The organism is Polaribacter marinus, assembly GCF_022662535.1.
Taxonomy (GTDB): domain Bacteria; phylum Bacteroidota; class Bacteroidia; order Flavobacteriales; family Flavobacteriaceae; genus Polaribacter; species Polaribacter marinus.
Genome location: NZ_JAKQYM010000007.1, coordinates 1 through 115,343 on the forward strand (window position 1 = coordinate 1; position 115,343 = coordinate 115,343).

Annotated in this window: 120 protein-coding genes, 3 tRNA genes and 1 pseudogene (1 of these 124 running past the window's edge); 76 read left to right on the forward strand and 48 right to left on the reverse strand. The window is 30.9% G+C overall.

Annotated features, from left to right (window positions below; translation table 11 throughout):
• Positions 1-68 precede the first annotated feature (68 nt).
• Entirely contained in the window at positions 69-953 is an 885-nt protein-coding gene (locus MC378_RS10140; RefSeq protein WP_242178653.1) for a helix-turn-helix domain-containing protein, read from the reverse strand.
• Positions 954-1,157: 204 nt separating this feature from the next.
• Between MC378_RS10140 and hemA the strand changes: the two genes are divergently transcribed.
• The 9 genes from hemA to MC378_RS10185 all read left to right on the forward strand — a co-directional run bounded on the left by hemA (position 1,158) and on the right by MC378_RS10185 (position 11,434).
• Positions 1,158-2,393: a glutamyl-tRNA reductase gene (hemA, locus tag MC378_RS10145; RefSeq protein ID WP_242178654.1), complete on the forward strand. Its 1,236-nt coding sequence runs from the start codon at positions 1,158-1,160 to the stop codon at positions 2,391-2,393.
• A gap of 10 nt (positions 2,394-2,403) precedes the next feature.
• A complete protein-coding gene (gene hemC, locus MC378_RS10150) occupies positions 2,404-3,993 on the forward strand; it encodes a hydroxymethylbilane synthase (RefSeq protein WP_242178655.1) in 1,590 nt (529 codons plus the stop codon).
• 83 nt (positions 3,994-4,076) lie between these two features.
• Positions 4,077-5,042 (forward strand): porphobilinogen synthase, encoded by a 966-nt coding sequence (gene hemB / locus MC378_RS10155; protein ID WP_242178656.1) that lies wholly within the window; start codon positions 4,077-4,079, stop codon positions 5,040-5,042.
• 65 nt (positions 5,043-5,107) lie between these two features.
• Positions 5,108-6,403: a glutamate-1-semialdehyde 2,1-aminomutase gene (gene hemL, locus MC378_RS10160; protein WP_242178657.1), complete on the forward strand. Its 1,296-nt coding sequence runs from the start codon at positions 5,108-5,110 to the stop codon at positions 6,401-6,403.
• Between the two features lie 214 nt (positions 6,404-6,617).
• Positions 6,618-6,995 (forward strand): GxxExxY protein, encoded by a 378-nt coding sequence (locus MC378_RS10165; RefSeq protein WP_242178658.1) that lies wholly within the window; start codon positions 6,618-6,620, stop codon positions 6,993-6,995.
• Between the two features lie 103 nt (positions 6,996-7,098).
• Positions 7,099-8,127, forward strand: a complete 1,029-nt coding sequence (hemE, locus tag MC378_RS10170) for a uroporphyrinogen decarboxylase (protein ID WP_242178659.1) — start codon at positions 7,099-7,101, stop codon at positions 8,125-8,127.
• A gap of 174 nt (positions 8,128-8,301) precedes the next feature.
• Complete coding sequence (locus tag MC378_RS10175) at positions 8,302-9,048, forward strand: EI24 domain-containing protein (RefSeq protein ID WP_242178660.1); 747 nt, start codon at positions 8,302-8,304, stop codon at positions 9,046-9,048.
• The gene (hemF, locus tag MC378_RS10180; RefSeq protein ID WP_242178661.1) at positions 9,038-9,955 is read left to right on the forward strand and encodes an oxygen-dependent coproporphyrinogen oxidase; all 918 of its coding nucleotides are present in this window, start codon (positions 9,038-9,040) and stop codon (positions 9,953-9,955) included. Before MC378_RS10175 ends, hemF begins: the two co-directional genes overlap by 11 nt.
• 165 nt (positions 9,956-10,120) lie before the next feature.
• Entirely contained in the window at positions 10,121-11,434 is a 1,314-nt protein-coding gene (locus MC378_RS10185) for a dihydrolipoamide acetyltransferase family protein (protein WP_242178662.1), read from the forward strand.
• 291 nt (positions 11,435-11,725) lie between these two features.
• On the opposite strand, the gene MC378_RS10190 is transcribed toward MC378_RS10185, so the two are convergent.
• The 12 genes from MC378_RS10190 to MC378_RS10245 form a co-directional block, all read right to left on the reverse strand.
• Positions 11,726-13,342 (reverse strand): dihydrolipoamide acetyltransferase family protein, encoded by a 1,617-nt coding sequence (locus MC378_RS10190; protein ID WP_242178663.1) that lies wholly within the window; start codon positions 13,340-13,342, stop codon positions 11,726-11,728.
• A gap of 3 nt (positions 13,343-13,345) precedes the next feature.
• Positions 13,346-14,335 carry a pyruvate dehydrogenase (acetyl-transferring) E1 component subunit alpha gene (gene pdhA / locus MC378_RS10195; RefSeq protein WP_242178664.1) on the reverse strand — a complete coding sequence of 330 codons (990 nt, stop codon included), beginning with the start codon at positions 14,333-14,335 and terminating at the stop codon, positions 13,346-13,348.
• A gap of 130 nt (positions 14,336-14,465) precedes the next feature.
• Positions 14,466-15,137 (reverse strand): hypothetical protein, encoded by a 672-nt coding sequence (locus MC378_RS10200; RefSeq protein ID WP_242178665.1) that lies wholly within the window; start codon positions 15,135-15,137, stop codon positions 14,466-14,468.
• Positions 15,138-15,216: 79 nt separating this feature from the next.
• Positions 15,217-15,885 carry a M15 family metallopeptidase gene (locus tag MC378_RS10205; protein WP_242178666.1) on the reverse strand — a complete coding sequence of 223 codons (669 nt, stop codon included), beginning with the start codon at positions 15,883-15,885 and terminating at the stop codon, positions 15,217-15,219.
• 35 nt (positions 15,886-15,920) lie between these two features.
• Positions 15,921-16,304 (reverse strand): DUF3037 domain-containing protein, encoded by a 384-nt coding sequence (locus MC378_RS10210; RefSeq protein WP_242178667.1) that lies wholly within the window; start codon positions 16,302-16,304, stop codon positions 15,921-15,923.
• Complete coding sequence (locus MC378_RS10215) at positions 16,294-17,073, reverse strand: HipA family kinase (protein WP_242178668.1); 780 nt, start codon at positions 17,071-17,073, stop codon at positions 16,294-16,296. Before MC378_RS10215 ends, MC378_RS10210 begins: the two co-directional genes overlap by 11 nt.
• A gap of 233 nt (positions 17,074-17,306) precedes the next feature.
• On the reverse strand, positions 17,307-17,831 hold the full coding sequence (locus tag MC378_RS10220; protein WP_242178669.1) for a nuclear transport factor 2 family protein: 525 nt from the start codon (positions 17,829-17,831) through the stop codon (positions 17,307-17,309).
• Positions 17,832-17,859: 28 nt separating this feature from the next.
• Positions 17,860-18,585 (reverse strand): head GIN domain-containing protein, encoded by a 726-nt coding sequence (locus MC378_RS10225; RefSeq protein ID WP_242178670.1) that lies wholly within the window; start codon positions 18,583-18,585, stop codon positions 17,860-17,862.
• A gap of 104 nt (positions 18,586-18,689) precedes the next feature.
• Complete coding sequence (locus MC378_RS10230; protein ID WP_242178671.1) at positions 18,690-20,360, reverse strand: PspC domain-containing protein; 1,671 nt, start codon at positions 20,358-20,360, stop codon at positions 18,690-18,692.
• Complete coding sequence (locus tag MC378_RS10235) at positions 20,353-20,697, reverse strand: PadR family transcriptional regulator (RefSeq protein WP_242178672.1); 345 nt, start codon at positions 20,695-20,697, stop codon at positions 20,353-20,355. The genes MC378_RS10230 and MC378_RS10235 overlap by 8 nt, the downstream gene beginning before the upstream one ends.
• Before the next feature lie 19 nt (positions 20,698-20,716).
• Positions 20,717-21,142, reverse strand: a complete 426-nt coding sequence (locus MC378_RS10240) for a DUF4870 domain-containing protein (protein WP_242178673.1) — start codon at positions 21,140-21,142, stop codon at positions 20,717-20,719.
• Positions 21,143-21,780: 638 nt separating this feature from the next.
• Entirely contained in the window at positions 21,781-22,587 is an 807-nt protein-coding gene (locus MC378_RS10245) for a LexA family transcriptional regulator (RefSeq protein WP_242178674.1), read from the reverse strand.
• A 150-nt stretch (positions 22,588-22,737) separates the two neighbouring features.
• On the opposite strand from MC378_RS10245, the gene MC378_RS10250 reads away from it, so the two are divergent.
• The 20 genes from MC378_RS10250 to MC378_RS10345 all read left to right on the forward strand — a co-directional run bounded on the left by MC378_RS10250 (position 22,738) and on the right by MC378_RS10345 (position 33,476).
• A complete protein-coding gene (locus MC378_RS10250; protein ID WP_242178675.1) occupies positions 22,738-22,920 on the forward strand; it encodes a hypothetical protein in 183 nt (60 codons plus the stop codon).
• Positions 22,921-22,925: 5 nt separating this feature from the next.
• On the forward strand, positions 22,926-25,016 hold the full coding sequence (locus MC378_RS10255) for a hypothetical protein (protein ID WP_242178676.1): 2,091 nt from the start codon (positions 22,926-22,928) through the stop codon (positions 25,014-25,016).
• A 1-nt stretch (position 25,017) separates the two neighbouring features.
• Positions 25,018-25,230, forward strand: coding sequence for a hypothetical protein (locus MC378_RS10260; protein WP_242178677.1), 213 nt, complete (start codon positions 25,018-25,020; stop codon positions 25,228-25,230).
• Between the two features lies 1 nt (position 25,231).
• Entirely contained in the window at positions 25,232-26,182 is a 951-nt protein-coding gene (locus tag MC378_RS10265) for an AAA family ATPase (protein WP_242178678.1), read from the forward strand.
• A gap of 2 nt (positions 26,183-26,184) precedes the next feature.
• The gene (locus tag MC378_RS10270) at positions 26,185-26,850 is read left to right on the forward strand and encodes an ATP-binding protein (RefSeq protein ID WP_242178679.1); all 666 of its coding nucleotides are present in this window, start codon (positions 26,185-26,187) and stop codon (positions 26,848-26,850) included.
• 1 nt (position 26,851) lies between these two features.
• On the forward strand, positions 26,852-27,190 hold the full coding sequence (locus MC378_RS10275) for a hypothetical protein (RefSeq protein WP_242178680.1): 339 nt from the start codon (positions 26,852-26,854) through the stop codon (positions 27,188-27,190).
• A 7-nt stretch (positions 27,191-27,197) separates the two neighbouring features.
• Positions 27,198-27,371: a hypothetical protein gene (locus tag MC378_RS10280; protein ID WP_242178681.1), complete on the forward strand. Its 174-nt coding sequence runs from the start codon at positions 27,198-27,200 to the stop codon at positions 27,369-27,371.
• A 3-nt stretch (positions 27,372-27,374) separates the two neighbouring features.
• A complete protein-coding gene (locus MC378_RS10285; RefSeq protein WP_242178682.1) occupies positions 27,375-27,605 on the forward strand; it encodes a hypothetical protein in 231 nt (76 codons plus the stop codon).
• Between the two features lie 2 nt (positions 27,606-27,607).
• Positions 27,608-28,234 (forward strand): DUF3164 family protein, encoded by a 627-nt coding sequence (locus tag MC378_RS10290; RefSeq protein WP_242178683.1) that lies wholly within the window; start codon positions 27,608-27,610, stop codon positions 28,232-28,234.
• A 250-nt stretch (positions 28,235-28,484) separates the two neighbouring features.
• A complete protein-coding gene (locus MC378_RS10295) occupies positions 28,485-28,667 on the forward strand; it encodes a hypothetical protein (RefSeq protein WP_242178684.1) in 183 nt (60 codons plus the stop codon).
• Positions 28,667-29,101: a hypothetical protein gene (locus MC378_RS10300; RefSeq protein WP_242178685.1), complete on the forward strand. Its 435-nt coding sequence runs from the start codon at positions 28,667-28,669 to the stop codon at positions 29,099-29,101. Before MC378_RS10295 ends, MC378_RS10300 begins: the two co-directional genes overlap by 1 nt.
• Before the next feature lie 5 nt (positions 29,102-29,106).
• Positions 29,107-29,262, forward strand: a complete 156-nt coding sequence (locus MC378_RS10305) for a hypothetical protein (protein ID WP_242178686.1) — start codon at positions 29,107-29,109, stop codon at positions 29,260-29,262.
• Complete coding sequence (locus MC378_RS10310) at positions 29,262-29,810, forward strand: 3'-5' exonuclease (RefSeq protein WP_242178687.1); 549 nt, start codon at positions 29,262-29,264, stop codon at positions 29,808-29,810. The genes MC378_RS10305 and MC378_RS10310 overlap by 1 nt, the downstream gene beginning before the upstream one ends.
• On the forward strand, positions 29,803-29,961 hold the full coding sequence (locus tag MC378_RS10315) for a hypothetical protein (protein WP_242178688.1): 159 nt from the start codon (positions 29,803-29,805) through the stop codon (positions 29,959-29,961). The genes MC378_RS10310 and MC378_RS10315 overlap by 8 nt, the downstream gene beginning before the upstream one ends.
• Positions 29,962-30,504, forward strand: a complete 543-nt coding sequence (locus MC378_RS10320) for a hypothetical protein (protein ID WP_242178689.1) — start codon at positions 29,962-29,964, stop codon at positions 30,502-30,504. It abuts the gene before it with no gap.
• The gene (locus MC378_RS10325) at positions 30,431-30,988 is read left to right on the forward strand and encodes a hypothetical protein (RefSeq protein WP_242178690.1); all 558 of its coding nucleotides are present in this window, start codon (positions 30,431-30,433) and stop codon (positions 30,986-30,988) included. Before MC378_RS10320 ends, MC378_RS10325 begins: the two co-directional genes overlap by 74 nt.
• Before the next feature lie 167 nt (positions 30,989-31,155).
• The gene (locus MC378_RS10330) at positions 31,156-31,299 is read left to right on the forward strand and encodes a hypothetical protein (protein ID WP_242178691.1); all 144 of its coding nucleotides are present in this window, start codon (positions 31,156-31,158) and stop codon (positions 31,297-31,299) included.
• A 165-nt stretch (positions 31,300-31,464) separates the two neighbouring features.
• Positions 31,465-32,628, forward strand: a complete 1,164-nt coding sequence (locus MC378_RS10335; protein WP_242178692.1) for a hypothetical protein — start codon at positions 31,465-31,467, stop codon at positions 32,626-32,628.
• Positions 32,625-32,993 (forward strand): hypothetical protein, encoded by a 369-nt coding sequence (locus tag MC378_RS10340; RefSeq protein WP_242178693.1) that lies wholly within the window; start codon positions 32,625-32,627, stop codon positions 32,991-32,993. The genes MC378_RS10335 and MC378_RS10340 overlap by 4 nt, the downstream gene beginning before the upstream one ends.
• Before the next feature lie 3 nt (positions 32,994-32,996).
• Complete coding sequence (locus MC378_RS10345) at positions 32,997-33,476, forward strand: hypothetical protein (protein WP_242178694.1); 480 nt, start codon at positions 32,997-32,999, stop codon at positions 33,474-33,476.
• Positions 33,477-33,806: 330 nt separating this feature from the next.
• Here the strand turns inward: MC378_RS10345 and MC378_RS10350 are convergent, their stop codons facing one another.
• From MC378_RS10350 to MC378_RS10385, 8 genes are all read right to left on the reverse strand, one after another.
• Positions 33,807-34,361, reverse strand: coding sequence for a hypothetical protein (locus tag MC378_RS10350; RefSeq protein ID WP_242178695.1), 555 nt, complete (start codon positions 34,359-34,361; stop codon positions 33,807-33,809).
• A 1-nt stretch (position 34,362) separates the two neighbouring features.
• Complete coding sequence (locus MC378_RS10355) at positions 34,363-34,881, reverse strand: phage virion morphogenesis protein (protein ID WP_242178696.1); 519 nt, start codon at positions 34,879-34,881, stop codon at positions 34,363-34,365.
• A gap of 65 nt (positions 34,882-34,946) precedes the next feature.
• Complete coding sequence (locus tag MC378_RS10360) at positions 34,947-35,945, reverse strand: phage minor head protein (RefSeq protein WP_242178697.1); 999 nt, start codon at positions 35,943-35,945, stop codon at positions 34,947-34,949.
• Positions 35,946-36,205: 260 nt separating this feature from the next.
• The gene (locus MC378_RS10365; RefSeq protein WP_242178698.1) at positions 36,206-37,492 is read right to left on the reverse strand and encodes a phage portal protein family protein; all 1,287 of its coding nucleotides are present in this window, start codon (positions 37,490-37,492) and stop codon (positions 36,206-36,208) included.
• 5 nt (positions 37,493-37,497) lie between these two features.
• Complete coding sequence (locus MC378_RS10370) at positions 37,498-37,926, reverse strand: hypothetical protein (protein ID WP_242178699.1); 429 nt, start codon at positions 37,924-37,926, stop codon at positions 37,498-37,500.
• 3 nt (positions 37,927-37,929) lie between these two features.
• Positions 37,930-39,447 carry a hypothetical protein gene (locus MC378_RS10375; protein WP_242178700.1) on the reverse strand — a complete coding sequence of 506 codons (1,518 nt, stop codon included), beginning with the start codon at positions 39,445-39,447 and terminating at the stop codon, positions 37,930-37,932.
• A gap of 1 nt (position 39,448) precedes the next feature.
• Positions 39,449-39,835: a hypothetical protein gene (locus tag MC378_RS10380; protein WP_242178701.1), complete on the reverse strand. Its 387-nt coding sequence runs from the start codon at positions 39,833-39,835 to the stop codon at positions 39,449-39,451.
• Positions 39,835-40,329: a terminase gpP N-terminus-related DNA-binding protein gene (locus MC378_RS10385; RefSeq protein ID WP_242178702.1), complete on the reverse strand. Its 495-nt coding sequence runs from the start codon at positions 40,327-40,329 to the stop codon at positions 39,835-39,837. Before MC378_RS10385 ends, MC378_RS10380 begins: the two co-directional genes overlap by 1 nt.
• 147 nt (positions 40,330-40,476) lie before the next feature.
• Here MC378_RS10385 and MC378_RS10390 point away from each other — a divergent pair, with 147 nt between their 5' ends.
• The 25 genes from MC378_RS10390 (at position 40,477) to MC378_RS10510 (ending at position 58,491) form a co-directional block, all read left to right on the forward strand.
• Positions 40,477-41,631, forward strand: coding sequence for a Clp protease ClpP (locus MC378_RS10390; RefSeq protein ID WP_242178703.1), 1,155 nt, complete (start codon positions 40,477-40,479; stop codon positions 41,629-41,631).
• A 20-nt stretch (positions 41,632-41,651) separates the two neighbouring features.
• Positions 41,652-42,677 (forward strand): hypothetical protein, encoded by a 1,026-nt coding sequence (locus tag MC378_RS10395; protein WP_242178704.1) that lies wholly within the window; start codon positions 41,652-41,654, stop codon positions 42,675-42,677.
• Between the two features lie 72 nt (positions 42,678-42,749).
• Positions 42,750-43,172: a TIGR02594 family protein gene (locus tag MC378_RS10400; RefSeq protein WP_242178705.1), complete on the forward strand. Its 423-nt coding sequence runs from the start codon at positions 42,750-42,752 to the stop codon at positions 43,170-43,172.
• Positions 43,169-43,648 (forward strand): hypothetical protein, encoded by a 480-nt coding sequence (locus tag MC378_RS10405; RefSeq protein WP_242178706.1) that lies wholly within the window; start codon positions 43,169-43,171, stop codon positions 43,646-43,648. Before MC378_RS10400 ends, MC378_RS10405 begins: the two co-directional genes overlap by 4 nt.
• Position 43,649: 1 nt before the next feature.
• Positions 43,650-44,009 carry a hypothetical protein gene (locus MC378_RS10410; protein WP_242178707.1) on the forward strand — a complete coding sequence of 120 codons (360 nt, stop codon included), beginning with the start codon at positions 43,650-43,652 and terminating at the stop codon, positions 44,007-44,009.
• Positions 44,009-45,226 (forward strand): DUF2586 family protein, encoded by a 1,218-nt coding sequence (locus tag MC378_RS10415; protein ID WP_242178708.1) that lies wholly within the window; start codon positions 44,009-44,011, stop codon positions 45,224-45,226. The genes MC378_RS10410 and MC378_RS10415 overlap by 1 nt, the downstream gene beginning before the upstream one ends.
• Before the next feature lie 3 nt (positions 45,227-45,229).
• The gene (locus MC378_RS10420) at positions 45,230-45,664 is read left to right on the forward strand and encodes a hypothetical protein (protein WP_242178709.1); all 435 of its coding nucleotides are present in this window, start codon (positions 45,230-45,232) and stop codon (positions 45,662-45,664) included.
• Positions 45,664-46,026 (forward strand): hypothetical protein, encoded by a 363-nt coding sequence (locus tag MC378_RS10425; protein WP_242178710.1) that lies wholly within the window; start codon positions 45,664-45,666, stop codon positions 46,024-46,026. The genes MC378_RS10420 and MC378_RS10425 overlap by 1 nt, the downstream gene beginning before the upstream one ends.
• 210 nt (positions 46,027-46,236) lie before the next feature.
• Positions 46,237-48,342 (forward strand): phage tail tape measure protein, encoded by a 2,106-nt coding sequence (locus tag MC378_RS10430; RefSeq protein WP_242178711.1) that lies wholly within the window; start codon positions 46,237-46,239, stop codon positions 48,340-48,342.
• Positions 48,342-48,974, forward strand: a complete 633-nt coding sequence (locus tag MC378_RS10435; protein WP_242178712.1) for a DUF6046 domain-containing protein — start codon at positions 48,342-48,344, stop codon at positions 48,972-48,974. The genes MC378_RS10430 and MC378_RS10435 overlap by 1 nt, the downstream gene beginning before the upstream one ends.
• Before the next feature lie 11 nt (positions 48,975-48,985).
• Entirely contained in the window at positions 48,986-49,966 is a 981-nt protein-coding gene (locus tag MC378_RS10440; RefSeq protein ID WP_242178713.1) for a hypothetical protein, read from the forward strand.
• Positions 49,966-50,439, forward strand: a complete 474-nt coding sequence (locus MC378_RS10445; protein WP_242178714.1) for a hypothetical protein — start codon at positions 49,966-49,968, stop codon at positions 50,437-50,439. The genes MC378_RS10440 and MC378_RS10445 overlap by 1 nt, the downstream gene beginning before the upstream one ends.
• A gap of 24 nt (positions 50,440-50,463) precedes the next feature.
• Complete coding sequence (locus MC378_RS10450; RefSeq protein ID WP_242178715.1) at positions 50,464-50,682, forward strand: hypothetical protein; 219 nt, start codon at positions 50,464-50,466, stop codon at positions 50,680-50,682.
• The gene (locus tag MC378_RS10455) at positions 50,682-50,957 is read left to right on the forward strand and encodes a hypothetical protein (RefSeq protein WP_242178716.1); all 276 of its coding nucleotides are present in this window, start codon (positions 50,682-50,684) and stop codon (positions 50,955-50,957) included. Before MC378_RS10450 ends, MC378_RS10455 begins: the two co-directional genes overlap by 1 nt.
• Positions 50,958-51,317: a hypothetical protein gene (locus tag MC378_RS10460; protein ID WP_242178717.1), complete on the forward strand. Its 360-nt coding sequence runs from the start codon at positions 50,958-50,960 to the stop codon at positions 51,315-51,317.
• A gap of 10 nt (positions 51,318-51,327) precedes the next feature.
• Positions 51,328-51,579 (forward strand): hypothetical protein, encoded by a 252-nt coding sequence (locus MC378_RS10465; RefSeq protein ID WP_242178718.1) that lies wholly within the window; start codon positions 51,328-51,330, stop codon positions 51,577-51,579.
• 6 nt (positions 51,580-51,585) lie between these two features.
• Positions 51,586-52,980 (forward strand): hypothetical protein, encoded by a 1,395-nt coding sequence (locus tag MC378_RS10470; protein WP_242178719.1) that lies wholly within the window; start codon positions 51,586-51,588, stop codon positions 52,978-52,980.
• A 4-nt stretch (positions 52,981-52,984) separates the two neighbouring features.
• On the forward strand, positions 52,985-53,434 hold the full coding sequence (locus tag MC378_RS10475; RefSeq protein ID WP_242178720.1) for a hypothetical protein: 450 nt from the start codon (positions 52,985-52,987) through the stop codon (positions 53,432-53,434).
• 2 nt (positions 53,435-53,436) lie between these two features.
• Positions 53,437-53,925, forward strand: coding sequence for a hypothetical protein (locus MC378_RS10480; protein WP_242178721.1), 489 nt, complete (start codon positions 53,437-53,439; stop codon positions 53,923-53,925).
• Positions 53,900-54,739 (forward strand): hypothetical protein, encoded by an 840-nt coding sequence (locus tag MC378_RS10485; RefSeq protein WP_242178722.1) that lies wholly within the window; start codon positions 53,900-53,902, stop codon positions 54,737-54,739. Before MC378_RS10480 ends, MC378_RS10485 begins: the two co-directional genes overlap by 26 nt.
• A 53-nt stretch (positions 54,740-54,792) precedes the next feature.
• Positions 54,793-55,218 (forward strand): hypothetical protein, encoded by a 426-nt coding sequence (locus MC378_RS10490; RefSeq protein WP_242178723.1) that lies wholly within the window; start codon positions 54,793-54,795, stop codon positions 55,216-55,218.
• Complete coding sequence (locus MC378_RS10495) at positions 55,215-55,976, forward strand: phage baseplate protein (protein WP_242178724.1); 762 nt, start codon at positions 55,215-55,217, stop codon at positions 55,974-55,976. Before MC378_RS10490 ends, MC378_RS10495 begins: the two co-directional genes overlap by 4 nt.
• A gap of 167 nt (positions 55,977-56,143) precedes the next feature.
• Complete coding sequence (locus MC378_RS10500; protein WP_242178725.1) at positions 56,144-56,962, forward strand: DNA adenine methylase; 819 nt, start codon at positions 56,144-56,146, stop codon at positions 56,960-56,962.
• A 220-nt stretch (positions 56,963-57,182) separates the two neighbouring features.
• Positions 57,183-57,638: a DUF4442 domain-containing protein gene (locus tag MC378_RS10505; RefSeq protein WP_242178726.1), complete on the forward strand. Its 456-nt coding sequence runs from the start codon at positions 57,183-57,185 to the stop codon at positions 57,636-57,638.
• A 52-nt stretch (positions 57,639-57,690) separates the two neighbouring features.
• Entirely contained in the window at positions 57,691-58,491 is an 801-nt protein-coding gene (locus MC378_RS10510) for a TIGR00266 family protein (RefSeq protein WP_242178727.1), read from the forward strand.
• A gap of 59 nt (positions 58,492-58,550) precedes the next feature.
• On the opposite strand, the gene MC378_RS10515 is transcribed toward MC378_RS10510, so the two are convergent.
• Positions 58,551-61,106 carry an ATP-dependent Clp protease ATP-binding subunit gene (locus MC378_RS10515; protein ID WP_242178728.1) on the reverse strand — a complete coding sequence of 852 codons (2,556 nt, stop codon included), beginning with the start codon at positions 61,104-61,106 and terminating at the stop codon, positions 58,551-58,553.
• A 263-nt stretch (positions 61,107-61,369) separates the two neighbouring features.
• Between MC378_RS10515 and gyrA the strand changes: the two genes are divergently transcribed.
• Positions 61,370-63,874, forward strand: a complete 2,505-nt coding sequence (gene gyrA, locus MC378_RS10520; protein ID WP_242178729.1) for a DNA gyrase subunit A — start codon at positions 61,370-61,372, stop codon at positions 63,872-63,874.
• Positions 63,875-63,897: 23 nt separating this feature from the next.
• Positions 63,898-65,148, forward strand: a complete 1,251-nt coding sequence (locus MC378_RS10525) for a tetratricopeptide repeat protein (RefSeq protein WP_242178730.1) — start codon at positions 63,898-63,900, stop codon at positions 65,146-65,148.
• Positions 65,149-65,202: 54 nt separating this feature from the next.
• Here MC378_RS10525 and MC378_RS10530 read toward each other — a convergent pair whose 3' ends face one another.
• Positions 65,203-65,973 (reverse strand): C40 family peptidase, encoded by a 771-nt coding sequence (locus tag MC378_RS10530; protein WP_242178731.1) that lies wholly within the window; start codon positions 65,971-65,973, stop codon positions 65,203-65,205.
• A 29-nt stretch (positions 65,974-66,002) separates the two neighbouring features.
• Complete coding sequence (locus tag MC378_RS10535) at positions 66,003-67,178, reverse strand: acetyl-CoA C-acyltransferase (protein ID WP_242178732.1); 1,176 nt, start codon at positions 67,176-67,178, stop codon at positions 66,003-66,005.
• A gap of 139 nt (positions 67,179-67,317) precedes the next feature.
• On the opposite strand from MC378_RS10535, the gene MC378_RS10540 reads away from it, so the two are divergent.
• From MC378_RS10540 to MC378_RS10555, 4 genes are all read left to right on the forward strand, one after another.
• The gene (locus MC378_RS10540; protein WP_242178733.1) at positions 67,318-69,381 is read left to right on the forward strand and encodes an HD family phosphohydrolase; all 2,064 of its coding nucleotides are present in this window, start codon (positions 67,318-67,320) and stop codon (positions 69,379-69,381) included.
• A gap of 101 nt (positions 69,382-69,482) precedes the next feature.
• Positions 69,483-69,566: transfer RNA gene (locus MC378_RS10545), tRNA-Ser, on the forward strand.
• A gap of 18 nt (positions 69,567-69,584) precedes the next feature.
• Positions 69,585-69,659: transfer RNA gene (locus tag MC378_RS10550), tRNA-Pro, on the forward strand.
• Between the two features lie 30 nt (positions 69,660-69,689).
• Positions 69,690-69,763: transfer RNA gene (locus MC378_RS10555), tRNA-Arg, on the forward strand.
• A 201-nt stretch (positions 69,764-69,964) separates the two neighbouring features.
• Here MC378_RS10555 and MC378_RS10560 read toward each other — a convergent pair.
• Positions 69,965-73,114 (reverse strand): endonuclease, encoded by a 3,150-nt coding sequence (locus MC378_RS10560; protein ID WP_242178734.1) that lies wholly within the window; start codon positions 73,112-73,114, stop codon positions 69,965-69,967.
• A 163-nt stretch (positions 73,115-73,277) separates the two neighbouring features.
• Between MC378_RS10560 and MC378_RS10565 the strand changes: the two genes are divergently transcribed.
• A complete protein-coding gene (locus MC378_RS10565) occupies positions 73,278-74,648 on the forward strand; it encodes a radical SAM protein (protein ID WP_242178735.1) in 1,371 nt (456 codons plus the stop codon).
• An 18-nt stretch (positions 74,649-74,666) separates the two neighbouring features.
• Here MC378_RS10565 and MC378_RS10570 read toward each other — a convergent pair whose 3' ends face one another.
• The 13 genes from MC378_RS10570 to dnaN all read right to left on the reverse strand — a co-directional run bounded on the left by MC378_RS10570 (position 74,667) and on the right by dnaN (position 89,057).
• Positions 74,667-76,208, reverse strand: coding sequence for a hypothetical protein (locus MC378_RS10570; RefSeq protein ID WP_242178736.1), 1,542 nt, complete (start codon positions 76,206-76,208; stop codon positions 74,667-74,669).
• A gap of 2 nt (positions 76,209-76,210) precedes the next feature.
• Positions 76,211-78,502: an FdhF/YdeP family oxidoreductase gene (locus MC378_RS10575; protein WP_242178737.1), complete on the reverse strand. Its 2,292-nt coding sequence runs from the start codon at positions 78,500-78,502 to the stop codon at positions 76,211-76,213.
• Positions 78,495-79,301 carry a formate dehydrogenase accessory sulfurtransferase FdhD gene (fdhD, locus tag MC378_RS10580; RefSeq protein ID WP_242178738.1) on the reverse strand — a complete coding sequence of 269 codons (807 nt, stop codon included), beginning with the start codon at positions 79,299-79,301 and terminating at the stop codon, positions 78,495-78,497. Before fdhD ends, MC378_RS10575 begins: the two co-directional genes overlap by 8 nt.
• An 84-nt stretch (positions 79,302-79,385) precedes the next feature.
• A complete protein-coding gene (locus MC378_RS10585) occupies positions 79,386-80,561 on the reverse strand; it encodes a class I SAM-dependent methyltransferase (RefSeq protein WP_242178739.1) in 1,176 nt (391 codons plus the stop codon).
• Positions 80,562-80,567: 6 nt separating this feature from the next.
• Positions 80,568-81,650 carry an AI-2E family transporter gene (locus MC378_RS10590; RefSeq protein ID WP_242178740.1) on the reverse strand — a complete coding sequence of 361 codons (1,083 nt, stop codon included), beginning with the start codon at positions 81,648-81,650 and terminating at the stop codon, positions 80,568-80,570.
• Positions 81,650-82,933: a hypothetical protein gene (locus MC378_RS10595; protein ID WP_242178741.1), complete on the reverse strand. Its 1,284-nt coding sequence runs from the start codon at positions 82,931-82,933 to the stop codon at positions 81,650-81,652. Before MC378_RS10595 ends, MC378_RS10590 begins: the two co-directional genes overlap by 1 nt.
• Before the next feature lie 48 nt (positions 82,934-82,981).
• Positions 82,982-83,641, reverse strand: a complete 660-nt coding sequence (locus MC378_RS10600; RefSeq protein WP_242178742.1) for a pyridoxamine 5'-phosphate oxidase family protein — start codon at positions 83,639-83,641, stop codon at positions 82,982-82,984.
• Complete coding sequence (locus MC378_RS10605; protein ID WP_242178743.1) at positions 83,638-84,156, reverse strand: DinB family protein; 519 nt, start codon at positions 84,154-84,156, stop codon at positions 83,638-83,640. Before MC378_RS10605 ends, MC378_RS10600 begins: the two co-directional genes overlap by 4 nt.
• A 37-nt stretch (positions 84,157-84,193) precedes the next feature.
• On the reverse strand, positions 84,194-85,057 hold the full coding sequence (locus MC378_RS10610; protein ID WP_242178744.1) for an RluA family pseudouridine synthase: 864 nt from the start codon (positions 85,055-85,057) through the stop codon (positions 84,194-84,196).
• Positions 85,057-85,476 (reverse strand): VOC family protein, encoded by a 420-nt coding sequence (locus MC378_RS10615; RefSeq protein ID WP_242178745.1) that lies wholly within the window; start codon positions 85,474-85,476, stop codon positions 85,057-85,059. The genes MC378_RS10610 and MC378_RS10615 overlap by 1 nt, the downstream gene beginning before the upstream one ends.
• A gap of 62 nt (positions 85,477-85,538) precedes the next feature.
• The gene (gene ggt, locus MC378_RS10620) at positions 85,539-87,230 is read right to left on the reverse strand and encodes a gamma-glutamyltransferase (RefSeq protein ID WP_242178746.1); all 1,692 of its coding nucleotides are present in this window, start codon (positions 87,228-87,230) and stop codon (positions 85,539-85,541) included.
• Between the two features lie 2 nt (positions 87,231-87,232).
• Positions 87,233-87,832 carry an acyl carrier protein phosphodiesterase gene (locus MC378_RS10625; protein WP_242178747.1) on the reverse strand — a complete coding sequence of 200 codons (600 nt, stop codon included), beginning with the start codon at positions 87,830-87,832 and terminating at the stop codon, positions 87,233-87,235.
• A 106-nt stretch (positions 87,833-87,938) separates the two neighbouring features.
• Entirely contained in the window at positions 87,939-89,057 is a 1,119-nt protein-coding gene (gene dnaN, locus MC378_RS10630; RefSeq protein ID WP_242178748.1) for a DNA polymerase III subunit beta, read from the reverse strand.
• A 269-nt stretch (positions 89,058-89,326) separates the two neighbouring features.
• Between dnaN and MC378_RS10635 the strand changes: the two are divergent.
• Together MC378_RS10635 and MC378_RS10640 are read left to right on the forward strand one after the other, a co-directional pair.
• A pseudogene (locus MC378_RS10635) lies at positions 89,327-91,826 on the forward strand (PIG-L family deacetylase).
• Positions 91,827-92,052: 226 nt separating this feature from the next.
• A complete protein-coding gene (locus MC378_RS10640) occupies positions 92,053-93,780 on the forward strand; it encodes a sodium:solute symporter family protein (RefSeq protein ID WP_242178749.1) in 1,728 nt (575 codons plus the stop codon).
• On the opposite strand, the gene MC378_RS10645 is transcribed toward MC378_RS10640, so the two are convergent.
• Together MC378_RS10645 and MC378_RS10650 are read right to left on the reverse strand one after the other, a co-directional pair.
• Positions 93,777-94,283, reverse strand: a complete 507-nt coding sequence (locus MC378_RS10645) for a hypothetical protein (RefSeq protein WP_242178750.1) — start codon at positions 94,281-94,283, stop codon at positions 93,777-93,779. The genes MC378_RS10640 and MC378_RS10645 overlap by 4 nt on opposite strands.
• 154 nt (positions 94,284-94,437) lie before the next feature.
• Positions 94,438-94,962 carry a DUF2911 domain-containing protein gene (locus tag MC378_RS10650; RefSeq protein WP_242178751.1) on the reverse strand — a complete coding sequence of 175 codons (525 nt, stop codon included), beginning with the start codon at positions 94,960-94,962 and terminating at the stop codon, positions 94,438-94,440.
• A 163-nt stretch (positions 94,963-95,125) separates the two neighbouring features.
• On the opposite strand from MC378_RS10650, the gene MC378_RS10655 reads away from it, so the two are divergent.
• Complete coding sequence (locus MC378_RS10655; protein ID WP_242178752.1) at positions 95,126-95,887, forward strand: Rossmann-fold NAD(P)-binding domain-containing protein; 762 nt, start codon at positions 95,126-95,128, stop codon at positions 95,885-95,887.
• Positions 95,888-95,969: 82 nt separating this feature from the next.
• Here the strand turns inward: MC378_RS10655 and gldG are convergent, their stop codons facing one another.
• Genes gldG through MC378_RS10680 form a run of 5 tightly spaced genes read right to left on the reverse strand, consistent with a single transcriptional unit; the run spans position 95,970 to position 100,083 of the window.
• A complete protein-coding gene (gene gldG, locus MC378_RS10660) occupies positions 95,970-97,613 on the reverse strand; it encodes a gliding motility-associated ABC transporter substrate-binding protein GldG (protein WP_242178753.1) in 1,644 nt (547 codons plus the stop codon).
• Positions 97,606-98,325, reverse strand: a complete 720-nt coding sequence (gene gldF, locus MC378_RS10665; protein ID WP_242178754.1) for a gliding motility-associated ABC transporter permease subunit GldF — start codon at positions 98,323-98,325, stop codon at positions 97,606-97,608. Before gldF ends, gldG begins: the two co-directional genes overlap by 8 nt.
• 21 nt (positions 98,326-98,346) lie before the next feature.
• Positions 98,347-98,898: a GNAT family N-acetyltransferase gene (locus MC378_RS10670; protein ID WP_242178755.1), complete on the reverse strand. Its 552-nt coding sequence runs from the start codon at positions 98,896-98,898 to the stop codon at positions 98,347-98,349.
• A 24-nt stretch (positions 98,899-98,922) separates the two neighbouring features.
• Entirely contained in the window at positions 98,923-99,219 is a 297-nt protein-coding gene (locus MC378_RS10675; protein ID WP_242178756.1) for a putative quinol monooxygenase, read from the reverse strand.
• Positions 99,220-99,222: 3 nt separating this feature from the next.
• Complete coding sequence (locus tag MC378_RS10680; protein ID WP_242178757.1) at positions 99,223-100,083, reverse strand: SAM hydrolase/SAM-dependent halogenase family protein; 861 nt, start codon at positions 100,081-100,083, stop codon at positions 99,223-99,225.
• A gap of 128 nt (positions 100,084-100,211) precedes the next feature.
• Here MC378_RS10680 and MC378_RS10685 point away from each other — a divergent pair, with 128 nt between their 5' ends.
• The 6 genes from MC378_RS10685 (at position 100,212) to MC378_RS10710 (ending at position 104,906) form a co-directional block, all read left to right on the forward strand.
• Positions 100,212-101,165: a PhoH family protein gene (locus MC378_RS10685; RefSeq protein ID WP_242178758.1), complete on the forward strand. Its 954-nt coding sequence runs from the start codon at positions 100,212-100,214 to the stop codon at positions 101,163-101,165.
• Positions 101,162-101,782 carry a hypothetical protein gene (locus tag MC378_RS10690; RefSeq protein ID WP_242178759.1) on the forward strand — a complete coding sequence of 207 codons (621 nt, stop codon included), beginning with the start codon at positions 101,162-101,164 and terminating at the stop codon, positions 101,780-101,782. The genes MC378_RS10685 and MC378_RS10690 overlap by 4 nt, the downstream gene beginning before the upstream one ends.
• Positions 101,783-101,828: 46 nt before the next feature.
• A complete protein-coding gene (locus MC378_RS10695; protein WP_242178760.1) occupies positions 101,829-102,788 on the forward strand; it encodes a phosphoribosylaminoimidazolesuccinocarboxamide synthase in 960 nt (319 codons plus the stop codon).
• Positions 102,788-103,975, forward strand: a complete 1,188-nt coding sequence (gene fabV / locus MC378_RS10700; RefSeq protein WP_242178761.1) for an enoyl-ACP reductase FabV — start codon at positions 102,788-102,790, stop codon at positions 103,973-103,975. The genes MC378_RS10695 and fabV overlap by 1 nt, the downstream gene beginning before the upstream one ends.
• Before the next feature lie 87 nt (positions 103,976-104,062).
• On the forward strand, positions 104,063-104,545 hold the full coding sequence (locus MC378_RS10705) for a hypothetical protein (RefSeq protein WP_242178762.1): 483 nt from the start codon (positions 104,063-104,065) through the stop codon (positions 104,543-104,545).
• The gene (locus tag MC378_RS10710) at positions 104,538-104,906 is read left to right on the forward strand and encodes a glyoxalase (RefSeq protein WP_242178763.1); all 369 of its coding nucleotides are present in this window, start codon (positions 104,538-104,540) and stop codon (positions 104,904-104,906) included. Before MC378_RS10705 ends, MC378_RS10710 begins: the two co-directional genes overlap by 8 nt.
• Positions 104,907-104,963: 57 nt before the next feature.
• Here MC378_RS10710 and MC378_RS10715 read toward each other — a convergent pair whose 3' ends face one another.
• Positions 104,964-105,758 carry a TerC family protein gene (locus MC378_RS10715; protein ID WP_242178764.1) on the reverse strand — a complete coding sequence of 265 codons (795 nt, stop codon included), beginning with the start codon at positions 105,756-105,758 and terminating at the stop codon, positions 104,964-104,966.
• A 101-nt stretch (positions 105,759-105,859) separates the two neighbouring features.
• Complete coding sequence (locus MC378_RS10720) at positions 105,860-106,630, reverse strand: sulfite exporter TauE/SafE family protein (protein ID WP_242178765.1); 771 nt, start codon at positions 106,628-106,630, stop codon at positions 105,860-105,862.
• 86 nt (positions 106,631-106,716) lie between these two features.
• Here MC378_RS10720 and MC378_RS10725 point away from each other — a divergent pair, with 86 nt between their 5' ends.
• Both MC378_RS10725 and MC378_RS10730 read left to right on the forward strand, forming a co-directional pair.
• A complete protein-coding gene (locus MC378_RS10725) occupies positions 106,717-106,971 on the forward strand; it encodes a DUF4212 domain-containing protein (protein WP_242178766.1) in 255 nt (84 codons plus the stop codon).
• Positions 106,972-107,006: 35 nt separating this feature from the next.
• On the forward strand, positions 107,007-108,692 hold the full coding sequence (locus MC378_RS10730; RefSeq protein WP_242178767.1) for a sodium:solute symporter family protein: 1,686 nt from the start codon (positions 107,007-107,009) through the stop codon (positions 108,690-108,692).
• 4 nt (positions 108,693-108,696) lie between these two features.
• Here MC378_RS10730 and MC378_RS10735 read toward each other — a convergent pair whose 3' ends face one another.
• On the reverse strand, positions 108,697-109,617 hold the full coding sequence (locus MC378_RS10735) for an AraC family transcriptional regulator (protein ID WP_242178768.1): 921 nt from the start codon (positions 109,615-109,617) through the stop codon (positions 108,697-108,699).
• 173 nt (positions 109,618-109,790) lie between these two features.
• Here MC378_RS10735 and MC378_RS10740 point away from each other — a divergent pair, with 173 nt between their 5' ends.
• The 4 genes from MC378_RS10740 to acs form a co-directional block, all read left to right on the forward strand.
• The gene (locus tag MC378_RS10740; RefSeq protein ID WP_242178769.1) at positions 109,791-111,290 is read left to right on the forward strand and encodes an aldehyde dehydrogenase family protein; all 1,500 of its coding nucleotides are present in this window, start codon (positions 109,791-109,793) and stop codon (positions 111,288-111,290) included.
• 67 nt (positions 111,291-111,357) lie between these two features.
• Complete coding sequence (locus tag MC378_RS10745; RefSeq protein ID WP_242178838.1) at positions 111,358-111,717, forward strand: DUF779 domain-containing protein; 360 nt, start codon at positions 111,358-111,360, stop codon at positions 111,715-111,717.
• A gap of 4 nt (positions 111,718-111,721) precedes the next feature.
• The gene (locus tag MC378_RS10750) at positions 111,722-113,620 is read left to right on the forward strand and encodes an acetate--CoA ligase (protein ID WP_242178770.1); all 1,899 of its coding nucleotides are present in this window, start codon (positions 111,722-111,724) and stop codon (positions 113,618-113,620) included.
• Between the two features lie 6 nt (positions 113,621-113,626).
• Positions 113,627-115,343: the 5' portion of an acetate--CoA ligase gene (acs, locus tag MC378_RS10755; RefSeq protein ID WP_242178771.1), read on the forward strand. It continues 191 nt past the right edge of the window; 1,717 of the gene's 1,908 nt are visible here — the first part of the coding sequence; its start codon is at positions 113,627-113,629; its stop codon lies beyond the right edge, outside the window.

The following is a 115,343-nucleotide window of genomic DNA, read 5'->3' on the forward strand; positions in this document are numbered from 1 at the left end:
ACTGATTACTGATTACTGATTACTGATTACTGATTACTGATTACTGATTACTGATTACTGATTACTGATTACTGATTTAAACTCATTACATATTTTTTGGGTGTTGTACCAAATTTCTTTTTAAAGGCAGCGATAAAATGGCTAGCCGTACTGTAACCAACTTTTAAACCCACTTCATTTACATTGTATTGATTACTCTCTAATAATCGTCTAGAGTGTTCCATCTTATAATCAAATAAAAAACTATACACAGTATCTCCGTAAATTTGTTTAAAACCTTCTTTTAATTTTTTAATGTTTAAACCAATTTCGTTTGCTAATTCTTGTAAACTTGGTGGTTCAGACATTCTAGAAATAATAATTTCTTTTGCTTTTCTTATTTTAATTACATTTTGTTCATCAACTAAAAAGGGACAATATTCTCCATTTGGATTTTCTTCTTGTTGAAAATGTAAACTTAACAATTCATATACTTTTCCTTTTACATACAATTCTTTAATAGAACTATTAATATTAGAACTAATAATTTGTTGTAAAACAATAGATACCGTTGGTTTTATTTCTGTATCGTCATAGTATTTTTTGTTACTATTTTCATTGCTTAAAAAAGGAATATATCCAGATTCTTTAGAAAATAAAGAGTGAAATTTTTCTATTGAAATCAATAAAGAAATTAATGTGGTTTTGGGTTGAATTTCTAAATGGATGGGTAATTTTCTTTGTGGATTGTATAACAATATCGATCTATTGCCTAGAACATTAAATGTATACGATGTATTGTTAAATAAAAATTTAGAATTTCCTCGTAAACAAAAGTGCATTTGTATAAAAGTACTATCTATTTCTCTTTCAAATATTTGTACTTCTTTGCTTTCGTTCTGAAAATGAAGTACATAAAAACCTTTTTCTAAGTTTATTTCTTCAAAAGAACTTTCTTCGACATTTTTAAACATATAAATTCTTTTAAATTGATTTCTTTTATTTAGAACCATTCTATATAAAAAACATCAAATTCCTTTGTTTTAGTGCAAAAATAAGGATTTCTATAAGTTTATTAATTAAAAAGTTTCTAAAAAACATATAACGTTATAAAAAGTACTTTCAGCGATGTTTTTTTTTGTTTTAAGTTTTTACTTTTGACCAACTTTAAGAAACACATGCAAGAAGTTAAGCAAGAGCATTTTTACAATATTGGAGTTAGTTATAAAAAAGCAGACGCAAAAATGCGTGGTAAGTTTTCTTTATCTAAAGAAAATCAGGTAGCTTTATTAGAACTAGCAAAAGAAAAAGGTTTTACTGGGATTTTTATTCTATCTACTTGTAATAGAACAGAAATCAATGGTTTTGCAGAACATCCGTACCAATTAATACAATTATTGTGTTCTTTTTCTGAAGGAACTGTAGAAGAATTTGCGACTATTTCTAATGTGTACAAAAACCAAGAAGCAATCAATCATTTGTATCGAATAGGTACAGGTTTAGAGAGTCAAATTTTAGGAGATTATGAAATTGTAGGTCAATTAAGACAGTCTTTTAAATTGGCAAAATCTTTAAATACAACAAATGCTTATTTAGAAAGGTTAATTAACTCTGTGCTTCAAGCTAGTAAAAGAGTGAAAAATGAAACAAAATTAAGTTCGGGAACAACTTCTGTTTCTTATGCAGCTGTTCAGTATATCATCAAAAACTTACCAGATTACAATTCTAAGAATATTTTGGTTTTTGGTTTGGGTAAAATGGGAAAACATACGTGTAAAAATTTAGCAGAATATACACAAAACAAATCCGTTTGCTTAATAAACCGTACAGAAGAAAAAGCGGTAGAATTTGTTAAAGAACACCAATCTATCAGAAACTCCGTAATAGAAAACTTATCAGAAGAAGTAAAAAAAGCAGATGTATTAATTGTATCTACAGGTGCAGATAAACCTACAATTACTCAGAAGCATATTGCAGGCAATAAAGAAATTTTAATTTTAGATTTATCGATGCCAGAAAATGTTGCAAAAAATGTAACTGAATTTAAAGGTGTTTCTTTGGTAAATGTAGATGAACTCTCTAAAATTACTGATGAAACTTTAGCAATTCGCCAACAAGAAGTGCCCTTAGCAGAAATTATTATAGAAACTCATAAAACTGAATTTAACGATTGGTTAAACCACAGAAGTTTTACGCCTGCAATTGCAGCATTAAAACTATCTTTAGAAAATATTAAAAAAGACGAGATCAATTTTCAAAAAAAGAAAATAGTTAATTTTGATGAAAATCAAGCAGAAATATTAACTTCACGTTTTATTCAAAAAATAACCACACAATTTGTGAAACATTTAAAGGATGAAAATACATCTGTTTCACAAAGCCTTCAAGTAATTAATAAGGTTTTTCAATCTTAAAAAAAACTCCATGCAGAAAATCATAAGAATAGGAACTCGCGATAGCCAATTAGCGCTTTGGCAAGCTAATAAAGTACGCAAAGAATTAAAGGAAATAGGCTATGAGTCTGAGTTGGTTCCTATAAAGTCTTTAGGAGATATTGTTTTAGATAAACCTTTGTATGAATTAGGTATAACGGGAGTATTTACCAAAAATTTAGATATTGCTATGCTAAATGGTGATATAGATATTGCAGTACATTCATTAAAAGATGTTCCAACGGCTTTACCAGAAGGAATTGTACAAGCTGCTGTTTTAAAACGTGCAAATTATACAGATTTGTTAGTTTTAAAAGATACAGAAGAGTTTTTTGGACAGCCAAATGGCATCATTGCAACGGGGAGTTTACGTAGAAAAGCGCAATGGTTAAATCGTTATCCAACTCATAAGGTTGAAGATTTAAGAGGAAATGTAAATACACGTTTAGAAAAATTAGAAAATAGCGAAACCTGGAATGGGGCAATTTTTGCAGCGGCTGGTTTAGAGAGACTAGGAATAAGAGATAAAGGAGCAATTCCATTAACATGGATGATTCCTGCACCAGCACAAGGTGCAATTATGATTACAGCTTTAGAAAAAGATAATTATGTATTAGATGCATGTGAGCAATTAAACCATCACGAAACTAAAGTTTGTGTTGGTGTAGAGCGCGAATTTTTAAGGTTGTTAGAAGGAGGTTGTTCTGCCCCAATTGGAGCTTTGGCTTATGTTGACGAGAAGACTGAAGAAATTAATTTTAAAGGCGTTTTATTAAAAAAAGATGGATCTAAAAAAATTACAGTAACTAAAACTGCAAAACTTGGAAGTCATCATTTTTTAGCAAAAGATTGTGCCGATTATGTTATAAATAGAGGTGGTAAAGAATTAATGTTAGAAGATGAGGAGATTTCTACAAAAATAGCTACTATTTATTCTACAAAGAAACTTTCAGAATTACAGAAAGAAATATTACCTCAAGCTATTGGGATAAAAGATAGCGATTTCATTAAAATCCGTTTTAATAGAATTCCTCCAAAGGTGATAAAAAACGAAATAGAAAACGTTGTCATCACAAGTCAAAATGGTGTAGAAGCTCTTTTGAATTCTTTTACTAGAGATGAAATGAATTTTAAAAATATTTTTTGTGTAGGTAGAAGGACCAAAAAATTGATTGAAAATAGAATAGGTAAAGTTGCTTATGTTACAAAAAGCGCAAAAAAATTAGCAGAGTATTTATTCAAAGAATTAAAAATTTCAGAAGTAACTTATTTCTGTAGTAACTTAAGATTAGATGTTTTACCTGCTTTTTTAAAAGCTTATGATATTAAAGTGAATGAAGTTGAGGTCTATAAAACCATGTTAAGTCCTGTAAAAATCGAAGATGAAGTTTCTGGAGTTTTGTTTTACAGTCCTTCAGGAATTGAAAGCTATTTAGAAGAAAATTCAACAGACAAAGTGGCTTTTTGTATTGGAGAAACCACAGCAAAAGAAGCAAGAAAGCATTTTGAGAAAGTAGAAGTAGCTAATTTGCCAAGCGTAGATAGTGTATTAGAATTGGTGAATTTGTATTACTCAAAATAATAAAGAATGTCTCCTCGAGCGCAGTCGAGAGGTTTTTATAAATTAGGTCTCGACTACGCTCGACCTGACATAAGCTAAAATTTATGTTTAGAACTCGCAGATTAAGAAAACACGAAGGAATTAGAAGATTAGTTAGAGAAACTAAGGTATCTGTAGACGATTTTGTGTATCCTCTTTTTATTGAAGAAGGAGAAAATATAGAAACTGAGATTGTTTCTATGCCAGGAATTAAGCGTTTTTCTTTGGATAGAATTTCTAAAGAATTAGACGAGGTAGTTTCTTTAAATATTCCGGCGGTTTTGTTATTCGGAATCCCATCTCATAAAGATGATGAAGGAACCGAAACTTGGAATGATAACGGAATCATGCAACAAGCAATTCGTTTTATCAAGAAAAATTACCCAAGCTTATATGTAATTACAGATGTTTGTTTTTGTGAATATACTTCTCATGGTCATTGTGGAATTATTCATGACAATGATGTAGATAATGATGCTACGCTAGTCAATATTGCAAAACAAGTTATTTCACATGCAAAAGCTGGTGTAGATATGGTTGCACCATCCGGAATGATGGATGGAACGATTGATATGATTCGTCAGTCTTTAGACAATACAGGTTTTGTAAACTTACCAATTATGGCTTATGCTGTAAAATATGCATCGGCATTTTATGGTCCTTTTAGAGATGCAGCAGATTCTGCACCTTCTTTTGGAGACCGAAGAACCTATCAAATGGATCCTGCAAACAGAGACGAAGGAATGCGTGAAGCAACTTTTGACGATCAAGAAGGAGCCGATATTTTAATGGTAAAACCAGCTTTGTCTTATTTAGATATCATAAGGGATTTAAAAAATAGTTTTGACAGACCAATTGCATGTTATAATGTAAGTGGAGAATACGCAATGGTAAAAGCCGCTGCAGAAAAAGGTTGGATTGATGGCGAAAGAGTAATGATGGAAAGCTTACTGTCTATGAAAAGAGCAGGAGCAGATATTATTATTACTTATTTTGCTAAAGAAGCCGCAAAAGTGTTGTTAAAAAAATAGCCTTTCGCTTTTAGTTGTTTGCATTTTGCGAATAGCCAAAAGCCAAAAGCCAAAAGCTAAAAAAAATGGAATTCAAAAAATCACAAAAATTATACGAAAAAGGATTGGTAAACCTTGTTGGAGCAGTAAATTCTCCAGTAAGAGCCTTTTCATCTGTTGGTGGAAATCCGTTGTTTATCAAGAAAGCAAAAGGAACTAAAATTACCGATGTAGATGGTAATAAATATATAGATTTAGTGCTTTCTTATGGACCAATGATTTTAGGTCATAGACATAAAAAAGTACAAAAAGCTGTTGAAAAAGCATTAAAAAAAGGATATTCTTTTGGTGCATCAACAGAAAACGAAATAAAATTAGCAAAAATTGTTTGTGATGCTTTTCCGGGAATGGATAAAGTACGTTTTGTAAATTCTGGTACAGAAGCTGTTTTAAGCGGAATTCGTTTGGCAAGAGCATTTACTGGAAAAGATAAAATTATAAAATTTGCTGGTTGTTATCACGGGCATCAAGATGCTTTATTGGTTGCTGCAGGTTCTGGATTAATGACTTTAAGTTTACCAGGTTCTAAAGGGGTTCCAGAAGGTGCCGTAAAAAACACACTAATTTCTAATTATAATGATTTAGATAGTGTAAAAAAGCACTTTGAAGAAGATGATAATATTGCCGCTGTAATTATTGAACCAATTGCAGGGAATATGGGGGTTGTAGTTCCTGAAGATAATTTCTTAGTAGAATTAAAAAAATACTTAGAATCTAAAGGAGCCTTATTAATTGTTGATGAGGTAATGACAGGTTTCCGTTCTAAATTTGGTGGAGCGCAAGAATTATTAGGCGTAGAAGCAGATATTACCTGTTTGGGTAAAGTTATTGGTGGAGGTTTCCCTGTAGGAGCTTACGGAGCAAGAGAAGAAATAATGCAAGAAGTTGCACCTTTAGGAGGAATGTATCAGGCAGGAACGTTGAGTGGAAACCCAATTGCTATGGCAGGAGGAATTGCAACCTTAACGGAACTGAAAAAGCAAAATCCGTATAAACAATTCGAAGAAACAGGAAGTATTTTAGAAGTAATCTTATTAGAAACTGCTAAAAAATACAATGTAGCTTTAACAGTAAATCGATTTGGTTCTATGTTAAACCCTTTCTTTGTAAATAGTGAGGTGACCAACTTTGTAGAAGCGCAATTATCTGATACTAAAAAGTTCGCTGTTTTCTTCTGGGAAATGATCAAAAACGGAGTTTTCTTACCTCCAAGTCAGTTTGAAGCATGGTTTTTATCATCAGCTTTATCAGACAAGGACATTAAAAAAATAAGTAAAGCAATTGATGCAGGTATGAAGAAAGTTGCAGAAATGAAAAAATAACCGCAAAGAGGCAAAGGAAAGCGCAAAGGTCGCTAAGAAATATTATAAAATCTCTGCGAACTCTGCGAAAAAACATAGCGTCTCTGCGTTTAAATAAAGTTGCGTTTAAATTAAAAGTAACCGCAAAGAGGCAAAGTAAACCACAAAGGTCGCAAAGAAATATTTATAAAACCTTTGCGAAAAACTCAGCGCCTCTGCGTTTAAAAATAAGAAAATGACTGAAAACGAAATTTCTAAAATTATTGTAGACTGCGCTTTAAAAGTTCATAGAGCTTTAGGTCCAGGTCTTTTAGAAAGTTCTTATGAAGAATGTTTGTTTTATGAGTTAGGGAAGAGGAATCTAAAAGTAGAAAAACAAAAAGCATTGCCTTTAGTTTATGAAGAAGTAAAACTCAATGTAGGTTATAGAATAGATTTAATAGTTGAAGATAAAGTAATTGTTGAGTTTAAATCAGTAGAAAGTATAAATGAGGTTCATTTAGCTCAAGTTTTAACTTATCTAAAGCTATCAGAATGTAGATTAGGGTTGTTAATTAATTTTAACGTTGCTTTAATAAAATACGGTATTAAAAGAGTAGTAAATAATTTATAAATAATAACCGCAGAGACACTAAGATAACCGCAAAGTTTGCTAAGAAATTAGAAAAACCTTTGCGACCTTAGCGAAAAACCTTTGCGACCTTTGCGTTTAAACCATGATAAAAAACGATTTATTTTTAAGAGCCTTAAAAGGAGAAACTGTAGACCGTCCACCAGTTTGGATGATGCGTCAAGCAGGAAGATACTTGCCAGAATTTCAGGAAATCAAAAAGAAATACGATTTCTTTACACGTTGCCAAACCCCAGAATTAGCATCAGAAATTACAGTACAACCAATTCGTAGGTTTGGTATGGATGCTGCCATTTTGTTTTCAGATATCTTGGTAATTCCACAAGCAATGAATATCCATGTGGAAATGAAACCCAATTTTGGACCTTATTTACCAAATCCAATTCGTACTCAAAAAGATTTAGATTCAGTAATTGTTCCAGATATTCAAGATACTTTAGGCTATGTAATGGAGGCAATTAAAGCAACCAAAGAAAAGTTAAATGATGAAGTGCCGTTAATTGGTTTTGCGGGTTCACCATGGACGATTCTTTGTTATTGTGTACAAGGGCAAGGCTCTAAAAACTTCGATAAAGCCAAAGAATTGTGTTTCACAAATCCTGTGGTAGCGCATTCTTTATTACAAAAAATAACAGACACAACCATTGCATATTTAAAAGCAAAAGTGGCAGCAGGAGTAGATGCTGTTCAGGTTTTCGATTCTTGGGGAGGTATGCTATCTCCAGTAGATTATCAAGAATTTTCTTGGCAATATATGCAACAAATTATCGATGCTTTAAAAGAGAGCACTCCAGTAATTGCTTTTGGTAAAGGTTGTTGGTTTGCTTTAGATGAGATGTCTAAATCGGGGGCTGCTGCGCTAGGTGTAGATTGGACCTGCTCGCCAAGAAATGCTCGTTATTTATCTGGAGGAAATATTACTTTACAGGGGAATTTTGATCCTACAAGATTATTTTCACCGCCAGCGGAAATAAAGAAAATGGTGCATCAAATGATTAACGAATTTGGTAAAGACAGATATATTGTAAATCTTGGTCATGGTATTTTGCCAAACATTCCGTTAGAGAATGCAAAAGCGTTTATTGATGCCGTAAAAGAATACAAAGTCTCATAAAATTAGATTTTTGCGCGTTCCCTAAAAGGTCGCGCTTTCCATTATATCTTTTTATGCTGATTATTTAGGTTACTAATTTACGGTACCTATTATTTTAAATTATCTATAAAAGATATTGAAATAAGTTTAGCATAAAAAGGATGCCATTTCAATCGCTAACGCAAACCAACGCTAATGATTAAAAATATACTTTCAGGAATAGGAGCTTACGCAGGTGCTTTTAGTTTAATTTCAAAATTAAAACTTTGGAGTTACTTTGTAATTCCTATTATAATTAGCATTGTAACTGCCGCTGTTATAGGTTTTACAGCTTACGGATTATCAGATAATATTGGTCAGTTTTTAGCCCAGATTTGGGTTTGGGATTGGGGAAAAGAAACCTTTACTACAATCTCATCTGTTATTGGAGGAATTTTTGTTTTGGTAATCGGACTAATTTTATATAAGCATATAATTTTGGCTTTATCCGCTCCGTTTATGAGTACAGTATCCGAAAAGATAGAAATTCATATCAATGGAGATTTAAAGCACAATCACATACAAACCACTTTTCAACAACAATTAATTAGAGGAATTAGAATCAATTTTAGAAATTTAGGAAAAGAATTATTAATTACAATGCCTATTTTATTGTTGAAATTTATTCCTTTAGTAAATATATTTTCAACAATTTTATTGTTTTTAATTCAGGCATATTATGCTGGTTTTGGGAATATGGATTATACCTTAGAAAGACATTTAAATTATAAAGACAGTCTTCATTTTGTCAGTAAAAATAAAGGTATTTCTATTGGAAACGGAATTGTTTTTATGTTGTGTTTACTAATTCCTGTCATCGGAATTATTATTGTTTTACCGCTTTCGGTAACCGCTGCCTCAGTAAAAACGGTTGATTTATTAAATAGGGAAAATGAAAGATAAATTTTACAAATACATAGAAAACTTACAAGACCAAATTACCTCTAAATTAGAAGTGGTAGACGGTAAGGCTACATTTCAAGAAGATATTTGGGAAAGAGAAGAAGGAGGAGGAGGTAGAACCCGTGTGATTGAAAACGGAAAGGTTTTTGAAAAAGGAGGTGTAAACATATCTGCGGTTCATGGAGAATTACCAGAAGTTTTAAGAAATCAGTTTAAAGTAAAAGAAGGAAATTTCTTTGCTTGCGGATTGAGTTTGGTTTTACATCCTATAAATCCTTTTGTACCCACAGTGCATGCAAATTGGCGCTATTTTGAAATGTATGACGAAGCAGGAAACATTGTAACCCAATGGTTTGGTGGCGGACAAGATTTAACGCCGTATTATTTATTTGATGAGGATGCAATTCATTTTCATCAAACGTGTAAAATAGCATGTGATAAACACAATTCAGAATTTTATCCGAAGTTTAAAAAAGTATGTGATGAGTATTTTTGGAATGCTCACAGAAACGAAGCCCGTGGAATTGGAGGTTTGTTTTTCGATTATCTAAAAGAAACAGAAGAATTTTCAATAGAAGATCGTTTTAATTTTGTGACCGAGGTGGGGAATAGTTTTTTAGAAAGTTATGTTCCTATAGTTGAAAAAAGAAAAGAAATTGAATTTACTAAAGAGCATAAAGATTGGCAAGAAGTCCGTAGAGGTCGTTATGTAGAATTCAATTTGGTACACGATAGAGGAACTCTTTTTGGATTAAGAACCAACGGAAGGATAGAAAGTATTTTAATGAGCTTGCCTCCTGTTGTACAATGGAAATACAATCATCAACCTATAGAAAACTCGGAAGAAGAAAAGTTGATAAAGGTTTTAGAAAAACCGAAAGATTGGCTTTTGTTAGAGAATTCGTAAAAAATAATATAAAAAAATAGAATATATTGTGTATAATTTCATTTTATCGTTTTTTGTTTAAGAATAATTTAATTTAGATAAAAAGATATTGTTATTTTTCATATTATTTTTTAGTATAAAATCACCTATTTTTACTACTTTTGCACTCTCTAAAATCAGATAAAAATGGCAAGATTCGAATTAAAGTTACCTAAAATGGGTGAAAGTGTTGCAGAAGCAACTATAACTTCTTGGTTAAAAGAAGTTGGAGATACTATAGAATTAGATGAAGCTATTGTTGAAATAGCCACTGATAAGGTAGATTCTGAAGTCCCTTCTGAAGTAGAAGGAACTTTAGTTGAGGTTTTATATCAAAAAGATGATGTGGTTGCTGTTGGAGAAACTATTGCTGTAATTGAGACAGAAGGAGGGGATGTTGTTGCAAACTCGACAGAGACTTCTAAAGTTGTAGAAAAATCTAATGTTTCTGAAGTAGAGAAAACAATTGAAAAAGCAGAGCAAGTAATTGCTGTACCAATTTCTAAAACATCAGATTCAGGTAAGTTTTATTCACCCTTAGTTAGAAATATAGCACAAACAGAAGGGGTTTCTATGCAAGAATTAGAAACAATTATTGGTTCAGGTAAAGATGGTAGAGTTACCAAAGAAGATATTCTTTCATATATAGAAAGTAAAAGCAAATCACCTCAAACGGTAGTTTCTCAAGTTAAAAAAGAAGTTTCTAAAAAAGAAGAAAAATCTATTAAAGCCACACCAGTTTCTGTTAATGGTGGAGACGAAATTATAGAAATGAGTAGAATGGGGAAACTCATTGCAAAACACATGGTAGATTCTGTTCAAACTTCTGCACACGTACAATCATTTATAGAAATAGATGTTACTAATATTGTAAAATGGAGAGGTAAAGTAAAAGATAAATTCTTTAAAAGAGATGGAGAGAAACTTACTTTTACTCCTATTTTAATGCATGCAGTTGCATCTACTATCAAAAAATATCCGATGATAAATATTGCTATTGATGGCGATACTATCATTAAAAAGAAAAATATTAATTTAGGAATGGCAGCAGCTTTACCTGATGGAAATTTAATTGTTCCTGTAATTAAAAATGCAGATCAATTAAACTTGGTGGGAATGACAAAAGCTGTAAATGATTTAGCAGTAAGAGCAAGAAATAATCAATTAAAACCAGATGAAATTCAAGGAGGAACATATACTGTAACTAATGTTGGTAGTTTTGGTTCTGTAATGGGAACACCTATTATAAATCAACCACAAGTTGCAATTTTAGCTTTAGGAGCTATTAGAAAGGTACCTGCAGTTATAGAAACTCCTGAAGGAGATTTTATTGGTATTCGTCAAAAAATGTTTGTTTCACATTCTTATGATCATAGAGTTGTAAATGGTGCTTTGGGTGGAATGTTTATAAAAACGTTAAAAGAAACTTTAGAGGCTTGGGATATGAATCAAGACTTCTAATTGTAGTATATATATTGATGATAAAACGCTTAGATTTTTCTAAGCGTTTTTTTTATTTTAAATAATAATAAAGAAAGGTAACTTAAAAAAAAAGTTACCTTTCTTTTATTAAAAACTAAGGATACTTTTATTTAAAAGTATCCTTAGTTTTCTTTAAAAGTATCTATACTTTTAGAAAAAAAAATAAATTATTTTTTTAAACTTTTATTTTAAATTTTTCGTCAAATAATTAGATAAGCATAAAAAAGCTCGCAATTTGCGAGCTTTTGTTAAATTATGGTTATAAAAAACCTATGCTAACATTGTAACAGGATTTTCAATAAAAGTCTTTAATGTTTGTAAAAACTGAGCTCCAACAGCACCATCAACAGTTCTATGATCGCAAGTTAAAGTCAAATTCATTGTGTTTCCAACAACTATTTGCCCGTCTTTAACAACTGGTTTTTGCACAATTGCGCCAACAGATAAAATAGCAGAATTAGGTTGATTGATTATAGAAGTAAAGTTGTCAATACCAAACATACCTAAGTTAGAAACTGTAAAAGTACTACCTTGCATATCTGCAGGAGCTAATTTCTTATTTCTTGCTTTACCAGCTAAATCTCTAACGCCTGCACCAATTTGAGTTAAACTTAATTGGTCTGTGTATTTGATTACAGGTACTAATAAGCCATCATCTACAGCAACAGCAACACCAACATGAATGTGGCTATGATAAACTGTGTTTGCTTCTGTCCAAGAAGTATTTACCTGAGGATGTTTTTTCAAAGCCATTGCACAAGCTTTAACAACCATGTCGTTAAATGAAACTTTGACATCTGGAATTGCATTAATGGTTTTTCGAGAAGCCATTGCATTGTCCATATCAACTTCAATATTTAAACTGAAATCTGGAGCAGTAAATTTAGAATTACCTAAAGATTTTGCAATTGCTTTACGCATCTGAGAGTTTTTAACTTCTTCAGATTTTTCTTCACCAGCAGCAACAAAATTCATTGTAGGTGCTGCGGTAATAGTTTCTGTTTTAGTAACTTCCGTAGGTTTTACAGAAGGAGTGTAGTTTTCTACATCTTTTTTGATGATTCTTCCGTTTTCACCAGAACCATTTACATCTGCTAAATTAATTCCTTTATCAGAAGCAATTTTTTTAGCTAAAGGAGAGGCAAAGATTCTTCCACCAGAATTGTTTATACTTGTATTAGAAGTTAATGATTTTGTTTCTTCAACTTTTACTTCTTCTTTCTTTTCTGATGTTGTCGCTTTTTCTGATGTTGTATTTGTAGATGATGATCCACCATTTGCAACAATTTCAGACACATCTGTTCCTGCAGGACCTATAATAGCTAATAAACTATCTACAGGTGCCGTTTCTCCTTCTTGTACACCAACATATAATAATGTGCCTTCATAGAAACATTCAAACTCCATGGTTGCTTTGTCAGTTTCAATTTCAGCTAAAATATCACCCTCTTCAACTTTATCGCCAACCTTTTTTAACCAAGTGGCAACAGTTCCGTCTGTCATGGTATCACTTAAACGAGGCATTGAAATAACTTGCACTCCTTCTGGAACTGCATCAGTGTTTGTAGAAGTAGTTTCTTCTTCTACTTCTTTGGTTTCTATTTTGGTTGGTTCTGAGTTTCCACTTATAATAGCAGAAATATCTTCACCTTCTTCACCAATAATGGCTAACAAAACATCTACAGGAGATGTTTCTCCTTCTTGAACACCAATGTATAACAAGGTTCCTTCATGGAAGGATTCAAATTCCATAGTTGCTTTATCAGTTTCAATTTCAGCTAAAATATCGCCTTCTTCAACTTTATCACCAACATTTTTTAACCATTTTGCCACAACACCTTCTTCCATGGTGTCGCTTAAACGAGGCATATTTATAATTGTAGCCATATTTTAACTTATAAAAGGATAATCTTCTTGTTCATAAACCATATCGTACATTTGTTGTGTTTCTGGATATGGAGATTCTTCTGCGAATTTTTCGCACTCATTCACTCTGTCTTTCACATCTTTATCAATTGCAGCAATTTCTTCTTCTGTAGCGTAATTTTGCTCTTTAATGATATCTAAAACTTGTGTAATAGGGTCTATTTTTTTGTATTCTTGAATTTCGTCTTTTGTTCTATAATGTTGTGCATCAGACATTGAATGACCTCTATATCTGTATGTTTTCATTTCTAAGAAAGTTGGTCCATCTCCACGTCTTGCTCTTTGTATTGCTTCATCTACAGCTTCTGCAACTTTAATTGGGTTCATGGCATCTACAGGGCCACATGGCATTTCATAACCTAAACCAAGTTTCCAAATGTCTGTATGATTAGAAGTTCTTTCTACAGATGTTCCCATCGCATAACCATTGTTTTCAACAATAAAAATTACAGGTAATTTCCATAACATTGCCATATTAAAAGCTTCGTGTAAAGAACCTTGTCTAGCAGCACCATCACCAAAACAAGTTAGAGTTACTCCATCACTTCCTTTGTATTTGTCTGCAAAAGCAATTCCTGCTCCTAAAGGAATTTGTCCACCAACAATTCCATGACCACCATAAAATCCAAATTCTTTTGAAAAGATATGCATAGAACCACCCATTCCTTTTGATGTTCCAGTAACTTTACCATATAATTCTGCCATTACACGTTTAGGGTCTTCTCCCATACCAATAGGTTGTACGTGGTTTCTATATGCAGTAATCATTTTATCTTTTGATAAATCCATTGCATGTAAAGCACCTGCTAAAATTGCTTCTTGACCATTATATAGGTGTAAAAAACCTCTTACTTTTTGTTGAATGTAAACAGATGCTAATTTATCTTCGAACTTTCGCCAAAAAAGCATGTCTCTGTACCAATCTAAGTAGGTTTGTTTGGTGATTTTTTTCATTCTTTATGATTGTTGTTTGTTGTATAAGTTATATAAAAATTTTATATAATAGAAATACAAAAATAACTGTTTTAAATAGAATAAAAAAACCTGATTTTAGAGATTTAACTCAATCGTTTTCGTTGAGGTATTATTTGTCTTTTGCAATGACTAAAGTGGCTTTAGCTCCAGTAGCTAAATTCCATTCGTTGGATGAAAGTAACATGCCAGCATCATTATATACCTTAAAGGCAGCAGTATTTGGACCAGAACTCCCTTGGTTTAAGGCTTTAAAAGCAATTCTATTAATGCCAACTTCTAAAGGAATATTAAAACTTTGATAACTTTGTCTCAGTGTTATATTAACAATAACAGGAATATTATTTACTAAAATGCTAACTCTATCTCCATCGGGATATTGAAAATCTCTACAAATAATATTTACACTTTTAGAATTTGTTCTAAAACTACCTAAATCTTGATCAATTTTTGGGTATTGGTATTGGCCATTTATTTTTTGAAAAGATTTTAAAAAACGCTCTTCACTTAGTTTCGCTTTTGTTAAAATTCCTTTATTTTTTAAATTGTCTTCTTTTTGTTGTTTTTGTAGTTTCTCTTTTTCTTTATCGTAAGCACTTTTAAATCCATTATTACCTTTAAGCTCTATAGCTTTAGGCTTGCTTACTTCTTTAGAGTTGTTTAAAACAATTGCTTTTATTTTTCCTTTTTCTTTAGTGCTATTCGAATTATCTAACTGAGCAGAAATTACTGTAGTTAAAAACAGAAAACATAAAAAAGTGATTAATTTAAAAGCTTTATTCATTTTTGATAATTATTTATTGAAATGAGTACAAATATAATGCCGATTTTTAGTGAAGGAGTTTATAAATTGTTAAAAATTACTATTCTACAGGAAAATTAAAATATGTTTTTGAAAACGGTTCATTTTTTAAAGTAAAATGCCACCATTCATTATTATATGGTTTAAAGCCATTTTCTAGCATTATTTTACGCAAATACAAACGATTTCTTTTTTGAAGTTTACTGATTTTATTGTAAAACGAATGAGACTCTTCACCAAAAAAATCATAAGGGCTTCCCATATCTATTTCTTTATTTGTTTTTAGATTTACAATTGTTAAATCTACTGTGCTACCTCTTGTATGTCCAGACTTAGAAGCAATATATCCTCGTTTAAATAATACAGATTTTGGTGTTTTAGGGTAATAGGTTTTTTTCATTAATGTGTCTTCTAAAACTCTTACCCATTTTACAAAATGATTTACAGCTTGTTGAGGCCTATAAGCATCAAAGACTTTTAAACTTAGGTTTTTTTTAAGTAAAATTTGTTGTATTTTTTTTAAAGCATTTGCCGTTTGTAAAGTTGTAATGACACAATGATTTTTATATCCAGTGATGGGTTTTCCTATGAAATTATTCTTAGTATGATATCTTAATTCCGATTTTATAGAAGCTTCAATATCTGATAAATACACAAAACCTTTAGGTAATTTTTGTGCACTGTTAGAAAAACTTATTAGTAATGTTAATAAAAAGAGAATATTTTTCATTTCTTAAAAATAAATAAAAGTTTTTTTTAATAAACTTAAAGAACAAATTTATTAAAAATGTCTTCTAGTTCTTTATTCGGGTCAATACATAATCCTGGATGTGTTTTAGAACTTTGGATAATAGTACTTCTGCAAGCAGCTAGCCATCTAAACCTATCTGATAATTCTAATTCTCCTATTTTTCCACCACTAGGTTTTCCTTCGCAAATTAATTTCCATGCGTTTAAATACTTATTCAATAAATCTAATTCTATTTCAGATGAAAAGGCTTTTAATTTAGTTGAATTGACTTTATATTTTATTCCAAGAAATTTTTTTCGTTTAGAAAAAAGAATAACTCCTACATTAAAAAATTCTTCACGTTCTACTTTGGGTACAACCCTAATTATTGCGTATTCAAATGTAAATTTATCTTGCATCTTCAGCTTCTTTAACTAATAAATCGATCTTTGAAAGTCTTGTGTTTAAATATTGTATATAAGCATCTCTCATTTCTGTAGGGCTTAAAGAGTCAGATTCACTTAACAACCAATCTTCTGGAATACTAGAAACAATTTCAGTAATCTTTTCTTCATTAATTAAATGTTTAATTTCCTTTGCAGCTTCTGTTAAATGAGTTGCTTTTTGTAAAAGTACATGGTCTTTAATTAACGGAAATGTTCTTGTTAGGTGATTTTTCCAAGTTTCCCAATTATGATGAAAATAAAAACTTGCTCCATTATCTATAATCCATAATTCATGATTCCAGTGTAATAGGTTTGTGTTTTTTGCTGTTCTATCAATATTGCTAGTAATACTATCTAGTAGAACTATTTTAGAAGCTGTATTGGCATCAACTTTAGAGACTAAAGGATCAAATGTAATAGCACTAGATAGAAAGTGTAAACCAAGATTTAAACCAACACTAAATTTTAGTAAATCTTGAATTTCTTCATCGGGTTCTGTTTTGCTAAACGAATTGTCTAAGTTCATAAATACCAATTCAGGAACGTTTAAACCTATTGCTCTAGCCAATTCTCCTCCAATAAATTCTGCGATAAGAGCTTTTTTACCTTGACCCGCACCTCTAAATTTTAATACATATTGAAATCCATCATCAGCTTTAACGATAGCAGGAAGAGATCCTCCTTCTCTTAAAGGATAAATATACTGAACAACATTTACTGTTCTAATATCAATTTTATTCATGGTTTATTAAGATGTAATTAACTGTTTATCAGTGTATTTTTTAAACAATCATTATATGTGTTACTAGATAATAAATTGGGTTTAATATTAGCGAAAGGTACTTAAAAATGGAGTTAGAAAAAAAAGTATTATAAAAAGTAAGCGCCGTTTTAAAAAAAAACGACGACTTACCAAGTAAACTAATAAAACCAAGTATTAGTACTAATATGAGAAGTTAGCTTTCTCATAATTTTTTATTCTGTATAAGGTTGATGATTATAACTCAACACCCTTTTTAATTTCCAAATGTTATTTTCTAAAATCCAGAGATGTGTAAAATCTGCAATTCCCAATGTTTTCATTTTACCGTCAATTTTTTGCTGAAAAGTGTGTTTTCCTTTCTGAATTGCTCCATAAATTTTGTTGTTGTTTTTCATTTCAAAAACCTCTAAAGAACCTTTAACTAGATTTCTTTTGTTGTTTCCAGGTTTAGAACAAATATTGTTTTTTACAGCATTTATAAATTCTTTTCTATTCTGAATACCTGCTATATCATGATAAAACTCAAAGTCCTCTGCAATAATTGGTTCTAGTTTTTCTATCTCACATTTATTAAATGTTCTTTCAAAAATAATACTGTCTTTAGATTTTAGTGTTTTGTGTAAGTCAGAGTTTTTATCTACTTGTGCATTCATCACAAATGTGTAAAAGAACATTACAATTGCTAAAATAATTTTTATAATAATTGATTTTTTAAATGGTTCTAAAAAAGAATTCATAGTTGATTTGTTTTAATTGTCTAAGCGTTTACTTTGCAGAAATACTTCCACCAGAAGTAGATTTTTTATTTATTTGTTTTGGATTTCCTTTGTAATCGATGTCTCCTCCACTAGTTGCTTTAGCATCTAATTTTTCTGAAGCAAAAATGTTGATATCTGCACCACTTGTTGCTTTGGTAATGGTGTTTTTACTTTTTAATTTGTAAGCATCTATTGAAGCTCCACTTGTTGCGTTAGAAGTATGATGGGTTGTTGTACCAGAGATTTCAATATCTGATCCACTTGTAGAATTTGTTTCTACGCTTGTAGCATTTACAGAAATATTAATATCTGCGCCACTTGTTGCAGTTATGGAAATTTGGTTTGTATTAATAATGGTTTTACTATAAACATCACTACCGCTTGTTGCTTTTAAAAGATCTAAGTTTTTAATTGTAACATGTACTTTTTTTGCTTTGGCTCTCCAAATATTTTTTTCTGAATATACTTTTAAAACTCCATCCTCAACTTCTGTAATAATAATATCGTGTAAATTTTCATCTGCTTCTACAGTTATTTGATTTTTAGGACCTTGAGTGATGTATAAATCAATTCCAGTACTTACTTTTATTCCGGTAAAATTTTCGGAAGTTTTTCTGTTTTGTGAAATTACATTTTTGTTGCCATTTATTCGGTTAAACATATCTACTCCGCAAGAAGAAAACATGGAAGTTATTAATAAAAATGTTATAATTTTTGTGATTGAATTTTTCATGAGTTTAGGTTTTTTTAGAATTAATACGTTTCAAAAGTCTTTTAATAGACGTATAAAATCAAAGCTTGGTTACTCAATTGTGGTTTTTTATGGTTGAATTGATTTTAAATAGTTTTGTTAGTGTCTTCTTCGATCTCTATTTTACAGTCTGTGCATTTTAAAACTTCTTCTGTCATAATATAATGATGATTCACCATTTCTTTGTCATAAGTATCTGTTGTGTTTGCAACATTATTTAAGAAGTTTTTTGTGGAATAATCAAAGTAAATAGTTGTGTTTTTGGTGAGATATAAAGTGATATTTATTTCTTCATCCTTCCAAATATTTTTAAAATTAGAGAGAAAGTATGCATCTAAAAGCATCGTGTTGTCTATAACTTCATAATTATATATAATGTTCTCAGCATTTTTATTTGCTTTATGGCTGTTTTTTCCACGAGATTCTTTTTGAATAATTATGTATGATTCATCAGAATTACTCTTTTTTACATCAACTTTAATATTAGAAGTGTAAATCATAGGACGGTCATCGATTTCTATTTCATATTTATGTGTACTTCTTCTTAAGTTATGCTGATAGTATAAGTTATCATCATTTATCATTTTTAAAGTAATAGTATCATTTGCGGTTATATTTATAGTGTTTTTATTTACTTTTTGGCCATAATTTGCATGTGATGTTCCAAACTCTAATCCAGTAAAAATTAAACCTAGTAAAGCAATAATCCAAATACCTAATAAGGTTAAAGAAGTAGTTTTACTTAATTGTTTTACACTGTTAGAAAGAATTCTTAATCCTAAAATAAATAAGATTAAAAACGGAATTCCGATCAATAGAAACGCAAACGTAGTTAATAGCCATCTTGGTAAAATAGAATCATAAAAAAATGGTGGATATTGTAGGTAATCTCCATCAACATTTAACCATTCTAAACTTCCTACAGAAAACCCTCCAATAATTAGAGATAAAATAACAGCAGCAGCAACAAAGACTAAAATAGCACCAATAAACTTTCCTATGACTTTAAAGAAGACAAGAATAATTTTACCTAGCGTATTTAGAAAATCTTGTAAGCCATTATTTTTTTTGGTCTTTGCTGAAAAATTTTTGCTGATTTTTTCAGAAAACTCATTGGCACCATCTTTAATTTTTTCTGAGGCTTTATTTGCAAATTCAGAAACATTTTCAGAAACATTATTAAACTCTTCTCTAATTTTTTTTTCGATGTTATCTATATTTACAGGTTCTCCTTCCATTTGTAATTTTTCTGCAGTAGTTTTAGCTTCTGGCAGTAAAATCCAAAGAATAATGTAAACTAAAAATCCAAATCCTGCACCAAAGAAAAGTGCTAATAAACCAAGGCGAATCCAAATGGTATCTACATCAAAATAATGAGCAATTCCAGCTGCAACACCTCCTAAAAATTTATCATCACCATCTCTAAATAGTTTTTTTCCAGAAGAGTTATTTCTTTTGTAAGAATAACTAGCATCATTGTAAGATTCTTCTGCTTCTGCATAGTCTTCTGGTTGTCCCATTATTACTATAATGTCATCAATATCACTTTCATTTACAACCTGTCTAGAGTCTGTGATTTTTTCTGATAAGAGTTCACTAATACGTGCTTCAATATCAGCAATAATTTCATTTTTTCCTTGAGGATCATCGCTTAAAGATCTAGAAATAGATTCTAGATATCTTTTTAATTTTTGATAGGCAACTTCATCTATATGGAAGAAAAATCCGCCTAAATTTATGTTGATTGTCTTATTCATTTGTAGTTGGTTTTGTGCTAATTACTTGGTTTACTGCATTTAATAAATTACTCCATGTTTTGTCTAATTCTTTTAAAAACATGCCTCCGTTTTCTGTTAAAACGTAATATTTTCTTGGTGGCCCAGAGGTTGATTCTTCCCATCTGTATGTTAGTAAACCTGCGTTTTTTAAGCGAGTTAATAACGGGTAAATGGTTCCTTCAACCACAATCATTTCTGCGCTCTTTAGCGTTGATAGGATTTCAGAAGTATATGCATCACCTTTTTTTAAGATGGATAAAATGCAATACTCTAAAACACCTTTTCGCATTTGTGCTTTTGTGTTTTCTATCTTCATTTATTGTGGTTTATAATGATTATTTTATGAATTTTATAGTGAATGGATATTTGTAATTTTCTCCTTCTTTAGCTTTTAATGAAGCAATAATAACTAAAGCCATTCCTATTAAATAAATTACTCCTGCTATAGATCCAAATCCTATAAAACCAAAAAGATCATTAGAACTAAAATTAATATCTAAGTGATTATAACTAGTAAAATCTCTAAATAAGTTTCCAAGATAAAATGTGCCAATAAAAAAAGTTAGTATCAATACATAAAGAGTGTAGCTAATATTAAAGTTAACGGCTTCTTTTCCTTGTTCGTCTAAAAAATTACTTCTTTCTTTTAGTGTTTGCCATGCAATTAGCGGTGTAATTATATTGCCAAATGGAAATATAAAACCAGCAAAAGCAGAGATGTGTATTAAAAATGCGTTGGTATTTTCGTTATTTTGTTTCATGTTTTTATAAACTATATAATACTTTCTTATGCAAATATATATCTTTAAAAAGGTATTATGTAATGCATAGTACTAAATTTAACATTTATTTAACATTTATGTTATATAGAAAAAACAATAAGAATGTTTGTTAACTATTGATTTATAACCCCCAAAAAGAAAAATACAAAACGAATATTTTAGAAAATCTTCATAAAACCCTATGAAATAAAGGGTTTTATGTGGTATGGTGTTTTTTTAATGAAAAATTAAAATGAACATTATCTGTAATTTAGTGCACTTTTACTATCATTATTCAGCTTGTTAGTGCTACTTCTCTATAACTAACTATCATTAGCGTGTGATTTTGCCTTTATTTCTACTGTTTAAAAGGAATTTAAACAAAGTTTAACCCTTGTTTATATGTTTTTATTGGGCTTTTTTTTAACGATTTAAAAGTATTCTTTTTGGGCTTTAAATATTAATGGGTGTAGTTATGGGTGTAATTATGGGTGTAATATGAATTGTATAAATACTTTTGAAAAATACCCTATAATGTCTTTTAATAATTTAAAATATTATAAAAAACAAGTTTATATGTACCTATAATACAGGTTTTTTGTATTGTCTATGTGGTTATTATGCTGGAAAACAGGAGTTTAGTTTTTTATTTTGTGCTTTTCTATAGGTTCTGATACTTTTGACAGCTTTTTTGCAAGATTAAGATGTTGCTTTATGAGTAGTATCTCGCTCTCCAGATCATTCATTTTATCGTGAAGATCTGCTGGGTCTGCTAAATCATGAAGTAATGCCATTTTAACTTCCCAAATTTCTGATATAAACTGAGTTTCTAGAGCAAAAGAAGGAAACTCTTTTCTGTTATCTGACTTGCAATAGAGTGTTCCGTATTTTTCTATTCGATTTAAACAACGCTTAACTACAACACCATGTTCTTTTGTGACCAGGACGTAAATACGGTTATCTTTTATGTCATCTATCCAGTTTTCTACAAATTGACCAACTACTGTTGAATGATGGTGTAAAGTTGGTAGCATAGAGAATCCTGCCACCTGAAACATTCTGAAAATTCCATTTCTTAAATTGGGTAAGCTATATGTTGGTAGTTTTTCTATGAACTTGGGATCTGCATATCCATTAAGGTAGCCAGCTTGCGCTTTTACAGGTACTAGGACAATGTTGTCTTCATTGTTTTTATCTATAGTTATTACTTGTGGGGTTTTGCTTTCGATCTTAGGTGGTTCTGGAGTGTTTGATTTCATGTCTCCTTGGCCGTTGATTAGCCACTCTAAAGAAAAGCCAAATTCTTTAGAGAATTGTGCGATTACATCTATAGAAACATTCATTCTTTCTTTCAGTATTTCTGAAAATGTGCTTTTCCCGATATGTAGTTTCTGTGCAATTTCTGACTTTTGAACCTTTGGGTTTTCAGAAATAATGAAATTCACCGCAGTTATAAACCTTTGATTTACAAGTTTTTTCATAATATTTTATTTTAAAATTCATTATTTCTGAATTATTATTTGTTTAATTCAGAAAATCTGTATTATATTTGTAACTCAAAATATACACACACATTTTACACACACAACAAATGTATGGAAAAAAATAGAATAGAAATTTCTGTGGTACATAAAAAAGAATTACAGAACACGCACAGAACTAGTATGACTACTGTTCAACAAAGCTTAGATTTTTACAATAACTCGCCTTTAGCACATGCTATTAGGAAGGATGCTAAAAAACTTCTTTTGGCAGAGGCAGAGAAAATTCAAGATTAATAATTATGCAAAAAACAAATCCTTACGAGTATTACGAAGATAAGCTAGGAGTCAAAATTAAATTTTTGATTTCTGACAAATCCAGAAGTTCTGAAAGTTTGGATTTGATTAAGTATCGTTCTTTGTCTCATAGAATGAATTCTAAAACATGTTCTGAAAAACAATTAAGAAGATCTTCTCTTGGTTTGGATGCGTTGATAGAGTTTAATTCTTTGTCTCAAGAATGGCGAGACCGAATTACTGTAAAGTTTGGAGCTCCCGTTGAACAAATTAAACAAAGCTGGTTTGCTAAACATTATATAGCTGATAAAGCTGCTTTTGATTTTTATGTTGCTCATAGATATGGAGATAACAATGATAAGAAGTTAAAACTAGATTTAGTAGAAAAGTACACTTATAATGCATCTGTTTTAAATACTGTTTTAAAGGTAAAAAAGAATAGAAAGGCATACGCAAAAGCGTTAGGTGGTGTTTCTTTTAATATTTGGGAGAGCTTATCTAAAGATGTAAATGCATTTAGAGATGTTGCACATGATCTGCCAACAACTCCAGATAGTTTACGTTACAAAACTACTCGATTTCAAAAAGAGGGTTATTCGGCCTTAATATCTGGAAAATTGAAATTAAAGAATGCTAGGAAGGTTAAAGAAAAAGAGCAGTTTGCTTTGTTGGAAGAGCTTATTAATAAGCATCAAAATTTTGACAATGTATTTATTGCTGACATGTACAACTTGGTTGCAAGCAAAATGGAATGGGAGACAATTAGTCCTGGAACCGTTGCTAATATAAAATCTGATAAGAAACTTGAAACTTTTGCAGGTAGACAAGGTAAAAAAGGTCTAAAAACAAAAATGCTAATGCAGCATAAACGTTTTGCACCAACTGCGCCAATGAAATATTGGACACTTGATGGTTGGGACGTGGAGCTTTTGTATCAAAAACGAGTTATTAATAAAGATGGCCATAAAGTGACTACATATCATAATAGGCTTACAATGGTTGTGGTTTTAGATCCTTTTAATAAATATCCTGTTGGTTATGCTATTGGAGAGCGTGAAACACCTCATTTAATTAAACATGCTATACAAAATGCAATAAGCCATACTAAAGACTTATTTGGAAGTTATTTAAAGCCTCACGAATTGCAGTCTGATAATTATCAGATTAAAAATTTGAGACCTTATTACGAAAAAGCAACTGCAAATTTTAATCCTGCAGGAGTTGGAAACTCTCAAGCCAAAATTATTGAGCCTTGGTTTAAGTACTTGAATACTAAGAAGTGTAGAATTTATGATAATTGGTCTGGATTTAATACCAATACAGGATCTAAAAATCAGCCAAATGTTGAAGTAATGAATAAATTGAAAAAGAACTTCCCTACTAGAGAAGGACTTGAAAAGCAAATTCATTACATCATGAACCAGGAGCGCAAACAGTTGGAGCGTGAATATATTGCAGGTTTTAGAAATACAGAAGATGAATTCCGCCACGTAATATCTAAAGAAACTTTCTTATTGACTTTAGGTTTTGAAACTGAGTTTAACACTTTGCGAGGTGAAGGTTTACGAACATCTATTAATGGAAGCTACCGTTGGTTTGACAGCTTTGATATGAACTTTAGAAAGCATTCTGCGGAGAAATGGAAAGTACATTATTTAGAGGGCAACTTAGATGATGCATTGGCTGTGAGTACTGATGACTCTTACAGGTTTCCTGTAATTGAGAAGTATGTAGAGGGAATGGCATTAGCAGATAGATCTCATCTTGATGAGATTGAGAGAGATAAGATTGATAGTTTTAATAGGTCTGCTGTAAAATACATTAAGCAGAACAATATTGATAGGGCGTCTACTGTAGAAACTTTATTTGCTTCGAATCCAGAATTGAACCAAACGACTGCAAAATTACTTCTTACAGATAGTGCTGGACAGCATAAAATACACAAACGTAGAGCATCAGAAGGGGTAAAGGCAGGTAAAAAGAAAGTGATTTCAATTGATGTAAAAGAGGCGCAAACAGTAGCTACAACCTTTGAAGATAAACAACTAGAATATTTAAAAAGTAAGGTAAACGCATCAGATTATTTAGAAGATTAGTATGGAAGGAATTTTAAAACAACTGAAAAAACAACGAGAGAAATTAGTAAAAGCTGCTGAGCATAGAGATAAATATTATTCTAACAGATCGGAAGCTTGGAAAGATAGTGCAACAGGAGTTATTTATAATGAAAAAACAGGAGAAATAGCTGACGTAGTTGCCTCTTTAGATATTACAATAACAGAATTAGATAACCTTTTAAATGATTGTTAAAATGGATTTAAACACAAAACAACAGATTGCCAAAGCTACCCAAAAGTATATTGACACCCACTCACTTACTTACTCTGATGTAAATAGGTTGGCAGGTGTGCCTAAAGAATATTTAGTAAGTATTTTGAAAGGTGTTTTTACATATAACGCTGGAAAGGATAAGGTGGGAGAAATACCAGAAAAGTATTTTTCTTTATTGGCAACGATGGCTGATTATTCTAATAAAAAGAAATATTGGCACATTAGGCAAACTACCCAAATGTTGCAAACTTTAGAGATTTTACAAGATGCTAGAGATAACTCTGTAACTAGAGTTATTATTGGAGAAACTGGCTGCGGAAAAAGTCACACTTTGAACTTATTTAAAAAGAAGCATCCTGCAGAAGTGTTTACCATTGTTGTTGGTTCTGAAGATACTTTGAATGATTTGCTTTATAAGGTTTGTACGGCTTTAAAAGTACCTGTAAAAGGGAGCAGATCTTCTAAGATTAGAGAAATATCTAGAAGTCTAGAAGCGTTAAGACTTAATGGCAGAAAGCCAATTTTAGTGTTTGATGAGTGCGAGTACATGAAACCTGCAGCACTATGCTCTATAAAAGAGTTCTATGACTATTTGGATAAAAAATGTAGCATCACTTTAATTGGAACTGAGCAGCTTAAACAAAATATTGAAAGGCTACGTAATAGAGATGCTAAAGGAATACCACAATTATACAGACGTATAAAATTTGGGTTTAGACATTTAAGACCTATCAACAGAAAGTTTACAGATTTCTTACAAGAAATAAAAGATAAGAAACTAAAGGTTTGGTTACAGCAAAACTGTGCCAATTATGGAGAGTTGCATGATGTTTTAGTGCCTTGTATAAAAGAATCTGAACGTTTAGAGCATCCTTTAGACTTGCCTTTTGTATTAATGGTTTTAGGGTTACATAATGAAGATGCTGCCTAATAATGCAAGAACCAAAAGTAAAAAAAACAAAGTTAAAGCGAGTTTTAACGGTTGCAGATATCACCAATCAAAAAGTACAGAGAATACCTTTTGAAGATGAGTTTTTAGAGGTTTTTGGGCAGCCACAAAACAGAGGGGTTTGGTTTGTATATGGAACTTCTGGAAGTGGGAAAAGTACTTTTATAATGCAACTTGCAAAAGAGTTTTCTAAGTATTATAAAACGCTTTATGATCCATTAGAAGAGGAGACCGATGATAGTGATTTTATTGAACGTGTGGCTCTCGTGAATATGCAAGATGTAGGCTCTAATTTTCATGCGCAACAATATGATTTAGACGAGCTGAATATTTATTTAGAAAAGCGAGGATCTCCAAAAGTAGTGATAATTGATAGTGCTACGTATTTTTTTAAAAATTGGAATGAATACTTAGCTTTTAAAAACAAATGGCAAACCAAGAAAATAATCATAGTTATTGGCCACGCTGAGGGGAAAAACCCTAGAACTGAGCTTGAAAAGAGTATTAAATATAACGCCAAGATGAAAGTATTTGTTTCGGGATATTTAGCGATAAACCAGGGTAGAACATTTGGAACTAAGAACACATTTATTACTTGGCCAGAAGGTTATGACAAATTAAGAGGACAAGATGCACACAAAGAAAATTAGAATGAAAACAATTTTAAAAATTACAAATCAAACCCAGGAAGAGCGTAATAATTTGATTTTAGAATCATTTTTATTCTGGGGAGGAAAACATACAGATCATAAGCAGCAGTATCAAATTGTAATTACCAATAGAACTCTACAAAAATGGTTTGTTGCAAACTATGAAAAGCTAGAGCAGGAGTTTTTAGATTTTGTAAAAAGACACCCTAATGCTACTACTAAAGATAATGAACGATTGTATGCTAGAATAGTTGGCAAAATTTATGACAATTATCCAAGCGCATTGCTAGATGATATTAAACGAAAATTTAAAACAATACCAATTAGAAACTTAAACTAACTGCACTATGGCAAAATTTACTGTAACCCAATTAGAAAAGAGAGTAGCCGATTTGAATACTGAAATGATGAAGCATGGTGAAAGGCATGAAAATTATAAGCAATGGCAAAGTAGTAGAAACTACTACGTGAATAAGCTTACTGAAATGGACGAATATGATTTACAAACAATAGAAATTTAAAACATGAAACTACAATTTAAGAATAAGAATAATACACCAGAATGTAGCTTTAACGGAAGCCCAATAGAAGCTATAGAAACAATATTAATGTGCATGCATCAAGAAGAGTTAGTTAGACAAATAATAATAACTGCTGCTATTTCATTTCAACAATTAGGGGACGTCTTAGAAGATGCCATAGAAGGAAGTACAATTACTCATAAAAAGAAACTAGTTAAAAACCAAAAATCATAAAAATGAACTACAACTATCAAAAATCATCAGATAAGGTTTGGACTGATGAAAGCGGAACAGAAATTCCATACAACAGAACCACAAAAGTAGAACGCTTACACGAACGCTCTTCTAACAAAATTATAAAAGCAGCTTTGGATGTAAATAAGAGGTTACATTCTTTAAATCATTTGCTAACAAATTTATCTCAAGAAGCTTATGATGCTTATATGAATAGTAAAGGGGTTAGTAAGAAAGCTAAAGGAAATTATACCTGGTATAATTTTGATAGATCTGTAAAGATTGAAGTTAATGTAAGCGAGCCTATTGTGTTTGACAGTCTTACAATTACGGCTGCAAAAGAAAAGTTAGATGAGTTTTTGGATGCTAATATAGAAAGCAAAAATACATTTATAAAACAAATGATTATTGATGCTTTTGAAACCCAAAGAAGTGGCAGTTTAGATACTAAACAAGTTTTGAAGTTAACTAGTTATGAAGACAAGGTAAAGTCTCCAAAATTTTCTGAAGCTATTAAACTAATTCGTGAAGCTATTAGACGTCCAAAATCTAAAACATACAGACGTGTTTGGATTAAAGATGAAGCTGGTAAATACCAAAATGTAGAGCTTAATTTATCTAGTCTATAAGTTATGATTACTGCTATTGGAACATTTTTATTAGGTGTGGTGGTTGGTATTTACCTAAAAAAGATAAATACTTCCACCTCACCTTTTAGAATAATAAATCTCCCTTGTAAAGTTGATACAGATAGTTCGGGGGACTATTGCGTGTTCGACTTCTGTCAAGGAAAAAACATAAAGATACATTAATTTTTTTAAAACCAATTGTAGCCATAGAAAACAAGGCGTTTCTGGGGTAAACCAAAAAGAAGAAAGTATGAAAAAAGACAGCAAACAAAAGTTAGAAAAAGACAACAGATCTTATTTGGAGACAAACCCATCTGTACAAAGATCAAAAGCTTTAGAAGCTCTAGTAAAAGCTAAAAAGTTAGAGGCTAAAAAAATGGCAGCTGGTAAAAAGTGGACTAGAATAGATGGCAAAACAGAAGTATTAAGATAATGGAAATATCAAAAAAACAAATACAGCAAATACAAATCATTCTCAGTAAAAGAGAATTAGATAGAGAAGAGCGTTTGCAGTTTTTATCTGATCATTTTAATAGAGAAATAACAACTACTAAAGACTTAACTTTTGTAGAAGCGGAAGATCTGATTTACTTTTTAAATACAGGTAAAAAAAGCAATTCTAATTGGGCATTTTTTGATAAATCCAAATTTGTAAGCGAGCGCAAATTGCTCTTTAGTTATTTGTATCAAGCACAATGGGTAACCAAAAAAGAAGGCTATACAGAAGTACCAGACTTAGAACGTTTGAGCAACTTTTTAAAATCTCCAAAGAGCCCTGTAAAAAAGCCGCTTAAAAAGTTTGAAAAACAAGACTGGAGCAAATTGCTGCAGGCGTTTAGAAATATTGTAAAAGGAACTTATAAATAGAAATTATGGCATATAAATTTAAAGAAATAGCACCAGGTACTTATCAAGTAGAAAATCATACCATTATAAAAGATGGTAACGGACAATGGATTGCAAATCCGCCTATAGAAAAACCAAGCTTACAAAAAGCATTTTTAGATTATGTAAAAGGTTTAAAGTAATGACAGATTTAATGATAGATATTGAAACATTAGGGACGAAACCAGGTTCTGTGATTTTAAGCATAGCAGCTGTAGAATTTGACTTAAAAACAGGAAAAACTGGGTCTATATTTTATCAAGATATTGATTTAGATAGTTGTGTTAAACAAGGTTTAAGTATTGATGTATCAACAGTATTATGGTGGCTAGAACAACCTAAAGAAATTCAGAATACAATAATTATAGGCCATAGGAATCAATTGAAGAATGTATTAAGAAGATTTGGGATGTGGATTAGTGACAATACTCCTAAAGATGTAAAAATATGGGGGAACTCAGCAAGATTTGATTTAGGGTTATTAGAGGCAGCTTATGATTCTTGTAATATGAGGTTGCCTTGGAATCATTATAATGAGTGCGATGTTAGAACTATAGTCATGTTTGCTCCAGATATTAAAAAGGAAATGAAATTTGAAGGTATAAAACATAATCCTATTTATGATTGTAAACATCAAATTAGATACTGCAGTAAAATTTATCAAACTTTAAATTTCCCAAAAGATGCCTAAGATTGAAAAAGTATTCACATTAGATGTAACACCAACTAAATTTTTAGAGGCCTGTTCTGGAGAAGAACTTATAGAACTGGAACTGCTTTTAAGTTCAAAAAGGTTTCAAACAAGAATAGATGTACACAGAAAATTAAAAGAGAATTACTAAATGACCACACATCACAACATACATCTGGTTAAAACAAAAACCGATTTAAAGCTTACCTATAGAGATGGTAAGTTTAAGAAAATAGAGCATTTGAGAGGAGCTGTTGATGCGTCAATACTTAAACATATAGGAATTGTAATTCCGCCAAAAGAAAGTGATTTGAATGCATTTATGAAAGCTATGGAAGGTAGAGCTCTTTATACATCAGAGCAGAAAATAGTATCTCTTTTTAGTAAATTTAATACGGTTTGGTTTGCTTTTTTTAGAAAAGAAAATAACAACATAGATCCGAAATTTACAGGAGCAGATGGCAAAGCATTAAACCAAATTATAACTTATTTAAAAAATATTAATACAGGCGATGAAGCTGCTGCTTTAGCTAATTGGCAATTGCTGTTAGATAATTGGAGCTCTTTGTCTGAGTTCCACCAAAAACAAACCGATTTAAAATATATAAACTCGAAATTAAATGTCATTATCAGAGAAATCATCCACAACAACGGAGGTAACACTTCTGGAACTAACGGATCAGTCAGCATATAACAACAGACTTGTTGTAAAACACTTTGGTGATTTAACCATGTTAAAAGCTTTAGAGAGTAGAGGAAAAAGCATTGGTTTAATTGCCAAAGATGATGAAGATACAGCTATTAGGTGTATTAGAAATTTGTTTCAATCTGTGGCTTTGTATTTCGACACCAACTTTACAGCATCTAAAGCAGAAACCATTGCCACCGAAATTTTATACAAGTACGAATACAGAAATTTAAAGCTTGAGGATTTGGTTGTAATCTGCATTAGATTAAAAGAAAGTGAAATTTATAAACTGTCTCCTGCACGCATTTTAAGAGAAATTAAAAGTTACAGCCAAGAGCGTGAAAAATTGGCAATTAAAAAAAGCTTGAGCAAAGAAATAAACATGAATGAAGATTTAGAAAAACGTTTGCAAAAAAACTATTATTTAACGCCAGATACTAACAAGTTAGAGCGTAAACGTTTGGATATTGAACACCAATTTAAAAAGTAATTAACTGGCGTTTAAGTTGTGATTAAATAAACAAAGATGATATTAATAAAGGCTATCTTTTAGATAGCCTTTATAACCGATTAAGGTTTATGTAATATCCCTAAATATTACAATATAAATTTATGTTTAAATTTTTTATAAAACAAACTAATGCTAATATTATTTTTATGAGTAAAAAAACCAAGGTAGAACTGCTACCTAGCAAAAAAGACCACTATAACTTTTATTTAAACGGAAAGTTGATAGATGAGTTTACTAAAAGTGAGTTGTGCCACATGGTACAACAGATTGATAATAAAATAATGTGGTAAAACCATATAAGCAGATAATTAGAAATATCTGCTTATAGACAGATAAAACTTTTATTGTATTGAAAACAAACAAAGTTCTTCTTGATTCAAATGCTTTATTTCTGTTGAATTAGGAAAGGGTTTTAAGAATTGGAGAAAGTTTGATATATTTATCCAAAATTAATTATGAATATAGAAACTTTACTCCAAAAATCACAACTATTTATAGAATTAGTAATAGACAGTGGGCTTCAGAGAGATCTCCAAGATTATCAAAACACATTAAATCAAAATCAAAATAAAAATTTGATTTTTTTGAATGATGTAAATAGTAAAATTCAATCCAAGTTATTACCCATATATAATTCCTCATTGCCTGATGACTTAAAGGTGTTAATCAAGAAAGCAACTTCTTTCACAGAAAGGGAATACTTGAAAGAATTTGAGAGACTTGAAAATGATCCTAAGATAGAAGCACAAGGTTATTTTACCCAGTTTAATTCGTTGCTTATTAGTCTTTTAAGGGGTATTAATAGTAATTATACAGAAATTAAAAAACTAAAAGATGTAATTGATATTTATGCTATAAATCATGAAGATATAGAATCTATTGAAGATTATTATCCCATATGTTTAAAGTTTAATGATGAAAAAATTACTAATGGACTTAAAGATTTACATAGAACATTACGTATTTGGAATATTACATTATTAAATTACCAAACTTTAGTGTCTTCTGAATCTCCAGAACAAATAAGGGTGCAATCTGTTAATGATGGTTGCATAGAATTTGTATTAGATTATGCCTGGAACGTTGCAGAGAAATTTGCAGGAGTTATTGACACATTCTCAACTTATTATGTTAGCTACTTAGCCGCTAAAAATACGTTTAATAAAATTTTTGGAAATAAATCGATTCTCAGTAAAAAATTGCAACAGCAAAATGAAAAGACGATTAAGATGATGTTCGATGAAATGGAAGAAAATTTAAAAGAGTATATAGGTCAACAAGTGAAAGAAGCAAAATCTAAAGATGAAGATATAATTAATGATGGTACAGAGACTAAAAAAATTGAAGTAATTGCAAAATCTGTAATAAATCATTTTCTTAGAGGTAATGAAGTTAAATTTCTAATACCTTTTCATGATTATGAACAATTAGAAACAGAGGAGGAAATTGAAAAGTTACCAGAAGATATTACAAGAAAAATTAGAGAAAATACATCAAAGGCAAAAATTGAGTATAAGAGTTTGAATGAAGCAGATAAGAAATTATTATTAGGCAAATATTCAATTACTGATTTAGATGATTTAGAGGATAATACTAAAACTAAATCAGCAAAGAAATGAAACATTTCGAAAAAGAAATTTTAAGCTTTGTCAGAAATAATAATAGTGATGTATGCCAGTTCATTTTAAATGATTGGAAACAAAATCATTCAGGGACTAGTTTTAACAATTATTTTCAAGAAGTTTTTTTATATAAAACTGGTGCTATCTCTATTAATACAATTCCTATAGTAAATACAAATAATGGCTGGGCTCCTTATATAACTTTTACGAATGATAACTTGTATCATGAAGAGTCTGGAACTAAACTTTTAACTCAAGCTCCATTAACTCAAAAAAAAGCTGAGTTAAGAATTGCTAAATATTTTATAGAAGTTCTTAATTTTATGCTTCTTGATAAAATTAAATATTGTTTAAAAAATTAAATCATGAAACAAGAACTGACTAAAAATCAAAAAACAATAGGTACAATAATTTTAATTATTGCTATTGTATTTTTATATAAATTTTATCAATCAGAAAATGCACCTGCAGAAAAAGTAGTAGCCAAAGAAATAAAGATTGCACCATTTTTTACAATGCAACAGAATGAAGATGAATTGTATACTCCAGAGAACTACTTGCTAGATTACTATGCCAATGTAAACACTAAGGACTGGAACTATCTTTTGAAACATTCTCTGAGACAATATAATTTAGATTACTTACAAGGTCATTTTGAAACTAAAGAGTTTGTTGGTGTAAAGATCTTGTCAACAGAAAAAATGGGTAAAGAGTTGGCTTATGTTAAGACAAATGTTACCTATATCAATGCCGTTAACGATACCATTGCGGTACAAGTAAATGCTCATTTGCAACTTGCCACAGATTATAAAACTTGGATTGTTGCTCCATTAACTGTTTTTTAGTATATTGAAAAGAGGCAAGGCCTCATTCTTTTTCATAGCAATTTAAATACCTCATATCATTTGATATGAGGTATTTTTATTTAATAAGTATTTCAGAAATTCTGAAATAAGCTGTTGTTTGGTATGTTAATAAATACTATTTTTGAATAGATGGCATCAGAGATACAGCGTAAATACCAAGACATTAGATCTGAATATGAAAATAAGTGGCTTAAAAAACGTTACCGAGGTAAGCTTATTTACTCTAAAGAGTACATCTATATTAAATTAGGTGAGCAGTTTTACTTATCACCCAAAACAATAGAAGATATACTCTTTTACCGTTATAAATTAGTTTCCACCAATTAAAGGGATTTTAAAGTGTGGTTCTTGCTCATCTTCTGGAGCTGCGCCTTTATTGTATTCTATGCTTCCGGGAACCACCACATCAAACTCAGTTAAAGCAGATGCATCTACTGTAGAGCAAGTAAATGTTTGTCTGTATAAATTGCCAGAACTACCTGTGTCTACAGCTGCTAATCCTGTTCTTCGCATTTCTGAATAGTTGTTTCCAGAACTGGCATGAAACAACTTATAAATAGCGGTTAAATCTTCTAAATAATCTAAAGCATCATCTTCATTATATGCACCTTGGTAGGTGTCTAAAAAAGTTTCGTAGAAGTAATACATGTCTATTTGCAATTGTACTCTTTGTACTTTTTCTGATAGATCTTCTACGCTTAAAATACGAAACGCCATAAAAACCGCAGGTGTAGGAAAAGGATGCTCCTCGACTAAGAACCCAACTTGATTGTGCCAAAGGTCTACCCATTTAATGCTTTCTATATTCTCACTTACTTTACTTGCGAGCTCTTGGTATAATTTACCCCAACTTTGTAATTCCATCTTATAAATTTTTAAATCGTTTTAGTATTTCTGTAATAATCCAAGTATCTAATTCTTTTAAGAAAGTTTTAGATTCGCCAATAAACTGTCGTTTTGGAATGGTTATGGTTATGCTTGTTTTTTTTGTGAGCGCCATTGCTTTCCACGTAGTAGCGCCAGTAACTTTAAACATCAACCAAAAGTAGCGTCTGGCTTTTTTGGTAATAGTAATTTTTATAGTACCTCCATTGTTGTGAATTTCGGCATGTTCTGCATCCGAACCAAAAGTGATGCGTTTCTCATTTTTATCAAACACCTGAATAGAGTTTAATAAGAAGCTAGATTTAACCAGGACGTTTCGTCCAGGATCTACATCGTTTTTTCGCTTGTCCCAAGCTTCATAGAACTCATCTGTAAAGCCTTGGTTTTGGAAACTATCTTGAAAAAAATTAACTCCAGCAACTGCAGCATACCGTACTACATCCTTTTTTAAAGTTGTTGCCATTTTTAAAAAGTCTGGTGTTTTGTTAATCTTACCCATTTTTTATTATATTTGCATAACGCTTCTCGACTTTGTTCTTGAACCACGTTAAAAAAGCAAGGGATTTATTTCTTGCTTTTTTTAATTTCAGAACGTTTGTATCGTTTTAATTCCTTTCTATTCTTGCTTACAATAATTACTTCTTTAATGTTTTCGTAATTGGTTTCAATTCTAAATTTACCTGCTAATTCATTCAAAATAGCTTTTTCAGTTCTAGAGCTGTTTTGTAAATCAACAACCAGTATTTCTACTTCTTGTTTGTTAGCTTTGGTTAATATGTTTCTTAAACTTTTTCCTTCTGGAGATTTTCTGTCAGCAATTTTATTGTTGATTAAATACTCTGGATTTCTCTTTTTATCAATCAGAACATGAGGCGTTAATTTGACATCAACATCAAACTCTTCAGCAATTTTAATAGCTACTTTATAATTACCAATTAATTCTCTTGGATTTGCATCTGCAAACGGATTTACAAATACTTTGGCTTTGTTTGCTAAATAACGAGCTTTGCCATAAGAGGCTAATAGTTTAAAGTTTTCAAATGCTTTTTGTACATTTTTCTCATCTCCTGCAGGAAAGGTAAAGTAAGGATGTTTCTGGTTGAATACTTCATTTGATTTTGCTACATTTAAAGCAAAACCTTTGTCTGGTTGCGTTGTGATTTTTTTATTTGTAACAGCTTCAGTTGTTGGTTTAGTATAGCATCTACAACGCCAACCATTTGGAGGATAATGCGTATCCCAAAAAGGATCACTAACTGGTTTAATAATTCCGTGAAGCTTCTCATGATCTTGGCGTACTTTGTCATCATCAACAGTCATGTATTTTAGATTTGGAAATATATCTTGATTTTCTTCAAATCCTTTCCATTGTCTAGAAGCTTGAGCAGAACGTTTGGCAGTATGATATTCGGCCTGTAGATAGTTTCTATTGTATTTTTTATGAACTATATCCACCTTTCTTTTAAATTGGCTGTAAGAACGTATTTTGCCACTCTCATCCACTAAAAAGCTGTTCATTTCTGCTAATTGCTGATAAGTTTTAGCTCCAGAGAATCTGTACAAGTTTTGCTTGAGCTCTTGAACTGTTTTAGAATTTGTAGAGTCAAACTTAATCCAACTTTTGCCATAACCAGCTGCAGCACCTTTTTCGAGCTCGTTGTAGGTTTTTGTAATTAAGTCTTCAGATAAGTCTGTAGGCTTAAGTTTGCCATTGTGTAACTTTTTAGCAATTTTATCAATTAAAGCAGTCCAGGAAGATAAATCTACAGCCTCTGCAATAGGCTCATGATTGCCACAAACATGGACGTTATTGTAGAAAGCTGTTATTGCTTTTGCGTTGGTGTTAGCTTTTTTTTTTTAAGATCTTCCTCTTCTGATGGTTCTGAAGGTGCTACAACTTTTAAGCCTGTAATTGGCATTCCTGTTTTATCGGCTAAAACTTTATAATCTAACATAAAACCTGCATTGGTTAATGCAACTGCTTTATCTATCATAACACCTTTTTCCATTTCTTCGGTAACATCCCAATCAAACGAAAGGTTTGTTAAAGGAGCATAGAAAGAACTTAGTTTTAAAAGTCTTGGTATTAAATGTTCATTGATAATGTATTGAATGAAGAGCTTGTCTGATTCGTGCCTATCGTTTGCAACAGTTTCATGCACTTGTGCTTGAGATTTAGAAGCGCCATCATCTGTGGTCATTGTTTGTCCTAACACACGCTTAGAGATTTCAGAATTTAATCGACTAATCATTTCATCAAAGACTTTGTGTGCGTCTGTTGTAGGTAGAAAGCCGAATTCGATTTTTTCGTTACCCTGTAAAACCGCCACATGATTAGAAATCATATCTAAACCCATTTGCAGTAATTCTTCTGCACGCTCTGTTGTCATGTTGTCTGTTGTAATAGACTTTGGAGGAATTCCGTATTTTTCGATATAATCTAGCCAAGAACCCATTGCAAGTTTTTTTGCCAGAACTAAAGTTGCCAATTCTGAGAGCATTCCTAAATCGGTGTCTTTACCAATTTGCAAATAGTAATCTGCTAATACTCCAGATCTGTAATCCCAACCCGTTTCGTCTCCAGGTTCTTTTAAGATTAAACCTTTCTTTGGATTTACGTGAGCCATTGGAATAGCTTCTGCTGTAAATAGTTCTAGGTTTTCGTTTACATGGAAAATTTCTAAGACTTTTACGCCATCGAACTTAGACCAAAGGACTTCTGTAACAAACTCCTCGAACCAAGGACGTTCGAACAATGCTTTTACTTCTGGGACTTCATCACCTGCATTATTAACAAATACAAATTTAGAGCGTAGTACTCTGTGGATTCTGCTCTCTACTACAGAAACTAAATGGGCGTCTAGCTTTAAATTTTCTACTAAATCAGAATAAAATAACCAACTTGGGTTTTCTGGATCTGTTGCTAAAGCAACCGCATTTTTCCAATCTGAAATTGTTTTAGGTTGAAACAATGTTGAAGCTCTTTTAATTTCTGTAAGCTTTAATTTGTTTTTGCTTTCTGAACGAATAGCGGATTCAACTCTGATTCTGCCATCTGGAACAAAGGCTAAAACTTTATCTATTACTTTATCTGTAAAACTTTTTTTCATCTTGTTTAAATATAGAAATCACTATTTTTATTATTACCACTTGTTACTCTTGCAACTTCTTTTCCATCAACAGTAATTAATGGCAAACCGTCTGGCACTTCTTTGCCTGCTTTTATAGCTTCTAGGGTTTTCATAGCCCATTCCCATTCTTTTACATAATCTGTAGGTACTTTTCTTGCAGCATTTCTCCGTATAAAATCGTATAGCACCAATTTAACCAGGATGCGAATAATTAAATAATGACGCTCTGCATCTTCAGCTTCAAAAATGGCATCTACATCAAAACGTCCTTTTAATTTGGTTTTGATGATTTCAATATTTTGAAGTTCTAAAGCTTCTAATATTGCAGTTTGAGGTTCTGCGGTTCTTTCTGTAAGAAACTGATCAATAATTTGTGATTGCAGATCTGCTGCTGTTAAAAATATATATGCCATGGTTTAAAATCTTGTTTTGCGTTTGTATTTTCCAGTTTTTGGCGCTCTATTGTTACGAGCCGAATAAATGTATTTACTCAATTCTGTAATACATTGTTCGTCTGCATCTGGACTGTCATCATTAGTTCTGTAACCAGGTTCTAATCCCATTAATTGAGAAATACCCACTTTAGTATCATTGTGCGCTTTCATCTTTTCATCATAATAGATTCTATTATTCTGATAATATGGATGCATCGTTAACATTCTATCGTACTTCTTAACTTTAGGAATGTTTACTTTGATGATGTTTAGTTTAATACCAAAAGAGTCTTCTACTTCCGCAATTGTCCGTTGTATTTCATCATTCCAAAATTGCGCTTCAAATCGCCAATGCACAATTACATTGTTTGGTAAATTTTGTTGAAATCCACACATCCACACTATTGGAGCAATCATTTTAGAGCGTTTTACAAAACAATCTATTTGCCAAAAATTAGTTGTGTGTAAGCCCCAAACTTTCACAGCATTATAATCTGATGTAGCAGAGCCTGCAAAAGCAACATCCCAATGCCCAATGATTATTTTAAAATGATCTATTCTAGGACGTTTGCCCCATTGTATCATTTCTTCTTTAAAAATAGTACCTTCAATATGTGGTTCATTGTTAAATTCTGCCAATGCTGCTAAGGTTCCTATTTCTGCTTCAATATCTTTAAAGTAATTGTCTGGGTACTTTTGATGCCAAGTTGGTTTATAGGTTACAGGATCGTATGCTTTTACGTGATGTACTTTCCATTTTGGATGACGTTCTTGTAAAACAGTTTGAATCATTACAGGATAGGCTCTGTTATTTGCTTGAATGAATCTTCTATGCGTTCCATCCATTGTAGGAATTAAATCACCTTCTATCCATCGAACAATTTCTAGTTGTCTTTTAGGGTTTTTAATAGTGTCTTTAATTTCGATATCATCTGGTACAATATGAGTAGGTCTTCTAGAACCTACACGTAAACCTCTTACAGATTGCCCTGTTCCTAAAGCCTGACCAATAAAGCCGCCTTTGGTGATAAAGAATCCATCTTCCCAAGAGCCAGGATTGTGTTGCTCTCCAAAATCTGCAATAATTCTAGTGTTAGCTTCAAATTCGGCTCTAATATCTTCTAATAATTGACCAGCTCTATTGCTATTGTTACCAATTAATACCAAGTACATTGGTTCGTCATTTATCCAAAGCCAAAACGGAATAATTATATCATTCCAAACAGATTTAGCTTGCGCTCTTCCCCATTCTGCAAAACCCTTAAAAGTGGGGTTTCTCTTTACCATATTTGCAAACTCTACATGAAAGTCTGCACATTCTGAAGTAGCATAATGTGGGAAATAATATTCCACACAAAAACGAACGTCTTTTTTAGCACGATTGATTCGTGCTTTCTTTTCGTCTTCGGTTTCAAAAAGGCTAACAGCAGAGCCTGAACTTCTGGCTAGTGCTAATTTCTTTTTATACCTTTCTATTGCTATTTTATCTGCTGCCTTCAAATTAATTTTGTTTTTTAGGCGGTTTTGGTGGATTCTCCATTCTAGGAGTCATGCCTAAAGTCTTTTTTTTAGGCATAAACTTTTCTGTATATCCTTTAATCGGCTTGTCTGAAAACTTATGTGTAATCTTATTCTTTTTAAAATCAAAAAATAAGTTGTCTATGTATCTCTGGCGAGTTCCAAAACGGTCTTTAATTGTAAAAGGTTGGCCAACTTGGTAAACAGCGCCACGTCTTAAGTAAAAGTTTCCTTTTTCTACATCTTTTTGATATTTTGGTGCATCTGCCCACCATAATTGAAACATGCGAACCCTATAATACCACCAGTTCTGCAAACGGTTTAAACGGAATTTAACCCATGTTTTGAAACTCTTTTTATTTTTACTCATTATCCTAATTTTGAACTGATTTCTGATAAGTGCTCTTCTTGGAAAGTTAAGAGCTCCATGTATAATTTTGGGCTGTAGAGTTGGATTGCCTTAAACAAACTTTCCATAACATCTAAATACACCGCTAAAGAAATTCTGTTTTCTTTATCGAGCGTTAACAATGTTTTGTTGTATTTAGAAACTTCGTCAGCAATTTCGTTGGCTCGTTTTTGAAGTTGTTTAGTTTCTTCTGTATTGTTTAAGTGCTTAGAATCTTCGATTTCTCTAATTAAATTAATACGCTCTTCGGTAAGAATGCCTATTAATTTTTTAATTTGTTGAATCTGATTTTTAGTACCATTAAAACGAGCATCTCGCTCTTTTTTCCAACTATATTTTTTTATCCAATCGCCTATAGTTTTCTCTTGCACACCAACAATGCGTGCAATTTCTTTTTGAAGCTTGAATTGAAAAAACAGCTCCTTAGCCAAAATTCTTTCTTGTGTCTTTGCCATAATTATGGTACAAAATTGTAGTAATAAAAAGCAATTGCCGAATTAAAAAACGTAGCTACGTGAGATTTGTACTTAAAATGGTAGATAATAGTACTTATGCTACTTTTCTAATTTTTCTATGCAATGATTTGCGTGCAATTTTGCTGCATGAAAACGATAAAAGCATTCGGATTTTATGCCGCATTTTCAACTATTGAAGCACTAGAAGTGTTAGCAGAAACATATCCTTTAAAACTTTCTATTGAAGCAAAAGGAGATACTGCCAATATTTCTATTGTTGGTGCTATATATAATTTTCATAACAACTCTCAATGGTTTCGTTCAGAAGTTGAAAAAGTAAAAAAAGATGGTGCAAGGAATGTACACTTATATTTAAATACTCCTGGAGGCGATGTTTTTGAAGCGAATGAAATAGGAAATATTATAGAATCTTTTGATGGAGAAGTTACTGGAGAAGGTGGTGCCTTAGTTGCATCTGCAGGAACCTATATAGCATCTAAATGTAAAACATTTGAAATGCCTTCTAACGGTAAATATATGTATCACAAACCTTTTGGTCGTATTGAAGGAAATGAAGACGAAGTTGCTTCAAAATTAGAACTTCTTAAAAGCTTGACTTCTGATTATCGCAAAAATTATGCAGATAAAACTATTCATTCTGAAACTCAAATAGAAAAAAACTGGGTTAAAGGAGATGTTTGGCTTTCTGCAGAACAGGCAAAAAAAGAAGGATTTATTACTTCGGTAAAGAAAAAAGTAACGCTATCTGCAGAGGATGCTACTTTAATAGCTGCTTGTGGCGCACCAAACATCCCAAAAATTAAAAATACTAAAACAGAAATAAAACGTATGGAATTAAGTGTATTAGCTGTAGAGTTGGGTTTACCAGCAACAGCAACAGAAGCTCAAGTTACGGCTAAACTTAAACAAGTAACTGCTGATGCAGCTAAAGTTCAAGGTTTGGTTCAAGCAAAAGCTGATCAAGAAAAAGCAGAAAAAGCTGCTAAGGTAAAAGCATTATTAGATGGTGCAGAAAAAGACAAAAAAATAACAGCAGAACAGCGTCCACAATGGGAAGTAATTGCTAATGGCAACCTAGAAGCGGCAACCACTGCTATAGGCGCATTAAAATCTATTACAGCAATCTCTGGGGAATTGAATCCAGGAGCAACTGCTGCGGCAACTGCAGAACAGGCAAATTGGACGTATGCAGATTACTTGGAAAAGAACCCAGCAGCTTTTGACAAATTGCCAGAAGCAAAACAAACGGCATTAGTTGATGCTTATTATCAAGAAAATTAAAATTTAGAAAAATAGAAACAATGAAAAAATTATTTAAGATCATTTTAGTAGTGGCAACATTTGGTATTGTTGCACACGCATTTGCAGGAGGTTTAGACTCTGCTTTAGTAACTAATACGTTAGAAGGTGCTGGAACTACTACTGCTTTTGCAGCTGTGGCAAAGAAAGAATTGGCAGAACGTGAATTAATCAAGCACTTTAGACACTCAGGTACGTGGCTAGAGCGTGTGCCTTCTAAAAACCAATGGGTTGGCAATGACGTTATTAAATTAAACGAAATCGGAGCAGATCCATCTGTATTAATTAATAACAGTACATATCCAATCGCAGTTGCACAAAGAACTGATACAAGTACTGCGATTTCTTTATTTAAGTATGATACTACAAATACAAAAATAACAGATGATGAATTGTATGGATTGCCTTATGATAAACCAGGAAGTGTACAACAGCAGCATAGAGAAACGTTAGAAGAGCGTACACAAGAACATGCGTTGCACTCACTAGCACCTGTAGAAAACTCAGCATCTACTCCAATAATATCAACAACTGGAGTTGATGATGGAACAGGAAGGCTAAGATTAACATCTTCTGATTTAATTAACTATAAGAAAACATTAGACAATTTAAAAATTCCTAAAAAAGGTAGAGTGCTTGTATTGTGTTCAGATCATGTGGCGGATTTATTGCTAGAAGACAAAGCATTGAATGTACAGTACCAAAACCATACAACTGGAGCAATTGCAAAGAACTATTACGGATTTGAAATCTATGAAGATATCTATTCGCCAGAATATGATGAGAATTTAGATAAAATCCCTTTTGCATCAGAAACTTCTGGAACGAAAGCATCTGTATTATTCTTAGCACAAAGAACTGCAAAAGCTCGAGGATCTGTAAAAAGATATATGGGTAAAGCAGAAGATAATCCAGAAAACCGAGAAACTGTGGTAGGTTTTAGATTGTACTTTATTGCAATACCAACCAGTTTGTTAGGTCAAGGAGCTATTGTTTCTGGTATAACGCCAGAGGAAGATCCAGGATAGAATTATTATTTGAATTAAAAAGAGGCAGCTCAACTTACTGCAAGTGAGCTGCTCCCTTAAGGGGGAATTACCATGAATACAAAAATTATAAACATTGCATTGAGTCAAGTAGGAATTAAAGAGGTTTCTGGTACACAAGATAACCCAGAAGTTTTAAAATACTTTAATGAGCTTGGTTTTGATGGTGCAGCGTTAAAAGATGAAACGGCATGGTGTTCTGCTTTTGTTAATTGGGTTGCTAAAGAAGCTAACCTTCAATATTCAAAAAAATTAAACGCTCGTAGTTGGTTAGAAGTAGGTACAGAAGTTACCAAACCAGAGAAAGGAGATGTTGTGGTCTTTTGGAGAGATTCTAAAAAAAGCTGGAAAGGACATGTAGCTTTTTTTATAAGGGAAACACAAAATTGGATTTATGTTTTGGGGGGGAACCAAAATAACCAAGTTAAAATTTCAGCATATCCAAAAAACAGATTGTTAGGCTATAGAAGATTATGAGAAAATTAATAATTGTATTTGTAATACTTCTTTTTTCGGCGTGTAAAAGCATCGATAAAACTGTAACTGAAACCAAAAAAAAGGAAGTAACTTATACAGAGCTTATCACTAAAAAAAGTGATAGCACAATTTTTATTCCTGGAGACAAAGTAGATCTATTTATACCTATTGAGAATACCACTATAAAAAGTAATGAAAGCCCAAAAGTTTTCACTCAAAAAAAAGGAAGAGCTACTGTAAAAGTAAAAATTGACAGTACTGGAATTACTGCCGCTTCTAATTGTGATAGCATTGCTAAACAGCTATCATTTTATGAGCAGAAGTTTACAGAAAAAAAAATAGTAGATACAGCTATTAAAACCACCAAAACAGAGAAAAAAGGCTACAGCTTTTTAGAACTGATATTATACATTACTGCAGTTGCGATTGTTTCGTTTGTTGCAGGTTATTTATTAAAATCATTAAAAAATATTTAAGATGGCAAAGAAAACTAGTCAACAAATAGCAAATGAGGCATTTCAGAATAGCAAAGATCTAGATAAGGTTTTTGTTACTTCAGATGGTTATCCATTTGCAACAGAGAATGCAGCGAATTTGCATAAAAATACAAGCGGTAAGAAAGCTTTAAAAATTTACCCATTTACTAGACCAGAAATGGTTTCAAAACCAGCAACAAACAAAGTAACAGATGCAAAACCTGTTAAGCTAGATAAGTTAAAGCTAGATGAACTTAGGGCGGTTGCTACAAAAGAAGGAATCCGTTTTGAAGACAAAGCCACAAAGGCACAATTAATTGCAGACATAGAAAAAGTAAGAACCGAAAAAACTAGCAAATAATGGCACTAAATGGAGTATCAGTAAATAGATTAAACGGTGGCTTGGGGCGTAAAAATCCATCAACAGATGGCGTTTGTCTTTTAATAATTGGCGGAGCAGTTACTGCAACTAGTTTAGCCTTAAAAGTAGCTAAAGAGCTAATATCTGTAGAAGATGCAGTTGCTTTAGGTATAGATCCTACGTATGATGATACCAATGATATATTGGCACATCATCATATTGATGAATTTTTTAGAGTTAACCCTAACGGAAATCTTTTTGTTGTTTTAGATGATGGCACTTTAACTGCTGACAATATTAAAACTATTGTAAAGGAAAATACAGCCATTAAAGCAATTGGAGTTGTTAGAAATGATGAAGACGCTCCTGCAGATATGGATGTATATGTAAGCGGCTATCAAACTATTGTTGATGAGTTAAGAGCTGAAAGTAGAAATATTTCTGCAGTATTGGTTGAGGGAGCTGTATTTGATGATGAAACGTTAATATCTGCATATCCAGATGCAAGAGCTTATGAAGCAGAAAATGTGTCTATAGTTATTGCTCAAGATCCAATTATAAGAGCAGTAAAAACAGAACACGAAACTTATGCTGCTATAGGAACAGCTCTTGGCGCAATTTCAGTAAGAAATGTAAATGAGAATATTGGGTCTGTAGACATAGAAAATAAGCCATCTTCATATAGAGGTAATTCTAATTATACTTTAACGGATGGAGATAGACAACGTTGGTTAACTGCAAAGTTACAAGATGGTAGAGATTTTAACTCTTTAACAACTGTAGAGATTAAAGCTTTGGCAACCAAAGGTTACATCTGTGTTGGCTTTTACAATGGTTATCCTGGCTACTATTTTACAGACTCGCATACTTGTACAGAAAGTGCAAGTGATTACTCTAGAATAGAAAATAATAGAGTTTGGGACAAAGCAGCTACTTTAGGTAGAACTTCATTAATGCCAAGAGTAAAAGCAAATCTTTTAAAAGATCCAATAACAGGATTTATAAGAGAAATTGAAGCTGCAGAACTAGAGTCTTTAGCGCAAACAGCTATTGAAACTATGGTGTCAAGTGAAGAAATAAGTGGTGTATCTGTATATATTAATCCAGAGCAAACAATTTCAGATGATTCGCCATTAGTAGTAAAAGGAGAAGTAGTGTTTAATGATATTATTCACGAAATGAGTTTCGATTTAGGTTTAACAAACAAATTACAATAAGCAATGGCAATTAGAACGACTATCATAAACAAATTTGGTAAAATGGCAGGATGGAATTCTGTTACAGCCAGAGCTCTAGGAAGAGACATAGTAGGTATTAAAAAAATTGCTTACAGCGATGAGCAAGAAATGGACAATGAATATGGTGCTGGAGGTATGCCAGTTGGCCAAAGTGAAGGGAATTACAAAGCAACAGCTTCTATTGAGTTAACTGTAGAAGAGCGTTTGGCGTTGCAATCTTCTTTGCCTCCTGGTTTTCGTATTCAAGATATTGCACCTTTTCCGATTGTAGTTGCCTACGATTATGAAGGAAAAATATATAAAGACATTATTCAGAATTGTAGAATTAAGGATAATGGTGTTGATGTAAAACAAGGAGATAAAACAATTTCTACAGAACATAATTTATTAACCTCACATATAAGTTGGAACGTATAATGGAAAAGGTATATACAAAGTTTAGCGAAATTACCAAAACACAAATTAGTGATTGGAAAAAAACAAAAGGAAAGCTTAAACAAATAGACATTCCGTTAGATGATAACGACTTTGATGGAAAAGATAAAACAGCCTCTTTTGTGATTTGCCCACCAACTAGAAACATTCTATCTGCTATAAGTCATTATGGAGCAGATAAGAATATTGATAAAGTAAATGATCTATTAATTCAGAATTGTGTTTTAGGAGGTGATATGCAATACCTAGATGAAGCTACAGGAGATACAGCAGTATTTTTAAGCGTTCTGGATGAGGTGGGAAAGTTAATGGAGAAAAAGCGAGTGATCTCCAAAAATTTGTAACAGATACAGCAGCATCTTTTAAAAAAGATACGCAATGGATAGAACAAATCAATGCTGTAATACGAAAGAATTACGGCATTGATCCTTTAACATTAACAGATAAAAAGTGGGCTGAGTTATATAGTGAGCATTTATACTTAGAAGAAATTCAATACAAAAACCTAGAAGCAGTATTTACAAAAGCAATTGTAAATGCATTTAAAAAAGAAGATGAGTAGCACAAGAACAGAATGGATATTAGAATTAGTGGACAGGGTAACTGCTCCGTTAAAGAACGTAGATCGTTTTGCAAAACTATCTCAACGTTCTGTTGCTGGTGTTGATCGTTTATTGGATAGAATTAACTTAAAAAGTCAGCGATTATCTGGTAATTTAAAAAGAATGTCTATTGGCGCACTCGCTTTTGGTGCATTAAGTTTAGGCTCTCTTCAGTTTGAACAGGGAATGGCCAGAGCTAATACAATGGCAGAGGTTGGCGCAAAACAACTAGCACTATATTCTAATCAAGTTAGAGGTATTGCTGAAATTGTTCCTATTGCTAAAACTCAGTTATCAGAAGGTCTTTATAATACTATTTCTGCAGGAGTACCAAAAGACAATTGGATTACATTTTTAAGAGATAGTTCTAAAGCCTCAATTGCTGGGAATGCTGAATTGGGTTTGGTAGTAGATGCAACATCATCTATTATAAAAGCCTATGGAGATCAGTGGGAAAACGCCACAAAAATACAAGACCGATTTCAAAAAACAGTACAACTAGGGCAAATACCAAGCTTACAAAGTTTGGCAGCTGCATTACCTAGAGTTTCTGCAGTATCATCAGATTTAAAGGTTTCTCAAGAAGAGCTCTTGGCTGTTTTTGCAACTGCCTCTGGAGTAATGGGAAAACCTGCAGAAGTTGCTACCCAACTAAATGCAGTTTTATCTGCGTTGTCTAAACCAGGAGCTGAGGCTATAAAAACAGCAACCAATTTAGGAGTTGCATTTAATGCAAATTCCATTTCTAAAGCAGGAGGGCTTAAAAACTATATTGATTTATTGATGCCAAAAATTCAGGCATTTTCAGATAAAACAGGGCAAACTCAGCAAGAAATTATTGGAAAGCTATTTGGATCTCAAGAAGCAATTAAACTTGTTATTGGCTTAGGTGGAAACTTAGCAGAAAGCTTTGGGCAAAATACCGAAAAACTAAACAACTCAGTTGGTTCTGTTCAAAGCGCATTTGATATTATGAATGCAACCACTCTAAGTAAACTGCAAATATTTAGAAATACGTTTGGTAATATGATGGATGGTGTTGTAATGACTTTAGCTCCATTGTTTCAAGTATTGCTTGGAGTAGTAACAAAAGTGTTTAGTTTAATTGCAGCGTTTACACAAGCACATCCAATATTATCAAAATTTATAATTATAGGTGCTGCACTTATTGGAACAACCATTTTTATAGGAACGGCAATTGCCCTGGTAAGTTTACGCTTAGATGCTATGTATTTAAAATTGATTAGAGCATCATTAAGTTCTAATGCATTTACTGCATCTATGGGAAAAGCAGCTTTAGCAGGAATGGGATTTTTGAAAACCTTATGGAGAATTAGTATGCAATTAGCAGGTCAGGCACTTGGTTATGCTTTAGTTGGCGCTAGTATGTTAGGTTCTTTTATCGTTGGATTAATATCTGCAACAGCAGCACAATGGGGTTTAAATGTGGCATTAAATGCAAACCCAATAGGATTGATTGTAATAGGAATAGTAGCAGCAGTTGGTGCAATTGCTTTGATGATAAAATATTGGACAAACATTAAAAAGGTAATCTGGAGTTTTACAAAATTTATGTGGAAAATTTCGCCTTTTGGTTGGTTAACAGATTTAGTAGACAAAATATTCCCTGGCTTTAAAGCAGGCGTAAAAGTGGTTTTCGATTATGTTAAAAACTTAGTTTTTGGCTTTTGGGAAACGATTAAAAAAGTTTGGGAAAATATTAAAAGCTTTTTTGGTTTTGGTGATGATGAAACTGCAGAAATTAACATAAAAGTGAATAAAACTGCAGATGGTAAAATTATACCAACTACAGAAGATATAAATCCATCTAGTTTGTTGTTAACACCAACCGCAAAATCAACGGGTGGAACAGGAACAACAAACGGATTAAGTGGTGGTGGTTCTGGAGGTGGTAAGTCTATAACAATGACCTTAGATATCAAAAACTATTTTAATATGGCTGCAGGAAACTGGAAAGAAAGTGCAGACGAAATAGCAGATGTGGTTGTAGGTAAAATTAACGATAGACTGCGTGATGCAGCAATAGCTTTAGAATAATGAATTATTACAATATTTCACAACTTTTCGACATCGCTTTTGGTATCAAAACTCTTGGCGCATATAAGGTTGATAAAATTGGGAATAAGCCTAAAGATATCAATTTAAGCTATGGGGGAATTCAAGTTGTAGATAATTTAGATTATGCCACTAAGCTAAGTTCTTTAGGTACGCCAATGATAGTGCCTATTAAATTTAAGGGAAAAGGATACCAAGTTTATAATGACTTTGGAGAGGTAGTTACTGATACTTATGCAGATTTTGATTTACCTGCAGCAACGTTGGTCAATTTTAGGCGTGCAAAAACAATATCAAAAACAAAAGCTTCTGCAGCTAAAGGTACAGTTAAAGAGTTATTTGGTTTTGATGATTGGCGTATTGATGTACGAGGTTTTTGTTTACCTGATGCAAGTCATGCGACTGCAAAAACAGCCAGAGAACAAAAAATAATATTGAATAAATGGGATGCTATTGTGGATAGTATTCAAGTAGTAAGTGAGTTGTTTGATGATTTTGATATTTCGCATTTAGTAATTGATGAAATACAATTTCACCAATTAAAAGGAAAACCAGGAGTAATCCCATTTTCTTTAAGATGCTCTAGTGATGAACCTTCAGATCTGTTTTATTAATGGTTTTAGCAATGATTTGTAAAATAACGTTTGCAGCAACCGCAAATAGGTCAGAACTCATTTTAAGGAATATTAATGCTGTTCATATTGAAAGCGGTTGGAAACGCTTAACAGATACAGCAGAAATAACATTGCCAAGAAAAGCAATTTATCTGGAGCAGGGTAAAAAAAGTGTAAGCTTCTATGAGGTTAAAGAATATTTTAAAAAAGGAGATGCAGTAACTATTGAGTTAGGCTATAACGGAGTTTATGTAAAAGAATTTGAAGGTTATATAACACACGTTTCTGCAGATATACCAATCAAAATAAAGTTAGAAGATGAAATGTATCAACTTAAAAAGTTGCCAGTTAACATTTCATTTCAAACAACCAGTTTAGAAAATCTCTTAAAAAAGATTATTCCTGGTTATGAAGTAGATGCTTTAGAGGTTGAGCTTGGTTCTTTGCGATTTGCAAAAACTACCGTTGCTAAAGTGTTAGAATATTTAAAAGATGAGTATAGCTTATATAGTTATATGGATGGTAAAAAGTTGGTATGTGGTAAAATATATGCTGATGATTCTGATGCTGAAGCTGTTGATCTGCATTTAGAGAAAAATGTGGTTAATAACGATTTGAATTATAAAGACAAAGAAGATGTTTTAATTAGAATAAATGCAGTTTCTACTTTAAAGAATGGCGATAAAATAGAAGTTACAGTTGGCGATGAAACTGGAGAAGAAAGGCAGTTAAGTTATTACGGAATTGAAATTGAAGCCGAACTAACTAAGCTGGCAAATGAAGATTTAAAAAAGTATAAAGTTGATGGATTTACAGGGTCAGTAAAAGCGTTTGGTATTCCTTTTTTTAAACATGGAATGAAAGCCAATTTAACAAGTGATTTGTATCCAGATAGAAATGGTTTGTATTACATAGAAGAAACAATAGTCGATTTTAATGATACACCAAGTTATAGAAGAAAAGGACAATTAGGTGATAAGGTTACAACATAATGGGCGTAATAGATGAATTTGTCAGATTGCAAAAAGTCCAAGGAAAAGCGTATGTAAAGCCACAATTAGTTTGGGCAAAAGTAAAATCTGTTAATTGGGAAAATAAAACAATGGTAGCAACAGATATCATTGATGGTTTGGAATATTACGATGTGTTACTTGGTTTAGGCGCAGTACAACAAAAACCTAAAGTAGGTACAAAATGTTTATTAGGCATTTTAGGAAATCAAGCATCAGCAACGTTTTTAGTAGAAGCCGAAGCTGTAGAAGAAATAATTTGCAAATCTGATAAAACCAAGTTTGTAATTAAAGAAACTGGTTTTATCATTCAACAAAATGAAGAAAGTTTAAAGTCAGTTTTGAATGACTTTATAGATGAAGTAAATAAAATAGTAGTCATTTATGGAAATACTATAAACAAAGCAAAAGTAACAGCGATTAAAAAACGTTTAAATACAATTTTGGTAGAATAAAAATGGACATAATTTTAGGATAAAATGGCAGCAATAACAAAAGAAGAATTAGCAGCAGGTCTATTGGCAATTAGAAATCAATATTCAGATGATCCAAATGTTGATATTGCTACAGCTAGGGAAAATATTGCAAATCAAGAGGCGCAACTAATATCTGACTTTGTAATTGGTAGAACAACAAATGTTACTGGGACATCAGTAAGTGGTGGGACGGTAACGGGAACAGGAACAATACAAGAATAATGGAAAAAGATATTTTACTTGATGAAACTGGAGATTTAGCAATTGCTAATGGAGATTTTATTGTTGGTGAATCCTTAGATCAAGAAGTGGCAGCTTTGTTACAAATGAATAAAGGTGAGCTAAAAGAGTATCCAATTATTGGCACAGACTTAATAAGATTAATCAATTCAAATACTTCTGCAATAGAGTTAAAGCAGATTATAAAAACCGAATTAAAAAGAGATGGTAAAAGTTACCAGGAATTAAAAGAACGCATACAATTAAAAACAGAGTAAATGGACTTCATTACAGACAACTTAGTATTGATTTTTACCACGATTTTTGGAGGGGGTACTTTAACAGCTTACATTTTTGAACGTAAAAAAAACCAAGCTTTAACAAAAGGTGTCGAGGCAGATGTTGATAGTAAGGATATTCAAAACGGAAAAGATGTTGTCTCTATGTATAAAGAGGCTATGGATGATTTAAATCATAGATATGAAAAGAAATTCAATGACATAGTTGAGATGTATGATAGGAAAATGAAAGTTTTAGAAGATGAAATTAAGCTTCATAAAAGAATGAATACAGCTTTGAAAAAAGAAAATGCAGATTTAAAAAGACAATTAAGAGATGCGGATAACAGTACTAAATAATCAAACCCTATTGGATATTGCTATACAATCAACAGGTAAGGCAGAAAACTTATTGAAAATAGCGATGGCTAATAATTTAGTTCCAACAGATCAACCTGCACCAGGAACAGTTATAACAATTCCAGAGAGCATAGAAAAAGATGAGCAGATTGTAAAATTTTACAAAGCAAACAATGTAGTGCCATCAACTGCATTAGCAGAAGAAATAGAAGCTCCAGAATTAAATTGTGAAGAGAAATTATATGAATGTTTTAAAGGATAAAAGATAATGGCAAAAGTTAGTAAAACAATCCTATTAGGATATAATAAGTGCATCGAATTAGCTATAAAATGGACTAATATTTTAGATAGTTTTTGGCATAAAGATGAGAAGATTCCTAAATCTGCTTTGAGAGAAGATGTTTTTACACCAATTGTAGATAATTTAGAATCTTCTGATACAGATAAAACTTTATCTGCAAATCAAGGAAAGGTTTTGAATGCTATAATTAACGGTTTATCTACAAATCACGTAGGAGATAATTCAGATTTAGGAAATGTTGTCTTAAATGGATTTTATCCTATTGCTAACTATCCTGTAGGAACTATTCATATAGATAAGAATAGTGAATGGGTAGGATTATATGCTAGAATAACTGCTACAGAGTGGTTAAAGTTTGAAACACAAGATAGTTTAGAAACTTATTTTGACTCTAGATATATAAAGAAACTAGATACTAAGAAATTTGTAGATGAAGATGGTTTAACACTAATGGAAGTACCATTTAATGAGAAAATAAATTTACATGGAGTAAAAGCAGGTTATGATTTAGCTAAAGGAGGGTATTATTTAGAAAGTATTTTAGACGCACCTTACTTGGATGCTATTGAGCCTGTAAGTATGTTACCGTCTACAACACAAGATATTATTTTATATGGCTCATCATTTACAAGAAGTACGACAGTAACTACTGAGAATAGTAATATTACTATAAATAATATTTGGTATGAATTACACGTTGAATTAAAAATACCAATTATAAGACTTAATGTTACGAGTACATCTGTTGAGGGAGATATTACTTTTATTATAGATAATGGTAAAAAAGAAATTGTTAGTGGGTATTTTTCTATAATATTAGGAGAGGTTTTCCAACCTACAGTTTCTGATTGGATAAATATTTCAGGTGCTACGCCTTTAAGTACTGGTTCAATTGGTGTTGGTTCTTATAATTCTTATAGTGAAGCACTTTGGGATAAAGAGTTTGATTACACTAAAGATTTTATGGTAAGTTTTAAGTATGTACGCTCTCCATTAGGTTTACCAAATGACGCTTATACAGAGCCTATAATTAGGTTACTATCTGTTGTTGACGATACAGAAGATTTTGGGTTTGTTACTTATCAAAATAGCGATTCATTTTATAAAGTTTTTTATTACGAAGGGGGGACTTTAAGATATGGAGAAACGATAGAGGGAGGTGTAGATTTTTCCGAAACTTTTGAGTTAGTAGAGGATATTACTGTTTCTATAAAGTTTATTGGAGGTTATTATAGCTACTATCATAATGATAATTTAATCAAGATTCGACCTTATGTCCCTACGCATAATTTTAAATTAATGTTTGCATCTCGTACCACTAATATTAAAGATATAAAATATATAGAATTACAAACACCATAAAAATATGAAAGCACAAATAACAACAGCAGAAAAAATACATAAAGAATTTCCATCAGGAGAACCATGTTATGTAACAAGAGTAACACCAATTTATGAGCAACGTTTAAAAGACAGGGTTTATACTATTCTAACTTATGAGAGTCAAAAAGAACCTTATAATTCTTTAGAACTTGATGAGAATGGTGAGGTAGTATTAGAGAATGATGAGCCAAAAGTAATAGTTAAGTATAGAACTATACTAGGAAGACAAATTCATGCTACAACTTTTAAAATGACTATTGATGAAATTAATGGTTTAAGTTCTATGATTGAATCTCAAATTCCTGATGGTTTAACTGCTTGGAATAAAGAGAGATTTGAAGCAGCAGTAGCTCTTCAATATAAAACAAAGAATGACCCAGACTTAGAAAATGGGTTTATGGATTACCAAGATTGGGAATTAGATACTGAATAATTATGACTTATATACTAATATTAATGTTTCTAGGAATTATCTACTACTTGTACAAAACAAGTAGTAGTAAATTCTTTTTGCAGTCTGAAAAAGAGTTAGTAAAAGGTAGGAGCAAGTTGTTTAATACATACCATAATTATGGAAGAAGTAATAACGCAATTAATGAGGTTTTAGAAGCCTACGATTATTTCTGTAAACATCCAAAAGAATATGACGGAAGTACAATTGTAAGAGATTTATTCGATATTAAACACAATGGACTTGTTTTATCAGGTTCATCTTTAAGACATGATTACGAGTATATTTTTGGAGCAAATACAAATTGGATAAAAAACTATAAAGCTAACGTGAAATATTACAATTCTTTGCTGTCAAACGGAAAACCCACAATGGTTGGTTGGTTAATAGGGCTGCATGTTTTAGGTGCTTTTTATGTGCCTATAATGTTTTTTAAAATGAAATTAAATGAGTTATATACAAGATTATATTAATAAAATGGTGGCAGAAAAAGAGGCCAATACAGCCTTAGAAAATATTACTTCAGAGAGTAAGGTTTCTATTTGGCGTAACTTTATATATGTTGTTTCTTTTATTGCCAATTTTGTAAAAGAGTTACAAGAAGCTCACAAAAAAGAAGTAACCGCTTTAATTGATTCTCAAAAACACACCAATTTAAACTATTATAGAGATGTAGTATTTAACTATAGAGACGGACATACTTTTGATTCCGAAATGTTAGATTATACAGGTACATATACTGATGATGAAATTGCAATTGCTAAAATTGTGAAAAGAGCAGCCTCAGATACCGTTAATGAAAATGGTTTAGAAAAAATTGTTTTAAAATTAGCAACAGAAACTGATGGTGAATTATCAAAAATAGAAGAAATAGCTCTAGAAAGAATTAAAGAACATGTGCGTATTAATGCACCTGCAGGTACTAATTTTTCGTTTATTTCTACACGCCCAGATGAATTGAAGTTAACGGTTAATTGTTATATAGATCCACAAGTTTTAGATGATAATGGTAATAGAATTGATGGAACGGCAAATAATGTAGTTGCCGAAGCTGTAGAAGCCTTTTTTGAAGACACTAATTTTAAGTTTGATGGTGAGCTAGTTTTAAGTTTATTAGAAGATCAGATACAAGCAGTTTCAGGTATACAAGATAAATCTGTTCGTTTTACAAACGTACAAGCCAATAGTGATGTTCCTGCAGTTTGGACAACAATAACCGAGCGTTATACATCTTATTCTGGTTATTATAAAATTGTAGAGTTAAATGTAAATTATCTTATAAAATAATGATTTACAATAACATTTTTAAAACGGACATTGATAAACTGGCTATCCAATTAATGCCACCAAAATGGAGAAAATCAATTCATATAGCTTTCTTGAAAGTGTTGGTGGCGCCATTTAAATCACAATTAAGAGAATTGAATGAAGAGCGAGATATCAATATATATACACTTATTCATGATGCAAGAGTAGGAAAAGTAGAAAAGATGTTAAATGATAACTTTGATAGTGTAGGGCGAACTATCACAATTGGATCTGGAAATAGGCTAACCTCTAATTATCTATATAAGAATAGTGAAGCCAGACAAACATATTTACCACAATCAATTTACACTCAATCAGAAATAGCTAGTAGAAATACAGATTTTACCATTTTAGTGCCTGAGGCATTAAGCTTGCAAGCTACAGATTTAGAACGATTAAAATATTTAGTAAAATATTATACGGGAAAGGATAAACAATTTAAAGTAGAAATAGTATGAAGTATTTAGATATAATGGAAGAGGGAGGTTATCCCTTTGATGATATTAGTATAGCCTATCTTCAAAAAATGCACGATGATCGGGATAGTTTTATCTATTCCGTTTTTGGAGATTTAAAAATAGTGGCCGGCGTTGTTTTAGATATAATTACAAACACCTATTCAGATGGATTAATTTCTGCAAACGGTAAATTATATCATTTCGTTGGAGGAGAACCAAGTGCCAAAATTTCAAAACAAACAATAGAAACCAAAAGACAATATGAAGACGGAAATGAAAAGAAAGCTTTTATAAATGAGTTCTATGAGTTTGGAGAATCTGGCACTGATGTAATAGATTTCTCAGAGTTAAAAAGATGGTATCAAAACCAACCAATTTTAAAAGAAATTAAAGAAGTTGCTGGTACCGTAACAAATCAATCTTTAGAGGGTACTGGTTGGTATGTTGCAGATGGACAAAACGAAACGGATGATTTAAGATCTCTCTTTATAGTAGGTTTTGATAAAAGAGATCCAGATTATAATGTCATTGGTAAAACGGGGGGAGAAAAGAAGCATACTTTAACTATTCAAGAGTTACCTGCTCACAGTCATAAGGCTAAATCAGATGGGGGGTCTACAGATGTAAATGGAACATCTTTTAGAGAAGAAAGTCAAACAACAGGAGAATTAGAAACTGAAAAAACGGGTGAAAATACTCCTCATGAAAATAGACCTCCTTATTATGTGGCAATTAGAATTCAATTTATAGGTTTATAAAAGAAACCAAGGCAGGACAGGTTTTAAAAAAGTCCTCCAACATTTAAAAATACTTCTCAAGGTAATTTAAAAATTTAGCATCAAAGCCCAGTTGGAGGACATAAGTCTTCTGGTTGGGCTTTGCGTATTTTAAAAATTACCTTGAGAATAACAAAGATAAAATAAAAATGAAAACACCAACATCTTATTATGGGGGAAAACAGAATTTAGTTTCAACCATAATACCATTAATGCCAAATCATACCACATATACAGAAACTTTTGTTGGTGGTGGCGCAATATTTTGGGCAAAACCACCAAGTGATGTAGAAGTTATTAATGATATCAATAGAGAAATGATCAACTTCTATGAATGTGTTCAGAATGAGTTTGTAGAGCTTGAAAAAATGGTAAGAATCTCATTACATAGTAGATCTTTGCATGGAGATGCTAGTGTGGTTTATAATAATCCTCACATGTTTTCTAGGATTAAAAGAGCCTGGGCAGTTTGGGTTCTGGCATCACAAAGTTTCAGTTCGATGCTAGATGGTTCTTTTGGTTATGATAAATTAAAAGGTACTACTTCTCAAAAGATTACAAATAAACGAGAAGATTTTACAATTGATTTGTCAATTAGAATTCAGAATGTTCAAATTGAAAATACAGATGCTTTAAGGATTATTCGTTCTAGAGATCATAAGGGAGCTTTTCATTATTGCGATCCTCCATATTATAATTCAGATTGTGGTCATTATGATGGTTATACAATAGAAGATTTTGAAATGCTATTAAAAACCCTTTCTGAGGTAAAAGGAAAGTTTTTAATGAGTAGTTATCCAAGTGAAATTTTAGAGAAATACACAAAACAATTTGGTTGGCATACAAAGAAGTTAGAACAATCTGTGTCGGTTGCAAATGGAACAGGAAAGCCTGGTAAAAAGAAAATAGAAGTATTAACTGCAAATTACGATTTAAGTAATCCTAAAGACGATTTAAAGCTGTTTTAAATGCTATTTAACTTTTATTTTAACCTTAAAAGTAACCTCAAAAAATAGATGTTTTTAAGGTTAAATTATATTATGTGAAAACCTTGTGAATGTACATTTCTATTGAGTTTTCTGTACATTTGTTTTTGCCGATTATAGATTTTATTGGGTTTTTGTTTCATTTATTTTAATTATATTGTCAGCTTTAATATTTTTTATTAAAATTAAGAATACTATAAAAATGAAATTTACTCCAAGAAAAGTCAACTTTTTTAATCTAATAAAACTTCCCCTAGCATATTTTGGAGGAGTTAGGGTTCGTACTATAACAGATAATGAAGTGATAGTTTCTATAAAACATAGGTGGATGAATCAAAACCCTTTTAAAAGTATGTTTTGGGCAGCTCAAGGAATGGCGGCAGAAATGCCAACGGGTGTTTTAGTTATGAAGGCGATTAACGATTCTAAGCGAAAAGTTTCTATGTTGGTTACCACTCAAGAAGCTCAATTTTTTAAAAAAGCAACAGGAAGAATCTTATTTTCTTGTACCGGAGGAAATGAGATTAGAGAAGCAATTCAAGAATCTATAAAAACCGGAGAAGGACAGGTTGTTGTATTAACTTCCGAAGGAAAAAATAAAGACGGAGTAGTGGTATCTAGATTTCAATTTCATTGGAGTTTACGAGTGAAAAATTAATTTGTAACATTTTAGGTTTATTTTGCTCTAATTAATATAAAAACATAAAACTATGAACGCACACGAAATTGATTATCGCATTTTTGGAGAAGAAATGCAATTTGTAGAAATAGAGTTAGATCCAGAAGAAGGTGTTGTTGCAGAAGCAGGAACTTTTATGATGATGGATGATAATATTAAAATGAATACTATTTTAGGTGATGGCTCTTATCAGGAAAAAGGGTTACTTGGAAAAATATTTTCTGCGGGAAAAAGAATTTTAACTGGAGAGAGTTTGTTTATGACGGTTTTTACCAATGATGGAGTTGGTAAAAAACAAATTTCCTTTGCATCTCCATATCCTGGGAAAATTATCCCAATCGATTTAACAGAATTTAGAGGGAAGTTTATTTGTCAAAAAGATGCCTTCTTGTGTGCTGCAAAAGGGGTTTCTATTGGAATTGAATTCTCTAAAAAATTAGGAAGAGGCTTGTTTGGTGGTGAGGGATTTATCATGCAAAAGATGGAAGGCGATGGTTTAGGCTTTATTCATGCTGGTGGAACAATGGCTAAGAAAATATTACAACCAGGAGAAGTATTAAAAGTCGATACTGGATGTATTGTTGGATTTACACAGGACGTAGCATATGATATAGAATTTGTTGGTGGAATTAAAAATACTATCTTTGGTGGAGAAGGAATGTTCTTTGCAACTCTACGTGGACCGGGAACTGTTTTTATTCAATCTTTACCTTTTAGTAGATTGGCAGGAAGAGTGCTTTCTATGGCTCCAAGTACAGGAAAAGGAGGTAGAGGAGAAGGAAGTATCTTAGGAGGAATTGGTGATCTTTTAGATGGGGATAATCGTTTTTAAAATCAATTTAAAATTTTAATAAAAAAAATCCCAAACAAATTTGTTTGGGATTTTTTATTTTAAGATTCTGTTTCTGTTCTCTTTTCAGGTTTCTTTTTTCCTTTCTTAATTTTAATGGTGAGTTGGTTTTTCTCTTCATCTAAATCCATAGAAATAGTGTCGCCTTCATTAAGTTTAGAATTTACAATTTCTTCAGCTAAAGCATCTTCAATATATTTTTGTATAGCTCTTTTAAGTGGTCTTGCTCCGTATTTTTTATCAAAGCCTTTGTCTGCAATATAATCTTTTGCTTTTTCGCTTAAATCTAATGTATAGCCTAAATCAGAAATTCTATGTAATAATTTATCTAGTTCAATATCAATAATAGAATGGATATCGTTTCTTTCTAATGCGTTAAAAACAATTACATCGTCAATTCTATTTAAGAATTCAGGTGCAAAAGATTTCTTTAATGCTCCTTCAATTACAGATTTTGCATTGTCATCTGCTTGTGCATTTTTTGAAGCAGTACCAAAACCTACACCACCACCAAAGTCTTTTAACTGACGTGCACCAATATTAGAAGTCATAATAATTATGGTGTTTCTAAAATCAATTTTTCTACCTAAACTATCGGTAATATGTCCATCATCTAAAATTTGTAATAACATATTAAATACATCTGGATGCGCCTTTTCTATCTCATCTAAAAGTATTACAGAGTAAGGTTTTCTTCTCACTTTTTCTGTTAATTGCCCACCTTCTTCGTAACCAACGTAACCTGGAGGTGCTCCAATTAAACGAGAAATAGCAAATTTTTCCATATATTCACTCATGTCAATTCTAATTAAAGAATCATCAGAATCAAAAAGTTCACGTGCTAAAACTTTTGCTAGTTGTGTTTTACCAACTCCGGTTTGTCCTAAGAAAATAAAAGAACCAATTGGTTTGTTAGGATCTTTTAATCCAACTCTATTACGTTGAATTGCTTTTACCACTTTGGTAACCGCTTCATCTTGTCCAATTACTTTTCCTTTAATTAAATCTGGAAGTTCATGCAAACGATGACTTTCTGCTTCTGCAACTCTATTTACAGGAATACCTGTCATCATAGAAACTACTTCTGCAACATTATCTTCTGTAACAATTTCACGATTTAATTTAGAATCATCTTCCCATTGTTTTTGAGCCGAATCTAAAGCAGCTTCCATATTTTTTTCATCATCGCGTAATTTGGCAGCTTCTTCATATTTTTGACCATTTACTGCTTTTGTTTTTTTATCACGAATGATTTCAAGCTGAGACTCTAATTCTAATACTTGCTGTGGAACCACAATGTTTGTGATATGAATTCTAGAACCCGCTTCATCTAAAGCATCAATAGCTTTGTCTGGAAGATATCTATCTGTCATATACCTATTTGTTAGTTTTACACAAGCTTCAATAGCATCGTCAGTATAATTTACATGATGGTGTTCTTCGTATTTATTTTTGATATTGTGTAAAATTTGTATGGTTTCTTCAACAGTAGTTGGGTCTACAATTACTTTTTGAAAACGACGTTCTAGTGCACCATCTTTCTCTATATTGGTTCTAAACTCATCTAGAGTAGTTGCTCCAATACATTGTATTTCTCCTCTAGCTAAAGCAGGTTTTAACATGTTAGAAGCATCTAAAGAACCTGTTGCTCCTCCAGCACCAACAATGGTGTGAATTTCATCTATAAAAAGAATAATATCATCATTTTTTTCTAGTTCATTCATTAAGGCTTTCATACGCTCTTCAAACTGGCCACGGTATTTTGTACCTGCCACTAAGCTTGCTAAGTCTAAAGAAACAATACGTTTGTCAAATAAAATTCTAGAAACTTTTCTATCAACAATTCTTAATGCCAAACCTTCTGCAATGGCAGATTTACCAACACCAGGTTCTCCAATTAACATTGGGTTGTTTTTCTTTCTACGACTTAAAATCTGAGAAACACGTTCTATTTCTTTTTGTCTACCCACAACAGGATCTAATTTTCCTTTTTCAGCCAAATCAGTTAAATCTCTACCAAAATTATCTAAAACAGGAGTTTTAGACTTCTTAACAGCTTTTCCTTTTTGTTGTTGTTCAAAAGGATTTGATTTTTCAGATGCATACTCATCATCAGAAGGAGTTTCTGCAATAGGATTTATAGATAAATCTGTATCATCTACATATTGTTTTTTATAAAGGGATTTAGCTTCATCATAATTTATATGATATTTCTGAATCAACTTTGTAGTTGGATCATTTTCGTTTCTTAAAATACACAACAATAAATGTGCTGTATCTATAGATTCACTATGATATAGTTTAGCTTCTAAAAATGTTGTTTTTAGAGCTTTTTCTGCTTGCCTTGTAAGATGTAAGCTTTTATTTCCTGTTGCTAAAAAAGTTGGATTTGCGGGGTTTAATTGTTCTAACTTTTTACGCAATAAAGTCAAATCAACATCAAATGATGTTAAAATTTCTATTGCTTTTCCTTCGCCTTTTCTAATTAAACCAAGTAAAAGATGTTCTGTTCCAATAAATTCGTGCCCTAAACGTAGTGCTTCTTCTTTACTGAAAGTGATGACGTCTCTTACTCTTGGTGAAAAATTATCGTCCATATTTTAATGTATATTGATGTAAATTTAGTCCTTTTTTTTCTTAAAAATTACAAAAAAGGTGCCAAGACTAAAAAACTGACAGTTTGACCTTGATTTGTGTGTAAAAAAGCATTGAAAATCAATAAGATAAAATAATGTAAAAATTTATTAAAAAATGTTGATAACTCTAATAAAATCAGATCGCTAAAATATTTGCAAAAACTATAAGAAATAGTATCTTGCCTTGTTTTAAAAAAATGAATAAATACTAATAGAAAATATATATGGCAGACGGAGAAAAGTTAATTCCGATTAACATTGAAGAGCAGATGAAATCTGCATACATCGATTACTCGATGTCAGTAATTGTTTCAAGAGCATTACCAGATGTAAGAGATGGTTTAAAACCAGTGCATAGAAGGGTTTTATTTGGGATGCATGAATTAGGAATTAAAGCAACAGGATCTTATAAGAAATCAGCAAGAATTGTTGGGGAAGTTTTAGGGAAGTATCACCCTCACGGAGATACATCTGTTTACGATTCTATGGTGCGTATGGCACAGAATTGGAGTGTACGTTATATGATGGTGGATGGTCAAGGGAACTTTGGTTCTGTTGATGGTGATTCTCCAGCAGCTATGCGTTATACAGAGGTTAGAATGCAAAAAATATCAGAAGATATGTTGGCTGATATTGAAAAAGATACTGTAGATCATCGTTTAAATTTTGATGATACTTTACAAGAACCAACAGTGTTACCAACAAGAATTCCTAATCTATTAGTTAATGGAGCTTCTGGTATTGCTGTAGGTATGGCAACAAATATGGCGCCACATAACTTAACGGAAGTTATAAATGGTACCATGGCATATATTGATAATAGAGATATTGAGATAGATGAATTAATGCAGCACATTACGGCACCAGATTTTCCAACAGGAGGAATTATTTATGGATACGATGGTGTTAGAGAAGCTTTTCATACAGGTCGTGGACGTATTGTAATGCGTGCTAAAGCCATTATTGAAGAAGTTAAAGGACGTGAATGTATTGTTGTTACTGAAATCCCTTACCAAGTCAATAAAGCAGAAATGATTAAAAAAACTGCTGAATTGGTAAATGATAAAAAATTAGAAGGAATTGCAAATATTCGTGATGAATCTGATAGAAATGGAATGCGTATTGTGTATATTTTAAAACGTGATGCAATTCCTAATATCGTTTTAAATAAATTATTTAAATACACCCAATTACAAACTTCTTTTAGTGTAAATAACATTGCATTGGTTAAAGGAAGACCAGAGCAATTGAATTTAAAACAATTAATTCATTATTTTGTTGAACATAGACATGAAGTAATTGTTCGTAGAACAGAATTTGAATTAAAGAAAGCAGAAGCAAGAGCTCATATTTTAGAAGGATTAATTATTGCTTCTGATAATATTGATGAAGTAATTAAAATCATAAGAGGTTCTTCTAATGCAGATGAGGCTAGAGAAAGTTTAATTGAGCGTTTTGAATTAACTGAAATTCAGGCAAAAGCAATTGTAGAAATGCGTTTGCGTCAATTAACAGGACTAGAACAAGATAAATTGCGTTCAGAATATGATGCAATTATGTTAACTATTACCGATTTAAAAGACATTTTAGCAAACGAACCAAGACGTTATCAAATTATTAAAGATGAACTTCTTCATATTAAAGAAAAATATGGTGATGAACGTAGATCTGTAATTGAATATGCAGGGGGAGATATGCGTATTGAAGATATGATTCCTGATACGAAAGTAGTGGTTACAATCTCGAATGCTGGATACTTAAAACGTACAAACCTTGATGAATATAAAGTTCAAAATAGAGGAGGAAGAGGGCAAAAAGGAGCAACTACTAGAAATGAAGATTTCTTAGAACATTTATTTGTAGGTACAAACCATCAATACATGATGTTCTTTACTCAAAAAGGAAAAGTATTTTGGATGCGTGTGTACGAAATACCTGAAGGTGGAAAAAATACCAAAGGGAGAGCAATGCAAAACCTTATCAATATAGAGCAAGATGATAGCGTAAAAGCATTCTTAGTAACTCAAGATTTAAAAGACGAAGAGTACATTAACAGTCATTATGTAATTATGGCCACTAAAAAAGGTCAGGTTAAAAAGACTTCTTTAGAACAATATTCTCGTCCAAGAACAAATGGAATCAATGCCATCACAATTAAAGAAGGTGATGAGTTATTAGAAGCAAAACTTACAACTGGAGATAGCCAAGTAATGTTAGCATTAAAATCGGGGAAATCTATTCGTTTCGAAGAAGCAAAAACTCGTCCAATGGGAAGAACTGCTTCTGGTGTAAGAGGAATAACATTACAACACGATAAAGATGAGGTAATTGGTATGGTTGCTGTAAACGATATGGATAGTAATATTTTAGTGGTTTCAGAAAAAGGATATGGTAAACGTTCTAAATTAGAGGATTATCGTGTAACAAATCGTGGAGGTAAAGGTGTAAAAACATTAAATATCTCTGAAAAAACTGGTGATTTAGTTGCTATTAAAAACGTTGATGATTCTAATGACTTGATGATTATTAATAAATCTGGATTGACTATTAGAATGGCGGTGGAAGATTTAAGAGTTATGGGGCGTGCAACACAAGGTGTTCGTTTAATAAACATTAAAGAAGATGATAGTATTGCTGCTGTTGCAAAAGTAATGCACGAAGATGAAAACGAAGAAAGTTTAGAAAGTGGCACGGAAATTGAAAATGATACAAACGAAAACCAAGAATAACAACAAATATAATACGTATTAAAATGAAAAAACAAATATTAGCGCTAGCTTTAGGATTGATATCTGTAGCAACTTTTGCACAAAAAAACGAACTAAAAGCTGCCGAAAAAGCAATTAAAAAACAAGATTTTAAAACAGCAATTACAGTTTTAAAACCTTTAGATGCTATGGAAGCTTCTATGGGTGCAAAATACAAAGCAAAATTTTATTTCTTAAAAGGACAAGCTTATTCTAAAAGCGATTTAAAAATTGCCGCAGAATCATTTAATAACTTATTTAGTTATGAAAAAGAAATTGGGAAATCTAGATATTCTAAAGATGCTCAGCCAATGTTGTTTAATTTAAAAGAAGATATTAGAAAAAATGCTTTTGCTCTTTATGAACAAAAAGATTATAAAAATGCATCAAAAACATTTTATTTAAGATATCAGTTAGATAAAAAAGATACGCTATTCTTAGCAAATGCTGCGTTGATAGCTTTTCAAGGGAAAGATTATGAAACATCTTTACCATATTATAAAGAGTTAGAAAAACTTGGTTATACAGGTATTTCTATAGAATACCGTGCAACAAATAAAAAAGGAGAAGAGGTTAATTTGGGGACAAAAACTCAAAGAGATTTATTTGTTAAAACAGGTGAATATTCAAATCCTAAAGATGTTGTTAATAAATCTAAAAGAGGATTGATTATGAAAAACATTGCTTTGATTTTAAAAGAGCAAGGAAAAGTAGATGAAGCTATAGTTGCAATGGAAAATGCTAGAAAATCTAATCCAAATGATATTGATTTAATTTTAACCCATGCTTTTATTTATAATGATTTAAAGCAAATGGATAAATTTGGTGAATTAATTGAAGAAGCTATAAAGTTAGATCCTAATAACCCTACTTTGTTTTTTAATTTAGGAGTTGCAAGTGCTGAACAAAAATTAGAAGAAAAAGCAATAGGGTATTATAAAAAAGCTATTGAATTAGATCCTAATTATAGAGATGCTTATTTAAATTTAGCTTATACAATTACCAATGCAAGAATTGCTGTGGTAGAAGAAATGAATAACAATTTAGACAATGCTAAAAAGTATGAAGAGTTAGAAAATAAAAATAAAGATATTTGTAAAAGAGCTTTGCCTTTTTTAGAAAAAGCAGATTCTTTAAAAAGAACTTTAGATACTGTTAGAAATTTAATGAATTTGTATGATACATTAGAAATGTTTGATAAATCAGATGAATTAAGACCAATCTATAAAAAGTTGAGAGAAGAACAAGGTGAGTAAGCTTTTGTAATTCAGATAAAAAAAACCGAAATCTTTTTAGATTTCGGTTTTTTTTTAAATCATTTTTTTTATAACTCTAAGCTTATGAGTGTGTTTTTGTATATCGGCATTAAAAATACCACTGTGATCTAAAGTGTCAATTCTAACTTTTCCATGTACATGGATAATATTATAGTCATTTAAGACAATACCAACATGAGATATTATTCCTTCTTCATCATCAAAAAAAGCTAAATCTCCAGGTTCACTTTCTTCAATAAAACTTAAAACCTCACCTTGTGTAGCTTGTTGTTTTGCATCTCTAAATAAGGTGTAGCCACAAAGTTTATATACCATTTGTGTAAAACCAGAACAATCAATACCAAAAGGTGTTTTTCCTCCCCATAAAAAAGGAGAATTTAAATAGGTAAAAGCTATTTGTAAAATGTCTGTTTTAGGTTTTTTTTCTGATAAAACATTTCCTTCGTATAAAAACGTTTCCGAGTTTATTTCTAGTTTTTGGTTATTGTAAAGGGGTAAATTAGAACCTAAAGGAATGGTTGTTAATTCATCTTTTGTATTTGTAATAAAATCTAAAATTTCTCCAGAATAAAATTGTTTATGATCAGATATTTGATGATAACATGCTTCCGAAATTTCTACATATTGTTTGTTGTCTATAAAACCTTCGTAGTCATCAAATGTTAATTTTATTTTACTCCAATTTTTTTGCTTTTCAATAATCGTAAAATGTTCGCCAAAAAGCACTTGACTTATCATTTCTGATGTGTCAAACTCTTTTGCTCTTAAAGGAACAATACTTAAATTACAAATACCATAAAGCATAAAACTATATTAAATTTTTAGTTTTAAAATTAGATTCTTTCAATTACAATTGCGCTAGCACCACCACCACCATTACAAATTGCGGCAGCACCAATTTTAGCATTATTTTGTTTTAAAATAGATGTTAAGGTTATTACAATTCTAGCTCCAGAAACTCCTAAAGGATGTCCTAGAGAAACAGCACCACCATTTACATTTACTTTATCATCTGTAATTCCTAAAATTTTCATATTAGCTAAACCAACAATAGAGAAAGCTTCATTTAATTCAAAATAATCTACATCATCTATAGAAATATTTGCTTTAGCAAAAGCTTTAGGTAATGCTTTGGCAGGTGAAGTAGTAAACCATTTTGGTTCTTGAGCAGCATCTGCATAACTTCTTATTTTAGCAATAGGTGTTAAATTTAATTCTTTTGCTTTTTCTGCAGACATTAAAATTAATGCCGCTCCACCATCATTTATTGTAGAAGCATTTGCAGCTGTAACAGTTCCGTCTTTTGTAAAAGCAGCTCTTAATGTTGGAATTTTTTCCATTTTTACATTCTTAAACTCTTCGTCTTCAGAAAAGATAATAGGTTCTCCTCGTCTTTGAGGAATTTCTACAGGTACTATTTCATCATCAAATTTTCCTTCACTCCAAGCTTTAGCAGATCTGTTGTAAGATTGAATAGCAAAATTATCTTGATCTTCTCTAGAAAATTCATATGCAGTAGCACACTCATCTGCACAAACTCCCATTGCTACTTTTTCGTAAGCATCAACCAAACCATCTTTTTGGATACCATCTTCCATAGTAATCGGTCCAAATTTAGAACCTTTTCTTGCGTGTTGATAGTGTGGAATTGAACTCATGTTTTCCATTCCACCAGCAACAACTATACTTGCATCACCTAACGCAATGCTTTGAGCTGCTAACATAATCGATTTCATACCAGAAGCACAAACTTTGTTAACAGTTGTACAAGGAACAGTATCTGGGATACCAGCATATATTGCAGCTTGTCTAGCAGGAGCTTGTCCTAAGCCAGCAGAAACTACATTCCCCATAAAAACTTCTTCGACTAAGTTTGGGGCTAAATTTATTTTTTCTAAAGCGCCTTTAATGGCAGTAGCTCCTAATTTTGGAGCTGGAATTGTAGATAAACTTCCCATAAAACTTCCTATAGGAGTTCTTGCAACCGAAACAATAACAACGTCTTTCATACTATATATTTTTGAGTCTTTTTACTGTATTTTTAGATGGCTAAAATAACCATTTTAAATCAAAATGAAATCTAATTATAATTGTAATTTTTTGGCGTCATAATTTTGCTGTAAGTTTGTGGTAACAAGAGAGAGATAAATGAGTGAATTCGTAAATAAAATATATAGAAATAATACCATCATTTACAAGGTAATTTTATTTTTAATTACTACAGTTGCTATTGTGTATTTGTTTCCCAAAGGAAGTCAGTTTAAATATGACTTTAGCAATGGGCAACCATGGAAATATGATAACTTAATTGCTACTTTCGATTTTTCAATTCAGAAAACTGAAGAAGAAATAAAGATTGAGAAAAAAGAAATTGAAGTAAACGCAAAATTGTATTTTGATTATGATACAGCTATACCTATAGTTGTTAAAAGCAATTTTTTAAATCAAATAAATCTATTACGTCCTAACGACTCTTTATCTGAAAAGAAAATAAATGATTTTAAAAAGATTGGAGAGGATATTATAGATCAGGTTTACAGAGTTGGTTTTTTAGAAGTGATAAGTGAAAGAAGAGTTTCTAGAAATGATGAAATAGTTGCTTTAAAAAAAGATAATGAAGTACAAGATATACTTTTTAGAAATATTTTAAAAACTCAAGATGTTTTAGCTATAATTAGAAATAATTTAGGATCAGAACCTTTTTCATACGGACAGAAAGTGGTTTTAGATATTTTAACAGGAATTATAAAACCGAATGTTTCTTATAATGATAAGTTTACAAATAAAGTTATTGATAATGAAATAAATAATATTTCTTATACCAAAGGAAAAGTAGCTTCGGGAGAATTAATTATTTTAAAAGGAGACATTGTTGAAGGGAAAAAGTTAGCAATTTTAAATTCTTTAAAAAGTGAATCTGAATCTAAAACCTGGACAGACTCTAATTATAATTGGATTGTATTTGGATATACAATACTAGTTTCATTAGCTTTATTGATGTTGCTCTTATTTTTAAAGAAATATAGAATAGAAATTTATAAGAATAACAACAAGGTTACATTTATCTTTTTTAATGTTTTTATAATGATTTTTATTCAGACATTAGTTATAAAATATAATTCAGATTATTTATATGTTGTTCCTTTAAGTGTATTGCCAATTATTTTAAAAGCTTTTTTTGACGCCCGTTTAGGATTGTTTACACATGTTTTAACAGTATTGCTTTTAGGTTATATTGTACCAAATAGTTTTGAGTTTATTTATTTACATATTATTGCGGGAATTGTTACAATTTTAACTGTTTCAGAACTCTATAAAAGAGCAAACTTATTTATTTCAGTAGCGCAAATCACTCTAATTTATATGATAACATATTTTGCGTTTTCTATTATTAGAGAAGGAAACGCATCACAAATAAACTGGACATACTTTATGCTTTTTTCGGCTAATGGTTTATTATCATTTTTATCTATAATTATCATTTATATGTATGAAAAGATATTTGGTTTGGTTTCTGATGTGACTCTTTTAGAACTTTCAAACACAAATACGAAACTTTTAAGAGAGTTAAATGAAAAAGCACCAGGAACATTTCAACATTCTATGCAAGTGGCTAATTTAGCAGAAGCTGCAGCTAATGAAATAGGAGCAAATTCGATGTTGGTAAGAACAGGAGCTTTATATCATGATATTGGTAAAATGTTAAATCCAATGTACTTTACAGAAAATCAATCTACTGGAGTAAACCCTCATAACGATTTATCTCCAAGCGATAGTGCTACTATTATTACTAACCATGTGATAAAAGGGGTAGAGTTGGCTAAAAAATATAAATTACCCGATAGAATTATCGATTTTATAAGAACCCATCACGGAACAAGTACTACCTATTACTTTTATAAAAAAGAGCAAGAATTAAATCCAGATGCAGAAGTAGATATTAAGAAATTTCAATACCAAGGACCTATTCCATTTTCAAAAGAAACAGCAATTTTAATGATGGCAGATTCAGCAGAAGCAGCCTCAAAAAGTTTGAAAAGGCCTACTGCACAATCTATCAGTGATTTAATAGACAAAATCATAGAAAAACAAAAAGGAGAAAACCAATTTTTGAACTCTGATATTACTTTTAGAGAGATCGAAATCATAAAAAAAGTAATAAAGAAAAAGCTTATGAATATCTATCATTTACGCATAGAATATCCAGAGTAAAAAAAAATAGAAAAAAATTAAAAAAGAACTTGGTAAATTGTAATTGTAATATTACATTTGCACTCGCATTTTTAAACAAGTGTGATTAAGTTCTAAATAAAGGAGAGGTGCCAGAGTGGTAATGGAGCAGATTGCTAATCTGTCGACGGGTGACTGTCGCCAGGGTTCGAGTCCCTGTCTCTCCGCAAATTTTTTATTTAATTCGGGGTGTAGCGTAGCCCGGTCATCGCGCCTCGTTTGGGACGAGGAGGTCGCAGGTTCGAATCCTGCCACCCCGACACAGTTGGTCGTAACAACTTAAAAATTACGGGCTCTTAGCTCAGCTGGATAGAGCACCTCCCTTCTAAGGAGGCGGTCGAAGGTTCGAATCCTTCAGGGCTCACTTAAAGCTTCACAGAAATGTGAGGCTTTTTTGTTGTTTATAGGTTTTTTAAGGGAGAGAGACGGATTCTACTTTTTTCTAAATAATCACACCAATCAATTTATTAATGATATTCTACTTTTTAGGCACACTTTTAGGCATACTATTTTACTTAGGTACAACATAAGTTAAAAAGAACATTAGAGTATGAGGGATTCTAAATTATCTATTTTTAAGAATTATTTTTCTGTTAAGTACACCCTCGCTGTTTTTGATTTGAGCAATATATACTCCTACTTTAAGGTTATTGTGTTTAATTGTGTTATTTCCATTTCCTATGAAAGAAGTTTTAAAAACTTGTTTTCCCGTTATATCAAATAATGTAATGTGTGTTAAAACACTATTGATGCCTGTAATTTTTAGGGTTTCAGTATCTTTTGGATATATATTTACATTTGCTAAAAGGTTGTTGTTTAGAGAAAGTACACTTGTAGTTGTATGTAAGTAAAACCTACCTATCCCAATCATATCCTCTGAAAGCCTTGTAGAGAAGATGGATTCTTGATCTAATAAAGTGTAAGTGTTATTTAACCTATCTTCTAAATAAATTTGATGTGTTTCAGGAAGGTTTAATGTTTCTGAAGAAATACTAATTTCAGTATCTTTTATAGCATTAATACCAATGGGAATAACTTCGTCAAATTGGTTATTTGGTAATGATTGTATTCCTAATTTTTGACCTTCACTATTTTCAATAAGTTGAGAGTATATGACAAAACCATTACTAACACCATTAAAGATTGTGGCATCTAATCCATTATCCCATCCTAAAGTAGCTCCGTTCATGTAAATAATATCAGTACTACTATTTGAGGTCTGATTGCTTAATTTTAATTTGATGTGAGAGAAGTTGTCAAAATTATTATTTGTTCTACTAAAAACATCGTTAGTTTGATGATTTTGTAATGATTCAGGAAAAACAAAGTTTCCTCCAGTTGCATTTGATTTTACAAAAAAACCTTGACCAGGTGGAAGGTATCTTATTTCATCTATAATAGCAGTTGCTTGATTTACTTGTTTGTATTGTTCCTCTGCTTGATTCCAAAACCAAATTGTTTGTTCTGCTAAGACTCCTGAATTAGCACTTAAAATGTTATTTAAAGCAGATGGTGATGTATGATTTACCGTAAGATAAGATGGGTAAGGATTACCGATAAGATTAAAACTGTTACCTACTAATCCTCCATCAGAAATTAAGATGCTTTTATCTCCCATAGGCATAGTTCCGGAATAAGAAATATTTCCGGAGGTAGCTAGTTTTACAGAACGACCATCACCACTTGATAAGGTGCCTGTTGTACCAGATGTAGCATATGTCCATTCAGAAGATGTATTTATATAATCACCAATACCTATATTATCATTTATACCAGTTGCAAAATTATTTACACTAATTATATCTTGAAATGTTTCATTAGTAACAGTTGATGAAACTAAATACCAATTAGTTGTTGCTAAATAACGTTGATACATCAAGTCAAAACTTGTTGAGTTTTTTGCAATCAAAGAAGATTCTGAGCTTAGTATGATTGTTCCTGAATTGGTAATATTATTTCCAACAGTAAGTGATGCGTTAGATTCTAATGTTAGATTTTCCACAATTATATTTCCAGATGCATTTACAGTTTGACCAGCTTTTATAATTACATTAGTATTATTAGGAACCTCGCCAAAACTCCAGTTAGAAGGTGTGTCCCAATTGTTATCAGTGATTCCTAAAAAAGTATTTGTTCCTGTTACAAAATGAGTGCCAATTCCTGAAAAAGTATCCGTTGAAAGAATGTTCCATTCTGATACAGTATAGATTGTATTTGGATTGGTTACCGAAGATTTTCTTTGTAAAGTTTTATTTATAGCAAAATTAGCACTTCCTTCATCAAAAACTCCAATGATGTCTATTAAGACATCATTTTTAAACAAACCTATGACATCATTTCCATTGAATGTTACTTGTGTACCTCCGGTTATTATATCTGCCATATCTGTTATTGCTGTATCAGCAGAACTGTTTGCAACAACAAAGACATCTCCATTGATTAAAGTTCCTGTTAAAGTTAAACCACTAGACCATGCTCCATCGCCATCTGTTTGTTTCTTTATAGAATATAAGTTTAAGTTAACTAAACTTCCAGTATAATTTGCAATTTCCAAGGCTTTATTATGAGAGGTTCCTTCTATATATTCAGAGATAAAAAGATCTGTTGAAGTTGCGTCTCCATCTGCACTAGTATGAACTATAAATGATGAGCTAGAATCTGAAGTGTTTAAATTTGAATCATAGGCTTGTACTTTTACATTGTATGAACCAGAAGAAGTTAGACCAGTAGCATTATAACTATTTGTAGTTGTAGTTCCTACAATAACGTCATTTATAATAACATTATATCCTGTTACTAATGTGTTGTCTGTTGAAGCGGTCCATGAAACAGTAAATGAACTCCCTGTTATATTTGATGAACTTAAAGTATTTGGAATACTAGGGGCTTCACTATCAAAACCTGCCACAAAGAAATCTTGAGCTTGAGCACCTCCCCATATTTGGGTAGCAAAAGCAGGATTATCTATAAATGGGTTTCTATTTCCTTGTGCATATGTTCCTGCACTATTATGATATGTATTTCGTTGTTTTTCGATATCAGATACCGGATCATCAACATTCCATTGTAAAAATAAGTCAATCATATCATCAGGTGTTGATGCATTACTACCTATTCCAAGATGATTAGGTAAACATTGACTTCCATATCTTAAATACATATACATTGCAATTCTTGCAACATCTCCTTTCCATTCATCTCCTGGATACCATCCATTAGTTACCGATCCAGAATTTCCTGTCCCGGTTGCAAATAATTTGTTTCCTCTTGACGAGTTTGTATGTGAATCTGCTGGTCTTAAATTATGTGCATCGGAATAAGATCCGCTTGTCCCAGAATTATCAAGATCAGGATCGGCAAGTGAATTTGCAAATACGTGTTCTCTGTTCCAAAGTCCCTCGCAATCTCCTTGACCACAAGTATCGTTTATACCTCTTTCTCTATCATTATCTGGGTCCATGTCAGAGCCATTTTCATAACCATACATAAGAAGTAGTTCAGTGTTGTTACTGGGGTTTAAATCTGTAATTTTTATTGCTTCCCAAATATTAGAATAGCTAAGAGTATTTGTATGTGTATTTGTAATTTTAACAGCTAATTCGTTTTTTAAAGAAATACCTGTCAAATTAAGATTTACATCATTGTAATAACTAGGAATTTGAGTGAACGCTGTAAATGTAAACAACAGAAAAAGGAGGGAGGAAAATTTCTTCATTCTAATTTTTTATATAATTAAGAGGTCTTAAATATAGCTTTTTTTTTAGATTAATGTTTTTGGTTGGTTTAAACAAAATAATTTTTCTAGTATTTATTTTACGAATAAATCTTTTTCTTAGACTTTATTTTGTAATTTGGTCAATTAAATCCCCCGTTTAATTATGTTTTCTTACAAAAATAAAACTCTAGGTCCTTTTAAAACAGGAAGTATTTTTGCTATTATTTTTAGTACTTTCTTTATTCTTTTATGGATTGTTAGGTTTTTTCAAATAGATTTTTTGTCAACTTTTTTGCCGGAAACCATTAGAGAGATGTTCGATGATTCTCCTAAATGGGTTATCTATGGTTATTTGTTAATTGCTTTAACAAACTTAGTTGCAGCTATTTTACTTTTTAGGAGAAAGATTGTTTCTGTAGTTGTTTCTAGATATGCCGCTGTAGGAATGTTAATGGTAATCATTTATCATTTTTTTATTACAGAATATATCGGACTTTATGAAGCTTTAGAGATGTTTGCTACACTAATGTTTTATCTTTTTTTAGCTTGGTTTTCAAAATATTCGAGAGAAAAAGGATTCTTATCTAAAATTTCTAGAGAGACAACTACAATTTCATTAAAGATTCAAGAAGGTTGCGATCATGAATGTGCATATTGTCAAGTTCCAATATTAAAAGGGAATTCTCGAAGTGATACTTTAAATAATATTTTATCAAATGCTAAAAATATGGCAGATGAGGGAATTAAAGATATTGTTTTAATTGGTGATAATGTTGGAGATTTTGGAACAGGAGAAAAGGGAAATTTAAATCACCCTCACAGTTTTTTTGATTTACTGAAAGCATTAGATAAAATTGGTGATATTCATCGCTTTTCTTTTTTATCTATTACAACACCAATGTTTAGTGATAGTACGTTAAATTTTATAAAAAATTCTAACAGGTTTGCTCCATATTTTAGTATAAAGATGGATAGTGGAAGTGATGCAGTATTAAAAATGATGAATCGCCCTTTTCCTCTTAAACCTTATAAGGACTTATTTTTAAATATTAATAAAATAATGCCTAATGCTTATATAACTGTTGAAATTATTGTTGGTTTTCCTGGAGAATCGGATAAACTTTTTGCTGCAACTGTTGATTTTTTATCAAAAGCAAATATTTCTTATATCGTTCCTACTGTATATTCAGAGAAAATTAAAACAAAAGCATTTGGTATAAAAGATGGGACTGTCTCTAAGAGTATTCGTAAGAAAAGACAAAAAGAACTTGTAGAACTATCTAAAAAGAAACTTCATGCTTTTTATGAAAACCAATTAGGTGAAGAAAAAACAGTCTTATTTGAAAATAAAAGAAGAGGAGATTATATTTATGGTTTTACTTATAATCATATAAAAATTAAAACTGCTTGGAATCCAGAACTAGGTAATACAATTCAAAAAATTAAATTAACAGGTATAAATGGAAGTTTTATGTTGTTTGATTTTGTTAAAGATGAAGATTCTAAAGATCATGACAATTATGTTAAAATTTAATGATGATATAAAGTACAATTACTTCAGGTTTAAAAATGAGAGACTATAATTAATTCCAAAATTAATAAAAGCACTATTTAAATTTTCTCCCTTTGCTTTTACATATCCACCAGCTGTTCTTATGCTTAATTGTTTATTCAATTTATAGTTAAAGCCTAAACTTGGTTTAAAAATTAAGCCTTGTCCTGTACTTATATTTCCTCCACCTGCAGCTCCTCCAATAATTTGGGCAAAAAACCGAGTAGAAGTATTAAAATAATATTTTGTTTTTACACCTAAACCTACTAAACCTTCTGCATATGCACCTGCATTTCCAAAATTAGCAAAAGACGTTTGTCCTACGGCAAATATGTTTTTATTTAAATCTACATTTATTTGTAGAGATATTTGATGTAAATTTTCTGTAGGATTTAAATCTCTTTTTGCATTAAAATATAAATCTTGTTTTACAATAAACTCAAAACCTTTAATCTTGCCTTTAGTGTGATTTTCGTATTCAGAAATTGTCCCATTTCTATCTATATAATATTTTATTCCAGCACCCAATGAAGAGGTATAGAAATAGGAATCTGGACTCATTACAAAACCTTTATTTATAGAAAGATAAATATTATTAAATAGTTTTTGTTCTATAGAGATATCTGGGTAAATTAAAAAACCACCTTTTGTATCCACACCACCGCCTCCGCCAGCTCCAATACCAAATTTAGCTAAAAGGTTTGTTCTGTTTTTATTCATGGATAAGTGATATCCACCTCCTAAAAACACATCCATATATCCGGCATCAATTCCGCTAAAAGCACCATCTAACTTTAAGAAAGCAAACCAATTTTTATTGATGTAATTTGCAAGTTCAAATCCAGCTAAACGAATTGTTTCCCCATTATATTTCTTACCATTTGTATCTTTAGATTTTCCTTTTATTTTTAAGTTATTTACATGTAGCATTAAAGAGGTTCTTTTAGAATTTACATTCCAATTTGTTTTCTTTAACGAGTTTATATCTAGTTCTGTTTCTGATGAAGAATAATCGGCATAATTAAAGTCTAGAGGAATCTCTAAACCAACATTTAATTGATGTCCTTTAATATTTCCTTTGTCAAAAAAGTTTACATAACTCCACCCAGAATTTATTGAAAAATTTTCAAACTGATATCCTAAATTTACATGGGGTAAGATAAATGCACCACCACCATCAGGAGCACTTGCACCACCACCACCACCAAAATGGAATCCAGTATCTATGTAGAATTGCTTGTTTAAATATTTTTTTATTCCCGCATTGATTCCCAAGGTAAAGAATCCTCCTTTATTACCACTAACGGCTCCATAAATTCCAAGACCTGTGTAAGCCCATTCATTAATATAAAGATTATAATGAATTCCTGTTAACCCCATATTTGGATCATCCAAACCTAAAGGGTTTAATGGTAGGTCTATAGAGAGGTAATCGATTTTAGCAAATGTTTTTTGAGTTCTCCTTTCTGGAACAATCTCTGATTGAGAAAACAATAACTGACTGAATAATAAGGTTGAAAATAAAACAATATACTTTTTCATTTTTATCTTTTTTTAATGGTAATAATAACAGTTTTAGAAGCTGGTGTATTACTAATATCTGCTTTACTCTTAAGAGGAACTAAAACATTTGTTTCTGGAAAATAAGTAGCTGTACATTGATTAGGTATTTTATAAGGAACAGCTAAAAAACCTTTAGCTTCTCTTATTTCTCCTTTAAAATGACTGGTTAAATCTACCAAATCTAATTTTTGAATGCCTAAATTATACATGTCATCAGCATTCATAAAAATAATTCTTCTTTCATTTAAAACCCCACGATATCTATCGTTTAAACCATAAATGGTTGTATTGTATTGGTCATGAGTTCTAATAGTCATCATCATAAACTGATTATCTTCTAACTTAATTTCTGAAGGTTTATTTAGAGTGAAATTAGCTTTACCGGTTGATGTAGGTTGAAAATTATTTTCACGAGCATTGTTTGGTAAATAAAATCCACCTTTAACTCTTACTCGTTCATTAAAATTTTCAAATCCTGGAATAGTTGCTTCAATCTTATCACGAATAAAATCGTAATTAGAAACTAATTTGGACCATTTTGTGGTAGCATTATTTAATGTTGCATTTGCTAAACCAGCTACAATTGCTGGTTCACTTAATAATTTATTAGAACAAGGCTCTAAATGTCCATGTGATTGATGTACAACTCCCATAGAATTTTCTACAGTAATAAACTGTTCTCCAGAACTTTGTAAATCTTTTTCAGAACGGCCTAAACATGGCAAAATCAATGCTTTTTTACCTGTAATTAAATGGCTTCTATTTAATTTTGTTGATACTTGAACGGTTAAATTACAGTTTCGTAAAGCATCTGCAGTAAATTCGGTGTCTGGTGTAGCAGAAATAAAATTACCTCCCATTCCAAAAAAAACTTTTGCCTTTTTTTGGTGCATTGCTTCAATTGCCTCAACTACATCAAAACCATGTTTTCTGGGGGCTTTAAAATTGAACTCATTTTCTAAACTGTCTAAAAAAGAGGTTGGTGGTTTTTCCCAAATACCCATAGTTCTATCACCTTGAACATTAGAATGTCCACGAACCGGACAAGTTCCTGCACCTTTTTTTCCAATACTTCCTTTTAAAAGAAGAATGTTTACAATTTCTCGGATATTATCAACAGCATTTTTATGTTGTGTTAAACCCATTGCCCAACAAATGATAATTTTTTCATTATTGATGATGAGTTTTGCGGCTTCTTTTATTTGATCTAATGAAAGACCTGTTTGAGGAATTAAATCATCTATAGAATAATTCTCTAAGTCTATTAATAAATCCTCAATACCTGCGGTTTTTTCTTTGATAAACTGATGATTAAAAACAGAACCAGGTTTTAGATCTTCCTGTTCTTTCATCAATTTTAAGATGATTTTTAATAAGGCAACATCTCCATTAATTTTAACTTGTAAAAAGACATCTGTTAAATCCTGTCCTTTTCCAATCCATTTTAAAGGATTTTGTGGGTCTTTATAATTGATCAAACCTACTTCTGGTAAAGGATTTATTGTTACGATTTTTCCTCCATGTGTTTTTGTTTCATTTAGTGCAGTTAACATTCTTGGATGATTGGTTCCTGGGTTTTGACCAATAACAATTACTAAATCCGCATGGTTAAAATCCTCTAAAGTAACAGAGCCTTTACCAATTCCTAATGTCTCTGAAAGTGCAACACCACTAGATTCATGACACATATTTGAACAATCTGGTAAATTATTGGTGCCAAACTGACGCACAAATAATTGATATAAAAATGCAGCTTCATTGCTTGTTCTTCCAGATGTATAAAAAATAGCTTCGTCTGGAGAATTTAAAGAGTTTAATTCTTTACCAATCATTTTAAAAGCAGCCTCCCAAGAAATTTCTTCATAATTATCTTTTCCTTCTGGTAAATACATGGGATGTGTAATTCTACCACTTTTTCCTATTTCATAATCTGATAATTTAGATATTTCTTCTATAGTATGAGTAGCAAAAAATAAAGGGGAAACCTTATTTTTAGTAGCTTCTTCAGCTATAGCTTTTGCGCCATTTTCACAATATTCAGCTAAAAAAGCACGTTTAGCATCTGGATCTGGCCATGCGCAACCCGGGCAATCAAAGCCGTTTTTTTGATTTATATTTTTTAATAAAGTAATCCCTTTTATAATTCCAACTTCATCTTTTATATGTGATAAAGCCGATTTAATTGCTTTAATTCCAACAGCCGATTTAGGGACTTCTTTTAATTGAATTCCTGTTAGTTTTTCTGGTGGTTGAGCGTGATGTTTTTTAGACATTTTCTAAGTTTTTTATAAAAGTAGGGTTTGAGTAAATTGTCATTTTGTGTTCTCTAGTAAAACCAATTAAGCAAATTCCGAATTCTTTTGCAAAATCTACAGCTAAAGATGAACAAGCAGATACAGCCACAATTATTGGAATTTTAGCAATAAATGCTTTGGTTACAATTTCATAAGAAACGCGCCCGCTAACTAATAAAAAATTAGCTTCTTTTAAGGTTCTTTTTATCAATAAATCACCTACAGCTTTGTCCACAGCATTGTGTCTTCCAATATCTTCTTTTATAGTTAAAAGCTTTTGTTTTATATCAAAGATTGCGGCAGCATGACTTCCTCCTGAAACTTTAAAAGTTTCTTGAAAAGAATTCATTTTAGCAAACATTTTGTGTATAACCTCAGATGAAAAAATAGGAATTTTAATTAATTTTGCTCCTTCCACTTTTAGGTCTTTTAATTCTTGTTTCCCACAGATTCCACAAGATGAAACAGATAATAATGTTCTTTTATTTAAATAGCCTTTACCTAAATTTACTTTAGGTATGCTAACGTTTATAATTAATGGAATTCCATTTTCTTTTTCAATTATTTCTGTATCAAAATTCAGAAAATTTTTATAAATATCTTCTGCAAAAAGCAACCCTCTTAAGAGTTCAATATCATTATCTGGAGTTCTCATAACTACAGTATATGCTTTGTTATTGATGTTGATTTGCAAAGGAGCTTCTACCACCAAAGCATCATTAATAGATGTTTGTTTTTTAGGTGTGATTTTTATTCCTTGATAAGATAAAGTTTGCATAAACTAAGAAAGTTAAGCTTTCTATACAAACTTAATGAAAAAGTAGTTGGGTATAAAAACAAAAGCTTAGAAAGTTTTTTTGAACTAAATTTTTGTTCCTAAAATAACAATTAACTGATTGTTATTGTTAGTTGTAAAAAATAAAAATGAATTTCCTCCCTCTTTTATCTTTGTTTCTTTTCGTATTTGTGCTACTGTTTTAGGAAAGTTTCTTGTAGTTATGTTTGCTTTTTTTTCGGGTAAAAGGTTGATTATTTTTTTCTTATCATAAGAAATTACTCTTTCAATTTTAAACTTTCTACCAGGGAAATCAATATTGTTTTTAGAAGTATATAAATGTGAATGTTGATGTAATTTAAAAACGTTTAATTGTTTTGATATTTGATGAAATCCCCCTGATTTTAGAATAGCCGAATTTGGTTCATATAAATAAGAAAGAGGCTCTGAATAATTAGAGTAAACTTTATCATTAATATTAAAATTAAAGTTTTGAGAACCTTTTTTTTGAATATTAACCGTTTTTATTTGAACCTCTTTCTTAAATTCTTTCTCTAACAGAAATAAAACTTCTTTGACTTCATTTTGAATGGCAATAATGTAAATTTCTTTTACAAACTTTAATTCATTTATAGCACTTGTAATATCAAGTATTGGTGAGTTTTTAATTAGAATTTGATTGGATTTGCTAAATAAAAAATCAATATTTTCTGGTACATTTGGCAAACAATCTTTTAGTAAAAAAACTTTTCCTTTTATATCATTTCTTCTTGAAGGATCTATATAAATACAATCAAAAATTTCTTTTGATTTTTTTAAATACTCAATTCCATCACCAGAAAAAGTACTGATATTTTTAATTTTTAATTGTTGGTAATTATGTTTTACGATATCCGATAAATCCTCATTGATTTCTGAATGAATAACTTTTTTAAACTGTTTTGAAAAATAAAAACAATCTACTCCAAAACCTCCAGTAATATCTATGATTGAATCTCCTGAAATTAGTTTGCTTTTATAGCTTGCCGTAATTTCTGATGAGGTTTGTTCAATACTAATTTTTGGTGGGTAATAAATGTTTTTTGCAGCAAACCAAGAAGGTAATTTGCTTTCTGATTTTTGTTTTGCTATAATTTGATTTGCAAGTTCTTGGATTGTAATTTCTTTAAAAGGACTTCCTTTTAAAATCAATTTTGTAATGTCAGATTTTAAATTTTCAGTAATAAATTGCTGAATTTTAGTATTTAATATTTTATAATTCAACAAGAATTAAATGTTTTTAGTTAAAGATTTTACAATCTTATTTTCTGATAAAAATTCTTTTAGAATTACTTTTAAAACGGTATAAGTAGGTACCGCAATAATCATTCCTACAGCTCCCATTAATAATCCGCCAATGATAATAATCAAGAAAATTTCTAACGGATGAGATTTTGTGGTTTTTGAGAAAATATAAGGTTGACTAAAGAAGTTATCAACCAATTGTGCAATTACAAAACCAATCATTACATAAATTGTTGTTGGTAAAATTTCTGTTTGAAAGTCTTGTCCTAAATTACTTGTCATAGACAAAATAAGCATTAGAACCCCACTTATTAAAGGACCAACATAAGGAATGATGTTTAAAAGAGCACATAAAAAAGCAATTACAACAGCGTTAGAAATTTCAAAAATTAGTAAAACAATTGTATAAATTATAAATAAAATAAGTATTTGTAAAACTAATCCTATAAAGTATCTAGATAACAAATCGTTAATTTTTTCAATAGAATTGTATAGTCTTTTTTCAGTTCCTTTAGGAGTTAAAGTTATGAGTCCTCTTTTAAAAAGTTGACTGTCTTTCATAAAGAAAAAAGTAATAAAAAGCACAGAAAAAAGTCCGACACTAAATGTACCAAATGCACCCGCAATAGAATTTAAAATATTCGGAATTATTTGAAAATTAGAAAAGATATCTGCATTTTTTAATTCACTTAATAAATTAATTCCTTTGCTTTTAAAATAAGTATCTATTTGGCTTATAATATCTTGAATGTCTGCTTGAAATTTATCGGATTGTAATAGAGATAAACTTTCTCCTTGTTCTACAACTAAAGGAATAAACATGCCAATAATACCTAAAAGCAAAGCAATAAATAACACCATGGTAGTAATTACAGAAAGGGTTTCAGGGAATTTTAACTTTCTTTTTAAAAATAGAATTAATGGTCTGGCTATTAAAGCAATAACAGAGGCAATAATAATGTAAATTAATACGGTTTCTATTTTGTGTAAAAAGTATAAAAAAAGCGTTATTCCTATTAAAATAGCAATAGCTCGTAAAATTCCGTTTGCAATTATTTTTGAGTTCATTAATTATATGCTTTTACAGTTCCCATACTTAGGTTTCGTCCCCCAGATAAAATATGATTTGTTGGTAATAAAGTTCCACTTTCTGTGATGATCCAATTTTCCCAAGTAGCAGGAACTCCATTCATTTTTTTACTTGGAACAAACATTTTATAACTCTTTGGAATAAAAGTTGAATCTAATAACCAAAGATAAGAATCTCCAGGAGTTGTTCCTCCTGTTGTATATTTTATTAATAAAGCATCTTTTCCGTCTAGTTTTTGAAGACTTCTAATGGTACCCTTGTCAAATAATTTATGTGGAGCAACTAACCAAAAAGAATCATTATTAAAAATATCCCAAGCTGTTTTTACTATTTTAGGGTTTGCATTTTTTTGTAACTTATCATTGTAGTAAACAGTGCTTTTTTCTAGTTGATTAGGGTAAAGATTTACTCGAATTGTGTCCCAAGAAACATCTACGATGTGTTTTTCTTTGTCCCATTTAAAATGTCTACGTCCTCCAAAACTCCATTCTATAAAGCGTGTTTTTTTATAAGCATCGTGATTAATTGCTTTTAAAATATTATGAGCAAGAATATCTGCTTTGGTGTTTTCTGATTTTACATCACCCATGGTTAACTCCATTCCCAATAATGAAAGCTTGTGTTTTGTAGGTAATTGTATTCCTGTTTTGGTTCTTTTCCAATCAGACCAAGTGGCAGAAATTCCGCCAATAGGAATTATTGAGGTCCACATTTTGAAAGAAACAGGAAAATAGTTTTCGTCTAAAATCCAAAGATATGAATCTCCAGGTGTTGATCCACCAGAAGTGTAAGTAATTAGTAAAGCATCTTTTTCATTATATTTTACAAGACGTCTTTCTGTTCCTGGATCAAAAACTTTGTAAGGAGCTACTAACCAAAAAGAATCGTTATTAAAAAAGTCTTGTGCTTGTTGAATTATTTTTGGATCTGGATCTTTAACTTCAATACCTTTAAACTCTACAAGACTGCTTTGTGGATTGTCTAAAAATAAACGAACTGTATTTTCATTCCATTTTACAATAACAGTATTTGTTCTTTTAATCCATTTATAATGATGTTCATTTCTAAAGTTCCATTCTAGTATTTCAGTGTTTTTATAAGCATCAATATTTAATGCACCTAACATTTTAGTTGCTACCGCATCTGCTTCTTTACCTTGTTTTCCTTCTGGTAATGGTTCGTTGTTTACAAAATAATAAACACCTACAAATAGCAAGAAAAGGAGTAACAGAACACCTAATATTTTAAAAAACTTTTTCATAAAAAAATGATAAATTAAGTAGCTAATTTATCATTTTTTAATCATTCATTATTTGTTTTGATCATAATAATCTAAAATGTGTTTTGGAATATCCATTTTAGATGGTATTCCTTTGTCGGAAATTGGAAATTCAGCTACTTGTTTTATAGGAACAACACCCGCCCAAATAGGTAATTTATAGTCTTCGGGTTCGTCAATTACACCAACATCTCTAATTTTTGCAGAAGCTTTTTCTATTGTAAATTCAAGAACTAAAGTTCTGTCCAATTCTTTTTGATACATAGGGCGCAAAGAATCCCATTGATTGGGCATCATTTGATTTACAATACTGCCTAATATTTTAGTTTTTTCTATATCATTTTCAATTTTTTTTAAACTTCCAAAAAGTGTGGCAGATCTATAATTTACGGAATGATGTAATCCAGAACGAGCCAATACTAAGCCATCTAAATGTGTTATGGTAATAGATGTTTTTTTACTTTCTAAAATAGATAACAACATTCTATTTGCAGTAGAGCCATGAATATAAACTTTATCATTTTTGTTGGCATATGCCATTGGAATTGTAATGGGATTTCCTTCATAAATATAACCTACATAACATAAAAAACCAGCATCTAAAATTGAGTTTATTTTTTCTACATCATAAGTAGCTCTATTGTGTCCACGTTTTACTCTATTTATTTTTGATTTAGCGTATTCATTCATAAATATCTTTCTTTAATAATTTCTATATGCCAAATACTATGACCTAAAAGAATAAAAGCACAAGCTCTTGCAGATATAGTTGTATCGCTTGCTGTTCCTAAATTCATTAAATTTTCATTAGAAATACTGTTTATTAAGTTGATGGAATATAGACGTGTACTTGTAAATTCATGTATCAACTCTTCTAATGATTTATTATTTGCACCAGAAGGTTTTATATAAATATCTTGATCAAAACCAGTTAATGCAGTTTTATCTTTTCTTACAATCCGTAGAAAACGATACATAAAAATACGTTCCGTATCAATAATGTGTTGCAACAATTCTTTAATAGTCCATTTTTGTGGTTGATATCTGTAGCTAAGTTTTTCTTCTGGAATTGAAGAAAAGAAATCAACAACCCTTTTTTTATCCTCTTCAAAACCCTTTTTTAAAGTTGTATCATCAGGAATTGTATTGATATACCTTGCGTAATATTCGTTGTATTCTGTAGGATTTAAATCTTTTTTTGTCATTATAAGATACTTTTGTTTTAAGAGGATAGTATTGAAGTTAAAATTCTGGAAATATTTTCGTAAATTTTTTAGGCAATTCTTTTGTAATTGTAATTTTTTCTGTTGTGTGAGGATGAATAAATTCTAGGGAAGAAGCATGTAAATACAGACCTTTTCCATTTAAAATTAAATTTTCTTTGTAATATTCTTTGTCACCTAAAATAGGGTTTCCAATTGCTAATAAGTGTTTTCTTAATTGGTGTTTTCTACCTGTTTTTGGTTTTAATTGAATGAGGTTTAAATAACCAAAACGTTTTGATATGACAGACTTAAGGACTTCGTATTCTGTTTGTGCGTTTTTATCATCAATAGTGAAATTAATAAAACCAAAAGAATTCATTTCGCAAATTGTAATTGCGTGATAAGTTTTTTGTATTTCTTTTTTTTCAAACAATTTATTTAAAGAAATAATAGTAGAATTGGTTTTTCCTACTAATAACAATCCACTTGTAGGATAGTCTAATCGATGAATTGGTCTTGGGCGAACGGCATCTGTTTGTGTACTTTTTTGTAAGTTTTGTGGCAATGCATTATCAATTGTAGCAAAAGAATTTCCGCTTACTAATATTCCTGATGGCTTATAAATAATTGCTAAAAAGTCATCTTCAAATAAAATTTCTAACTCTAATTTAAATCTTTTAAAAGGAACACTTTCTTTAGGTTGAAATAATTCAATTGTTTCTCTTCCGTTTATAAATTGAGCTGTAGAAGTGGTTTTACCATCTACTAAAATCAGTTCTTTTTTTATTGCTTTTTTTATCCCAGATTTTGTTGGAAGTATTTTAAAAATTCCAACAGCATACTCTTGTAAGCGAATTGATTTTTCTAATTTAGGTACAATATGAGTTTCTATTAACTGCATTATTTAGCAAAAATCTGACTCATATCTTTAAAGGTTTTAAATTCTAGGGCATTGTTTTCGGGATCTTTAAAAAACATGGTTGCTTGTTCTCCAACCTTTCCTTTAAATCGAATGCAGGGTTCAATTTCAAATTTTGTGTGTAGGGCTTTTAATCGATCAGCCAAAGAATGCCAATCTTCCCAGGTTAAAATTACTCCAAAATGCGGAACAGGAACATCATGACCATCTACAGGGTTTGTGATTGATGTTGTAGGCTGAAAATCTTTTTTTTGATGAATTACCAATTGGTGTCCAAAGAAATTAAAATCTACCCATTGTTCTGTACTTCTGCCTTCTATACAGTTTAAAATATCTCTGTAAAAAGTTCTACATTTTTCTAAATTTTGTACCGGAATTGCTAAGTGGAAAGGTTGTATCATTTTTTAAAATTTTAAAAATAAATTGTAGAGTTTCTAATATTATTTATTTTATAAGCAATTTATTAAAATCCGATAGCTTTGTCATCTCCTCTAGGATCTGCACCACCTTCTAATTTTCCGTTTGATAAAACTAAAATACCTTCAACTTTACCAATAACAGGGGCGTCTTTTTCATTAATATTATAACCTTTCTTTTTTAACTCATCCGTTATTTTTTTATCAAACTTGTTAGGTTCCATCATAATAACATCAGGTAACCATTGGTGATGAAAACGTGGTTGATTAACAGCTTCTTGCATTCCAAAACCAAATTCGTGTACGTTTAAGATAGTTTGTAAAACGGAAGTAATAATTGTAGATCCCCCAGGTGTTCCAACAACCATCCAAAGTTTCCCATTTTTTTCTACAATAGTAGGTGTCATAGAGCTTAACATTCTTTTTTCTGGAGTAATTTCATTTGCTTTTGCGCCAATTAAACCAAACATATTTGGTACTCCAGGTTTGCTAGAGAAATCGTCCATTTCATTGTTTAAAAAGAAACCTAAATCTGCACAGTATAATTTAGAACCATATGCACCATTTAATGTTGTCGTAACAGAAACAGCATTTCCAAATTGATCTACAATAGAGTAATGTGTTGTTTCGTTGCTTTCTACCATTTCTATAGTACCGTGAGCAACATCAGAAGATTTTGTAGCCTTGTCAAATGAAAAGTTGTCCATTCTTCCGTTAGTATATTCTTTAGAGATTAACGTTTTTAAAGGAATTTTTACAAAATCAGGGTCTCCTAAAAAGAAACTTCTATCTGCATAAGCACGTCTTTCTGCTTCTGTAATTATTTGAATAGTTTTGGTAGTGTTGTGCCCAAATTTATCGATATCATATGGTTCAATTCCATTCATAATTTGCGCCAAACAAATTCCTCCACTTGAAGGAGGAGACATTGAAATGACATTCAAGTCATCATATGTAAACGTAATAGGAGTTCTCCATTTTGCTTCATATTTAGCTAAATCTTCTAAGGTCATAATTCCTCCATTAGCTTGCATAAATTTCACTAAACGTTCTGCTGTTTCTCCTTTGTAAAATTCATCTCTACCATTTTTAGAAATTCTTTCTAATGTTTCTGCCAAAGCAGGATATTTAATAACATCATTTTCTTTCCAAACACTGTCTAAAAGAATTAAAGATTGATTTGCCTTTTTAAAATAAGGTTGGTATTTTTTTATTCTTGCTTCTTGTTTTTTAGTAACAACTACACCGCGTTTTGCTAGTTCAATAACAGGTTGTAGTATTTCTTGAATAGGAAGTGTTCCATATTTTTTATGAGCTTCAAAAACTCCTGCAATTGTTCCAGGAATCCCTACAGCCATAGCCCCTAATGTGCTTTTTCCTTTAATGACATTACCCTCATTGTCTAAATACATATCTTTAGATGAAGCCAAAGGAGCTTTTTCTCTGTAATCTAAAGCGCCAATTTCACCATTATTTTTACGATACACCATAAAACCACCTCCTCCAATATTTCCTGCATATGGATAGGCTACGGCTAAAGCTAATTCTGTTGCAACCATTGCATCAAATGCATTTCCCCCTTTTTTAAGAATTTCTACTCCAATTTTAGAAGCTTCTTCTCTGGCAGAAACTACCATTGCTTTTTGAGTTACTAATCCTGTAATTTTCTGTTTTTTTTCTGGTGTTTTGCAATTGAATAATAATGCTGAAACTGCAATTAGTAAAAAAGTTTTTTTCATGATTATAAATTTGATTGGCTAATTTCTAATATTTTTTGGTTGGAAAAGTTACGTAAATCTTCAAAGAAAATTGTAAAATCTTCTTCAAATTCGTTCTTTAAGTTTTTTAAATCCTCTATGGCTAAATTCATTTGAGACTTTCCTTTTGTTCTTTGGTTCATGCCTTTTAAGACTTTTTCAATTCCATCTTCAAATTGATAATTGAAAAGGATATTGTATTCAATCATATATTTGATAAATTTTTGAGACTTTAAAGGGAGTTCTGGGGCTTTTTCTTTAAATAATTTGTAGATAGATTTAGTATAAATGTCTAAAGGAATTTCGGAATACTTACTCCAATTTTTAGCTAAATAGTAGTCGTAAAATATGTCTATGATTACACCATCATAATGTCTGTATCTTTCATGTAATCGTCGTTTACTTTTTCTAACAATTTCATGGGCATCTGTAAAAGTATCTATTTCTCTGTGTAAGAAGATTCCTTGCTGTATTTCTTTAGAAAAACCTTTATAGTTATTGCCTCTAATATGATCTGCAATAAAATTACCAATCATAATATTGGTGTTGTTTTGTGATAAATATAAATGAGCAAGGAAATTCATTTGATAAATGTAAACAAAAAACCACAATTTTTAATTGTGGTTTTAAAGCTTTTATGAGATTTATACTTTACTGAATTTAAGTTCAGTGTATGTGTTATAATTATTTTTAACTATTTAACATTACAGGCATTACTAACATAGTAACTTGTTCACCTTCGTCAGTACCATCAATAGGAGTTAAAATTCCTGCTCTGTTTGGTAAAGACATTTCTATTAAAACTTCGTTAGAATTTAAGTTGTTTAACATTTCACTTAAAAAACGAGAATTAAAGCCTATTTGCATATCATCACCCTGATAATCGCAACTTAAACGTTCATCTGCTTTGTTAGCAAAATCTAAATCTTCTGCAGAAATATTTAGTTCTGTACCCGCCATTTTTAAACGAATTTGATGCGTTGTCTTACTAGAGAAAATAGAAACACGTCTAACAGAATTTAAGAAAGAAGCTCTATCAACAGTTAATTTATTTGGATTTTCTTTTGGGATTACAGCTTCGTAATTAGGATATTTTCCATCAATTAAACGACAAACTAAAACTATATTGTCAAATGTAAACTTTGCATTTGCATCATTATATTCAATGGTTACTTCACTATCAGAACCCCCTAAAATTCCTTTTAATAAATTTAAAGGTTTCTTAGGCATAATGAATTCTGCTGTTTGGTCTGCAGTAACATCAGTTCTAGAATATTTTACCAATTTATGAGCATCAGTTGCTACAAAAGTTAAGCTTTGAGAGCTAAATTGAAAGAAAACCCCACTCATTACAGGTCGTAAATCGTCGTTTCCGGCAGCAAATATTGTTTTAGAGATCGCCGTTCCTAAAACACTTGCAGGAACTATTGTTTTGCTTGGTGAAGGTAAAGAAACTGCTTTTGGAAATTCTTCTCCTCCAAAATAAGCCATATCATACTTTCCTTGATCAGAACTAATTTCAATAGTGTTATCTCCTTCCGTTTTAAAGGTTAAAGGTTGATCTGGAAAAGTTTTTAAAGTATCTAGTAATAAACGTGCAGAAACAGCAATAGAACCAGAACTGTCACTTTCTACATCTACTACAGAACTCATTGTTGTTTCTAAATCTGAAGCAGAAACTTTTAGCTGATTTTCTGATAATTCAAACAAAAAATTGTCTAAAATTGGTAAGGTATTGTTGCTATTTATAACGCCGCCTAAAACTTGTAATTGCTTTAATAATTGCGAACTTGATACAATAAATTTCATGTAATTTGTTTTCTTAATTTGATTTACAAATATATTCTAAAAATGTGACTTTGAAAATTATTTTATTAACAGCTTATAACTGTTTTTGTTAACGAATTTAGAAACGTTATAATTATGTTAACAAACTTTAATTTTCCTTATAAAAAACTACATTTGTTTTTAACGATAAAGTATCATTTTTAGTACTACTGTATATTAAAAAAAAAGTGAGAGATTTTATTGAAAACTCGATTTTATCAACCTATATAAGCATTGATTAATTTTAAAATATGAAGAAATTTTCACTTTCTATAGTAATGTTTTTATTGATTTCAATTTCAATATTTGCTCAGAAACCTCAAAAATTAACCTCAAATCAGATTTATGAGAAAATTCAAAAATTAAATTTTTTAGGATCTGTTTTATATATTGCTGCACATCCAGATGATGAGAACACACGTTTAATTGCTTATTTATCAAACCAGATACATGCTAGAACTGGTTATTTATCACTGACAAGAGGTGATGGTGGTCAGAATTTAATTGGCCCAGAAATTAGAGAACTACTAGGTGTTATTAGAACACAAGAACTATTAGCTGCAAGAAGAGTGGATGGAGGCGAACAAATGTTTACAAGAGCCAATGATTTTGGTTATTCTAAACATCCCAATGAAACTTTAAAAATTTGGAATAAAAATGAGGTTTTAAGTGATGTTGTTTGGGCTATTAGAACGTTTAAACCTGATGTAATTATTAACAGATTTGATTCTAGAACGCCAGGTACTACACATGGTCATCATACAAGTTCTGCAATATTAAGTGTAGAAGCTTTTGATTTATCTGCAAAAAAAAAATGAATTTTCAAGGCAACTTAGCCAAACCGATTTATGGCAAGCCAAAAGATTGTTTTTGAATACATCTTCATGGTTTTATAAAAATGAATCTGATTTTAATAATGCTACAAAAGGTAAGTTAACCTCGCTTGATGTAGGAAGATACTATCCCTTAAAAGGTTTGTCTAATAATGAATTGGCTTCGGTTGCTAGTAGTCAACACTTAAGTCAGGGTTTTGGAAGGTTAACCACAAGAGGAAATCAAACAGAATATTTAGAGTTTTTAAAAGGAGATAAACCAAAAGATAAAAAAGATCTTTTTTCGGGGATAAATACTACTTGGAACCGTCTTAAAAATGGAGGTGAAATTGGTGATATTTTATATGAAATTGAAAACCATTTTGATTTTGTAAATCCGTCTAAACATTTACCAAAACTAATGGAGGCTTATCAATTAATTCAAAAATTAGAGGATTCTCATTGGAGAAAAATTAAAGAAAAAGAAATTAAAACCGTTATTGAAGCTTGTGCTGGATTGTATTTAGAAGCTTCAGCAATTAGTTCGTCAGGAACACCTAATTCTACTATTAAGGTAAATTTTGAGGTATTAAATAGGAGTGATGTTCCTGTAAAAATAGCCTTGATTATAGAGCCAAATACGGCTAAAATAATAGCTTCAGATGTAGCTTTAGTTAGAAATAAGAAATTTAATTATACATCTAATATTATTATTGGGAAATATGATTATACAAGTCCTTATTGGTTAAAAAATAATTGGAGTTTAGGAATGTATGATGTCAAAAATCAGTTAGATATTGGAAAACCAAGAAATCAAAAAACAGTTAAGATTCAATATGATTTATTAATTAATGGCTTGCCAATTTCATTTACCAAAAATGTGGTGAGAAGATATGCAGAAAGAGATAAAGGAGAAATTTATGAGCCTTTTGAAATCTTACCTTTAATTACTACTAAACTTAAAGATAAAGTAATTATTTTTTCGGACAATGTTGTAAAAAAAGTTTTGGTTGAAGTTAGAGCAGGAGCTAACAATGTTCAAGGAAAAGTAAGTTTAAAAGCACCAACGAATTGGGAGGTTTCTCCTAAAGAAATTTCTTTTGATATTTTTCAAAAGAATGATAAACAAACGGTAGCGTTTTTTGTAACTCCTCCTAGAAATTCAGCGGAAGGAAAATTAGAAGTTATGGCAACTTCTAATGGTAAAACCTATACTAAAGAGTTAATGGAAATCAATTATAAGCACATTCCTAAGCAATCTGTTTTATTAAATTCTGAAGCAAAAATTGTTCGGTTGGACATTAAAAAAGCAGGAGATTATATTGGTTACATAAAAGGTGCTGGAGATTTGGTTCCGGAAAGTTTAAAACAGATTGGTTATAAAGTTGAGTTGATTAATCCATTAGAAATTAATGCCAAAAATTTGCTTAAATTCGATGCAATTGTAGTTGGAATTAGAGCTTATAATGTGGTAAAAGAATTAAAGTTTAAACAAAAATACTTACTAGAATTTGTTGCAAAAGGAGGGAACATGATTGTGCAATACAACACCAATAGAAATGTGGACGTGGCTGCACCTTATAATTTAAACTTATCAAGAGATAGAGTTACAGATGAGTTTGCAGAGGTACAAATTTTAGATAAAGAAAACTCGCTGTTAAATTTTCCGAACAAAATAAACAATGAAGATTTTAATGGTTGGGTGCAAGAAAGAGGTTTGTATTTTCCTAACTCTTGGGATGCTGCTTTTACCTCCGTTTTATCTATGCACGATAAGGGAGAAGAAGCTAAAAAAGGAAGTTTGCTAATAGCAAAATACGGAAAAGGAAATTACATATATACAGGCTTAAGTTTCTTTAGAGAATTGCCTGCGGGAGTTTCTGGAGCTTATAAATTATTTGCAAATATGCTATCTGTTGGAAAAGAAGTTTCAAAATAGGATAAAAGTTAGCAAACAAGTTTAGCCCTGATTGAACGGCCTGTTTGAGCTCTTTTGAGGAATGAAAAAAGCGAGTAGTGAAAGCAGGAAATAGCTTTAAAAAAAAATAAATAAAATGAAAGGACAAAAATATCGTTGGAAAAAAGAGTATTCATTGGTTTTAATAGCTAATGCGATATATATTATTGCATTTTATTTTATTACAAATTATTTTACAGTTTAATTCATGGAAATAGAAAGCAAATTACACGCTGTAGATTGGATTGTTTTATCTGTAACTTTAATTTTTATTGTTGCTTACGGTACATATGTTACTCGAAAAAATGATAATGTTACTGATTATATAAAAGGGGGTAGCGACTCAAAATGGTGGACCATTGGTTTGTCTGTAATGGCAACACAAGCCAGTGCCATAACTTTTTTATCAACACCAGGACAAGCATTTCATAGTGGTATGGGATTTGTACAATTTTACTTTGGTTTGCCTATTGCCATGGTAATTATTTGTGTGGTTTTTATTCCTATTTATCACAAGTTAAAAGTGTATACAGCATACGAGTTTTTAGAAGGGAGATTTGATTTAAAAACCAGAAGTTTAGCCGCAATTTTATTTTTAATTCAAAGAGGATTGGCAGCAGGAATTACCATTTTTGCTCCTGCAATTATTTTAAGCGCTGTGTTAGATTGGGATTTATTAACACTAAATATTATTATTGGTTTTTTAGTCATTATTTACACGGTTTCTGGAGGAACAAAAGCTGTGAACGTAACTCAAAAACAACAAATGATTATTATTTTTATAGGAATGCTTATTGCTTTTTTTATGATTATGAGTAAGCTTCCTGAAAACATTACGTTTACCAATGCCTTAGAAATTGCTGGTGCAAGTGATAAAATGCAAGTATTAGATTTTTCTTTCGATTTAAGTAATAGATACACTGTTTGGACAGGGATTTTAGGAGGAACTTTTTTAATGTTATCTTATTTTGGAACAGATCAAAGTCAGGTACAGCGTTATTTATCTGGTAAGTCTGTTAGAGAGAGTCAGCTTGGTTTGATTTTTAACGGATTGTTAAAGGTGCCAATGCAGTTTTTTATTTTGTTGATTGGTGTAATGGTGTTTGTTTTTTATCAATTTAATGCCTCTCCTTTAAACTTTAATCCTACAGCAAATGAAGCGGTTCAAAAATCAACATTTGTTACAGAATATCAAGAATTAGAAAAAGAACATATTAAAATAGAAAATGATAAAAGACTGTTGTTTTCTGACGGATTTCAAATTGAAGAGAAAGCAAAAATTCAATCTTTAAATGCAAAAGATTTAGCATTAAAGGCATCTGCTAAAAAAATTATTAAACAGGTTGATGAACAGAATTCCTTAAAGAAGATTGAGTCTAACGATAAAGACTATGTGTTTATTCACTTTATTTTAAACAATTTACCAAGAGGATTGATTGGACTTTTGTTAGCCGTAATTTTATCCGCAGCAATGTCATCTACAGCATCAGAATTAAATGCCTTAGCAAGTACAACAGCAATAGACTTGTATAAACGCAATGTGAGTGAAGAAAAAAGTGAAGCGCATTATGTAAAAGCATCAAAATGGTTTACCTTGTTATGGGGTATTATAGCTATTTCTGTGGCTTGTGTGGCTAATTTAGTTGACAATTTAATTCAGCTTGTAAACATTATTGGATCTATTTTTTACGGAAATGTTTTGGGTATTTTCTTACTTGCTTTCTTTATTAAATTTGTAAAAGGAAATGCTGTTTTTGTGGCCGCTTTAATTACGCAAGCTTTAATTATAGGGGTTTTTCTTTTAGATTGGTTACCATATTTATGGCTAAATTTATTAGGATGTGCTTTAGTAATGGGAATCGCAATTTTTATTCAGACTATTTTCCCTACAAAAAAAGAAAAGATAGATGATTTAGATACGATAGGGGGCCATTAAATATTGGGTTTAATTTTTTCTTTGTTTCGTAATTTTTTTTGAAGAAATTTAACCCAAGTATTCCATTTTGTTGCTTTTTTGTTTTCTGAGAAGTTATTTTCTAATTTGTCAAATGCATCTTCAATCAAAGCATTGTGTAGAGGACGAATAACAAAGATCCATATTAATAATCCTTTTCCTTTTGCATGCATGTCAATTGTATGCTTAATTTCTGTTTTATTTTTTTCGGATTCGTTTATTTCGAATTTATGAATCCCGTTAAATCCGACAGGTTTAGAAAATCGAAATAGAATAACTTTTGCTGGATTATGTATTTCTACCTTATACCTAATTGGTCCGTGTCCACCTTTTGCTCCAACTTTAATTCCACCATTAAATTTCATTTCTGGCCAATTTTCTTTAGGCCATATTTTGTCATTTGATAAGGATAAGGTTTTTAGTATTTCTGTTACTTTATTTTTAGGTTGATTTACGATACGTTTATGAATATTTAGAACTTTCAATTTGACTTAATTTTAGAATTTAAAGATTTGATTTTACAAAGTAAGAGTATATGTAGCCAAGTTATCTTTTTTGTGTTTAATAGGTAATCTTTAGAGCAAAAAAAATCTCAAGAATTTACTTGAGATTTTTAATTAGTTTCGTTTGGTCAATTTATTATTCTACATCAAATTGTACACCTACGTATACATTTTCCCAAAGTAAGCCTAAGGCAGCCGATGTGTTTTTTAAATCATCAAAAGTAATTGTAAAGGTTTCAATTTTTACAGGCATTTCTTGTACTTGAGCAGAAACTTTAAGAGCTACTTTACTTTCATCCCATTTTTTTGGATTTCCCCAATTTGTTGCGTCAGAGTAAAAAATCACATCCCAAGATTCTTTATTTGGAATTGTATATAAAGCATAAGTTCCTGCTTTTAATTTTTTTCCGCCAACAGTAACATCTTTGCTAAAAGTAATTTTAGTGTTTTCATTAGCACCTGTTCTCCATACTTTTCCATAAGGAACTAAATCTCCAAAAATAGCTCTTCCTTTCATTCCTGGTCTAGAAAATTCTACCGTTACATCTGTAAAACCTACCGTTTGTATAATCTTAGAATATGGACTTGCTTTAGGTTTTTTTTGAGCTGTTGTGGTAAAAGTAATGGCTACAACAAATAAGCTTAATAATAATTTTTTCATGGTTTTCTTCGTTTTTAGTTTTGATAAAATTACGATTTCAAAAAATGACAATTGTTAACAAAACCTTAAAATAAAGCAATGTATCTTTGTCTTTAATTTTTAAAAATACCAAGAAATAGGTTTGTTATTTCTTGTAAATTAATAAAAGAGTACAATTGTTTCTATGAAAAACATAAGTGTTTTAGGTTGTGGTTGGTTAGGGAAATCTTTGGCTGTTTCATTGTTAAATGAAGGCTTTATTGTAAAAGGATCTACTACATCAGAAGAGAAATTGGATTTGTTAGAAATCAATGGTATTGTGCCTTTTATAATTGATATTGCTTCTTTTGAAGAGTTTGATGAATTTCTAAATTCAGATATTTTAATCATTGCAATTACCTCTAAAGACATTGATGGTTTTGAAAATTTAATTTCACAAATAGAAAACTCATCTATACAAAAAGTAATCTTTATTTCATCAACTTCGGTTTATGGAAGTTTAAACAAAGTAATGACAGAAGAAGATGAAGTTTTAAATACTCCGTTAACAGAAATTGAAAATCTGTTTAGAGTAAACACTTTTTTCGAAACTACAATTATTCGTTTTGCAGGTTTGTTTGGGGATGAAAGACATCCTTCAAGCTGGTTTAAGAACAAACGAAAAATTCCGCAACCAAAAGGGTTTGTTAACCTGATTCATAAAGAAGATTGCATTGAAATTATTCATGAAATTATTGATCAAAATTGTTGGAATCAAACTTTTAATGCCTGTTCTAATCACCATCCTACAAGAAGAGAATTCTATACAATAGCAAAATTAAGTAACGATTTAGAGCTTCCAGAATTTGAAGAAAACGAAATGTATAAATGGAAGATTATCAGCTCTAAAAAAGTACAAGATGTTTTAGGTTATACTTTTATTCATGATGATATGCTAAGTATATAAGTAAATAGAAATCATTTTACAAAGTGCTTTTTTAAGCGGTTAATCAATGTCTATTATTTTGGGGCAATGTTTGTAAAAAAAATTACTTAGTGTATTTTCTTTTTCTTAAATAATTAAAAATTACTCCGAAAGAAAATAATAAAATTAACGGTAATCCGATATTTAAAAACTGCCAATAAGTACGCTCTTTAAAGGCTTTTTGCTTATCTAATATATTGATTTTTAAAGTTTTATTTCTTAGTTCCATCAAGCCAACATCATCTAATAAATAATCCACAGAATTCAATAAAAAATCTTTATTACCAAATTCTTCATTGGTCCATTTATCTCTAGATAGATCTGTTGGTTTTCCTTTTAAAATTTGATTTTTTCCCACATCACCATCAGCAACTACAATCATTTTATTATTGGTAGCGTTTTCTTTAAAAAGCGATGTTTCAAAAGGTTTTACACGGTTTTTATATGCCGAGTTAAAATCGCCTTCTAATAATACAGCAAATAACTGATGTCCACTTACATAATCTGTTTCTACAGGTTCTTCAGCAATAGATTGCAATTCTATAAAACTTGGAGTTCCTATTTTTTGTGTTAATGAAGAACTCACTAGTAAAGGTGTTTTTTTAATGTTGTTTTTTAATGTATCTATTTGATTGGTAAACTGTAATCTTACTGGAGCAACATTTTTTGTAATTGCACTATTTTTGTTTCCACCTACTAATGGGTGAAAAAACCAATCTAAGTTTTGAAACTGAGTTTGATTACCAACAGTTCCTGTTGCCAAAGAAATTTTTGCAGAATATAAATCTTTGATTAAGGTAGAATTGATTCGAATTCCATAAGAAAACAATAAATCTGTTAAATTTAAATCTCTAGGATAAGCCAGCATTCTTCCGTTATTAAACAGACTATCTTGGTCTGCTTGTACATTATCTAGCATCCACAAGGTTTTTCCTCCGTTGGCTATAAACTGGTCTAAAACAAACTTTTCTTTTGCTGTAAATTTCTCTGTAGGTTTTGCAATAATTGCCAAGTCTAAAGAAGTTAAATCTTTTAAAGTTTGCTGTGGATTTGTGGCTACGGAATCTAAGGTAAATTTTGCCAATCTGTATTTTTTAGCAACTTCACTTAAAAAACTATATTGATAAATATCTTGTAATTCTCCATTTCCGGTAATAACTGCAACTCTTTTTTGATTTTTTTGAGTAACAGAATTGATGGCATTAGAAAAACTGTATTCTAAATTCTCTATGGCTTTTTGTAACTGTTCTTCTTGTGATGCAACAATTGCAGAAGGAAGCAAAGAAACAATAGTGGTTTTTTTTCCAAAATTGATTTCTGCCCATGGAAAAATAATTGCTTCAGATAGTTTCCCGTCTTCTTCAACAGTTAACTGACTTGGCATCATTCCTTTTTTAATCAGCTCTTCTCGTTGATTGTTTGGGTTTTGAAATTGAATTTTTAAGTTTGAATTTTTAGCGGCTAATTCTTCTAAAAACTGACTTGTTTCAATTTGTAATCTTTTAAATTCTGATGGAAAATCACCTTCTAGATATACCGTAATAAATAAAGTTTTATCAACCTTAGAAATTATTGCATTTGTGGTTTTAGAAAGTGTGTATCGTTTGTCAGCTGTTAAATCTAAACGTTTGTAAATAGATTGATTTACAGTGTTTAAAATCAATAAACCAATAAATAGAACTATTATGTTTTTTATTTTTTTATTCATTTTCTAATCGTGTTTTAGTGATGAATAAAAAGAAAATAGTTAGGCTTAAAAAGTAAATGATATCTCTTGTATCTATAACTCCTCGCGAAATACTTTTAAAATGTTCATTAATTCCCATTTTTTTAATAGTGATAGAATCATTCCCAAAAGAACTAGAAATTGCATCAAATCCATAGAATAAGATAAAAGTGATAAACACACCTAAAATAAAAGCTACAATTTGATTTTTTGATAATGTTGATGTAAATAAACCTACAGCCGTATATGTTGATGCTAAAAATAACAAACCAATATATGAGCCAATTGTACTACCAAAATCTAAATTTCCAATTGGGTTTCCTAATTGATATACAGTATATACATATGTAAAAGTTGGAATTAAAGCGACGACAATTAATAAAAGAGATGCCCAAAATTTACCTAAAACAATTTGCCAATTAGAAAGAGGTTTTGTTTTTAAGAGCTCTATGGTTCCACTGTTAAATTCATCTGCAAAACTTTTCATGGTAATGGCAGGAATCAAAAATATAAAGACCCAAGGGGCTAAAAAGAAAAATGGATTTATATCTGCAAAACCAGCGTTTAAAATATTGTAATCGTCTTTAAAGACCCATAGAAACAAACCATTTACCAACAAAAAAATGCCAATGACTAAGTAGGCAATTGGGCTTGCAAAAAATGAGTTAAATTCTTTTTTTAATATTGCTATCAATGTTTATTTTTTAAATAGTTTCTAAGTTGTAGCGATTTGATTTTTGATAACTGCTAAAGAATAAATTCTATTATCATCAAATCCTTCATCTTTTCTTTCTGGTTGAAAAACAAAATCTTGTTTCTCTAACAACGCAATAGAAGCCATATTATTTTTGTGCGTAAAAGCTTCAATTGTTTTTAATCCAAGGTTTTTAAAACCAAAATTAACAACTTCTTTGAGTGTTTCAGTCATAAAACCTTTTTCTTGGTAGTTTGGATGTAATTCGTAGCCAATTTCAGCATCTTTTTCTTCGATTCTAAAATTACGTAAACCAACAGTTCCAATTAACTCTTTATTTTGTTTTGACTCTATAACCCAAAATATGCCACTATTAGTACTAACTAAATTAGAAATTTGATCTATAAAAGCTCTAGCTTCTGAAAGGTTTTTGGGTATGTCTCGTTTTATAAACGTGTTTACACTTTTATTTGTTCTTAATCCAAAAATGGCTTTTGCATCGTCTAAATTTAAAGCTCTTAGGGTTAGCCTTTCTGTTTCTAAAATAGGGAAAATAGTAAAATCGAAATTCATTTAATACTGTTTTGTTTTAATTTTTTATTGTAAACTTATTTTTTTATCAACACTCCAAGCTTCTGGTTTATTGTTGAATAAAGCCTTAGTTTTTGCCCAAACATCTTTAAAAAGAGCTGAGTTTTTATAATTTTCTAAATCACTTTCATTTTCCCAATAAGAATAAGTAAAAAAGATTTCAGGATTATTTTTATCTTGATAAAGTTCTAATAAATTACATCCTTGAGATGCTCTGATGAATTCTTTTTTTGCCTCAAAGATTGATGAAAATTCTTCGATGTGTTTTGAGTGAAAACTCATTTTTACAATTCGTACAAACATATATTAATTTAAAGATGTAAATTCTTTTTTAGGTTCTGTAATAAAATCAATAATAATGGAGTCTCTATAACCTAACCCTAATAAAGTTGATGCTCCTCCAACGGTATCTAAATTGCTTCTGTAAATAGCAATTTCTAAATAACCAGCAGAATTAAAAAGTGCTAATTTATGCCCTTCATATTGTTGGTTGGTATAAGAACTGTTGCTAGCAACTTCATTATATTTTGTGAATATTTTAGAAAAAGAATGATTTCTAGCATTGACTACAAAATCTCTTCCTTTGCCAATTTCTTTAAACATTTTATGACTAATGTTGGTAATTACATTTCCGTAATTATCAATATAAACAATACCTCCAATAATTTGATTTTGTTGTTGATTTACTTTTGGTTGGATTTCTATAATTTTCTTAAAGTCAAAAATTTCTTTTCCTATAACTGTTAAATTTCCTCCTCTGGCAATAAAACAAGCAACTTGTACAAAAACATCTAACACAGGAAAACTACTCTCTATTCTATCATGAATATTAATTTCTACAATTTTAGTAGGCTGAATTTCTGATGCAATCATAGAAATTAATCCATTATCAGGACAAACAAAAAAATGATTATCTAATTCGATTGCAATGTGCTTGTTGTCTTCACTCAATTCAGAGTCAACCCCAACAATGTGTATGGTTCCGTCCGGAAAACTCTTATAAGAATTTTTTAAAATATATGCTGTTTCGGTAATGTTAAAAGGAGAAATTTCATGTGTAATGTCTACAATTTTAGCATCAGAAAGCTCTGAGTAAATAGCTCCTTTTACAGCGCCAACAAAGTGGTCTTTGGTTCCAAAATCTGTTGTTAAAGTAATAAAAGACATTAAAAGATGGCTGTTAATTAATTGTGTAAAAGTTGTTAACTATTTTACGCAAATCTAATCATTTTAGAAAATTTATTCGCTATTTTTAGTTGAAATATAATTGTGATCAATTTATAAAAAATAAACATTTGAACGAACGCATAATCGAGTTAACGGAAATAAGCCCAAAAGATTTCTTTGGCGCTCAAAATAGTACAATTGAGCAACTAAAAAGATATTTTCCTAAAATCAAAATTGTAGCTAGAGGCTCAAAATTAAAGATCTACGGAGAAGCAGAACTTTTAGATGATTTTGAAATCCGTTTAGAACGTTTGATAAAGTATTTCAATCGTTATAATAAGTTAGACGAAAATAGTGTTGAACGCATTTTAACTTCAAACGGAAATGAAGAAAAAACAATTGCTTCTAAAAAAGCAAAAGATGTTTTAGTTCATGGTGTAGGCGGAAAGTTGATAAAAGCTCAGACAGATAATCAACGTAAAATGGTTTCTTTGATGGGAAAAAACGATATGCTTTTTGCCGTAGGACCAGCGGGAACAGGAAAAACATATACCGCTGTAGCTTTGGCTGTAAAAGCTTTGAAAGAAAAAGAAGTTAGGCGAATCATATTAACCAGACCCGCTGTAGAATCTGGAGAGAATCTAGGATTTCTTCCCGGTGATTTAAAAGAGAAGTTAGATCCTTATATGCAACCCTTGTACGATGGATTAAGAGATATGATACCTCATGAAAAATTAGAATCATATTTAGAAAAAGGAGTTATTCAAATTGCACCTTTGGCTTTTATGCGTGGTAGAACTTTAGACAATGCATTTGTAATTTTAGATGAAGCACAAAATACAACCCACAATCAAATGAAAATGTTCTTAACAAGAATGGGGAAAAGTGCAAAATTTATTATTACTGGTGATCCTGGACAAATAGATTTACCTAGAAAACAAGTCTCAGGATTAAAAGAATCTTTACTTGCTTTAAAAGATATTGAAGGAATTGCACAAGTATATTTAGATGATAAAGATGTGGTAAGGCATAAATTGGTAAGAAAAATTATTGGTGCCTATAAAAGCATAGAAACAGAATGATAAAAATAACAAAAGAGAAATTAGATTTACAAGATTATTTTTACATTGGTTATTTGTATTTAATTATTTTAGGAATTGTAAGCGATGCAATTTTTTATGGGATATTTGGTGTTTCTTATTTGAATTATACAACAATTTTAGATGCGTTAATCTCTCCTTTAAGTTTATTAGCTAATAATTGGGTTTTATCATTTTTCTTAATATTTATGTTTGGTTTAATGTATCTGTATTTTACAAGATGGATGCCAAAATTGTATAAATATCTAAGAGTTAAAAAATGGTATCAAAAAATATATAATATCAAAAAATGGGATAAAAGGTATGAAAAGTTAGAAGATAAGAAAAACTTAATACCGGGGTTAATGATTTTATTTTTCTTACTTTTTGTTTCAATGAGAACAGGAATGGGACTAGGAATGAAACATAAATATCAAACTAAAGAAATCAGTCCAAATTATACGCTTGTTTTTAAAAACAATGAAAAATTAGATGTTAGAAAAATTGGTCAAAATTCTGCTTATTTCTTTTATTTTATTCCTGGAGAAACAGAGATAACAGCTACCCCAATTTCAGATAATTTAAAGCAAATAAAACGTTTAAAAAAGAAGAAAAAATAACTTTTTAAATTACTATTTTTGCACAAACAACAACACAACAATTATAATGAATACAATTAACGAAACTAACTTTCAGTTTCCAAACCAAAAGTCTGTTTATAAGGGAAAAGTAAGAGAGGTTTATAATATTAATGATGAACTTTTAGTGATGGTTGCCACAGATAGGTTGTCTGCTTTCGATGTTATTTTGCCACGTCAAATTCCGTTTAAAGGTCAGATTTTAAATCAGATTGCAACAAAGATGATGAATGAAACAGCTGATATTGTTCCGAATTGGTTAATTGCCAATCCAGATGAAAATGTTGCTGTTGGTCATTTATGTGAACCATTTAAAGTAGAAATGGTCATTCGTGGATATTTATCTGGACACGCCGCAAGAGAATATCAATTGGGTAAAAGAGTTTTATGTGGTGTAGAAATGGCAGAAGGATTAAAGGAAAATGATAAGTTTCCAACTCCTATAATAACGCCATCTACAAAAGCAGATAACGGAGCACACGATGAAGATATTTCTCGTTCAGATATTTTATCAAAAGGAATTGTTTCTGAAGAAGATTATTTAGTTTTAGAAGATTTTACACGTAAACTGTTTGAAAGAGGAACCAAAATTGCTGCTTCTAGAGGTTTAATTTTAGTAGATACTAAATACGAATTTGGAAAAACCAAAGAAGGTAAAATTGTTTTAATTGATGAAATTCACACACCAGATTCTTCTCGTTATTTTTACGCAAAAGGCTATCAAGACAGACAAGATAAAGGAGCATCTCAAAAACAATTGTCTAAAGAATTTGTAAGACAATGGTTAATTGAAAACGGATTTCAAGGAAAAGAAAATCAGCAAATACCTAAAATGTCTGATGAGAAAATTATAGAAATCTCTAATAGATATATAGAATTATACGAACAAATTACTGGAGAAGTTTTTGTAAAAGCTTCAACAGAAAATGTATTAAATAGAATAGAGAAGAATGTGAATTCTTTTTTAACAAACAAAAACAAACAATAATGATTATAGAACCAAGAACAAGAGGATTTATTTGTTTAACAGCACATCCAACAGGTTGTGAGCAAAATGTAATTGAACAAATAGAATATGTAAAATCAAAAGGACTTATTAATGGCCCAAAAAAAGTGCTAGTAATTGGATCGTCAACTGGATTTGGATTGGCATCTAGAATATCTAGTGCTTTTGGATCTGATGCTGCTACAATTGGGGTCTTTTTTGACAAGCCTTCTGCACCTGGAAAAACAGGTTCTGCAGGTTATTACAATACAGCAGCTTTTGAAAAACATGCTCATAAAGCAGGTTTATATGCAAAAAGTATAAATGGTGATGCGTTTTCTAATGAAATTAAACGCAAAACTATGGATATGATTAAAGAAGATTTAGGTCAAGTAGATTTGGTTATTTATAGTTTGGCTTCACCGGTAAGAACACACCCAGATACAGGAGTTCGATACAAATCGGTATTGAAACCAATAGGAGGAGTATTTTCTAATAAAACAGTAGATTTTCATACTGGAAAAGTATCAGAAATTTCTATAAAACCAGCAGAAGGAGATGATGTTGCAAATACAGTTGCAGTTATGGGTGGTGAAGATTGGAAAATGTGGATGGATGCATTAAAATCTGAGAATTTATTGTCAGAAGGAGCAACTACTGTTGCCTATTCTTATATTGGCCCAAAACTAACAGAAGCTGTTTATAGAAAAGGAACCATTGGAGCTGCAAAAGATCATTTAGAAGCAACAGCATTTACTATTTCAGATGATTTAAAATCTATTGGAGGAAAGGCATATGTTTCTGTAAATAAAGCATTGGTAACCCAAGCTAGTTCTGCAATTCCTGTAATTCCTTTATATATTTCGTTGTTGTATAAAATCATGAAAGCAAACGGAACTCATGAAGGTTGTATCGAACAAATTCAACGTTTGTATAGCCAAAGACTTTTTGGCGGAAACTTAGATTTGGATGATAAAGGAAGAATAAGAATTGACGATTTGGAAATGCGTGAAGATGTACAAGCCGAAATTGATAAATTATGGCAAACTGCATCTACAGAAAACTTAGCTGAAATTGGAGATTTAGAAGGATATAGTAATGATTTCTTTAATTTATTTGGTTTTAAAGTTGATGGAGTTGACTATGAGGCAGATGTTAATGAAATGGTAGCCATTCCAAGCGAAAAGTAACTTTTAACTTAAACGAACTTAAAACCTCACAGATGCTTTAATTTGTGAGGTTTTTATTTTTTCTTATATCTTTAACAAATTTGTAAAATGAAAGCTGTAACGGTAAAAAAAATCAAAGATGAATTAGCTCATCAATCTACATCAGAATTGATTGAGCTGTGTTTACAACTGTCAAAATTTAAAAAAGAAAACAAAGAATTACTAACCTATTTGTTGTTTGAATCTCATAATGAAGAGAGATATATAGAAAGTGTAAAAGCATATGTAGATGAACTTTTTGAACAGATAAATATTAAGAGCTATTTCTATATCAGAAAAAGTGTTCGTAAAATTTTAACGCTTACTAAAAAGTACATTAGATATTCTAAAAAGAAAGAAACAGAAGTAGAATTATTACTTCATTTTTGTCGGAAATTAAAAGATTTTAAACCCTCAATAAAAAAGAGTCCGAGATTGATCGCTACTTTTGATAGGCAAATAATTTTAATCAAAAAAGCAGTAGAAACACTGCATGAAGATTTACAATATGATTACCAACTTGAATTAAATAACCTGGCAGAAAATGCATAAAGAAAGACCCGTTTTATCAGGTTTAATTAAAGAAGGAACTAGAGATTTAGAACAATTTCAAAATCATGTAGTAAGACCAATTATAAAAATGCAACATACATTGTTAATTGCTTTTTTAAAAAATCATCTTGAAAAAAGAAAAGTAGATTTTTCTGTTTTACCAGATAAGAAAAAGAGAAGTAAAGTTTCTTCATTTTTTAAAACAGATAATAATTTTAAAAATATCATACTAGGTTTTATTGTTGGACATTTTTCTGTAGAAGAGTTTGATTTTTATTTAGAAAACTCATCAGAAATAAATAGAAGAATTTTGCAAATAACTTTGCAAAGAATTAAAGATAGTATTGGTGAATTGCAATAAAAAAGCCGCTGTAATTTTTACAGCGACTTATATTTTTATTGAAAAAATAAGTTTTATTTACTTTTGCTCTGTTGCAAGTTTCTTTTGATATCTTCCTTGAACTACATCAACAATTATTAAAATAGCTAATACAAAATAGAAAGTTGTTTTACTCATTGGTACAATTTCTTCTTCGAAAATTTTAATATGTGCTAGATGTCCTCCTTCTGTAACTAGCATGATTCCAACAATAAAAAGGATAAAGAGTCCTAACACTTCATACATTCTGTTTTTTGATAAGAAAGTAGATATTCTATCAGCCATCACAAGCATTAATAAACCACTAATTACAATAGCAATAGCCATTACAATAAAAGCAGTTGTAGAACTTTCTATTTCGCTAGTAAGCCCAATGGCAGCTAAAATTGAATCAAAAGAGAAGACTAAATTCATTAATACAATACTAGTAATAACTGCATTTGAAGATTTTGTGCTTCTGTCTGTAGCCATATCCGAAACTTCAAGTCCTTTTGTAGAAATCATATGCCAAATTTCTTTAATTGCTGTATAAATGATAAATCCACCACCTAATAAAACAATAATACTATGTCCGTTAAAAGCAAAATGTACCACATCTTTTATGCCTCCAGTTAAAAAAGAAAAAGGCTCTTGAAAAAACTCGATGATAGAAACAAGTATAAATAACAATACGATTCTTAATACGATGGCTATTAAAATTCCAACTTTTCTTACTCTTTTTTGATCGGCTTCTGGAGCTTTTTTAGATTCTAAAGAAATGTATAAAAGATTGTCAAATCCTAATACTGCTTGTAGTAAAATTAGCATCAGTAATGTGAAAAGAATTCCTAACATAGTTTTTTATTGTTTGATGAGAGTTTCAACCTCAAATATATTTGGATTGTAGAAAATACACAATTTTTATTTACTTTAGTTTCAGGTCAAAAGGTTATTTATTAAATAAAAAGATATTTCCATAAAATTCTTAAGCTTACAAAAGCAATTAAAATTGCGGTAGCTTTTTTTAGTTGTATAGGAGTATAGTTATTGTTACTGATTCTACTACCGATTTGTCCGCCAATAAAAACAGTGATTAAAAGGATTGATGTTAAGTTCCAGTCAATTACAAAATTAGGATTAGCATACTGACCAAGCAATCCTGCAAAAGAATTTACTAAAATAAAAACACTTGCTGTGGCTGCAATTTTTTTAGGGGTATCCCAATTTGTAAGATGCAAAAGCGGTGCTAAAAAAATGCCACCACCAATTCCTACCATTCCAGATATAAATCCAATAATCCCTCCAAATCCACCGTTTTTAATAAGTTTCAAATTTGTTTTCTTTTCATCTGAAGAAATAATTCGTTTAGAGGCCCACATTGTAATGGCTGCAAATAATAATGTAAATCCTAATAAAATAAAAAAGAATTGCTGACTAATTTTTAATTTTCCACCTAAATAAGCAAAGGGAATACTCAAGGAAATTAATGGAAGAACTTTTTTCCAATCAATCTTTTTCTGTTGATAAAATAAAAAAACATTACCAGAAACGACAACGATATTACATAAAAGTGCAGTGGCTCTAATTTGGGTGAAAATAATTCCTGTTAAAGCTAAAATGGCTAAATAACTAGAACCGCCACCAAAACCTACAGAAGAGTATAAGACAGCAACGATGAAAAATAATAAAATAATATGCCAGTAAGTTATAATTATTTCTAGTATCAAGATTAATATTTTAACAATTTTATTAAGTTATTTTCAATTAGTTGTTTAAAGTTTTATATTGCTCTCAGTAATCAATGAAAAACAATATGGATTCATCAAAAGAAAAAAAATACTGGAAAAAGAATTTGAAATATTTATCAATATTATTATGTATTTGGTTTTTAGTTTCCTTTGTGTTTGGTATTCTTTTAGTAGATGAGTTAAATACTATTCGGTTAGGTGGTTTTAAACTTGGTTTTTGGTTTGCGCAACAAGGCTCTATTTATGTTTTTGTTATTTTAATTTTTGTTTATATCAAACTTATGAATCGGTTAGATAAAGAATTTGGATATAATAATTAAAGGTAAAAAAAATAAACAAGATAAGAAGGTAAATTATGAGTATTCAAATTTGGACGTGGATTTTAGTAGGAATCACTTTTACATTATATATAGGTATCGCAATTTGGTCTAGAGCAGGTTCTACAAAAGAGTTTTATGTTGCAGGAGGAGGAGTTTCTCCTTTAGCTAACGGATTAGCAACAGCTGCAGATTGGATGTCTGCAGCATCATTTATCTCTATGGCAGGACTTATTTCCTTTAATGGTTATGATGGTTCTGTATATTTAATGGGGTGGACAGGTGGTTATGTTTTATTAGCTTTATTGTTAGCTCCATATTTAAGAAAATTTGGAAAATTTACAGTTCCAGATTTTATTGGAGATCGTTATTACTCAAATGTCGCAAGAAGTGTAGCTGTTTTTTGTGCACTTTTAGTTTCGTTTACATATGTAGCAGGTCAAATGCGAGGAGTAGGTTTGGTTTTCTCTCGTTTTTTAGAAGTTGATATCAATACAGGTGTTATCATTGGAATGATTATCGTTTTGTTTTATGCTGTTTTAGGTGGGATGAAAGGAATTACCTATACGCAGGTAGCTCAATATTGTGTTTTGATTTTCGCTTTTATGGTTCCAGCAATTTTTATATCGATTCAAATGACAGGAAATCCAATTCCACAATTAGGCTTTGGTGGAGCAGATGAAAATGGAGTTTATCTTTTGGATAAATTAGATGGATTACACAAAGAATTGGGGTTTGCAGCATATACTTCAGGTAGCAAAACTACATTAGATGTATTTTTAATTACAGCAGCTTTAATGTTTGGTACAGCTGGTTTACCTCATGTTATTGTTCGTTTTTTTACAGTAAAAAAAGTTTCTGATGCTCGTAAATCTGCAGGGTGGGCTTTATTACTGATTGCAATTTTATATACAACTGCACCAGCAATTTCACTTTTTTCTAGAACTAATTTGATAGAAACAGTAAGTAATAAAGAATATAAAAAATTACCTGAATGGTTTGGGAATTGGGAAAAAACAGGATTGATAAAATTTGATGATAAAAATAATGATGGAAGAGTTCAGTATTTGGCAGATGCCTCTAAAAATGAATTAATTGTAGATAAAGATATTATGGTTTTGGCAAACCCTGAAATAGCAGGTTTACCTAATTGGGTAATTGCACTGGTAGCTGCCGGTGCTTTGGCTGCAGCTTTATCTACAGCAGCAGGTTTGTTGTTGGTAATATCTGCATCTGTTTCTCATGATTTGATCAAAAAAATGATCAACCCAAATATTACAGAAAAAGGAGAGTTAATTGCAGCAAGACTATCTGCAGTTGTTGCGGTTTGTGTTGCAGGTTATTTCGGAATTAATCCACCAGATTTTGTTGCGGCAACAGTTGCTCTGGCTTTTGGTTTGGCTGCAGCATCCTTTTTTCCAGCAATAATTTTAGGGATTTTTAGCAAAAGAATGAATAAAGAAGGAGCAATTTTAGGAATGCTTATTGGAATTTTATTAATGCTTTTTTATATGATGAAATTCAAATTTGATTGGTTTGGTGGAGGTACTAAGGAAGATTGGTGGTTTGGGATTTCATCAGAAGGTTTTGGAACTGTGGCTATGATAGTAAACTTTTTTGTTGCTATAGTTGTTTCAAGATTTACACCAGAACCGCCAGAAGAAGTTAGAGAAATTGTAGAAAGTATTAGAATACCAAGTGGAGCAGGTGATGCTACTCACTAAAATATTATAAAGAATTAATAGACTTCTTAAATTGTTGAGGAGTCATTAATTCCATCTTTTTAAACTGTCTATTAAAATAACTAGTATTGTTAAATCCTGCTTTAAAAGCAATTTCAGACATTCTAACATCTTTAGATTCTTTAATGAGTTTTTTAGAAAATTTAATTTTTTCAGAATTGATATAATCAATAGGAGAAACACCTAAGGTATTTTTAAATTGCTTATGAAAATGAGAAGTGCTCATATAGGCTTTCTTTGCTAACACATCTACACTAATGTCTTTATTGGTTAAGTTTTCTTTAATGTATTTAATAACGGTTCCAATTCTTGTGTCATTAAAAATATTGTTTTCATCATTAAGAATTAATGACTTTGCTTTGGTTTGTAATAATCGTACAATTAATTCTTGAATCATTAAATCTAACAATACGTCTTTAGATTTATTGTTGTTTGTAAAAGTGTATGTCAAGCGTTTTACTAAATGATTTACATCAGTATTATTAATTAAGTGAGATGTATTTGCATCTAAATTCCAATTATTGTTTTCGTTTTCAATAGCAGTCATTCTATTAAAATTTTGGACAACTTCCTCAATTTTAAAAGCATCAATACCTAATGCTAAACATTGTGTTGGGTTGTTTTCTGTAGCTATTGGAAAATCGATAACCATTTCCTTATTGGTTGGCATTACAACAGATTCTCCAGGGAAAAATTCAAAAGAAGGAATTCCATCAATATGCATTATTTTTTTTCCTGTAAGCATGCTTGCAATAATAGGGAAATCAAAAACTAAAGCTACTTTTTCTGCAAAAGCATGAGTTTCGTAGATATTAAGTTCTGCATATTCGGCACTATAAGTTGTTCTATTTTCTACTAAAGTAGTGAGTTTTCTATGGTTTTTATGTTGATTTAATATATGACTCATATACAATAATACAAAAATATTATTTCTTAGTAATTAAATAATAGATATGTTCAATATATTGATAAATATGTTCAATTGGTTTAGAATATGATAAAATACCTTTATAAAAATTAAATATAATCTATTTTTTAGATTAAAATATTAACTAATTACTAATTATTAAAATAATGCTTATGAGTTATTCTAAACCAAAATTTAAAGAGAAATATTCTAATTTTATTAATGGAAAATTTGTTGAACCCATCGGTGGACAATATTTTGATAATACTTCTCCAATAGATAATAGTTTAATTGCAAAATACCCACGTTCTCAAAAAGAAGATGTAGAGCTAGCTTTAGATGCAGCAAATGCAGCAAAGGAAGCTTGGGGAAATACTTCAGCAACAGAAAGAGCTACTTTGTTAAATAAAGTTGCAGATATTATTGAGGCTAATTTAGAGGAATTTGCTTTGGTTGAAACCTGTGATAATGGTAAACCTATTCGAGAAACTTTAAATGCAGATGTTCCATTAGCAGTAGATCATTGGCGTTATTTTGCGGCTTGTATTCGTTCAGAAGAAGGTAGTGCAACAGAGTTAGATCAGAATACTTTGTCAATGAATATTAAAGAGCCATTAGGGGTTATAGGACAAATTATTCCATGGAACTTTCCTTTGTTAATGTTGTCTTGGAAATTACCTCCAGCATTAGTAACAGGAAATTGTGTGGTTTTAAAACCTGCAGAACAAACACCTTCTTCGGCAACTTTATTAATGGAAAAAATTGCAGATGTTTTTCCTCCTGGAGTTGTAAATATTGTACATGGTTTTGGTCCTGAAGCAGGTAAGCCTTTGGCATCTAGTTCAAGGGTAGATAAAGTGGCCTTTACTGGTGAAACTACAACTGGTCAATTAATTATGCAATACGCATCAAAAAATCTAAATCCTGTAACTATGGAGTTAGGAGGTAAATCTCCAAACGTTTTCTTTAATTCTGTGATGGATGCCGATGATGCTTATTTAGATAAAGCAATTGAAGGTGCAGTCTTATTCGCTTTTAATCAAGGTGAAGTTTGTACGTGTCCTTCTAGAATTCTAGTACAAGAAGATATTTACGATGCTTTTATGGCACGTGTTGTTGAAAGAACCAATGCTATCATTCAAGACAATCCTTATGATATAAATACAATGGTTGGTGCGCAAGCATCTAATGATCAATATCAAAAAATTCAATCTTATTTTAAAATTGGTAAAGACGAGGGGGCAAAAGTTTTAACAGGTGGAGCTGCAAATAAATTAAGTGGAGATTTAGCAAACGGTTTTTATATTAAGCCAACGATATTAGAAGGACATAATAAGATGAGAGTTTTCCAAGAAGAAATTTTTGGACCTGTAGTATGTGTAACCAAATTTAAAGATGAAGCAGAAGCCATAGAAATTGCAAATGATACCCTTTACGGTTTAGGTGCTGGAGTTTGGACAAGAGATGCACATCAGTTATATCAAATACCAAGAGCAATCAAAGCTGGTCGTGTTTGGGTAAATTGTTATCATGCTTATCCTGCACATGCTCCATTTGGAGGCTATAAAAAATCTGGATTTGGTAGAGAAAATCACGTGATGATGTTAAATTACTATCGTCAAACTAAAAATATGTTAATTTCTTACGATAAGAATAAATTAGGTTTCTTTTAGTAGAAAACAAAAAGCTTGAAAGGCTGAACTACTATTGTATTTCAGCCTTTTTTAATATCTTTATATGATGAAAAGAGTAACAATTACCAAAAAAGCAGCAAAAGTTTTAGAGCAATTAAAAGAGAAACATGGAGATTTGATTTTTCATCAAAGCGGTGGTTGTTGTGACGGTTCTGCCCCAATGATTTTAGAAAAAGGAGATTTATATTTAGACGAAAGTGATGTGCTTTTAGGTGTTGTTGAAGGTGTGAATTTTTATATGAATCAAGATCAGTTTGAATATTGGAAACACACACATTTAACAATAGATATAACAGAAGGTAGAGGAGCTAGCTTTTCTTTAGAAATTCCTCTTGGATTGCGATTTTTAATTCACTCTAGATTATTAACAGATAAAGAAGATAATTTTTTTAACTCTAAAAAATAAAGCTATGAAATATCAAAATTTTTATAATAAAAGCATTGAAGATCCAAAAGAGTTTTGGGAATTACAAGCCAACAAAATTGATTGGTTTAAAGCTCCAAAAACCATTTTATCTAAAGATCAATATAATTACAATCAATGGTTTAAAGACGGAGAACTTAACTTAAGCTATTTATGTATAGATAAACATATTAATGAGGGCTTTGGAGAACAAAATGCAATTATTTATGATTCACCAGTAACCAATACAAAACAACATATTACTTTTAATAATTTACATCATGAGGTTTCTAAATTAGCAGGAGGTTTACAGCAATTAGGTTTGCAAAAAGGAGATACTTGTATCATTTATATGCCAATGATTCCACAGGCATTGTATGCAATGTTAGCCTGCGCTAGAATTGGTGTTATACATTCTGTTGTATTTGGTGGTTTTGCGCCACATGAATTAGCTATTCGTATTGATGATTGTAAGCCTAAAGTTATCATAACTGCATCAAACGGAATAGAAATAGAACGTATTATTCCATACAAACCCTTTGTAGATGAAGCAATTGTTAAAGCAACATACAAACCAAAACATGTGATTGTTTTTGAAAGACAATTAATTGTTGAAATCCCGATGAAAAATTATGATGTAGATTATACTTCTTTGGTAGAAAGGTCACCCGCTATTGAAGCGGTTCCTATGGAGTCTACACATCCATCTTATATTTTATACACTTCAGGAACTACCGGAACACCTAAAGGAATAATTAGAGATACAGGTGGTTATGCAACTGCTTTAAAATTTTCAATGAAATATATTTATGGAGTTAATGAAGGAGAAACCTTTTGGGCTGCAAGTGATGTGGGCTGGGTTGTAGGGCATAGTTTTATTACTTACGGACCTTTATTAAATAGAAATACAACAATTTTGTTTGAAGGGAAACCTATTAGAACTCCAGATGCATCAACTTTTTGGCGTGTTATTAGTGAGCATAAAGTAAAAGCAATGTTTACTGCACCAACAGCTATTAGAGCTATTAAAAAAGAAGATCCAACAGGGGAAATGGTAAAAGGGTATGATTTGTCTTGTTTAAAATATCAATTTTTAGCTGGTGAACGTTGTGATGTAGCCACATTAAATTGGGCTGAAGAAAAATTAAAGGTACCTGTAATTGATCATTGGTGGCAAACAGAAAGTGGGTGGCCAATGCTAGCAAATATGGTAGGTGTTGATTTACAAAAAATTAAACCAGGATCAGCTGGTTTACCTGTATGTGGTTATGAAATTCAAATTTTAAATGAAGAAGGTGAAGAGGTTGCATCCAGTGTAGAAGGGTATGTAGCGGTAAAATTACCTTTACCTCCAGGGACGTTAAGTAATCTCTGGAATAATCCAGAACGTTTTAGATTAGGTTATTTAGAACGGTTTCCGGGTTATTATTTTACAGGAGATGGAGGGTATGTTGATGAGGACGGTTATGTATTTATTACCGGTAGAGTAGATGATATTATTAATGTTGCAGGACATAGATTGTCTACAGCAGAAATGGAAGAAGTTGTTGCTGCTCATAAATCAGTAGCAGAATGTGCTGTTTTTGGAGTACATTGTGAAATTAAAGGACAAAAGCCATTAGGTTTAGTTGTTTTAAAACATGATGAAGTATCCGAAGAGCAAACAATTCAAAAAGAAATTATTAAAGATGTTCGAAAAGAAATTGGAGCAGTTGCGTCTTTTAGAGATGTACTAATTGTTAATCGATTGCCAAAAACAAGAAGTGGAAAAATTCTTCGTAAATTGCTGCGTAATATTGCAGATGAAATGAATTATAATATCCCTTCAACTATTGATGATCCAAGTATTATCAAAGAAATAATTATGGTTTATAAAGCCAATCAAATAGGAATACATAAAAATTAATTAATAATGAGTAACTATCACATAAAACATTTAGAAGAATATTATCAAGTTTATAGAAAATCGGTTAGAAATCCTGAAGGTTTTTGGGAAGAAATAGCAGAAGAACATTTTATATGGCGAAAAAAATGGGATAAAGTTTTAGAATGGGATTTTTCTAAACCAGAAATAAAATGGTTTCAAGGAGCTAAGTTAAATATTACCGAAAATTGTATTGATAGGCATTTGGCAACTCGTGGAGATAAAACGGCTATTTTATTTGAACCTAATAACCCAGATGAACCATCAGAACATATAACTTATAAAGATCTATATCATAGAGTAAATAAGTTTGCAAATGTTTTAAAAGAAAATGGAATTCAAAAAGGAGATCGAGTTTGTATTTATGTTCCTATGATTCCAGAGCTAGCAATTGCTACATTGGCTTGTGCTAGAATTGGTGCCATACATTCTGTTGTTTTTGCTGGTTTTTCTGCAACTGCCTTATCAACTAGAATAAACGATTCTGATTGTAAAATGGTAATTACTGCAGATGGTTCTTATAGAGGTAAAAAAACAATCGATTTAAAAGGAATTGTAGATGAAGCCTTAGAAAATTGTTCTTCTGTAAAAACTGTTTTGGTAACCAAAAGAATCAATTCAGATATTTCTATGAAAGAAGGGCGTGATAAATGGTTACAACCCTTGTTGGATAATGCGTCAAATCAATGTAAAGCAGAAATAATGGACGCAGAAGATCCGTTATTTATTTTATATACTTCGGGCTCTACAGGAAAGCCAAAAGGAATGGTACATACAACTGCTGGGTATATGGTATATACAGCCTATACTTTTAAAAACGCATTTCAGTATAGAGAAAATGATGTGTATTGGTGTACTGCTGATATCGGTTGGATTACAGGTCATTCTTACATTGTTTATGGCCCGTTAGCAAATGGAGCAACTACTGTACTTTTTGAAGGGGTACCAAGCTATCCTGATTTTGGGCGTTTTTGGCAAATTATAGAAAAACATAAAGTCAATCAGTTTTATACTGCTCCTACTGCAATTAGAGCACTGGCTAAACAAGGTACAGAATTGGTAGATAATTACGATTTGTCTTCATTAAAAGTATTAGGTTCTGTAGGAGAACCTATAAATGAAGAAGCATGGCATTGGTATAATGACAATGTTGGAAAGAAGAAAAGCCCAATTATTGATACATGGTGGCAAACAGAAACAGGTGGAATTATGATTACGCCTATACCTTACGTAACACCTACAAAACCGACTTATGCAACCTTACCGTTTATAGGAATTCAGCCTGCATTAATAGATGAAAACGGAGAAGAATTAAAAGGAAATCAAGTTGATGGAAGGTTGTGTATAAAATTTCCTTGGCCAAGTATTGCTAGAACTATTTGGGGAAATCACGAACGTTATAAAGATACCTATTTCTCTGCGTTTGAAAATATGTATTTTACAGGAGATGGTGCTTTACGTGATGAGGTTGGTTATTATAGAATTACAGGTAGAGTAGATGATGTAATTATTGTGTCTGGTCATAATTTAGGAACTGCACCTATAGAAGATGCTATTAATGAACATCCTGCAGTTGCAGAGAGCGCAATTGTTGGTTTTCCTCATGATATAAAAGGAAGTGCTTTGTATGGTTATATTACCTTAAAAGATGTTGGTGAATCTAGAAATCACCAAAACTTAAGTCATGAGATTAATCAATTAATAG

Excerpts from the sequence above, each read along its gene's own strand:
- MC378_RS10655 (WP_242178752.1), top strand. The coding sequence starts at position 95,126 with ATGAAAAACATAAGTGTTTTAGGTTGTGGTTGGTTAGGGAAATCTTTG.
- MC378_RS10315 (WP_242178688.1), top strand. The coding sequence starts at position 29,803 with ATGCCTAAGATTGAAAAAGTATTCACATTAGATGTAACACCAACTAAA.
- MC378_RS10615 (WP_242178745.1), bottom strand. The coding sequence starts at position 85,476 with ATGATACAACCTTTCCACTTAGCAATTCCGGTACAAAATTTAGAAAAA.
- MC378_RS10320 (WP_242178689.1), top strand. The coding sequence starts at position 29,962 with ATGACCACACATCACAACATACATCTGGTTAAAACAAAAACCGATTTA.
- MC378_RS10735 (WP_242178768.1), bottom strand. The coding sequence starts at position 109,617 with ATGAGTCATATATTAAATCAACATAAAAACCATAGAAAACTCACTACT.
- MC378_RS10725 (WP_242178766.1), top strand. The coding sequence starts at position 106,717 with ATGGATTCATCAAAAGAAAAAAAATACTGGAAAAAGAATTTGAAATAT.
- MC378_RS10285 (WP_242178682.1), top strand. The coding sequence starts at position 27,375 with ATGAAACTACAATTTAAGAATAAGAATAATACACCAGAATGTAGCTTT.
- MC378_RS10260 (WP_242178677.1), top strand. The coding sequence starts at position 25,018 with ATGGAAGGAATTTTAAAACAACTGAAAAAACAACGAGAGAAATTAGTA.
- MC378_RS10730 (WP_242178767.1), top strand. The coding sequence starts at position 107,007 with ATGAGTATTCAAATTTGGACGTGGATTTTAGTAGGAATCACTTTTACA.
- MC378_RS10490 (WP_242178723.1), top strand. The coding sequence starts at position 54,793 with ATGCCACCAAAATGGAGAAAATCAATTCATATAGCTTTCTTGAAAGTG.
- MC378_RS10400 (WP_242178705.1), top strand. The coding sequence starts at position 42,750 with ATGAATACAAAAATTATAAACATTGCATTGAGTCAAGTAGGAATTAAA.
- MC378_RS10540 (WP_242178733.1), top strand. The coding sequence starts at position 67,318 with ATGAGTGAATTCGTAAATAAAATATATAGAAATAATACCATCATTTAC.
- MC378_RS10295 (WP_242178684.1), top strand. The coding sequence starts at position 28,485 with ATGAAAAAAGACAGCAAACAAAAGTTAGAAAAAGACAACAGATCTTAT.
- MC378_RS10200 (WP_242178665.1), bottom strand. The coding sequence starts at position 15,137 with ATGAATAAAGCTTTTAAATTAATCACTTTTTTATGTTTTCTGTTTTTA.
- MC378_RS10230 (WP_242178671.1), bottom strand. The coding sequence starts at position 20,360 with ATGAATAAGACAATCAACATAAATTTAGGCGGATTTTTCTTCCATATA.
- MC378_RS10480 (WP_242178721.1), top strand. The coding sequence starts at position 53,437 with ATGACTTATATACTAATATTAATGTTTCTAGGAATTATCTACTACTTG.
- gldG (WP_242178753.1), bottom strand. The coding sequence starts at position 97,613 with ATGAATAAAAAAATAAAAAACATAATAGTTCTATTTATTGGTTTATTG.
- MC378_RS10515 (WP_242178728.1), bottom strand. The coding sequence starts at position 61,106 with ATGGACGATAATTTTTCACCAAGAGTAAGAGACGTCATCACTTTCAGT.
- MC378_RS10625 (WP_242178747.1), bottom strand. The coding sequence starts at position 87,832 with ATGAATTTCCTTGCTCATTTATATTTATCACAAAACAACACCAATATT.
- pdhA (WP_242178664.1), bottom strand. The coding sequence starts at position 14,335 with ATGAAAAAAATCACCAAACAAACCTACTTAGATTGGTACAGAGACATG.
- MC378_RS10390 (WP_242178703.1), top strand. The coding sequence starts at position 40,477 with ATGAAAACGATAAAAGCATTCGGATTTTATGCCGCATTTTCAACTATT.
- gyrA (WP_242178729.1), top strand. The coding sequence starts at position 61,370 with ATGGCAGACGGAGAAAAGTTAATTCCGATTAACATTGAAGAGCAGATG.
- MC378_RS10530 (WP_242178731.1), bottom strand. The coding sequence starts at position 65,973 with ATGCTTTATGGTATTTGTAATTTAAGTATTGTTCCTTTAAGAGCAAAA.
- MC378_RS10740 (WP_242178769.1), top strand. The coding sequence starts at position 109,791 with ATGAGTTATTCTAAACCAAAATTTAAAGAGAAATATTCTAATTTTATT.
- MC378_RS10300 (WP_242178685.1), top strand. The coding sequence starts at position 28,667 with ATGGAAATATCAAAAAAACAAATACAGCAAATACAAATCATTCTCAGT.
- MC378_RS10340 (WP_242178693.1), top strand. The coding sequence starts at position 32,625 with ATGAAACATTTCGAAAAAGAAATTTTAAGCTTTGTCAGAAATAATAAT.
- fdhD (WP_242178738.1), bottom strand. The coding sequence starts at position 79,301 with ATGCAAACTTTATCTTATCAAGGAATAAAAATCACACCTAAAAAACAA.
- MC378_RS10470 (WP_242178719.1), top strand. The coding sequence starts at position 51,586 with ATGGCAAAAGTTAGTAAAACAATCCTATTAGGATATAATAAGTGCATC.
- MC378_RS10325 (WP_242178690.1), top strand. The coding sequence starts at position 30,431 with ATGTCATTATCAGAGAAATCATCCACAACAACGGAGGTAACACTTCTG.
- MC378_RS10350 (WP_242178695.1), bottom strand. The coding sequence starts at position 34,361 with ATGGAATTACAAAGTTGGGGTAAATTATACCAAGAGCTCGCAAGTAAA.
- MC378_RS10640 (WP_242178749.1), top strand. The coding sequence starts at position 92,053 with ATGGAAATAGAAAGCAAATTACACGCTGTAGATTGGATTGTTTTATCT.
- MC378_RS10460 (WP_242178717.1), top strand. The coding sequence starts at position 50,958 with ATGGACTTCATTACAGACAACTTAGTATTGATTTTTACCACGATTTTT.
- MC378_RS10455 (WP_242178716.1), top strand. The coding sequence starts at position 50,682 with ATGGAAAAAGATATTTTACTTGATGAAACTGGAGATTTAGCAATTGCT.
- hemL (WP_242178657.1), top strand. The coding sequence starts at position 5,108 with ATGGAATTCAAAAAATCACAAAAATTATACGAAAAAGGATTGGTAAAC.
- MC378_RS10440 (WP_242178713.1), top strand. The coding sequence starts at position 48,986 with ATGATTTGTAAAATAACGTTTGCAGCAACCGCAAATAGGTCAGAACTC.
- MC378_RS10275 (WP_242178680.1), top strand. The coding sequence starts at position 26,852 with ATGAAAACAATTTTAAAAATTACAAATCAAACCCAGGAAGAGCGTAAT.
- MC378_RS10420 (WP_242178709.1), top strand. The coding sequence starts at position 45,230 with ATGGCAATTAGAACGACTATCATAAACAAATTTGGTAAAATGGCAGGA.
- fabV (WP_242178761.1), top strand. The coding sequence starts at position 102,788 with ATGATTATAGAACCAAGAACAAGAGGATTTATTTGTTTAACAGCACAT.
- MC378_RS10750 (WP_242178770.1), top strand. The coding sequence starts at position 111,722 with ATGAAATATCAAAATTTTTATAATAAAAGCATTGAAGATCCAAAAGAG.
- MC378_RS10710 (WP_242178763.1), top strand. The coding sequence starts at position 104,538 with ATGCATAAAGAAAGACCCGTTTTATCAGGTTTAATTAAAGAAGGAACT.
- MC378_RS10165 (WP_242178658.1), top strand. The coding sequence starts at position 6,618 with ATGACTGAAAACGAAATTTCTAAAATTATTGTAGACTGCGCTTTAAAA.
- MC378_RS10225 (WP_242178670.1), bottom strand. The coding sequence starts at position 18,585 with ATGAAAAATTCAATCACAAAAATTATAACATTTTTATTAATAACTTCC.
- MC378_RS10385 (WP_242178702.1), bottom strand. The coding sequence starts at position 40,329 with ATGGCAAAGACACAAGAAAGAATTTTGGCTAAGGAGCTGTTTTTTCAA.
- MC378_RS10220 (WP_242178669.1), bottom strand. The coding sequence starts at position 17,831 with ATGAATTCTTTTTTAGAACCATTTAAAAAATCAATTATTATAAAAATT.
- MC378_RS10370 (WP_242178699.1), bottom strand. The coding sequence starts at position 37,926 with ATGGCATATATATTTTTAACAGCAGCAGATCTGCAATCACAAATTATT.
- MC378_RS10670 (WP_242178755.1), bottom strand. The coding sequence starts at position 98,898 with ATGAATTTCGATTTTACTATTTTCCCTATTTTAGAAACAGAAAGGCTA.
- MC378_RS10450 (WP_242178715.1), top strand. The coding sequence starts at position 50,464 with ATGGCAGCAATAACAAAAGAAGAATTAGCAGCAGGTCTATTGGCAATT.
- MC378_RS10310 (WP_242178687.1), top strand. The coding sequence starts at position 29,262 with ATGACAGATTTAATGATAGATATTGAAACATTAGGGACGAAACCAGGT.
- MC378_RS10175 (WP_242178660.1), top strand. The coding sequence starts at position 8,302 with ATGATTAAAAATATACTTTCAGGAATAGGAGCTTACGCAGGTGCTTTT.
- MC378_RS10715 (WP_242178764.1), bottom strand. The coding sequence starts at position 105,758 with ATGTTAGGAATTCTTTTCACATTACTGATGCTAATTTTACTACAAGCA.
- MC378_RS10410 (WP_242178707.1), top strand. The coding sequence starts at position 43,650 with ATGGCAAAGAAAACTAGTCAACAAATAGCAAATGAGGCATTTCAGAAT.
- MC378_RS10250 (WP_242178675.1), top strand. The coding sequence starts at position 22,738 with ATGGAAAAAAATAGAATAGAAATTTCTGTGGTACATAAAAAAGAATTA.
- dnaN (WP_242178748.1), bottom strand. The coding sequence starts at position 89,057 with ATGAAATTTATTGTATCAAGTTCGCAATTATTAAAGCAATTACAAGTT.
- MC378_RS10675 (WP_242178756.1), bottom strand. The coding sequence starts at position 99,219 with ATGTTTGTACGAATTGTAAAAATGAGTTTTCACTCAAAACACATCGAA.
- MC378_RS10560 (WP_242178734.1), bottom strand. The coding sequence starts at position 73,114 with ATGAAGAAATTTTCCTCCCTCCTTTTTCTGTTGTTTACATTTACAGCG.
- MC378_RS10255 (WP_242178676.1), top strand. The coding sequence starts at position 22,926 with ATGCAAAAAACAAATCCTTACGAGTATTACGAAGATAAGCTAGGAGTC.
- MC378_RS10705 (WP_242178762.1), top strand. The coding sequence starts at position 104,063 with ATGAAAGCTGTAACGGTAAAAAAAATCAAAGATGAATTAGCTCATCAA.
- hemE (WP_242178659.1), top strand. The coding sequence starts at position 7,099 with ATGATAAAAAACGATTTATTTTTAAGAGCCTTAAAAGGAGAAACTGTA.
- MC378_RS10345 (WP_242178694.1), top strand. The coding sequence starts at position 32,997 with ATGAAACAAGAACTGACTAAAAATCAAAAAACAATAGGTACAATAATT.
- MC378_RS10380 (WP_242178701.1), bottom strand. The coding sequence starts at position 39,835 with ATGAGTAAAAATAAAAAGAGTTTCAAAACATGGGTTAAATTCCGTTTA.
- MC378_RS10190 (WP_242178663.1), bottom strand. The coding sequence starts at position 13,342 with ATGGCTACAATTATAAATATGCCTCGTTTAAGCGACACCATGGAAGAA.
- MC378_RS10305 (WP_242178686.1), top strand. The coding sequence starts at position 29,107 with ATGGCATATAAATTTAAAGAAATAGCACCAGGTACTTATCAAGTAGAA.
- MC378_RS10330 (WP_242178691.1), top strand. The coding sequence starts at position 31,156 with ATGAGTAAAAAAACCAAGGTAGAACTGCTACCTAGCAAAAAAGACCAC.
- ggt (WP_242178746.1), bottom strand. The coding sequence starts at position 87,230 with ATGAAAAAAACTTTTTTACTAATTGCAGTTTCAGCATTATTATTCAAT.
- MC378_RS10415 (WP_242178708.1), top strand. The coding sequence starts at position 44,009 with ATGGCACTAAATGGAGTATCAGTAAATAGATTAAACGGTGGCTTGGGG.
- MC378_RS10365 (WP_242178698.1), bottom strand. The coding sequence starts at position 37,492 with ATGAAAAAAAGTTTTACAGATAAAGTAATAGATAAAGTTTTAGCCTTT.
- MC378_RS10745 (WP_242178838.1), top strand. The coding sequence starts at position 111,358 with ATGAAAAGAGTAACAATTACCAAAAAAGCAGCAAAAGTTTTAGAGCAA.
- MC378_RS10205 (WP_242178666.1), bottom strand. The coding sequence starts at position 15,885 with ATGAAAAATATTCTCTTTTTATTAACATTACTAATAAGTTTTTCTAAC.
- MC378_RS10215 (WP_242178668.1), bottom strand. The coding sequence starts at position 17,073 with ATGAATAAAATTGATATTAGAACAGTAAATGTTGTTCAGTATATTTAT.
- MC378_RS10535 (WP_242178732.1), bottom strand. The coding sequence starts at position 67,178 with ATGAAAGACGTTGTTATTGTTTCGGTTGCAAGAACTCCTATAGGAAGT.
- MC378_RS10475 (WP_242178720.1), top strand. The coding sequence starts at position 52,985 with ATGAAAGCACAAATAACAACAGCAGAAAAAATACATAAAGAATTTCCA.
- MC378_RS10565 (WP_242178735.1), top strand. The coding sequence starts at position 73,278 with ATGTTTTCTTACAAAAATAAAACTCTAGGTCCTTTTAAAACAGGAAGT.
- MC378_RS10430 (WP_242178711.1), top strand. The coding sequence starts at position 46,237 with ATGAGTAGCACAAGAACAGAATGGATATTAGAATTAGTGGACAGGGTA.
- MC378_RS10270 (WP_242178679.1), top strand. The coding sequence starts at position 26,185 with ATGCAAGAACCAAAAGTAAAAAAAACAAAGTTAAAGCGAGTTTTAACG.
- hemB (WP_242178656.1), top strand. The coding sequence starts at position 4,077 with ATGTTTAGAACTCGCAGATTAAGAAAACACGAAGGAATTAGAAGATTA.
- hemC (WP_242178655.1), top strand. The coding sequence starts at position 2,404 with ATGCAGAAAATCATAAGAATAGGAACTCGCGATAGCCAATTAGCGCTT.
- hemA (WP_242178654.1), top strand. The coding sequence starts at position 1,158 with ATGCAAGAAGTTAAGCAAGAGCATTTTTACAATATTGGAGTTAGTTAT.
- MC378_RS10680 (WP_242178757.1), bottom strand. The coding sequence starts at position 100,083 with ATGTCTTTTATTACTTTAACAACAGATTTTGGAACCAAAGACCACTTT.
- MC378_RS10280 (WP_242178681.1), top strand. The coding sequence starts at position 27,198 with ATGGCAAAATTTACTGTAACCCAATTAGAAAAGAGAGTAGCCGATTTG.
- MC378_RS10435 (WP_242178712.1), top strand. The coding sequence starts at position 48,342 with ATGAATTATTACAATATTTCACAACTTTTCGACATCGCTTTTGGTATC.
- MC378_RS10575 (WP_242178737.1), bottom strand. The coding sequence starts at position 78,502 with ATGTCTAAAAAACATCACGCTCAACCACCAGAAAAACTAACAGGAATT.
- MC378_RS10290 (WP_242178683.1), top strand. The coding sequence starts at position 27,608 with ATGAACTACAACTATCAAAAATCATCAGATAAGGTTTGGACTGATGAA.
- MC378_RS10485 (WP_242178722.1), top strand. The coding sequence starts at position 53,900 with ATGAGTTATATACAAGATTATATTAATAAAATGGTGGCAGAAAAAGAG.
- MC378_RS10185 (WP_242178662.1), top strand. The coding sequence starts at position 10,121 with ATGGCAAGATTCGAATTAAAGTTACCTAAAATGGGTGAAAGTGTTGCA.
- MC378_RS10510 (WP_242178727.1), top strand. The coding sequence starts at position 57,691 with ATGAACGCACACGAAATTGATTATCGCATTTTTGGAGAAGAAATGCAA.
- MC378_RS10505 (WP_242178726.1), top strand. The coding sequence starts at position 57,183 with ATGAAATTTACTCCAAGAAAAGTCAACTTTTTTAATCTAATAAAACTT.
- MC378_RS10650 (WP_242178751.1), bottom strand. The coding sequence starts at position 94,962 with ATGAAAAAATTATTATTAAGCTTATTTGTTGTAGCCATTACTTTTACC.
- MC378_RS10605 (WP_242178743.1), bottom strand. The coding sequence starts at position 84,156 with ATGACAAAAAAAGATTTAAATCCTACAGAATACAACGAATATTACGCA.
- MC378_RS10140 (WP_242178653.1), bottom strand. The coding sequence starts at position 953 with ATGTTTAAAAATGTCGAAGAAAGTTCTTTTGAAGAAATAAACTTAGAA.
- hemF (WP_242178661.1), top strand. The coding sequence starts at position 9,038 with ATGAAAGATAAATTTTACAAATACATAGAAAACTTACAAGACCAAATT.
- MC378_RS10240 (WP_242178673.1), bottom strand. The coding sequence starts at position 21,142 with ATGAAACAAAATAACGAAAATACCAACGCATTTTTAATACACATCTCT.
- MC378_RS10495 (WP_242178724.1), top strand. The coding sequence starts at position 55,215 with ATGAAGTATTTAGATATAATGGAAGAGGGAGGTTATCCCTTTGATGAT.
- MC378_RS10600 (WP_242178742.1), bottom strand. The coding sequence starts at position 83,641 with ATGAATGAATACGCTAAATCAAAAATAAATAGAGTAAAACGTGGACAC.
- MC378_RS10525 (WP_242178730.1), top strand. The coding sequence starts at position 63,898 with ATGAAAAAACAAATATTAGCGCTAGCTTTAGGATTGATATCTGTAGCA.
- MC378_RS10590 (WP_242178740.1), bottom strand. The coding sequence starts at position 81,650 with ATGAACTCAAAAATAATTGCAAACGGAATTTTACGAGCTATTGCTATT.
- MC378_RS10405 (WP_242178706.1), top strand. The coding sequence starts at position 43,169 with ATGAGAAAATTAATAATTGTATTTGTAATACTTCTTTTTTCGGCGTGT.
- MC378_RS10610 (WP_242178744.1), bottom strand. The coding sequence starts at position 85,057 with ATGCAGTTAATAGAAACTCATATTGTACCTAAATTAGAAAAATCAATT.
- MC378_RS10595 (WP_242178741.1), bottom strand. The coding sequence starts at position 82,933 with ATGAAAAAGTTTTTTAAAATATTAGGTGTTCTGTTACTCCTTTTCTTG.
- MC378_RS10235 (WP_242178672.1), bottom strand. The coding sequence starts at position 20,697 with ATGAAGATAGAAAACACAAAAGCACAAATGCGAAAAGGTGTTTTAGAG.
- MC378_RS10210 (WP_242178667.1), bottom strand. The coding sequence starts at position 16,304 with ATGCAAGATAAATTTACATTTGAATACGCAATAATTAGGGTTGTACCC.
- MC378_RS10445 (WP_242178714.1), top strand. The coding sequence starts at position 49,966 with ATGGGCGTAATAGATGAATTTGTCAGATTGCAAAAAGTCCAAGGAAAA.
- MC378_RS10335 (WP_242178692.1), top strand. The coding sequence starts at position 31,465 with ATGAATATAGAAACTTTACTCCAAAAATCACAACTATTTATAGAATTA.
- MC378_RS10395 (WP_242178704.1), top strand. The coding sequence starts at position 41,652 with ATGAAAAAATTATTTAAGATCATTTTAGTAGTGGCAACATTTGGTATT.
- MC378_RS10355 (WP_242178696.1), bottom strand. The coding sequence starts at position 34,881 with ATGGGTAAGATTAACAAAACACCAGACTTTTTAAAAATGGCAACAACT.
- MC378_RS10500 (WP_242178725.1), top strand. The coding sequence starts at position 56,144 with ATGAAAACACCAACATCTTATTATGGGGGAAAACAGAATTTAGTTTCA.
- MC378_RS10690 (WP_242178759.1), top strand. The coding sequence starts at position 101,162 with ATGATAAAAATAACAAAAGAGAAATTAGATTTACAAGATTATTTTTAC.
- MC378_RS10425 (WP_242178710.1), top strand. The coding sequence starts at position 45,664 with ATGGAAAAGGTATATACAAAGTTTAGCGAAATTACCAAAACACAAATT.
- MC378_RS10265 (WP_242178678.1), top strand. The coding sequence starts at position 25,232 with ATGGATTTAAACACAAAACAACAGATTGCCAAAGCTACCCAAAAGTAT.
- MC378_RS10570 (WP_242178736.1), bottom strand. The coding sequence starts at position 76,208 with ATGAAAAAGTATATTGTTTTATTTTCAACCTTATTATTCAGTCAGTTA.
- MC378_RS10695 (WP_242178760.1), top strand. The coding sequence starts at position 101,829 with ATGAATACAATTAACGAAACTAACTTTCAGTTTCCAAACCAAAAGTCT.